Source organism: Nocardia acididurans (assembly GCF_016741815.1).
Classification (GTDB): domain Bacteria; phylum Actinomycetota; class Actinomycetes; order Mycobacteriales; family Mycobacteriaceae; genus Nocardia; species Nocardia acididurans.
On sequence record NZ_JAERRJ010000002.1, the window covers coordinates 339530 to 454872 of the forward strand.

108 protein-coding genes, 2 pseudogenes and 1 riboswitch (2 of these 111 running past the window's edge) are annotated in these 115343 nt (G+C 68.7%); of the genes and pseudogenes, 55 read left to right on the top strand and 55 right to left on the bottom strand.

The annotated features are described in order from the left end of the window. From JK358_RS05935 to JK358_RS05950, 4 genes are all read right to left on the bottom strand, one after another. Positions 1-177, bottom strand: the 5' end (the start) of a protein-coding gene (locus JK358_RS05935) for a tetratricopeptide repeat protein (protein ID WP_201944570.1). It extends 2802 nt beyond the left edge of the window; only the first 177 of its 2979 coding nucleotides appear in the window; it begins with the start codon at positions 175-177; its stop codon lies off the left edge, out of view. Between the two features lie 97 nt (positions 178-274). Continuing rightward, a complete protein-coding gene (locus JK358_RS05940) occupies positions 275-544 on the bottom strand; it encodes a hypothetical protein (protein WP_201944571.1) in 270 nt (89 codons plus the stop codon). 229 nt (positions 545-773) lie between these two features. After that, entirely contained in the window at positions 774-1430 is a 657-nt protein-coding gene (locus tag JK358_RS05945) for a response regulator (protein ID WP_307817327.1), read from the bottom strand. After that, a complete protein-coding gene (locus tag JK358_RS05950; RefSeq protein ID WP_201944572.1) occupies positions 1427-2773 on the bottom strand; it encodes a sensor histidine kinase in 1347 nt (448 codons plus the stop codon). Before JK358_RS05950 ends, JK358_RS05945 begins: the two co-directional genes overlap by 4 nt. A gap of 137 nt (positions 2774-2910) precedes the next feature. Between JK358_RS05950 and JK358_RS05955 the strand changes: the two genes are divergently transcribed. Further along, positions 2911-4977: an MMPL family transporter gene (locus JK358_RS05955; protein WP_201944574.1), complete on the top strand. Its 2067-nt coding sequence runs from the start codon at positions 2911-2913 to the stop codon at positions 4975-4977. 64 nt (positions 4978-5041) lie between these two features. Here JK358_RS05955 and JK358_RS05960 read toward each other — a convergent pair whose 3' ends face one another. Next, positions 5042-6433, bottom strand: coding sequence for a metallophosphoesterase family protein (locus tag JK358_RS05960; protein ID WP_201944576.1), 1392 nt, complete (start codon positions 6431-6433; stop codon positions 5042-5044). A 215-nt stretch (positions 6434-6648) separates the two neighbouring features. Here JK358_RS05960 and JK358_RS05965 point away from each other — a divergent pair, with 215 nt between their 5' ends. After that, positions 6649-8091, top strand: coding sequence for a serine/threonine-protein kinase (locus JK358_RS05965; RefSeq protein ID WP_201944584.1), 1443 nt, complete (start codon positions 6649-6651; stop codon positions 8089-8091). A gap of 183 nt (positions 8092-8274) precedes the next feature. Here JK358_RS05965 and JK358_RS05970 read toward each other — a convergent pair whose 3' ends face one another. The 3 genes from JK358_RS05970 to JK358_RS05980 all read right to left on the bottom strand — a co-directional run bounded on the left by JK358_RS05970 (position 8275) and on the right by JK358_RS05980 (position 11856). Beyond that, entirely contained in the window at positions 8275-9222 is a 948-nt protein-coding gene (locus tag JK358_RS05970) for a carbon-nitrogen hydrolase family protein (RefSeq protein WP_201944585.1), read from the bottom strand. 126 nt (positions 9223-9348) lie between these two features. After that, on the bottom strand, positions 9349-10164 hold the full coding sequence (locus JK358_RS40745) for a M15 family metallopeptidase (RefSeq protein ID WP_443677899.1): 816 nt from the start codon (positions 10162-10164) through the stop codon (positions 9349-9351). 15 nt (positions 10165-10179) lie between these two features. Continuing rightward, on the bottom strand, positions 10180-11856 hold the full coding sequence (locus JK358_RS05980) for a fumarate hydratase (protein ID WP_201944586.1): 1677 nt from the start codon (positions 11854-11856) through the stop codon (positions 10180-10182). Positions 11857-12170: 314 nt separating this feature from the next. On the opposite strand from JK358_RS05980, the gene JK358_RS05985 reads away from it, so the two are divergent. The 8 genes from JK358_RS05985 to JK358_RS06020 all read left to right on the top strand — a co-directional run bounded on the left by JK358_RS05985 (position 12171) and on the right by JK358_RS06020 (position 19173). Then, a complete protein-coding gene (locus JK358_RS05985; RefSeq protein ID WP_201944587.1) occupies positions 12171-12995 on the top strand; it encodes a helix-turn-helix domain-containing protein in 825 nt (274 codons plus the stop codon). A 111-nt stretch (positions 12996-13106) separates the two neighbouring features. Continuing rightward, a complete protein-coding gene (locus tag JK358_RS05990; RefSeq protein WP_201944588.1) occupies positions 13107-13583 on the top strand; it encodes a MarR family winged helix-turn-helix transcriptional regulator in 477 nt (158 codons plus the stop codon). Between the two features lie 169 nt (positions 13584-13752). Next, positions 13753-14655, top strand: coding sequence for an STAS domain-containing protein (locus JK358_RS05995; RefSeq protein ID WP_201944589.1), 903 nt, complete (start codon positions 13753-13755; stop codon positions 14653-14655). Between the two features lie 15 nt (positions 14656-14670). After that, positions 14671-15060 carry an STAS domain-containing protein gene (locus JK358_RS06000; protein ID WP_201944591.1) on the top strand — a complete coding sequence of 130 codons (390 nt, stop codon included), beginning with the start codon at positions 14671-14673 and terminating at the stop codon, positions 15058-15060. Beyond that, on the top strand, positions 15050-15463 hold the full coding sequence (locus JK358_RS06005) for an ATP-binding protein (protein ID WP_201944592.1): 414 nt from the start codon (positions 15050-15052) through the stop codon (positions 15461-15463). Before JK358_RS06000 ends, JK358_RS06005 begins: the two co-directional genes overlap by 11 nt. After that, positions 15456-16115 (top strand): SpoIIE family protein phosphatase, encoded by a 660-nt coding sequence (locus JK358_RS06010; RefSeq protein WP_201944594.1) that lies wholly within the window; start codon positions 15456-15458, stop codon positions 16113-16115. Before JK358_RS06005 ends, JK358_RS06010 begins: the two co-directional genes overlap by 8 nt. 126 nt (positions 16116-16241) lie before the next feature. Beyond that, on the top strand, positions 16242-18614 hold the full coding sequence (locus JK358_RS06015) for a SpoIIE family protein phosphatase (RefSeq protein ID WP_201944596.1): 2373 nt from the start codon (positions 16242-16244) through the stop codon (positions 18612-18614). Positions 18615-18837: 223 nt separating this feature from the next. Next, entirely contained in the window at positions 18838-19173 is a 336-nt protein-coding gene (locus JK358_RS06020; protein ID WP_201945202.1) for an STAS domain-containing protein, read from the top strand. An 82-nt stretch (positions 19174-19255) separates the two neighbouring features. On the opposite strand, the gene JK358_RS06025 is transcribed toward JK358_RS06020, so the two are convergent. Further along, positions 19256-20293 carry an LLM class F420-dependent oxidoreductase gene (locus JK358_RS06025; RefSeq protein ID WP_201944598.1) on the bottom strand — a complete coding sequence of 346 codons (1038 nt, stop codon included), beginning with the start codon at positions 20291-20293 and terminating at the stop codon, positions 19256-19258. Positions 20294-20482: 189 nt separating this feature from the next. Between JK358_RS06025 and JK358_RS06030 the strand changes: the two genes are divergently transcribed. Both JK358_RS06030 and JK358_RS06035 read left to right on the top strand, forming a co-directional pair. Continuing rightward, positions 20483-21133, top strand: coding sequence for a cyclodeaminase/cyclohydrolase family protein (locus JK358_RS06030; protein WP_201944600.1), 651 nt, complete (start codon positions 20483-20485; stop codon positions 21131-21133). Positions 21134-21290: 157 nt separating this feature from the next. Further along, positions 21291-22040: a L,D-transpeptidase gene (locus JK358_RS06035; RefSeq protein WP_201944602.1), complete on the top strand. Its 750-nt coding sequence runs from the start codon at positions 21291-21293 to the stop codon at positions 22038-22040. A gap of 139 nt (positions 22041-22179) precedes the next feature. Here JK358_RS06035 and JK358_RS06040 read toward each other — a convergent pair whose 3' ends face one another. Continuing rightward, positions 22180-23031 (bottom strand): bifunctional 5,10-methylenetetrahydrofolate dehydrogenase/5,10-methenyltetrahydrofolate cyclohydrolase, encoded by an 852-nt coding sequence (locus JK358_RS06040; RefSeq protein WP_201944604.1) that lies wholly within the window; start codon positions 23029-23031, stop codon positions 22180-22182. A 212-nt stretch (positions 23032-23243) separates the two neighbouring features. Between JK358_RS06040 and JK358_RS06045 the strand changes: the two genes are divergently transcribed. After that, positions 23244-24119, top strand: a complete 876-nt coding sequence (locus JK358_RS06045) for a YdcF family protein (protein ID WP_307817328.1) — start codon at positions 23244-23246, stop codon at positions 24117-24119. Positions 24120-24201: 82 nt separating this feature from the next. Here JK358_RS06045 and JK358_RS06050 read toward each other — a convergent pair whose 3' ends face one another. After that, positions 24202-25323 carry an agmatine deiminase family protein gene (locus tag JK358_RS06050; protein WP_201944608.1) on the bottom strand — a complete coding sequence of 374 codons (1122 nt, stop codon included), beginning with the start codon at positions 25321-25323 and terminating at the stop codon, positions 24202-24204. A gap of 107 nt (positions 25324-25430) precedes the next feature. On the opposite strand from JK358_RS06050, the gene JK358_RS06055 reads away from it, so the two are divergent. From JK358_RS06055 to helR, 3 genes are all read left to right on the top strand, one after another. Beyond that, complete coding sequence (locus tag JK358_RS06055; RefSeq protein ID WP_201944610.1) at positions 25431-26321, top strand: putative protein N(5)-glutamine methyltransferase; 891 nt, start codon at positions 25431-25433, stop codon at positions 26319-26321. Next, positions 26318-27016 carry an HAD family hydrolase gene (locus tag JK358_RS06060; protein WP_201944612.1) on the top strand — a complete coding sequence of 233 codons (699 nt, stop codon included), beginning with the start codon at positions 26318-26320 and terminating at the stop codon, positions 27014-27016. The genes JK358_RS06055 and JK358_RS06060 overlap by 4 nt, the downstream gene beginning before the upstream one ends. Before the next feature lie 138 nt (positions 27017-27154). Further along, a complete protein-coding gene (gene helR, locus JK358_RS06065; protein ID WP_201944615.1) occupies positions 27155-29341 on the top strand; it encodes an RNA polymerase recycling motor ATPase HelR in 2187 nt (728 codons plus the stop codon). Here helR and JK358_RS06070 read toward each other — a convergent pair. The 3 genes from JK358_RS06070 to JK358_RS06080 are packed head-to-tail and all read right to left on the bottom strand — an operon-like array spanning position 29313 to position 32244. Next, a complete protein-coding gene (locus JK358_RS06070; protein WP_232850822.1) occupies positions 29313-29771 on the bottom strand; it encodes a hypothetical protein in 459 nt (152 codons plus the stop codon). The genes helR and JK358_RS06070 overlap by 29 nt on opposite strands. Before the next feature lie 36 nt (positions 29772-29807). Continuing rightward, positions 29808-30632: an SDR family NAD(P)-dependent oxidoreductase gene (locus tag JK358_RS06075; protein ID WP_201944617.1), complete on the bottom strand. Its 825-nt coding sequence runs from the start codon at positions 30630-30632 to the stop codon at positions 29808-29810. A 40-nt stretch (positions 30633-30672) separates the two neighbouring features. Then, the gene (locus JK358_RS06080) at positions 30673-32244 is read right to left on the bottom strand and encodes a succinic semialdehyde dehydrogenase (protein WP_201944620.1); all 1572 of its coding nucleotides are present in this window, start codon (positions 32242-32244) and stop codon (positions 30673-30675) included. A gap of 131 nt (positions 32245-32375) precedes the next feature. Between JK358_RS06080 and JK358_RS06085 the strand changes: the two genes are divergently transcribed. Beyond that, on the top strand, positions 32376-33074 hold the full coding sequence (locus tag JK358_RS06085; protein ID WP_201944622.1) for a TetR/AcrR family transcriptional regulator: 699 nt from the start codon (positions 32376-32378) through the stop codon (positions 33072-33074). 25 nt (positions 33075-33099) lie between these two features. Further along, the gene (locus tag JK358_RS06090) at positions 33100-33291 is read left to right on the top strand and encodes a tRNA-dependent cyclodipeptide synthase (protein WP_201944624.1); all 192 of its coding nucleotides are present in this window, start codon (positions 33100-33102) and stop codon (positions 33289-33291) included. 19 nt (positions 33292-33310) lie between these two features. Here the strand turns inward: JK358_RS06090 and JK358_RS06095 are convergent, their stop codons facing one another. The 6 genes from JK358_RS06095 to hutU form a co-directional block, all read right to left on the bottom strand. Further along, complete coding sequence (locus JK358_RS06095) at positions 33311-33613, bottom strand: hypothetical protein (RefSeq protein ID WP_201944626.1); 303 nt, start codon at positions 33611-33613, stop codon at positions 33311-33313. Beyond that, positions 33610-33864, bottom strand: coding sequence for a hypothetical protein (locus JK358_RS06100; protein WP_201944628.1), 255 nt, complete (start codon positions 33862-33864; stop codon positions 33610-33612). Before JK358_RS06100 ends, JK358_RS06095 begins: the two co-directional genes overlap by 4 nt. Before the next feature lie 40 nt (positions 33865-33904). Continuing rightward, positions 33905-34876: a formimidoylglutamase gene (gene hutG / locus JK358_RS06105; RefSeq protein WP_201944631.1), complete on the bottom strand. Its 972-nt coding sequence runs from the start codon at positions 34874-34876 to the stop codon at positions 33905-33907. Positions 34877-34957: 81 nt separating this feature from the next. Further along, entirely contained in the window at positions 34958-36133 is a 1176-nt protein-coding gene (hutI, locus tag JK358_RS06110) for an imidazolonepropionase (RefSeq protein ID WP_201944633.1), read from the bottom strand. A gap of 276 nt (positions 36134-36409) precedes the next feature. After that, on the bottom strand, positions 36410-37567 hold the full coding sequence (locus JK358_RS06115) for an RNA-guided endonuclease InsQ/TnpB family protein (RefSeq protein ID WP_201944635.1): 1158 nt from the start codon (positions 37565-37567) through the stop codon (positions 36410-36412). Positions 37568-37659: 92 nt separating this feature from the next. Further along, positions 37660-39336, bottom strand: coding sequence for a urocanate hydratase (gene hutU / locus JK358_RS06120; RefSeq protein WP_201944637.1), 1677 nt, complete (start codon positions 39334-39336; stop codon positions 37660-37662). 200 nt (positions 39337-39536) lie between these two features. On the opposite strand from hutU, the gene hutC reads away from it, so the two are divergent. After that, complete coding sequence (hutC, locus tag JK358_RS06125; RefSeq protein ID WP_201944639.1) at positions 39537-40289, top strand: histidine utilization transcriptional repressor HutC; 753 nt, start codon at positions 39537-39539, stop codon at positions 40287-40289. Here the strand turns inward: hutC and JK358_RS06130 are convergent. From JK358_RS06130 to recC, 7 genes are all read right to left on the bottom strand, one after another. Then, a complete protein-coding gene (locus tag JK358_RS06130) occupies positions 40279-41187 on the bottom strand; it encodes a hypothetical protein (protein ID WP_201944641.1) in 909 nt (302 codons plus the stop codon). The genes hutC and JK358_RS06130 overlap by 11 nt on opposite strands. A gap of 19 nt (positions 41188-41206) precedes the next feature. Further along, positions 41207-42667 carry a flavin-containing monooxygenase gene (locus tag JK358_RS06135; protein WP_201944643.1) on the bottom strand — a complete coding sequence of 487 codons (1461 nt, stop codon included), beginning with the start codon at positions 42665-42667 and terminating at the stop codon, positions 41207-41209. A 116-nt stretch (positions 42668-42783) separates the two neighbouring features. Further along, positions 42784-43023, bottom strand: coding sequence for a dienelactone hydrolase family protein (locus JK358_RS06140; RefSeq protein ID WP_201944646.1), 240 nt, complete (start codon positions 43021-43023; stop codon positions 42784-42786). A gap of 22 nt (positions 43024-43045) precedes the next feature. After that, positions 43046-43693 carry an NUDIX hydrolase gene (locus tag JK358_RS06145; RefSeq protein ID WP_201944648.1) on the bottom strand — a complete coding sequence of 216 codons (648 nt, stop codon included), beginning with the start codon at positions 43691-43693 and terminating at the stop codon, positions 43046-43048. Positions 43694-43754: 61 nt separating this feature from the next. After that, complete coding sequence (recD, locus tag JK358_RS06150; RefSeq protein ID WP_201944650.1) at positions 43755-45638, bottom strand: exodeoxyribonuclease V subunit alpha; 1884 nt, start codon at positions 45636-45638, stop codon at positions 43755-43757. Beyond that, positions 45635-49600, bottom strand: coding sequence for a UvrD-helicase domain-containing protein (locus tag JK358_RS06155; RefSeq protein ID WP_232850823.1), 3966 nt, complete (start codon positions 49598-49600; stop codon positions 45635-45637). Before JK358_RS06155 ends, recD begins: the two co-directional genes overlap by 4 nt. A 37-nt stretch (positions 49601-49637) precedes the next feature. Next, entirely contained in the window at positions 49638-52976 is a 3339-nt protein-coding gene (recC, locus tag JK358_RS06160) for an exodeoxyribonuclease V subunit gamma (protein ID WP_201944652.1), read from the bottom strand. A gap of 177 nt (positions 52977-53153) precedes the next feature. Here recC and JK358_RS06165 point away from each other — a divergent pair, with 177 nt between their 5' ends. The 5 genes from JK358_RS06165 (at position 53154) to JK358_RS06185 (ending at position 58160) form a co-directional block, all read left to right on the top strand. Further along, entirely contained in the window at positions 53154-53360 is a 207-nt protein-coding gene (locus JK358_RS06165; RefSeq protein WP_201944654.1) for a hypothetical protein, read from the top strand. A gap of 121 nt (positions 53361-53481) precedes the next feature. Next, positions 53482-54378: a serine hydrolase gene (locus JK358_RS06170; RefSeq protein ID WP_201944656.1), complete on the top strand. Its 897-nt coding sequence runs from the start codon at positions 53482-53484 to the stop codon at positions 54376-54378. 190 nt (positions 54379-54568) lie between these two features. Next, complete coding sequence (locus tag JK358_RS06175; RefSeq protein ID WP_201944658.1) at positions 54569-55996, top strand: NAD(P)/FAD-dependent oxidoreductase; 1428 nt, start codon at positions 54569-54571, stop codon at positions 55994-55996. Between the two features lie 111 nt (positions 55997-56107). After that, positions 56108-57097, top strand: coding sequence for a hypothetical protein (locus tag JK358_RS06180; protein ID WP_201944660.1), 990 nt, complete (start codon positions 56108-56110; stop codon positions 57095-57097). Positions 57098-57386: 289 nt separating this feature from the next. Then, complete coding sequence (locus JK358_RS06185; RefSeq protein ID WP_232850824.1) at positions 57387-58160, top strand: hypothetical protein; 774 nt, start codon at positions 57387-57389, stop codon at positions 58158-58160. A 217-nt stretch (positions 58161-58377) separates the two neighbouring features. Here JK358_RS06185 and JK358_RS06190 read toward each other — a convergent pair whose 3' ends face one another. Continuing rightward, on the bottom strand, positions 58378-59028 hold the full coding sequence (locus JK358_RS06190; RefSeq protein WP_201944666.1) for an urease accessory protein UreD: 651 nt from the start codon (positions 59026-59028) through the stop codon (positions 58378-58380). Positions 59029-59096: 68 nt separating this feature from the next. Next, positions 59097-59816 carry an urease accessory protein UreG gene (ureG, locus tag JK358_RS06195; protein ID WP_201944668.1) on the bottom strand — a complete coding sequence of 240 codons (720 nt, stop codon included), beginning with the start codon at positions 59814-59816 and terminating at the stop codon, positions 59097-59099. Positions 59817-59962: 146 nt separating this feature from the next. Between ureG and JK358_RS40585 the strand changes: the two are divergent. Together JK358_RS40585 and JK358_RS39880 are read left to right on the top strand one after the other, a co-directional pair. Beyond that, positions 59963-60226: pseudogene (locus tag JK358_RS40585) on the top strand (SDR family NAD(P)-dependent oxidoreductase); the annotation flags it as partial. 14 nt (positions 60227-60240) lie between these two features. Beyond that, positions 60241-60366, top strand: a complete 126-nt coding sequence (locus JK358_RS39880) for a hypothetical protein (protein WP_269811737.1) — start codon at positions 60241-60243, stop codon at positions 60364-60366. Between the two features lie 71 nt (positions 60367-60437). Here JK358_RS39880 and JK358_RS06205 read toward each other — a convergent pair whose 3' ends face one another. Beyond that, a complete protein-coding gene (locus JK358_RS06205) occupies positions 60438-61070 on the bottom strand; it encodes an urease accessory protein UreF (protein ID WP_201944680.1) in 633 nt (210 codons plus the stop codon). 123 nt (positions 61071-61193) lie between these two features. Here JK358_RS06205 and JK358_RS06210 point away from each other — a divergent pair, with 123 nt between their 5' ends. Further along, the gene (locus JK358_RS06210) at positions 61194-62171 is read left to right on the top strand and encodes a zinc-binding dehydrogenase (protein ID WP_201944683.1); all 978 of its coding nucleotides are present in this window, start codon (positions 61194-61196) and stop codon (positions 62169-62171) included. Positions 62172-62241: 70 nt separating this feature from the next. Beyond that, positions 62242-62607, top strand: a pseudogene (locus tag JK358_RS40590) (Scr1 family TA system antitoxin-like transcriptional regulator); the annotation flags it as partial. A 28-nt stretch (positions 62608-62635) separates the two neighbouring features. On the opposite strand, the gene JK358_RS06215 reads toward JK358_RS40590, so the two are convergent. Next, positions 62636-63235 carry a methyltransferase family protein gene (locus JK358_RS06215; protein ID WP_201944685.1) on the bottom strand — a complete coding sequence of 200 codons (600 nt, stop codon included), beginning with the start codon at positions 63233-63235 and terminating at the stop codon, positions 62636-62638. 25 nt (positions 63236-63260) lie between these two features. Continuing rightward, positions 63261-64151 carry an SDR family NAD(P)-dependent oxidoreductase gene (locus JK358_RS06220; RefSeq protein WP_307817331.1) on the bottom strand — a complete coding sequence of 297 codons (891 nt, stop codon included), beginning with the start codon at positions 64149-64151 and terminating at the stop codon, positions 63261-63263. Positions 64152-64263: 112 nt separating this feature from the next. Between JK358_RS06220 and JK358_RS06225 the strand changes: the two genes are divergently transcribed. Further along, positions 64264-65061 (top strand): hypothetical protein, encoded by a 798-nt coding sequence (locus JK358_RS06225; RefSeq protein ID WP_201944687.1) that lies wholly within the window; start codon positions 64264-64266, stop codon positions 65059-65061. On the opposite strand, the gene JK358_RS06230 is transcribed toward JK358_RS06225, so the two are convergent. Further along, a complete protein-coding gene (locus JK358_RS06230) occupies positions 65039-66502 on the bottom strand; it encodes an MFS transporter (protein ID WP_201944689.1) in 1464 nt (487 codons plus the stop codon). The two genes, JK358_RS06225 and JK358_RS06230, sit on opposite strands and share 23 nt — an antisense overlap. A gap of 119 nt (positions 66503-66621) precedes the next feature. On the opposite strand from JK358_RS06230, the gene JK358_RS06235 reads away from it, so the two are divergent. Continuing rightward, positions 66622-67290, top strand: coding sequence for a TetR/AcrR family transcriptional regulator (locus tag JK358_RS06235; protein ID WP_201944691.1), 669 nt, complete (start codon positions 66622-66624; stop codon positions 67288-67290). Between the two features lie 42 nt (positions 67291-67332). Here JK358_RS06235 and JK358_RS06240 read toward each other — a convergent pair whose 3' ends face one another. Beyond that, entirely contained in the window at positions 67333-67800 is a 468-nt protein-coding gene (locus JK358_RS06240; protein ID WP_201944693.1) for a VOC family protein, read from the bottom strand. A 109-nt stretch (positions 67801-67909) separates the two neighbouring features. On the opposite strand from JK358_RS06240, the gene JK358_RS06245 reads away from it, so the two are divergent. Continuing rightward, positions 67910-68923 (top strand): helix-turn-helix transcriptional regulator, encoded by a 1014-nt coding sequence (locus JK358_RS06245; RefSeq protein ID WP_307817332.1) that lies wholly within the window; start codon positions 67910-67912, stop codon positions 68921-68923. Between the two features lie 238 nt (positions 68924-69161). Next, positions 69162-69938 (top strand): VOC family protein, encoded by a 777-nt coding sequence (locus JK358_RS06250; RefSeq protein ID WP_201944695.1) that lies wholly within the window; start codon positions 69162-69164, stop codon positions 69936-69938. A 23-nt stretch (positions 69939-69961) separates the two neighbouring features. Here the strand turns inward: JK358_RS06250 and JK358_RS06255 are convergent, their stop codons facing one another. The 8 genes from JK358_RS06255 to JK358_RS06290 form a co-directional block, all read right to left on the bottom strand. Further along, positions 69962-70369, bottom strand: coding sequence for a YchJ family protein (locus tag JK358_RS06255; RefSeq protein WP_201944697.1), 408 nt, complete (start codon positions 70367-70369; stop codon positions 69962-69964). 16 nt (positions 70370-70385) lie between these two features. Beyond that, positions 70386-70658, bottom strand: coding sequence for a hypothetical protein (locus tag JK358_RS06260; protein WP_201944698.1), 273 nt, complete (start codon positions 70656-70658; stop codon positions 70386-70388). A gap of 120 nt (positions 70659-70778) precedes the next feature. Beyond that, positions 70779-71447 carry an O-methyltransferase gene (locus JK358_RS06265; protein ID WP_201944701.1) on the bottom strand — a complete coding sequence of 223 codons (669 nt, stop codon included), beginning with the start codon at positions 71445-71447 and terminating at the stop codon, positions 70779-70781. An 82-nt stretch (positions 71448-71529) separates the two neighbouring features. Beyond that, entirely contained in the window at positions 71530-73251 is a 1722-nt protein-coding gene (locus JK358_RS06270) for an urease subunit alpha (RefSeq protein WP_201944703.1), read from the bottom strand. Then, positions 73251-73562, bottom strand: a complete 312-nt coding sequence (locus tag JK358_RS06275; RefSeq protein WP_201944705.1) for an urease subunit beta — start codon at positions 73560-73562, stop codon at positions 73251-73253. Before JK358_RS06275 ends, JK358_RS06270 begins: the two co-directional genes overlap by 1 nt. Positions 73563-73566: 4 nt before the next feature. Beyond that, positions 73567-73869 carry an urease subunit gamma gene (locus JK358_RS06280; RefSeq protein WP_201944707.1) on the bottom strand — a complete coding sequence of 101 codons (303 nt, stop codon included), beginning with the start codon at positions 73867-73869 and terminating at the stop codon, positions 73567-73569. Between the two features lie 93 nt (positions 73870-73962). Then, positions 73963-74409 (bottom strand): PaaI family thioesterase, encoded by a 447-nt coding sequence (locus JK358_RS06285; protein ID WP_201944710.1) that lies wholly within the window; start codon positions 74407-74409, stop codon positions 73963-73965. Between the two features lie 144 nt (positions 74410-74553). Then, positions 74554-75144: a hypothetical protein gene (locus tag JK358_RS06290; RefSeq protein ID WP_232850825.1), complete on the bottom strand. Its 591-nt coding sequence runs from the start codon at positions 75142-75144 to the stop codon at positions 74554-74556. Positions 75145-75377: 233 nt separating this feature from the next. Between JK358_RS06290 and JK358_RS06295 the strand changes: the two genes are divergently transcribed. From JK358_RS06295 to JK358_RS06320, 6 genes are all read left to right on the top strand, one after another. Continuing rightward, positions 75378-76415, top strand: a complete 1038-nt coding sequence (locus JK358_RS06295) for a FecCD family ABC transporter permease (protein WP_201944714.1) — start codon at positions 75378-75380, stop codon at positions 76413-76415. Continuing rightward, a complete protein-coding gene (locus tag JK358_RS06300; RefSeq protein WP_307817333.1) occupies positions 76412-77515 on the top strand; it encodes a FecCD family ABC transporter permease in 1104 nt (367 codons plus the stop codon). The genes JK358_RS06295 and JK358_RS06300 overlap by 4 nt, the downstream gene beginning before the upstream one ends. Then, complete coding sequence (locus JK358_RS06305; RefSeq protein WP_201944715.1) at positions 77512-78354, top strand: ABC transporter ATP-binding protein; 843 nt, start codon at positions 77512-77514, stop codon at positions 78352-78354. The genes JK358_RS06300 and JK358_RS06305 overlap by 4 nt, the downstream gene beginning before the upstream one ends. Before the next feature lie 101 nt (positions 78355-78455). Then, entirely contained in the window at positions 78456-78857 is a 402-nt protein-coding gene (locus JK358_RS06310; protein WP_201944717.1) for a BlaI/MecI/CopY family transcriptional regulator, read from the top strand. A gap of 43 nt (positions 78858-78900) precedes the next feature. Continuing rightward, on the top strand, positions 78901-79842 hold the full coding sequence (locus JK358_RS06315) for a M56 family metallopeptidase (protein WP_201944719.1): 942 nt from the start codon (positions 78901-78903) through the stop codon (positions 79840-79842). After that, positions 79835-81322 (top strand): DEAD/DEAH box helicase, encoded by a 1488-nt coding sequence (locus JK358_RS06320; RefSeq protein ID WP_201944721.1) that lies wholly within the window; start codon positions 79835-79837, stop codon positions 81320-81322. The genes JK358_RS06315 and JK358_RS06320 overlap by 8 nt, the downstream gene beginning before the upstream one ends. 116 nt (positions 81323-81438) lie before the next feature. Here the strand turns inward: JK358_RS06320 and JK358_RS40275 are convergent, their stop codons facing one another. Together JK358_RS40275 and JK358_RS06330 are read right to left on the bottom strand one after the other, a co-directional pair. Beyond that, on the bottom strand, positions 81439-82218 hold the full coding sequence (locus JK358_RS40275) for a helix-turn-helix domain-containing protein (protein WP_201944723.1): 780 nt from the start codon (positions 82216-82218) through the stop codon (positions 81439-81441). Positions 82219-82374: 156 nt separating this feature from the next. Next, positions 82375-83136 (bottom strand): hypothetical protein, encoded by a 762-nt coding sequence (locus tag JK358_RS06330; protein WP_201944725.1) that lies wholly within the window; start codon positions 83134-83136, stop codon positions 82375-82377. A gap of 203 nt (positions 83137-83339) precedes the next feature. On the opposite strand from JK358_RS06330, the gene JK358_RS06335 reads away from it, so the two are divergent. The 6 genes from JK358_RS06335 to JK358_RS06360 all read left to right on the top strand — a co-directional run bounded on the left by JK358_RS06335 (position 83340) and on the right by JK358_RS06360 (position 90293). Then, positions 83340-84170: an alpha/beta fold hydrolase gene (locus JK358_RS06335; RefSeq protein ID WP_201944732.1), complete on the top strand. Its 831-nt coding sequence runs from the start codon at positions 83340-83342 to the stop codon at positions 84168-84170. 31 nt (positions 84171-84201) lie between these two features. After that, positions 84202-85092, top strand: a complete 891-nt coding sequence (locus tag JK358_RS06340) for an alpha/beta fold hydrolase (RefSeq protein ID WP_201944734.1) — start codon at positions 84202-84204, stop codon at positions 85090-85092. Between the two features lie 137 nt (positions 85093-85229). Further along, complete coding sequence (locus tag JK358_RS06345) at positions 85230-86666, top strand: GuaB1 family IMP dehydrogenase-related protein (protein WP_201944736.1); 1437 nt, start codon at positions 85230-85232, stop codon at positions 86664-86666. Positions 86667-86947: 281 nt separating this feature from the next. Then, positions 86948-88324, top strand: a complete 1377-nt coding sequence (locus JK358_RS06350) for a hemolysin family protein (protein WP_201945209.1) — start codon at positions 86948-86950, stop codon at positions 88322-88324. Continuing rightward, positions 88317-89381: a hemolysin family protein gene (locus JK358_RS06355; protein WP_201944738.1), complete on the top strand. Its 1065-nt coding sequence runs from the start codon at positions 88317-88319 to the stop codon at positions 89379-89381. Before JK358_RS06350 ends, JK358_RS06355 begins: the two co-directional genes overlap by 8 nt. Before the next feature lie 3 nt (positions 89382-89384). Next, on the top strand, positions 89385-90293 hold the full coding sequence (locus tag JK358_RS06360) for a 3-methyladenine DNA glycosylase (protein ID WP_201944740.1): 909 nt from the start codon (positions 89385-89387) through the stop codon (positions 90291-90293). A gap of 24 nt (positions 90294-90317) precedes the next feature. Here the strand turns inward: JK358_RS06360 and JK358_RS06365 are convergent, their stop codons facing one another. Continuing rightward, complete coding sequence (locus tag JK358_RS06365) at positions 90318-90812, bottom strand: hypothetical protein (RefSeq protein ID WP_201944742.1); 495 nt, start codon at positions 90810-90812, stop codon at positions 90318-90320. A 222-nt stretch (positions 90813-91034) separates the two neighbouring features. On the opposite strand from JK358_RS06365, the gene JK358_RS06370 reads away from it, so the two are divergent. Together JK358_RS06370 and JK358_RS06375 are read left to right on the top strand one after the other, a co-directional pair. After that, positions 91035-91661: a DUF305 domain-containing protein gene (locus JK358_RS06370; RefSeq protein ID WP_372440626.1), complete on the top strand. Its 627-nt coding sequence runs from the start codon at positions 91035-91037 to the stop codon at positions 91659-91661. Between the two features lie 79 nt (positions 91662-91740). Then, positions 91741-92562, top strand: coding sequence for a PaaI family thioesterase (locus JK358_RS06375; RefSeq protein ID WP_201944749.1), 822 nt, complete (start codon positions 91741-91743; stop codon positions 92560-92562). A gap of 46 nt (positions 92563-92608) precedes the next feature. Here JK358_RS06375 and JK358_RS06380 read toward each other — a convergent pair whose 3' ends face one another. Together JK358_RS06380 and JK358_RS06385 are read right to left on the bottom strand one after the other, a co-directional pair. Continuing rightward, on the bottom strand, positions 92609-93109 hold the full coding sequence (locus tag JK358_RS06380) for a DM13 domain-containing protein (protein WP_307817334.1): 501 nt from the start codon (positions 93107-93109) through the stop codon (positions 92609-92611). A gap of 131 nt (positions 93110-93240) precedes the next feature. Continuing rightward, positions 93241-93759 (bottom strand): MarR family winged helix-turn-helix transcriptional regulator, encoded by a 519-nt coding sequence (locus JK358_RS06385; protein WP_201945211.1) that lies wholly within the window; start codon positions 93757-93759, stop codon positions 93241-93243. A gap of 129 nt (positions 93760-93888) precedes the next feature. Here JK358_RS06385 and JK358_RS06390 point away from each other — a divergent pair, with 129 nt between their 5' ends. Then, entirely contained in the window at positions 93889-96039 is a 2151-nt protein-coding gene (locus JK358_RS06390; protein ID WP_307817335.1) for an MMPL family transporter, read from the top strand. A gap of 24 nt (positions 96040-96063) precedes the next feature. Here JK358_RS06390 and JK358_RS06395 read toward each other — a convergent pair whose 3' ends face one another. The 3 genes from JK358_RS06395 to JK358_RS06405 are packed head-to-tail and all read right to left on the bottom strand — an operon-like array spanning position 96064 to position 98736. Further along, the gene (locus tag JK358_RS06395) at positions 96064-97353 is read right to left on the bottom strand and encodes an acyl-CoA dehydrogenase family protein (protein ID WP_201944755.1); all 1290 of its coding nucleotides are present in this window, start codon (positions 97351-97353) and stop codon (positions 96064-96066) included. Positions 97354-97363: 10 nt separating this feature from the next. Then, positions 97364-97993, bottom strand: a complete 630-nt coding sequence (locus JK358_RS06400; protein ID WP_307817336.1) for a TetR/AcrR family transcriptional regulator — start codon at positions 97991-97993, stop codon at positions 97364-97366. Beyond that, a complete protein-coding gene (locus JK358_RS06405; RefSeq protein WP_201944757.1) occupies positions 97990-98736 on the bottom strand; it encodes an SDR family NAD(P)-dependent oxidoreductase in 747 nt (248 codons plus the stop codon). Before JK358_RS06405 ends, JK358_RS06400 begins: the two co-directional genes overlap by 4 nt. 195 nt (positions 98737-98931) lie before the next feature. Between JK358_RS06405 and JK358_RS06410 the strand changes: the two genes are divergently transcribed. Both JK358_RS06410 and JK358_RS06415 read left to right on the top strand, forming a co-directional pair. Next, positions 98932-101115: a malate synthase G gene (locus JK358_RS06410; RefSeq protein WP_201944759.1), complete on the top strand. Its 2184-nt coding sequence runs from the start codon at positions 98932-98934 to the stop codon at positions 101113-101115. A gap of 235 nt (positions 101116-101350) precedes the next feature. Then, positions 101351-101929, top strand: coding sequence for a hypothetical protein (locus JK358_RS06415; protein WP_201944761.1), 579 nt, complete (start codon positions 101351-101353; stop codon positions 101927-101929). A 4-nt stretch (positions 101930-101933) separates the two neighbouring features. Here the strand turns inward: JK358_RS06415 and JK358_RS06420 are convergent, their stop codons facing one another. Genes JK358_RS06420 through JK358_RS06430 form a run of 3 tightly spaced genes read right to left on the bottom strand, consistent with a single transcriptional unit; the run spans position 101934 to position 103536 of the window. After that, the gene (locus JK358_RS06420) at positions 101934-102896 is read right to left on the bottom strand and encodes an NAD(P)-dependent alcohol dehydrogenase (RefSeq protein ID WP_201944763.1); all 963 of its coding nucleotides are present in this window, start codon (positions 102894-102896) and stop codon (positions 101934-101936) included. Continuing rightward, on the bottom strand, positions 102893-103120 hold the full coding sequence (locus tag JK358_RS06425; protein ID WP_372440627.1) for a helix-turn-helix transcriptional regulator: 228 nt from the start codon (positions 103118-103120) through the stop codon (positions 102893-102895). The genes JK358_RS06420 and JK358_RS06425 overlap by 4 nt, the downstream gene beginning before the upstream one ends. Then, a complete protein-coding gene (locus JK358_RS06430; RefSeq protein ID WP_201944765.1) occupies positions 103114-103536 on the bottom strand; it encodes a hypothetical protein in 423 nt (140 codons plus the stop codon). Before JK358_RS06430 ends, JK358_RS06425 begins: the two co-directional genes overlap by 7 nt. 424 nt (positions 103537-103960) lie before the next feature. On the opposite strand from JK358_RS06430, the gene JK358_RS06435 reads away from it, so the two are divergent. The 6 genes from JK358_RS06435 to JK358_RS06460 all read left to right on the top strand — a co-directional run bounded on the left by JK358_RS06435 (position 103961) and on the right by JK358_RS06460 (position 111866). Beyond that, positions 103961-104506 (top strand): HNH endonuclease, encoded by a 546-nt coding sequence (locus JK358_RS06435; RefSeq protein ID WP_201944767.1) that lies wholly within the window; start codon positions 103961-103963, stop codon positions 104504-104506. Positions 104507-104540: 34 nt separating this feature from the next. Continuing rightward, on the top strand, positions 104541-104807 hold the full coding sequence (locus tag JK358_RS06440; RefSeq protein ID WP_201944769.1) for a WhiB family transcriptional regulator: 267 nt from the start codon (positions 104541-104543) through the stop codon (positions 104805-104807). Positions 104808-105034: 227 nt separating this feature from the next. Continuing rightward, the gene (locus tag JK358_RS06445; protein ID WP_307817339.1) at positions 105035-106705 is read left to right on the top strand and encodes a VWA domain-containing protein; all 1671 of its coding nucleotides are present in this window, start codon (positions 105035-105037) and stop codon (positions 106703-106705) included. An 89-nt stretch (positions 106706-106794) separates the two neighbouring features. Next, a complete protein-coding gene (locus JK358_RS06450) occupies positions 106795-107211 on the top strand; it encodes a DUF7144 family membrane protein (protein WP_201944774.1) in 417 nt (138 codons plus the stop codon). A gap of 145 nt (positions 107212-107356) precedes the next feature. Next, positions 107357-109225 carry a serine/threonine-protein kinase gene (locus tag JK358_RS06455; protein ID WP_201944782.1) on the top strand — a complete coding sequence of 623 codons (1869 nt, stop codon included), beginning with the start codon at positions 107357-107359 and terminating at the stop codon, positions 109223-109225. 250 nt (positions 109226-109475) lie between these two features. Continuing rightward, positions 109476-111866 (top strand): WD40 repeat domain-containing serine/threonine protein kinase, encoded by a 2391-nt coding sequence (locus tag JK358_RS06460; RefSeq protein WP_201944791.1) that lies wholly within the window; start codon positions 109476-109478, stop codon positions 111864-111866. Between the two features lie 75 nt (positions 111867-111941). Here the strand turns inward: JK358_RS06460 and gcvP are convergent, their stop codons facing one another. After that, entirely contained in the window at positions 111942-114776 is a 2835-nt protein-coding gene (gene gcvP / locus JK358_RS06465; protein ID WP_201944798.1) for an aminomethyl-transferring glycine dehydrogenase, read from the bottom strand. Between the two features lie 52 nt (positions 114777-114828). Further along, positions 114829-114939, bottom strand: a riboswitch (glycine riboswitch). Positions 114940-115252: 313 nt separating this feature from the next. Then, positions 115253-115343: the 3' end of a MerR family transcriptional regulator gene (locus tag JK358_RS06470; protein ID WP_181578949.1), read on the bottom strand. 476 nt of this gene lie beyond the right edge of the window; only the last 91 of its 567 coding nucleotides appear in the window; its start codon lies beyond the right edge, outside the window; the stop codon is at positions 115253-115255.

Consider the following 115343-nt stretch of genomic DNA (forward strand, 5'->3'; position numbering starts at 1 on the left):
CCGCAGACGCCGGTCGGTGGCGCTCGCGACCCGTTGCAGGGTGGGATTGCCCGCAGCGGCGAACAGGGCGGCCAGTCCGGTCGCAAATGCCGCCCTTGCAGAACCGGGTCCGCCCGCGGACCCCACCGGCTCCGCAGCAGTGCGCGATTGTCCCGCACCGCGCTTGTCGTCGTTCACGGGTCCATGATCTCGCGAATCCGGATGCACGCCAGCCGATCTCGACGCACTGTTCGGACGGCGGGGCGGCTGCCCGAGGTTACGGGGCCGCGCGGGGTCAGCGCTCGGGCTGGGGCAGTTCCACGGGGACGACCACGGCGGGGCGGGGTTGGGCTGGGGTGCCGGAGGTTTGGGCGTAGCCGAGCCAGCCGGTGCCTACGAAGACGGCGAGGAGGAGGGCGGTGGGGAGTTCGAAGAGGAGGGAGGCGGGGGTGAAGGCGGGGTCCCGGGGTGGGGCGGGGCGGGTGGCGATGCGGCGGATCGGTGGGCGTTGGCGGGCGAGGGTGCCGTGTGCGGCGCGTCGTGGTTTGCTGGCCTGCCTGCCCAACTGGAGCCTCCGTTGCTAGGAATATGCCGAGATCAAGAATGCCGAAACAGCGAACTCGGCGCAGCGGTGAATGGGGGGACATCGGTGTGTCCGGTGCCATCCGTGGAGAGAGCCGCGCCGCACGGGCGTGTCGTGGGTCCGGGTGACGCACAACGGATTCCGTGCGCGATCAGGGTATTCGAGAACGGGCGGCGGTTCGGCGGATCGGCCGAAAATGTGGGTTTAGATCTCAACCGGTTGGTGTGATCAGGCCCGCTTCGTAGGCGGCGATGACCAACTGGACGCGGTCTCGGGCAAGGAGTTTGGCGAGAATGCGGCTGACGTGGGTTTTCACGGTGAGGGGGCTGACGGTGAGGGATTCGGCGATCTCGGCGTTGGTGAGGCCGCGGGCTATGAGAATCAGGACGTCCAGTTCGCGATCGGTCAACGCGCCCAGCGCCGGACGGGGGGTGGGCTCGGGAGTGGCTCGGACACGGGCGATCACGGCCGCGGTCGCACTCGGAGACAGCAGGGATTCGCCTGCGGCCACGGTGCGGATCGCCTCCAGCAGCGCGGCCGGTTTGGTGTCCTTGATGAGGAACCCGCTGGCCCCGGCACGCAGGGCGGCCAGCACATTGTCGTCGGTGTCGTAGGTGGTGAGTACCAGAACCTTGACACCGGCCAGGTTTTCGTCGGCGGCTATCCGGGCGGTCGCGGCGATGCCGTCCAGATCCGGCATCCGGATGTCCATGACGATCACGTCAGCCCGGGAACTACGCGCCAGCGCAACGGCTTCGCGGCCGGTGGCGGCTTCGCCGACCACCTCCATATCGGGCGCGGACGCGACCAGCAGGGCGAAAGCGCCGCGCACCAGATGCTGATCATCGGCCAGCAGGACGCGGATCACGCGGGCGCTCCGGAGGGCCTGCCGTGGCCGGAATCCGGCGCGACCGAACGGATCGCGGGTTCTCGGCCCCGCCCGCCTCCCGGGTGCGGATCCGCCACCGATGCCGAGCCCGATCCTCCTACCGACCTCGAACGCGGCACCGGCCCGAATGCGGGACCGGGCGCATCCGCTGCCACCAGAGCAGTGATGGGCAAATCCGCGCGCACCGTGAATCCCTGTCCGGTGTGCGAGGTTTCGACCACACCGCCGATCGCCTCGGCGCGCTCGAGCATTCCACGGATGCCGAAACCCCGCGCGGGCCGCGCATCGTCCGGTGCGCCGCGCCCGTTGTCGGTCACCGCAATGACGAGCCGATCCGGGCGATAGTCGAGATTCACCTCCGCGCGCGCGGCGTTCGCGTGCTTGGCGATATTGGTCAGGGCCTCCTGAACGATGCGGTAGCCGACCATTTCGACCGTGGGCGGCAGCGGCCGGACGGCGCCGGAGGTGGTGAATCGCACGGTGGCCCCGGCGGCTTCGGCCGGTTCGGCGAGCACCGGCAGCTGCGCGAGGGTCGGCAGTGGGCCGCGCGGTTCGTCGGTGGGTGCGCGCAGCACACCGACCGTGGCGGTCAGTTCCGCGCGGGCGTCGGCGCAAGCGTCGGCGATGGTGTCCAGTGCGGCGGTGACGGTTTCGCGATCGGCCTGACCCTCGACGATGAGGTGTGCCGCGACTCCGGCCTGCACCTGGATGACGGTGATCGTGTGCGCGAGCAGATCGTGCAGGTCACGGGCGATGCGCAGGCGTTCCTCCGCGACCTGCCTGCGCGCCTCCTCGTCGCGGGTGCGTTCGGCGCGCTCGGCGCGATCGAGCGCCTCGGCCACATACGCCTGCTGCAGGCGCACGGCCTCCCCCGCCACACAGGCCAGCACGATCCAGCCGAGGGCGCCGAATGCTTCGACGGCCACGTTCTCACCGCCGGTCTGCGACATGATGATCCCGGCCACCCCGAAGGTGACCGTGCCCGCGATGATCACCAGGGTGCGCCGCCGGGTGCCGTACCGGCTGGCGGTGTACAGGGCCACGACCGTCGCCGGAACGATCGACTCGTGCTGGAATTCACTGGCGTGGTACGGGATCGCGGCCGTCAGGTGCGCGATCAGCACCGCCAGCGGTGCGCGCCGCCGCAGCAGCAGGGGCAGGGTGGCAGCGCTCAGTAGGAGGACACCGAGGGCGTCGAGCGGACGCGGCGCGTTCAGGATGTCGAACGGCGCGGGCGGTCCGGTGAGCAGGGCCGCCGAGAGGACTCCGGCGAGGAGCAGCACGGCCGTCAACAGCCCGTCCATCAGCCACTGTCGTCGCATTCCAGACATTGTGCGGGAATCGGGAGGACCGTGCGTACTCCGCGCGGAGTATCCCCAACAGCCTTCCCCGGGCGGACGTAATCAGCGCCCGATCCCGCGAGGCTTGGCCTGTTCGCCCGTTCCGAGGGGAGACAGAGATGGGAATGAACCGAAGAGCCTGGCTGCTCATCGGCCTGTGGATCGCGGTGCTGGTCGCACTGACGCCCTGGGCCGGCTCACTCGATGAGGTGAAGTCCGACAAGGAAACCGACTATCTGCCCGCCGCGGCGCAGTCCACCATGGTGGCCGAACTGGAGGCGACGCTGCCCGGCGGCACCTCGAATGTGTTCATCGTCGTGTACCAGCGCGCCTCCGGCCTCACCGATGCCGACAAGGCCACGGCCACTCGGCAATTCGAGACACTGAAAACCACGTACGGCAACGGCACGGGACCGGACCGGCCGATCGGCTCCGCCGACGGGCAGGCGCTCATGTACCCGGTGATGGTCGACGAATCGCACGGGGAGACAGCCGAATACATCGAGGACTTCCGATCCCGGGTCGCCGAGCATCCGGACGGGCTCAGCGTGCAGGTGACCGGACCCGGTGCGCTGCAAGCCGATTTCGAGGGCGCGTTCGACGGTATCGACGAACAGCTGCTGCTGGTCACCGTGCTGGTGGTCGCGGCGATCCTGCTGCTCACCTATCGCAGCCCGCTGCTGTGGCTGATACCGCTGATCTCGGTGGCGGGGGCGAATATCGCGTCCATGGCCGCGGTGTACGGGCTGGCGAAAGCCTTCGACATCACCGTCAACGATCAGAGCGCGGCGGTGCTCACCATTCTGGTGTTCGGCGTCGGCACCGATTACGCGCTGCTCATCGTGGCGCGCTATCGCGAAGAGCTGCACCGGCATTCGGCCACCGCGAGTGCCATGCTGGCGGCGCTGCGCAACTCCGTGCCCGCCATCGCCGCCTCGGCGGCCACGGTGAGCATCGGCCTGCTGTGCCTGCTGGCGGCCGATATGAACAATGCCGCCGGTATGGGGCCGGTCGGCGCGGCGGGCATCGTGTGCACGCTCGCCGTGATGGTGACGCTGTTCCCGGCACTGCTGGTGGTGTGCGGACGGTGGATCTTCTGGCCGCGCATCCCGCACATGGACGCGGCCGCGGTGACACGTACGGGTGTGTGGGATCGGGTGGGCGCGTTCATCTCTCGCCGGCCGGTGGCCTCGGCGGCCGCGTCCGTCGCGGTGCTCGGACTGCTCGCGCTCGGGCTGCTCGGCAACACCCACTCGCTGTCCCGAGCCGACCAATTCGTGACGACACCGGAATCCGTTGCGGGGCAGACGGTGCTCGCCGCGCACTTCCCGGAGCGGGCGGGCACGCCGTTGACGATCATGGCACACAACGAATCCCGGGACACGGTCCTGCGCGCCGTCGAAGCCGACCCCGGAATCGGCGCGGCCGAACTGGGCCGCAGCGGACCGGAATTCGGTGAGATCACCGCGATCCCAGCGGCTCTCGCGGACTCCGATGCCGAACACGCCACCATCGAACGGCTGCGCTCCACACTGGGCGAGCTCGCCCCGGGCACTGTGGTCGGCGGCCCCAGCGCGGCGGAACTCGATATCGCGAAGGCATCCACCCGGGATCGCACGGTGGTGCTGCCGCTGGTCCTGCTGGTGGTGACCGCCGTCCTGGCCCTGCTGCTGCGCTCGCTGGCCGCACCCGTGGGGCTGGTGCTCACCGTGGTGCTGTCCTTCGGATCCGCGCTCGGCGCAAGCGTTTTCCTCTTCGAGCACGTCTTCGGATTCCACGGCCTGGACCCGGGGCTGGTGCTGCTGGCCTTCCTGTTCCTGGTGGCGCTGGGCGTGGACTACAACATCTTCCTGATGAGCCGGGCTCGCGAGGAGGCACTCCGGGCGGGCACCCGCGCCGGCATCCTGCGCAGTCTCTCGGTGACGGGCGGCGTGATCACCTCGGCTGGAATCGTGCTCGCCGCGACCTTCGCCGTCCTGGTGACGCTGCCGCTGGTGTCACTGGCTCAGATCGGCTTCACCGTCGCCTTCGGCGTGCTGCTGGACACGCTGCTGGTGCGGTCGATTCTGGTGCCCGCGCTCACCCTGCTCGCGGGCGATCGGGTCTGGTGGCCGTCGGCCCTGGCGCGACGAGCACCCGAAACCGCCCAGCCCTCCGACCAACCAGCAGAACCCGTCCGGGTCTAGGACCGCTTCACCCCCGATGACCCAGCGCAACCGCTGCGGCGGCCTTCGTCCAGCGAAGGCCGTCTCAGTGCGCGTGCAGGCCCGAGAAGTCGCGCAGCACAGCGTGATTGCGGTCCGCGCAGCTGCCGAGCGCGTGATCCGGGTGCAGGCCCAGGAATTGGCGGCGGGTGCGGGTGCTCCAGTGCCGGGCGCGCGGGGCCCGCGACTTGTAGAAGTTCACCAGGTAGCCGCCCTCGTAGACGCGCAGCAGGGTGTATCCGCCCGGATACTCCTTGGCCGCCGCCACCTCCAGGAACTCCACCGCCACCGCGGAATCCGCGCGGGTGACGCGATTGCGATGCGTGTGCCCGCTGTGCTGCAGGAACACCCCCGGTGCGGCGCGGTACAGCTCGTGCAGCGCGGCGGCGTTCACCCGGTCGAGCACGAAACCCGGGCCGCCCGGATTGCTCACCGCCGCATGGGTTGTCACCGGGTGATGACCGAAAACCAGGGTGGGACGGTCCGGTTCGGCGCGCAGCAGCTCCCGGAAATGCTCGAGCTGCTCCCGGTCGAGCGTTCCGCCCGCGCCGCGCGCCCGGGTGGTGTCGAGACCGACCACCCGCAGACCGCCCACGGCGTACTCCACCAGGTGCTGCCGGGGATGAAAGACCATGCCCCAGTGGTCTTCTCCGCGACCGGACTGCACCACATCGTGGTTGCCGCGACAGACGAAGTAGTCGCGGCCGAGCCCGCCCCAATCGTCCAGCCGCGCCCGCACCGCCAGCGACTGATCCCTGGTGCCGGTATCGGTGAGATCCCCCGCCACGATCAGGTGATCGACCGCCCGATCGGGCAGGCGCAGATCGTCCAGGATCGCCCCGAGCATGAACTCCGGGTAGTGCTCGGTGTCGTGCCGCAGCCCGTCGGCCACCCCGCCCACCAGCACCCCGCTACTGTCCTCGCCGTAGTGCAGGTCGTTGGCCAGCGCGAAGGTGCGCAGCAGCCGGCCGGGCGGCGGGGTCAGCGTGGTGAAAACACCTGTCGTCTCCGGGGTTCCGGCGCGCCGCGTCACCAGGGTGCGGGCGGGCACGGCGCGACAGCCGTCCGAATACGCTTCGAATCGATAGGACCGGCCCGGTTCCAGACCGTCGAGCTCGGCGTAGTGGTAGGCGGTGCGGCCGGCGTCGTAGTACCGGGTGCGCGGCGCGGCCCGGCCGTCCGCCGGGGCGAGCAGCACCTCGGTGTCGGCCGGGACCGGCCGCAACCGGCCGGCGCGAGTGCGCGCGCGGCTGGTCCAGGTCAGCACCACCGAACGTTCGGTCACGGTGACCACCTCGAGATCCGAGGCCACCACCGATTCGGTGCGGGCCCTGCGCAACTCGGCGCCGAACACCGGGCGCTGCACGCGGACGGCCACCGCCGCCGCGCCGGTGGCGGCGTTGGCCAGCCACATTCCTCGTAGTCGCGGATCCACCATGGCAACTCCTCCGCCGGGGGCCTGCAGTCACCCGACGGTAGGTTCGGCAGTTGAACTCCCCGGAGCCCGGACGTGACCGGACAGATTCCGGAATCAGACAATTCATCCGCGCAGGTGAACGGCACACCCGGCCCGACACCCCCGGGCGGCACCCGGCTTCGAGTACCGTTGACTCGTTCCGAATGTTGCTGGGGCATCGAACCGTTGGGAGCTTCATGTCGGCGCAGAGACAACCCGGCTGGGTGCTCGCGGGCCGCTATCGGCTGATCGAACAGCTGGGCAGCGGCGGATTCGGGACCGTGTGGAAGGCGCGCGACGAGCGCCTCGGGGTCGACGTGGCGGTGAAGGAAGTACTGCTGCCGCCCTCCGAATCACCCGAGGAGCACGCCGAACGGGTGGCGCGGGCCGAACGCGAGGCCCGCAATGCCGCACGCCTGCGCAACCATCCGAATATCGTGTCCGTTCACGATGTGGTCACCGACGGGGCCACGCCGTGGATCGTCATGCGGCTGGTCTCCGGGCGGTCGCTCAAACAGGTGCTCGACGCGGAGGGCGCGCTGAGCGTCGCGCAGGCCACCGCCGTCGCCACCGCGCTGCTGCACGCGCTGCGGGCGGCGCACGATGTCGGCGTGATCCACCGGGACATCAAACCGGGCAATATTCTGCTCACCGCCGAGGGTGAGGTGCTGCTCACCGATTTCGGGACCGCCCGGCATCACTCCGATCACACGCTCACCGCCAAAGAGACGATCATCGGCTCGTTCGAATACATGGCGCCCGAACGCATCGACGGCGACGACACCCCGGCGGGCGATCTGTACTCGCTCGGCGTCACGCTCTACCACGCCGTGGAGGGGATCTCGCCGTTCCGGCGCACCAGTATTCAGGGGACCATGAAGGCGGTCATGTTCGGCACCGCTCCCCCGCCCGCCCGCGCCGGAGCGCTCGCCGCGCTCATCACCCGGCTCATGGACAAACGCCCCGAGGCGCGCCCCTCGCTCGCCCATGCCGTGGAGATCCTCACCGCGCCAACCCAGTCGACCGCCGCCGCCCCGAAACCCGCACCGGCAGCGGAGGTTCCGCGCACCACCGGCGCGGGACGCCGCCGCCGGGAGGTCAAACAACTGCTGGCCCGCGCCCGCGACCACCAGAAGCGCGGCGACCGCGGCGAAGCCGAACGCCTGCTGCGCCAGGCCGCCGCCACCGACGACGCCCTCTCCATGTACTTCCTGGCCCGCGCCCTCGAAAACCGCGGCGCGCGTACCGAAGCCGAACGCTGGTACCGCAAAGCCTCCGAGAACGGTGAAACCCTCTCGATGGTCACCCTCGGCCACATGTTCCTCAACGCCGGCGACCTCGGCCAGGCCGCCTACTGGTACCGCCGCTACGTCGACCACGGCCACACCATCGGCAAGGTCTACCTCGCCGCCGTCCACGAAGCCCGCGACGAGGACCACCACGCCGAACTCCTCTACCGCGAGGTCGAACGCGACGGCGACAAGGTCGCCCTCATGGCCCTCGGCGACCACTGGCGCAAGCACGGCCGCACCGACGACGCCAGACGCGTGTACGCCAAATCCGCACAGACCGGCCACAGCCCCGCGAAAGCCGCCCTGGCGGAACTGGAATCCGGCCGAAGACCTACCCCACCGCCCTGAACCGTCACCGAGATCCACTCTCCCGCACTGACTGTCGGCCACCTCGGCACACCGCATACCCGTCCAGCGTGGCTGGGTGCCTGGGTGGCTGGGTGGCTGGGTGGCTGCGTGGCTGCGTGGCAGCGTGGCAGCGTGGCAGCGTGGCAGCGTGGCAGCGTGGCAGCGTGGCAGCGTGGCAGGAGACTACTGCGCGACGTGCGTGGGCTCCTTGGCACGCCGATGCTTTCGGTACCAGCGACGACCGGCCGCGCCGTCGGCGTGCCAGGCGAAGGCGGCGACCGCGCCGCGATCACGTAACCAGAAACCCTTGGGCGGGACGGCAATCGGCGGCTGACTGCCTATCGTCACCTCGGCGATGACATGACCGGGGCCGGAGGTGTGGTCGCGGTAGGCCAGGGTGCTTCCGTCGGCCGCCACGACGGACGCGCCGCCCTCGAAGTGGCCGCGGTAGGGCAGCGGGGCGAACGCCACCCGGCACGACAGCGATCCGCAGTGCGCGCCGTGCACCACGGGAGCGCCCACCAGCCCCGCGAACTCGGCCACCGCGCGCCGCGCATTCGCGGCATTGCCGGCTTCCTGCTGTCGCATCAGCGCACCCGGGTACCAGTTGCCGGGCACCGACCACCACCCCGATCCGCCGACCACCAGATCCACTTCCCCGCACAGCCGGTGCACGGTCTGAGTGCGCATGAACTCCCAGCACACCACCGCACCCGCGGCCCATCCCGCACCGGTGTCGATCACGCCGGAATCATCCCCGCCGATGTAGAAGGCGTTCTCCCACATGGTCGGCAGATCCTTGTCGTGCCGCCCGAGGATCCGCCCGTCCGGCCCCGCCAGCAGATAGGCATTACGGCATTCGCCGTCGGGATCGTCGCACAGGAAGGATCCGCCGAGATGGATCCCGTGCCGCCGCGCGGTTTCGGCGAGGAAGACGGTGGCCGCACCGTCCGGCGGCAGCGCGGCCTCCGCCAGTTCGGGAACGAAACCTATTCCGGTGGTGAAGAACTCGGGAAGCGCCACCACCTCCGCGCCCTCCGCACACGCCGCGGCGACCAGGCGTTCGCACGCGGCGAGATTGTCGTCCACCGCGCCGAGGCGGGCATCGAGCTGTACTGCGGCGACTCGCATACCCCGATCATCCCGCACCGGCGGCCCTCACGCCGCGGGCTCGCGAAATCCTTTCAGCCCCTTGCCGGATGACCCGGGGCGCTCGCGCGCAACCGAAGTTCGCGCGCACCGGCGGTGGAAACCGCGCTAGCGGACGCTGCTGCCGAGCATGGAGAGCAGGGCCTGCAGTTCGGGAGGCAGGGCCGGGAGGCCGGGTGGGACAACGACATTCGGGTTGTCGCCGGGGCGCTGGGGGGTACCGCGATGGGCGGCGTCGGGGACGCGGGCGGGGCAGGCGGTGCCGGGGACGGTGACGCGTTCGAAGTGCCACCACTCGTTGTCGAAGGTGCGGCACAGGCCCCAGCGGTACCCGTTGTCCTCGAGCCATTGCGCGCCGGAGCGCGGGCCCACGTCGATGGCCTGGCCGGAGACGTGGGTGGACTCCTCGGGCGGGAGGACCCACTTGCGGGTTTCGTCAGGGCTGCCGTAGGTGGCGAGGCCGTCTTCCCACAGGGCCTGCTGTTCGGCGGGCGAGCGGTAGCCGGAGTTGACGTACAGGGAAACGCCCTGGGCCTGTGCCTCCGCCGCGGCCGCGTTGTAGGCCGCGGCGAGTTGCGGGTCCAGGCCGTCGGTGCCCGCGATGGCGGTGGCCGACGGCAGGGCGGGTTCGGCGGGTACGAGGAGGGCCGCAAGCGCCGCCGGGTCCGCGAGCAGAGCCGCGACCGTCGCCGCATCCACGCGCGTGACCGTGATCGGCCCCGCGAATGCCGGAATCGAGGCCGGACCTGCCGGTGCCGACGCACCCGGTTCGGCCGGTGCCGCCGGAGCGGCTGCGCCGGGCTCAGCGGGCGCCGCCGGGGCCGCATGCGCTGCGGGGGCGATCGCGGTGACGGGCAGCACGGCCCCGGTCAGACCTGCTCCCGCGCACAGCATGATCGCTGCCGCCCGGCGTTGCACCCGCATTCGACAGCCTCCGGCTCAGACTCGTTCCTTGGACCGCGTGCGCACGCGCAGCGCGATCGGCTTCTGCGTTTCGGCGAAGAAGTCGTTGCCCTTGTCGTCGACGACGATGAAGGCCGGGAAGTCCTCGACTTCGATCTTCCAGACCGCTTCCATGCCGAGCTCAGGGTATTCGAGAACTTCGACGGATTTGATGCAGTCCAGCGCGAGTCGCGCGGCGGGGCCGCCGATGGAGCCGAGGTAGAAGCCGCCGTGCTCCTTGCACGCCTTGGTCACCTGGGCCGAGCGATTGCCCTTGGCCAGCATGACGAACGAGCCGCCCGCCGCCTGGAACTGATCGACGTAGGAGTCCATGCGGCCCGCCGTGGTGGGCCCGAAGGAGCCGGAGGCGTAGCCGTCGGGGGTCTTGGCGGGACCGGCGTAGTAGACGGCCATATCGCGCAGGTACTGCGGCATGGGCTTGCCCTCGTCGAGCAGGTCCTTGATCTTGGCGTGTGCGATGTCGCGGGCCACGACCAGCGGGCCGGTCAGCGAAAGCCGGGTCTTCACCGGGTATTTCGACAGTTCGGCGCGGATCTCGTTCATCGGCCGGTTGAGATCGATCTTCACGACGTCGCCGCCGAGGATCTCGTCGGTCTGCTCCGGCAGGTACTGCGCGGGCTCGCGCTCGAGCTGCTCCAGGAACACGCCCTCCGGGGTGATCTTGGCGCGGGCCTGCCGGTCCGCCGAGCACGACACCGCGATGGCCACCGGGCAGCTCGCGCCGTGCCGCGGCAGGCGGATGACCCGCACGTCGTGGCAGAAGTACTTGCCGCCGAACTGCGCGCCGATGCCGAACTCCTGGGTGAGCTTGAACACCTGCTCCTCGAGTTCGAGATCCCGGAAGCCGTGCGCCGCCATGGAACCCTCGGTCGGCATATTGTCCAGGTAGTGCGCCGAGGCGTATTTCGCGGTCTTCAACGCGAATTCCGCACTGGTGCCGCCGATTACGACGGCCAGGTGGTACGGCGGGCAGGCCGCGGTGCCGAGCGAGCGGATCTTCTCGTCGAGGAACTCCAGCATGCGATCCGGGTTCAGGATGGCCTTGGTCTCCTGGTACAGGAACGACTTGTTGGCCGACCCGCCACCCTTGGCCATGAACAGGAACTTGTACGCCGGATGCGCGGGATTCCCGGCGTCCGAGTACAACTCGATCTGCGCGGGCAGGTTGTTGCCGGTGTTCTTCTCGTCCCACATGGTCACCGGCGCGAGCTGCGAGTAGCGCAGATTCAGCTTGGTGTACGCGTCGAACACGCCGCGCGAGATCCATTCCGCGTCGTCGACGCCGGTGAGCACGCCCTCGGACTTCTTGCCCATCACGATGGCGGTGCCGGTGTCCTGGCACATGGGCAGGATCCCGCCGGCGGAGATGTTCACGTTCTTCAGCAGATCCAGCGCGACGAACCGGTCGTTGCCGCTCGACTCCGGATCGTCGATGATCTTGCGCAGCTGCGCCAGGTGCGCGGGCCGCAGGTAGTGGCTGATGTCGTGCATCGCCTCGGCGGTCAGCATGCGCAGCACCTCGGGCTCCACCTGCAGGAAGGTGCGCCCGCCGACCTCGAACGTGCTGACCCCCTCGGTGGTGAGCAGCCGGTACGGCGTGTCATCGGCACCGATCGGCAGCAGATCCGAGTACAGGAAATCAGGCGCGGTCACTAGTCGCACTCCTCGAGCAGGGCTGGGGGCTGTCAGCCAACGGTTCAAGCAGAACGACAATACCGAGCGCCGCCGAGCCGCCCGAGGGCGGCCGATCCCTACGCCCGCGCACCGGCCACCGCGCCGTTCTCCCGGCAGCGCGGTTCCGGCACGCCGAGGTCTGCACGCGCATTTGCACTTGCATCTGCATGCACGAACCCGGTGCCCGCGACGCCCGACCGTGCCAGACTCGGTGCGTGACCATCCCGCCCACCACCCGCCGGCGCCGGATGACGAAGCCGGGCCGAGTCCAAACCCTCAGGAAGCCAAGGGCTTTGCCCGCCATCCTGGGCGCGGAGTTCAAGCGGCTGCGCCTGGCGGCGCACATCACCCAGCAGCGCACGGGCAACAACCTCTACTTCAACCCCTCCAAGATCAGCCGATTGGAGTCCGGGCGCAGCCGGTTCCTGGAGAGCGACGTCTCGAAACTGCTGTGCCAGTATCGGGTTCCGCCCCGGGAGCATCCGCGATATCTGGCCTGGGGGCGCAGCGTGCACAACCCGTGGTGGCCCGACACCTCCGGCGGACCCGACGGCGGCGGACTGCAGCATCTGCTGGATCTCGCCCGCCACCGGCTGATCCGGCGCTACGAGACCGCCGCCATCCCGGAGCTGCTGCAGACCCCCGCCTACGCCCGCGCCGCGCTGAGCCTGACCTACCCCGACCTACCCGACCACGAACTCGATCTCCTACGCGACGCCCGCATCCGCGGGCAGTGGATCCTGAACACCGAGCACGCGCCCACCCTGTGGCTGGTCATCGAGGAGGCCGCACTGCTGCGGCCCATCGCCGAATCCGCCGACTGGCAGGCACAACTCACCCACCTGTCGCAGCTGGCGCGACGTCCGCGCCTGGTTGTCCAGGTGCTCCCGACTCGCGGGTGCGGCCCGGCCACCATCGACCACTCCTTCACCTACCACCGCTTCGCGGACCCGCACCTACCCGATCTGGCCTGCGTTCGCGAACTGACCGGCACGCACTGCCACGACCAGCCGCAGGAGACCGACCGCTACCTGCAGGCCGCCGATCAGCTGGCCCAGCTGGCACTATCGCCCGCGGACTCGCTCGCCTACATCAGCGCGCTACGGCGAGCGGCCTGAGCGGCCGACAGGTACAGGTTGCACCTTCAACCGAGGCGGTGTTACCTGTGATGATGCGCTTGTCCGCGGTGGGGAGGAATTAGCATGGGATCAGAACCCGGGAGTGGAACCGTGACCGAACCCCGTTGGCTCGATGATGTCGAGACACGTGCGTGGCTGGGATTCGTGTTCACCCGCGACCTCATCGCCGCCGCGGTCGGACGTGATTCCCTGCGCGAATCCAACCTCACCTATGTGGAATACACGGTGCTGGCCCGGCTGGCCGACGCGCCCGACCATCGACGCAGTTTCGCCGAACTCGCCTCGGTGCTGGAGTGGTCGCAGAGCCGGCTCTCGCACCAGATCACCCGGATGGAGAAGCGCGGGCTGGTGGCCCGCGAATCGGTGCCCGACGATGCCCGCCGGACCGCCGCCTGCCTCACCGACAAGGGAGAACAGGTACTAGCCGGAGCCGCGCCCATGCACGTCGACAGCGTGCGCCGGCACATGATCGACGTCCTCGACAAGGGACAGCTGGCGGCGCTCGCCGATATCTACGACACGCTGCTCGCCCACCATCGAAGACCGGCGACGCGGAACCCCAGCTGACGAAAACCCGCATTCACCGGCGTTTGGTTTGGCAGACATCGGGTACTGGGTAAGACTAGGCTCGGCACCGGCTTCCGACGGCGGTCGGCACCGAGCACACGGTCGGCAACTTCGGCGACCGAGAAGTTGAGCATCCGACCTGGCCTTGGCGAAAGGGGCAGGAGTTTCCATGTCCGACGTGTCGTCCATCGACCACCTCTCGGCGAATTCGCTGCCCGCGGGTTCCGTCGACAATCTGCTCCCGCAGCTGGTCGAGCACCTGCGGCAGAACCGCACCGAACTGCGCGAAGAGTGGGCGCGTCGCATTACCGACGCCCAGCTGCTCACCGCCATGACCCCGGAGGAGATCTTCTCCGAGGCCACCTCGATCTTCGACAACTACGTCGAGGTGCTCGAGACCGGTAGCGTCGAAGCCCTGCAGGCCTACGCCCGCGACCTGTCCGAACGCATCATCCCCCGAGGCGTCGAAACCGACGAGGTCCTCGGCATCGTGCTGCTGCTCCGAGATGTGCTGGCGCGCTCGCTGTTCGAGAAGTACCAGACGAATTTCGAACTGCTGAACCAGGTGCTGGACGCCTACGAACCGGCCGCCAACCGCATCGCCAACACCGTGGGCGTGTCGTTCGTGCAGGAGCGCGAGCGCGTCATCCGCCAGCAGCAGGAAGCCATCCGCGAGCTGTCCACGCCCGTGCTCCAGGTGCGCGAGCAGCTGCTGATCCTCCCCATCATCGGCGTGCTCGACTCACAGCGCGCCCGCCAGCTCACCGAACAGCTGCTGCGCGCCATCCGCGCCAACCGCGCCAAGGTGGTCGTCATCGACATCACCGGTGTGCCGGCCATCGACTCCACCGTGGCCAACCACCTGGTGCAGACCGTGGACGCGTCGGGCCTGATGGGTGCGAGCGTCATCATCACCGGCCTGTCCTCGGAGATCGCGCTCACGCTGGTGACCATCGGCCTGGACCTGTCCAAGATGAACGCCGTCGGCGACCTCCAGGGCGGTATCGAAGAGGCGGAACGCCTGCTCGGCTACGAGGTTTCGCGCGTCACCGACCGCGACGCCGGAAGGTAACCCGGGAATCCGCAGATGCCGGTACCCATTCTGAAGCAGGGCACCTATCTCATCGCGTCGGTGCAATCGGCACTCACCGACGCCGATACCGAGTCCTTGCAGGACGACTTGATGAAGTACGTCAGCAAGTACCGGGCTCAGGGAATCATCGTCGATCTCACCGCAATTGACGTAATGGACTCCTTCGCCGCCAGATCGCTGCGTACCATCGCCCACATGACCAAGCTTCGCGGCGCGGAAACGGTCATCGTGGGCCTGCAGCCCGAAGTCGCGTTCGCCATGGTCCAACTCGGTTTGACCTTCGAGGACATGCATACCGCCCTCGACCTCGAGGAAGGACTGGCCTGGCTCAATCGGCAAGTCCCCGACCGCAGTCGACGAGACGGTCGTGATCGTGGCCGCTGAGAGCGTGGTGATCGCGGTAAAGGTGTCCAACGACATCGTCACCGCACGGCAGGCGGGGCTCGAGTTGGCAGCCGAACTCGGCTTCTCGCTGTCCGACCGCACCATGATCGCCACGGCCATCTCCGAAGTGGCCCGCAACATCACCAGTTACGCCGGCACCGGGGAGATCCGGCTCATGATCCAGGACCGGGACGGTCGCCGCTCCATGGTGGTGCAGGCACAGGACCAGGGACCAGGCATCCTCGACATCGACCGGGCCCTGGAGGACGGCTACTCCACCGGACGCGGCCTGGGCCTCGGACTCCCGGGGGCGCGTCGCCTCATGGACGGCCTCATCATCAAATCCACGCCTGGCCAAGGCACTCTCGTCGAAATGTGGAAGTGGGTGCCCACCGGTGCGTGAGGACGGTTTCATCGGCACGGTCGAATGGGCCGTCGCCGGTCGCGCACTACCCGGGCAGCGAGTATCCGGTGACCGGTCGGTCATTCTCGACGCGGGCGGCGGCTCGGTGCTCTTCGCGGTCCTGGACGGGCTCGGGCACGGCGCGGCCGCGGCCGACGCGGCCGACCGTGCGGCACAGGTGCTTTCGGAGAACCGGGCCGAACCACTGGATGTGCTCATCCTGCTGTGCCACCGCGCCATGGCCGATACCCGCGGCGCCGCCGTCAGTTTGGCGCTCTTCGACTCCGGTGATCGACTGCACTGGCTCGGCGTCGGCAATGTCGACTCCCGGGTGGTGGCGGCGGCTCCCGGTAAACCGGCGGTGCGAGCGGCCGCCCTGCTGTCCGGCGGCATCGTGGGCTATCTGCTGCCGCCGAATCTGCAATCGCAGACCGTGCCGGTGCGGCCCGGCGATCTGCTGCTCATGTCCACCGACGGCATCACCAGCGATTTCGCCGACGCCATCGATCTGGCCAAGCCGACCTCCGAGATCACCGCCGAAATCCTGGCCCGCCATGCCAAGGACACTGACGATGCTCTTGTTTTGGCGGCCCGCCATCGTGGGCATACCAGTTCCCATGCGTTACCCGCACATTCGGACGGTCCGTCATGAACGGCTGGGGCTTGGAATGACACTCGTGGCGGTCTTCAACGATGAGGGCAGCGGCATGAACGGTCAGGGGCCGGAGACGGCAGCCCGCGTCACCACGCAGGCCCGCCCATGCCGGATGGACGCGGCATGAGCGCGGTGCTCGCGGCATTCCGCGAGGCGTACACCGCCGCACTGCGGGCGCATCTGCGCGCACCGAATCAGAACACCCTCGCCGAGGGCTATGAACTGGGCAGGCGCGCACTGGTCGAGGGCGTCAGCATTCTCGATCTCACCGAGCACCATTTCCGAATCCTGGAATGGGAAGGGCTGCTGCCGCATTCGGACGGCACCGAGCGGTCCGAGGCGGCGCTGGAATTCCTGCTGCAGACCATGGCGGCACTCGACGTGGCCACCCGCGGCTTCCTCGACGGCACCCGGCGCTACGAGCAACAGCGTTCCCGCGCCGACGATCTCGCCGGACGCGACGCCTTCCGCACCGCGCTGGTGGAATCGCTGCAGGACGGATTCTTCGTCGTCGACGCACAGGGCACGCTGGTCGAGGTGAACTCGGCGTTCGGCGGGCTCACCGGCTACGGACCCGACGGCGTGCCGTATGCCCTCCCCCACCCGTGGACCGCCCCCGAAGCACCCCGGTACCCGGACCTCGGCACCGATGCCGCCCGCTTCGTCATGCCCATCCAGCATCGCGACGGACGCCGGCTGTGGCTGGCCGTGAGCACCAGTTCCCTGGTGAAACCCGAGAACGGCGAACGCATCTTCGTCGGCACCATCCGCGACGTCACCGCCGAACACGACGCACAGGCCCGCGATCAGGCCGTCTCCCGGCTGGCCACCGCGGTCGGCGCGGCCACCAGCGTGGTCGAGGTGCTCACCGTCGGGCTCGAGGAACTGCGCCGCGCCGTCGGCGCCGAGGCCGCCGTCGTGTCGGTGTGGCCCAACCGGCACACCGGGCCGGAACTCTATGTCTCCGAGGACAAACCGAATCCGGACGAGGGCTGGTTCGACGCCGTCCAGCACGGCACCACCGCGGTCCGCCGCGCCGACGACACCACCTACACCGAACCCATCCGGCGCACCCGGGAACGCACCAGCGTGCTCGGCGGACCGTCCGGTATTCCGGCGGGCGCCGAGACCCGGCAGGTGCTCGACGCCCGCGCCCGCGCCCTGCTCGATCGCGCCCGGCTGCGGCCCGGACGCACCATGTTCGCCATCCCCGAAGGGGATTCCAGCTCCGAGGGCATCGTCGCGCCCCTGGGCGAGGCCGGGGATTCCGCGCTGTGGCTGCGCTTCGCCGCGCCGCGCGCCATCACCCCCGGCGACTGGGCGCTGTTCTCCCTGCTGGTCGGGCATCTGAGCCTGGCGGTGCAGCGCGCCCGCAACTTCGATCAGGCCCGCTCCACCTCGCTCACCCTGCAGCGCGCCATGCTGGGGCCGATCGAACTGCCGCCCCGCTTCACCGTGCACTACGAACCGGCGCTGCCGCCGCTGGAGATCGGCGGCGACTGGTACGACGTGGTGCGGCTGCCCAACGGCACCATCGGCGTGGTGGTCGGCGACTGCGTCGGTCGCGGTCTGTCCGCGGCCGTGGTGATGGGCCAATTGCGCACCGCCGCACGAGCACTGCTGCTGCGCGGCGCGGGTCCGGCGCAGCTGCTGGCCGAACTCGACACCGTGGCCGCGCGGATTCCCGGGGCCATGTGCACCACGGTGTGCGCGGCCATCCTGGACCCCGAACGCGGGCTGGTGCGCTATTCGAGCGCCGGGCACATGCCGCCCATCCTGGCCGAACCCGGCAGGCGCGGAAGGCTTCTCGAAGGCGGGCGCGCGGTGCCGCTGGCCACCTTCGACCCGCCGCGCCGCCCGGAGGCCACCACCGCCATGGCCCCCGGCTCCACCCTGGTGCTGTTCACCGACGGCCTGGTCGAGCAGCGCGGCGTCGACATCGGCGAGCGGTTCGACGAGCTCGCGGACGAATTGTCCGGGGTGGCAGGGCAATTGCCGCGCGAAGTGGCCGACACGGTGCTGTCGCGGCTGCGCCCCACCGGGGGTTACGACGACGACGTCGCCATGGTCGTCTACCGGCAGCCGCCGCGGACCCTGCGGGTGGAGGTCCGCGCCGACGCTCAGCAACTGTCGAGCATTCGGCGCGAACTGCGGTCCTGGCTGGCCGCCGCCGCGGTTCCGCACGACACCGCCATCGATCTCATCGCCGCCGCCAACGAGGCCTGCACCAACAGCATCGAGCACGCCTATCTGGGCGGCGACCGCGGCCAGGTCACGCTGACCGCCCACTGCGATCTGGACACCCTCACCATCGAGGTGTCCGATGCGGGCGTGTGGCGGCCGCTGCCCGCCGATCCCGGGCATCGCGGGCGCGGCATCGCCATGATGAAGGCGCTCACCGACCAGATGGACATCGATCACGACGGACCGGGCACCCGGGTGCGGATGTCGGTAAAGCTGCCCGCGGTGACATTCTCGGCGGCGACCCGGATATGAGACGGCCCGCCGGGGCGCGGCCGGCGAGAACCCCGACATTCGGGGATTTCGACATGAAATATTCAAATAACTCGGAAATGCAACGGTAGCTGGGGTTTTCACGACGCGGACAGCTATCGGAGCGATACCGAGTTGGCCAGGATGCAGCGAGAAGGGACCGATCGTGGCAGATTGTTCTGATGTGACCAACACTTCCGGAGACGCGTACCCCCTCGCCGACGCCATGACCACCACGGTCACGGTGTCCGATGGTGTCACCGTGCTCAGCGTGAGCGGCGAGGTCGATCTGGCCACCGCCCCCGCGCTGGAGAACGCGATCGATGCGGTGCTCGGCGGGCAACCCGCCGCCTTCGTCATCGATCTGTCCAAGGTCAGCTTCCTCGCCTCGGCGGGGATGGCGGCCCTGGTCGCGGCCCATCAGCGGGCCGGTGGCACCAAGATCGCCGTCGTGGCCGACGGGCCCGCCACCAGCCGCCAACTCAAAATGACCAGCCTGGACCAGGTGTTCGCACTGCACGCGGTCCTCGACGAGGCCATCGCCGCGTTGCGCACAAACTGAAACGAGCTGCCGTCGAATACTCGATGGCAGCTCGAAAGAGGTTCCCGCGCAGGGCCGTTCGGCCCCGCGCGACGAACCCTGACTACACCAGTTCGCGCAGCTGCTCGATGAGCTTCACACGCTCGGCGGGGGTGGCGGCCAGGGGCACCACGTTCAGCACGGTGACGCCGGACTCACGGAAGGCGGCGACCCGCTCCTTGACGAAGCCCGCCGACCCGATCAGGCAGACATCGCGCACCAGATCGTCCGGCACGGCCTTGGCGGCCTCGTCCTTCTTGCCCGCCAGGTACAGCTCCTGGATGCGATCGGCCTCGGCGCCGTAGCCGTACTTGGTGGCCAGGGTGTGGTAGAAGTTCTTGCCCTTCGCACCCATACCGCCGATGTACAGCGCCAGATGCGGCTTCACGAATTCGCGCAGCGGCTCCACATTGTCGCCGATCGCCAGCGCCGGACCGGCGAACACCTCGAGGTCGCCGAGCTTCGGATCACGCTTGGCCAGACCGGCTTTCAGCGAATCGCCCCACACGTCGCCCGCCTTCTCCGGCAGGTAGAAGATGGGCTGCCAGCCCTGCGCCATCTCGGCGGCCAGCTCCACGTTCTTCGGGCCGAGCGCCGCCAGCAGCACCGGAATGTCCTCGCGCACCGGGTGATTGATGAGTTTGAGCGACTTGCCCAGCCCGGTGCCCTGCCCCTCGGGCAGCGGGATCGTGTAGTACTTGCCCTGGTACTCCAGGCGCTCGCGCTTCCACACCTTGCGGCAGATCTCGAGCACCTCGCGGGTGCGCCCGATCGGGGCGTCGTACTGCACGCCGTGGAAGCCCTCGATCACCTGGGGGCCCGACGCGCCCAGCCCGAGAATGAAGCGGCCGTCGGAGACGTAGTCCAGACCGGCCGCGGTCATGGCGGTCAGCGTGGGCGTGCGGGTGTAGAGCTGCATGATGCCCGAGGCCAGCTCGACCCGCTCGGTCTTGGCGGCCAGGTAGCCGATCGCGCTGACGGCGTCGAACGAGTACGCCTCCGGCACGAAAACGATGTCGAGACCGGCCCGTTCGAGGTCCGCGACCTCGGCGGCCACCTCTTTGAAGCCGTCGGTGTAGTTGATCGACAATCCGATACGCATGTACCGGACCTTACATACTGGCCGGACGCCAACGCACAGCGCCCGGCCCCGCCCGCCCGCCTGTGATCAACCCGACCCGGACGCCGGGTGTGCCCGCCCGGACCTGCGGGTAATCGAGTTCCGGTGAGCCGGTAGCGTGTTCGCCGAACCGCACATACTTCGCACGTGATTCACGGGAGGCCATCGATCATGACTCAGGACACCGCGCAGGCCAGCACCACCTTCGGTGAGTCGACACTGCTGGGTTACCTGGATCAGCTCGCCGCCAAGGTCCCCGCCCCCGGCGGCGGCGCGGTCGCGGCCCTGCACGCCGCCCAGGGCGCGGCGCTGATCGCCATGGTCGCGCGCTACACCACCCGCGCCAAGGACGCCGAGCACCAGCCCGTCATCGAGCGCATCATCGGCGCGGCCGACGCCTCGCGCGCCCGCGCCCTGCTGCTGGCCGATGCCGACGCCACCGCGTTCACCGCCGTCGGCAATGCCTACAAGCTGCCCAAGGACACCGAGGAGCAGCAGGCCGCCCGCACCGAGGCCATCACCGCCGCCCTGCTCGGCGCGGCCCGCGTGCCCGCCGCCGTGGTCGCCGAGGCCGACGAAATCCTCTCCCTCGCAACCGAACTGCTGCCCATCGGCAACCCCAACGTGGTCACCGACATCGGCGCGGCCGCCGACTGCGCGCGCTCGGCCGCCGCCAGCTCGCAGCTCAATATCGCCATCAACGTGGCCTCCCTGGGCACCGGCGCGGGCGCGGAATTCGAGCCCGTCCTCACCCAGATCGACGAGGTCATCGCCCGCGCCGACGCCCTGCACGACGACGTCGTCGCCGCCATCACCAAGTAGGTCACGCGGAATCACGATCGCCTACCGGCACGCCGGGGCGATGCATAGTCCACACGCCGAGGGGTAGGTCACGAAGCGAGAACATTTCCGGATGGGACTGATCATGAAGCCATAGGCTGAGGACTCAGGACCCACACCCTCTCGAAGGGATGGAACCATGCGGAACACGCTTCGTTTCCTCGTCGTCGCAGTCGTGCTCGCGACGGCCGCCGCATTCGGGTTCGGAGTCGCGAGCGCCGCGCTCGTGGCCCCCGGTCTCCCGGCGGTGCAGGCGATTACGCCGGGGCCCGGCGAAACGGTCGGAATATCCGCACCCGTCACGGTGCGCTACGCGGAACCGGTGGCCGACAGAGCCCGCGCCGAGCGGGCCGTCGACATCCGCGCCGACCGACCCCTGTCCGGGCACTTCTCCTGGGTGAACGACCGGCAAGTGATGTGGACTCCGGCCGGATACCTACCCGCCTCGGCACCCATCTCGGTGTCTGCGGGCCGCCTGCACACTCAATTCCAGACCAACGGCGGGGTGAGCGCCGATGGTGACATGTCGAATCACACGTTCACCGTGTACATCGGTGGCGTCGCCGTGCGGACCATGCCCGCGTCGTTCGGGAAACCCGGATGGGAGACGCCGTCGGGGACGTTCCCGGTGCTGTCGCGCGAGCGCAGCATCACCTTCGATTCGCGCACGATCGGCATCCCGCTGAGTTCACCCGAGGGGTATCTCATCGAGGGTGAGTTCGCCGAGCGGCTGACCTGGGGTGGGGTGTATGTGCACTCCGCGCCCTGGTCGGTCGATTCGCAGGGGTACGCGAACGTGAGCCACGGGTGCATCAACCTGTCGCCCGCCGACGCGGAGTGGTTCTACAACGAGGTGAGTATCGGAGATCCGGTCACCTTGCACTGGTGAGGGCAGGTGGAGGGGGCAAAGCCCCCACACCCCCACGATGAAGGGGGGCCTCGAGGCACACGCCTCGAGGCCCCCCTTCATCGGAGAGGAAGAACGGGGCGAACCGCCCTCGAGCGATCACTCACCCGATGAAAACCGTTCAGGCGCGGGCGGATTCAGCGGCCTGGACCACGTGGCGCATGAGCAGGGCAGTGGTGACGGGGCCTACGCCGCCGGGGACGGGGCTGAGGGCGGCGGCCTTGCCGGTGACGGAGTCGGCGTCGACGTCGCCGGTGATGTTGCCGTTGTCGTCCTCGTTGGTGCCTACGTCGATGACCGTCGCGCCCGCGCGGACGTGGTCGGCGGTGATGAGGCCCGCGCGGCCCACGGCGGCGACCACGACGTCGGCGGCCGAGGTGACGGCGGGGAGGTCGGTGGTGCGGGAGTGGCAGACCGTGACGGTGGCGTTCTCGGCCAGCAGGAGCTGAGCCAGCGGCTTGCCGACGATGTTGGAGCGGCCGACCACGGCGACGTGGCGGCCGGACAGCGGGATGGCGTGGAACTTGGCCAGTTCTACGACGGCTTCGGCGGTGGCGGGCGGGAAGGTGGGCAGGCCGCTCGCGAGGAGGCCGAGGGACAGGGGGCTGACGCCGTCGACGTCCTTGGGGGCGGCGATGGCGGAGCTGACGTCGTCGAGGTTGACGCCCTTGGGCAGCGGGGTCTGCAGCATGATGGCGTCGACCGTGGGGTCGGTGGAGAGCTCGGTGAGCTTGGCGCGGATCTGCTCGATGGTGGCGTCCACGCCGAGATCGACGTTCTCGCAGGTGATTCCATTGCGTTCGGCGGCGCGGTTGAGCGACTTCACGTACCAGGCGCTGGCCGGATCGTCGTTCGCGACCACCAGGGCCAGGCGCGGTGCGATGCCCTGCTCGGCGAGCGCGGCGGCGCGCTGCTTGGTGTCGGCGTTGATGGCGGCGGCGAGTTCCTTGCCGGGAAGCGAAGTCGTATCCACGGGATCACAGCCTATCTCGCGCACTCGCACCCCTCGCGCGCGGCGCGTCGCGCACGCGTTCCCAGCAGCGTGCCGGTTCAAACCGGGGAAATCACTTCGGCAAATCCCTTACACGAGCGCTGTCCAGTCGTATCGTGTCCCCATTCGGTACCGAGCCAATAGTCAGCAAAGGACGCAGATAGCCAGCAAAGCATGCGTGACCCTCACGAAAGGTGTCGACAGCAGTGCAGATAGCAAGGCGTTTCCCCACCACCGTGCTCGTCGCGGCGGCCACCGCGCTCACCCTGTTCGCTCCGGGCGCCGCACACGCGGATCCCACACCGCTCTACAACTCCGCGCAGGACAATTTCACCGAGGGTGACGAGGCCGCGGGCCTCGCCGACCTGCGCGCCCTGCTCTCCGAATCCCCCGACGACGCGCAGGCGCTCGCCCTGCAGGCCATCTGGTCGGACTACTCCGGTGATCTCATCACCCGCGAGGTGGCCCTGAACCGCCTCAACGGCATCGATCCGAAACTGGCCGACGGCACGCGAAATGTGTTCCACGCCATCGGTTCCGCCATCGGCACCCTGCCGAATCCGATTCCCGCCATCGCCGGCCCGCAGACCGGCATCGCCGTCTGCGGTTACGGCCTGCTGCCCGACGGCAGCATGCGCCCCGAACTGGTGAACCGCCTGCAGGCGGCCTGGTTACAGGCCATCGCCTCACCGCTGTCGCCGATTCTGGTGTCGGGCGGCAATCCGCAGAACGGCATCACCGAGGCGGCGGCCATGGAGGGCTGGCTGATCGGGCGCGGCATTCCGGCGAGCCGGATCGTGGCCGATCACCGGGCCGGATCCACCGTGCAGAACGCCCTGTTCGGCAGCAAGCTGCTGCGTGAGCGCGGCGCCACCAGCGCCATCGTGGTCACCTCCCCCAACCACATCCGCCGTGCGGTGGCGGATTTCATCGTGGCCGGGATGCCGGTGGTCGGCGCGACCACCTCGCTGGAACAGCTGGTCTCCCAGTTGCCCCCGCCCGCGCGCAGCGGCCAGCGCGGCATCTACCTGGATGCCACTCGCACGCTGCTGCTGCCGACCGAACGCTGAGCGGCACACCATATTTCGGTACCGGAAACCGCCGATGCGCTCGCGCATCGGCGGTTTCACGTTCCGCATCCGAGATCGCCTGTCAGGCAGCGGGTTCCTGCTGGGTGGTGCAGTGGATGCCACCGCCGCCCGCGGCGACGGCGTCGATATCGATCTGCACCACTTCGCGATCCGGGAACAGCCGCTCGAGCGTCTCGCGGGTGGCCGGATCGGTATCGGGGTCCCCGAACTCGGGGGCGATGACCGCGCCGTTGCACACGTAGAAGTTGATGTACCCGGCGGCGAAGTCGTCGGCAGCGAACTTCTCGCGCACGGTCGACGGGCCTTCGAGCACCTCCACCTGCAGCGGGCGGCCGTGCACATCGGTGGCCGAATGCAGGATGTCGAGATGTGTGCGGGTGACGTCGTAGTCGTAGGAGTCGGGATCGTTGTCGAGCCCGGCCACGACCACACCGGGACGGGCGAACCGGGCGTAGAAGTCGGTGTGCCCGTCGGTGATGTCTTCGCCCGCGATGCCGGGCAGCCAGATCACCTTCTCGATGCCCAGCAGGTAGGCGAGTTCTTCTTCGACATCGCGCTTCTTCCAGCCCGGATTGCGGTTGTTGTTGAGCACGCAGCTCTCGGTGATGATCGCGGTGCCCTCACCGTCGACCTCGATGCCGCCGCCCTCGAGGACGAGATCGGTTTCCAGCGTTTCGACTCCGGCGCGGCCGGTGACGAACCGGGCGACCCCGGCGTCACGCCGGTGCTCCTGCTTCCCACCCCAGCCGTTGAAGTTGAAATCCACTCCGGCCCTCGTGTTTCCGCTGCCGACGAAAACCGGTCCGGTATCGCGGATCCACAGATCGTCGATCTCGGCGGGGATCAGCTCGACATTCGATCCGCCCATGAGACTCTGGGCCAGGCCCATCTCGCCGGGCCGCACCAGCATGGACACCGGTTCGAACCGGCCGATGGTGGTGGCGATGGTGGCGAGGTTGCGCTGCACCTCGGGCAGCAGCTCCGCACCCCAGATCCGCTCGGTCGCGCCGAACGCCATCCACGTGCGCGCATGGAGCTGCCCCTCCTCGGGCATCATCCACTCTCTCCCGTCGTCGTGTCCGCCGGTGCCGACCGTGGCCGGTTGAGACTTGTCGTCGCAACCTGCCAGCAGCAGGCCGCCGATGGCGGCCAGGCTCGTGTGTACGAACGTGCGCCGTCGCATTACTTCTCTCCCTCAGTCGTACCCGGTCTCACCCCGATGGGTCGAGCGACCGGCTGGCAACAGCGACTGTAGTCGCTGACTGAATTTTCAGTCAAGGATCTACGGGCATGGGTGACCCACAGCACGCCGACCGCGATACCGGCGCCAAGGCAGGTGACGGGCACAATGTCGCGGTGAGTTCTTCCGATACCGCCACCCTGGTCACCCGGCTGCGCGCGGCCGGCTGCGTCTTCGCGGAAGAGGAAGCCGAACTGCTGCAGACCGCCACGGCCGATCCCGAGCAGCTGGAATTTCTTGTCGCCCAGCGTATTTCCGGTTTCCCCCTGGAACATCTGCTGGGCTGGGCCGAATTTCGCGGTATCCGGGTCGCGGTGGCGCCGGGGGTGTTCGTACCCCGGCAGCGGACGAGCTTTCTCGTCGAGCAGGCGATCGGCCTCGGCCGCAGGCTGATTCACCGGCAGGACCGGCCGCTGGTCGTGCTGGACATGTGCTGCGGCTGCGGGGCGCTGGGCCTGACGCTGGCGCGCGAGCTCGGCGCGGCGGGAATCGCGGTGCGGCTCACCGCCTCCGATATCGAACCCGCCGCCGTCGACTGCGCGCGCCGCAATCTCGAACCGCTCGGCGCACAGGTGTTCGCGGGCGACCTCTTCGACCCGATCCCCGCCGAACTGCGTGGGCGAGTAGACATTCTGCTGGCGAACACCCCGTACGTGCCGTCGGGTGAGATCGCGCACATGCCGCCCGAGGCCCGCGACCACGAACCGCGCAGCGCCCTGGATGGCGGCGCGGACGGGCTCGACGTTCTCCGCCGCATTGCCGCCGTGGCCACCGGGTGGCTCGCGCCGGGCGGCCACCTCCTGGTGGAGGAGAGCGAGGAGCAGGCACCAGCGGCGATGCGGATCATGCGGGGCCACGGCCTGCTCCCCCGCGTCGCCGAGGACGAGGAGCTGGGAGCCACCGTGGTTGTCGGCACCCGGCCCGGTAGCGTGGATCGGTGACGATTCGCGGCATTCTCTTCGATATCGACGACACCCTGATCGACTACGCGGCCTCGGCACGCACGGCGGTGGTCGGCCACCTGGCCGCACAGGAGTTGCTCGATCGGTTCGAGTCACCGGAGACGGCGGCCGCGCTGTGGCTCGCACTCGAGGAGGAGCTGTACCCGCGCTACCTGGCGGGCGAGCTGACCTTCCGGGGCCAGCAATTGCTGCGGACCGAGCGTTTCCTCGCCCATATCGGCGTCACCGGCAGCGATACCGCCGGCTGGTTCGACGGCTACGCCACCCTGCGCGACACCACCTGGCGGGCCTTCGCCGATGTCGCACCGGCACTCGGCAAGTTCAGCGGAACCGTCGCGCTGGGCGTGGTGTCGAACTCGTCACTGGCCTACCAGACCGGCAAACTGCGAGCCGTGGGCCTGCTCGACCATTTCGGAGAGGCCATCCTGTGCTCCTCGGAATACGGTGCGGCCAAACCGGATCCGAGTATCTTCCACGCGGGGTGCGCACTGCTCGGCCTGCCGCCCGAACAGGTCGCCTATGTCGGCGACCGCTACGACGTGGACGGCCTCGGCGCGAGAGATGCCGGGCTGCGGGCACATTGGCTGGATCGTTCGAAGAGCGGGAGCGTCGCCGAGGCCGGTGTCACGGTGATCCACTCGCTGGAAGAGCTGATCATCGCGGCCGAGAAGTAGCGGAAACGAAAAAGGAAAGTACGCGTCGCGTCCTTTCCTATATCCAATCTATACCCGACCCGGGGGCTTGCGGCAAGGCCCGGGTCATGGCGCACAATCGTCCGCCGAGGCCAGAACCTGCGGAAATGGGAGGGACACGTGCCGACTGACGGGTACGAGAACGAACTGCGGTCCGAGCAGGACTATGTGGCCGGACTGTACGCGCGCCTCGACGCCGAGCGCGCGCGAGTGCGGGGACATTACAACGCGGCACTGCGGGACAAGGGCGTCACGCTGGTGGACCGCGATGTCGAAGTGCGCGCGCTCGGCCGCGAGGTCAAGCGCCTGGATGTGGCCGACAACGGGCTGTGCTTCGGCCGCCTGGACAGCGTGACCGGCGAGCACTCCTACATCGGGCGCATCGGCATCTTCGACGAGGCCAACGAATTCGACACCCTGCTGCTGGACTGGCGCGCACCGGCCGCCCGGCCGTTCTACACGGCCACCGGCGCGAATTCCGAGAATATGGTGCGCCGTCGCCAATTCCATTCGCGCGGACGGAATCTGGTGGACTTCACCGATGAGGTGTTCGGCCGCCCGGGCCAGGGCGAGCGCGGTGACGCGGCCCTGCTGGCGGCGGTGAACGCCCCGCGCGGCGAGGGTATGCGCGATATCGTCGCGACCATTCAGGCCGAGCAGGACGAGATCATCCGGCTCGAGCATCCGGGCGTGCTGGTGATCGAGGGCGGTCCGGGCACGGGGAAGACGGTGGTGGCGCTGCATCGCGTCGCCTACCTGCTCTACACCCAGCGCAAGCAGATGGAACGGCACGGCGTGCTGGTGGTCGGGCCGAATCCGGCGTTCCTCAACCACATCAGCCGGGTGCTGCCGTCGCTGGGCGAATCCAATGTGGTGTTCATGACCGCGGGTGAGTTCGTGCCGGGGTTGCGGGTCACCGCCGAGGACGAGCCGGAGGCCGCGCGGCTCAAGGGTTCGCTGGCCGTTCTCGAGGTGCTGGCGGCCGCGGTGGCGGATCGGCAGCGGCTGCCCGAGGAGCCGATCACCATCGAGCTCTCCGATGCCACGGTGCGCATCGACGCCGCCACCGCCGAGTGGGCGCGCGAGGAGGCGCGCAAGAGCGACCGCCCGCACAACGAGGCGCGCGCGACCTTCCTCGAGATCGTCACCTATGTGCTCACCGAGCGGGCCATCGCCCGGATCGGCAAGGGCTGGCTGACGCGCGACGACAAGGAAGCCTGGGAGCAGATGCGCGAGGATCTGCTCACGGAGCTGGCCGAGAACGAGACGTTCACCGCGGCCATCGATCAGCTGTGGCCGATCCTGACCCCGGAAACGTTACTGGCGGAACTGTTCTCGTCGCACGATCGGTTGCGGGCGGCCGGTGCGAGCGAGGCGCTGTATCGCGCGGAGGGCTCCGCGTGGACGGTGTCGGATGTGCCGCTGCTGGACGAGCTGTTCGATCTGCTCGGCCCCGACAAGCGCGCCGATGATTCCGCCGAGCGGGAGGCCAAGGCCGAGGCCGCGTACGCGGCGGGCGTGCTGGATCTCATGGTCAGCCGTGAGGACCATATGGACGACGAGGATCACCTGTTCGCCACCGACCTGCTCTACGCCGAGGATCTGGCCGAGCGGTTCGTCGAACGCGATACCCGCGACCTCGCCGAACGCGCTGCGGCGGACCGGGATTGGACCTACCGCCACATCGTGGTCGACGAGGCGCAGGAACTGTCGGCGATGGACTGGCGGGTGCTCATGCGCCGCTGCCCGAGCAAATCGTTCACGGTGGTGGGCGATCTCGCGCAGCGCCGCTCGGCCGCCGGGGCCACGGCGTGGGGCGATATGTTCGACCGGTATGTGCCGGGCCGCTGGGTCTACCGGTCGCTGACGGTGAACTACCGCACCCCGGCCGAGATCATGGCGGTCGCCGCGGCGGTGCTCGCCGAGTTCGCGCCGGAGGTGCGGGCTCCGGAGTCGGTGCGCGCCTGCGGGGTCCAGCCGTGGACCGAGGAGCTCACCTCGGCCGAAATACCCTCGGCCATAGCGGAATTCGTGCGGGAGGAGGCGGGCCGCGAGGGCACCAGCATCGTGATCGGCCCGCCCGGGATGCCGGGCACGGTGCCCGCGTCCGCGACCAAGGGCCTCGAATTCGACGCCGTGCTGGTGGTGGATCCGGAACGCATCCTGGCCGACGGCCCGCGCGGCGCGGCCGAACTGTATGTCGCCCTGACCCGCGCCACGCAGCGTCTCGGCGTCCTGCACGAGGGCCCGCTCCCGCAGGCCCTGGCCGGACTCACGCCTAGAACTGTCCCGCAAGAAATCCGGTGAACAGCACCAGGAAGCCGCCGACCTCTCCCACGATCAGCGCGACCATCGCGATGTGGGTGCCGCTCTTGCCGGTCTGATCGTGGAATTGGTTGGTGGTGTCCTGGCGCCAGCCGTGCACGATATAGGCCGCGATCGCGGCCACGAAGAAGATCAGCAGCACCGCGTCGGCGGCGAGGTTCACCGCCGACGGCCAGGCGCTGAGTTCGGTGAAGACCGCGAGCAGCAGGGTCGCGAAGGAGTACAGCAGCGTGGCCCGGTGCGCGATGTCGACGTAGATGTGCGCGGTGGCGTCGGGCGAGGTGCGGATCTGCTGGTACTTCCAGACGCCGAGGAGGAGGGCCAGGATGAACAGCAGCCCGGCCGCCGTCAACGTGATCCGGGTATCGATCCCCAATTCGATTGCGGCTGTGACCATTTCGGTCTCACCCATGATTCCTTCCTCCGCGCGGGCCCTTCGCTCGAATTGCTACTTGCGGCCGGTGAATTCGTCCATCGAGTGGTAGACGCCGACGGTGTTGAGGTAGAAGTCGCGCACCTTCAGGGGTAGGAGCCCGGAGATGGCGCGGTTCAGGCGCGAGGTCCAGGGCAGCACGACCAGCGGGGTGCCCTTCTTCATCTCGGCCCAGAAGGTGTCCACGACCGGCTCCTGCTCCAGGATGGGCGTGAACCAGAAACCCTTGGCGCCGTCGAACATTCCGGTGTTGATGTAGGTCGGGCACGCGGTGGTGAAGGCGACGTGGGTGTTGCCGGACTGCTCGAGTTCCAGGCGCACCGAATCCGACCAGCCCAGCGCTGCCCACTTGGACGCCGCGTACACGCTCATGCGCGGATTGGACACCAGGCCCGCCGAGGAGGCGATGTTCAGCACCCGCGACTCCCGGCCGCCGGCCACCATCGCCGGGAGGAACTCCAGCGTGATGTACATGGGCGCAAGGGAATTGACGGCCATCGTCTTGTCGATGTCGGCCTTGTTCGCGGTTTCCCAGAAGTAGCCGTTACCGCGCACGATGCCCGCGTTGTTGACCAGGATGTCGATATCGCCGACCTGATCGCGCACGGCGGCACCGGCTTCGGCGATGGCGTCGCGGTCGGACACGTCGACCACGTAGTGGTGGATCCGGCTGCCACCCTCGGCCGCCAGCTCCGCCGCGGTCTCCTTGAGGGCTTCCTCGTTGACATCCCACAGCACCACGTCGGCGGCGCGTTCGCGGACCGCGCGCTGGGCGAACGATTTGCCCAGACCCATAGCGGCGCCCGTGACGAGGACCTTCTTGCCCGCTACCGTCTTCATACCCTCGTGTACCCCTGTCTCGCTCGAGTAAGGCAGCAGATCACTTCTGCCGCAAGGTCTTCATGACACCCAGGTAGAGCGTCATCGTCTTGGCCCACAGCTGCTCGGACATGCCGGGCAGCGGCGCGATCGGGAGTACCCGCTGCACCGCGATGGTCTGGGTGTCCACGTATTTCAGCAGACCTTCCGGTCCGTGGCGGCGACCCGTGCCGGAGATTCCCAATCCGCCCGACGGCGCGGCCACCGAACCCCAGGCGGCGATGAAACCCTCGTTCACGTTGACCGATCCGGCGTTCACGGCGGCGGCGACCTCGCGGGCGCGTTCGGTGTCGCGGCTCCACACGCTGGCATTGAGACCGTAGGCGGTGTCGTTGGCCTGGGCGACGGCCTCGGCGTCGCTGCTCACGCGGTAGACCGAGACGACCGGGCCGAAGGTCTCCTCGCGGTAGACGGTCATGCCCTCGCGCACGCCCTCGAGGATGGTGGGCTCGTAGAAGTACGGGCCGAGGTCGGGGCGAGCCTTGCCGCCCGCGAGCACCTTCGCGCCCTTGGCCACGGCATCGTCGACATGGCTGCTGACGGTGGCGATCTGGCGCGGGAAGGTCAGCGACCCGATCTCGTAGTCGAAGTCAAGGGTCTTGCCGAGCGTGAGTTTCTTTGTGTGCTCGACGAATTCGCTCACGAACTGCTGATACACGGTGTCGTGCAAGTAGATTCGCTCGATGGACTCGCACAGCTGCCCGGCCGAGGCGAAGCAGGCGCGGACCGCGATCTTGGCGGCCGCGGAGACATCGGCGTCCTCGAGCACGAGCAGCGGGTTCTTGCCGCCCAATTCGAGCGAGTAGCCGATGAGCCGCTCCCCTGCCTGCTGCGCAATGGTGCGGCCGGTCGCCGAGGATCCGGTGTAGTCGACGTAGTCGGCGCGGGCGATGACCTCGGTGCCGACCACCGCGCCGCGGCCCAGCACGGCCTGCCACAGCCCCTTGGGCAGGCCCGCGCGCTCGGCCACGTCGATGGCCCACAGCAGGGTCAGCGCGGTCTGATTGTCCGGGCGGCCGATGACGGCATTACCGGCCAGCAGGGCGGGCAGGGCGTCCGAAGCGCCAAGGGCCAGTGGGTAATTCCACGGCGAGATGACCGCGACCACACCCTTGGGCCGGTTGCGCACCTCCACCTGGGTGAGCACCGGCATGACGCCGCGTGGCTTGCGGTGGGCCAGGATCTTCTTGCCCTCGGCCGCGTAGAAGCGGGTGTTCACCGCGACATCGGAGACCTCGTCGAAGGCGTGCACGCGCGACTTGCCGGTCTCGAGCTGAATGATGTCGAGGATGGCGTCCTGTTCGGCGAGCACCAGGTCGTGGATGCGGCGCAGCAGCGCGGCGCGCTCGCCCACGGGGACCTTCGCCCATGCCCGCTGCGCCGTGCGCGCGGTCTCGAACGCCTTCTCCACATCGGCCACCGAGGACTGCGGCAGATCCGCGATCTTGGCTCCGGTGGCGGGCGCGAATACCTCGACCGAGGGCGCGCCGCCCGCGACGGCACGGCCGAGCAGCCGCTGTACCAGGTCGAACGGCAGTGCGTCGGCAGCGGCGAGCTGCGGGGCAGTCGTCATTGATGCGCCCTCTCCAAGCGTGGGCGGGCCGAGCGCCCGCTATTTCCTGAACACCAGTGTTACGTGAACACTGGTGTTAGATTAATAGACGTGACGCACCTCATGTCAAGCGCTACCGGGAGCACTGGGAAATGACACAAGCACCCGCACCCGCCGCTGAGACACCTCCCCGCCGCGGCCGCCCGCCACAGACCGAGGAGCAGGCCGACCAGGTACGCGCCCGCATAGTCCTGGCGACGGCCGTGGTCTTCGCCGAACACGGTTCCCGCGGCCTGAGCGTCGCCCGCATCATCGAACAGGCCGGCCTGGCCCGCCCCACCTTCTACCGCTACTTCGCCAACGCCACCGAACCCCTGCACGCGGTCATGGCCACCTCCAACGAGGACCTGGTCAGCGGCATCCGCGACGCCCTGTCCGACACCACCGAACCGGTCGAACTGGGCATCAACATGATCGAGGCCTACCTGTACTGGGCGCGCGGCCACGGCCCCATGCTGGCCCCCCTCTTCGCCGAACTCCACGACCCGACCTCCCCCGTCTCCAGCTACCGCGAAGCCGCCCTCGAACAGATCCGTGGCCTGGTACACGTCAAATTCGCCGAGATCGGCCGCCCGGCCCCCACCGACCTCAACCTCGAAACCGCCCTCCAAATCTGCGAATTCGTCGTCTACCGCATCTCCGCGGGAGCCCCCGACACCGAACCCGACGCCACCACCCTCGCCAACGCCCGCGCCACCATGATCCGCGGCGTCCTGGCCATGCTCGGCCGCCGCGAAGACGTCGAATACGCCCTAGCCATCCCCGGCTTCTTCGACGCGCCGGAGCCCTGAACCGCCCGGCAGCGCCCATGCGATCATGAGCCGATGCCGACAGCACCCCGGCTGGTCGTCGAGCCCCTCACCGCGAACTGCGCCCGCCATCGCGGGCAGCACCACATCCCGCTACGCCTACCACCGCCGAATCCCCTTCGTAGACGCCCTGTTCCACCACGAACTACCGATCCACCCCCGAAACACCCAGGGCTACCTGATACTCACCACCCGCTGAGGCCCGCCACCTGTCGCCGTCACAGCGCGTTGGCGGTCCGTAGTCCGATCTCGACCTTCTCGATGGTGTCGGCGTCGGTCGTGCCGATCCGTTCCCGGATCCATGGCCGGTAGACGCGCAGCATGGCCACCGTATTCACCCAGCCGTGGCCGGGGATCGGAACGGTGAGGATGTCGCCGTCAGTGTCGGGCACCAGGTCCAAGGCGTTGAACCAGGGCCGTTCGGAATCGAGCACGGCCTGGTTGGCGACCAGCAGCACGATCCGCTGCCGGGCTGCGCCGGGTTGACCGTATTCGTGAATGTCACCGCGAGTCAGGCTCACGCGGCTCCCTGCGCGCCGCGACGGCGGTGATCGGTAACGGACGCCTGGTATTCGGCATCCTCGGCCAGGGCTTCGGCCTCGTCGGCGGCCGGGTCGCGGGGTTCGGGTCGGAAATCACGCACAACCTTGTCCACGCACGCCTTGGAGATCCATGCCGAGGTGGATATGCCTGCCTTACGAGCTGCGGCTTCCGCTGTCTGCCAGGCGTGGGTGTCCAGCGATAGCGACACTTTCGTGGTTTTGGGAGCCATCAATCAATCCTACTGCCGCTCCTACTGCCACTCCTACCGATCACGCGGACTCGACATGCGGGAGGCGATGGCGGGTGACGATGCGATGGATCAGGCGGGCGGCTGTGCGTGCGGTGCGGTTGTCGATGTCGAAGGCCGGGTTGAGTTCGGCGACGTCTACGGCGATGAGTTTGCCGCTTTCGGTGACGCGGTCGCAGACGCGCTGGATGGTTTCCAGCGGGACGCCGTAGGCAGCTGGGGCGCTGACGCCGGGAGCCACGGCGGCGGGGAGGACGTCGAGGTCGATGGTGAGGTAGATCTGATCCACGGAATCGACCAACGCTGCTACGAAGGTGTCGACCTGGTCGGAATCGGTGACCCCGCAGCGGTCGTCGATCAGGTAGCGGACGCCGAGGCGCTTCGCCGTGTCGAACAGGGCACGGGTGTTGCTGGGCTGGCTTATGCCGAGAACGTCGTAGCGGCAGTCGGTTCCGGCTGCCTGCTCTGCCTCCAGGATCTGCCGGAAGGGGGTGCCCGAGCTGGGGACGGGGTCGGCTCGCAGGTCGAAATGTGCGTCCAGGTTCAGGATTCCGAGGCGGGGGCGGTCCGCGCGGGTGCGTGCGGCGGCTACCCCTCGATAGGTGCCGTACGCGACCTCGTGACCCCCGCCGAGCACGACGGGGAGGCGGCCATCGTTGATCGCGGCGGCCACGGCCCGGCCCAGCCGGGCCTGTCCCCCATCGAGATCCGCGTCGGTGACCGCGATGGTTCCCGCATCCTCGAGGACGATCGGATCGGGCAGGGCCATGGACGACAGGGCGCCGCGCAGGGCGTCCGGGCCGGCGGCCGCGCCTGTGCGGCCCTTGTTGCGGTTCACGCCTTCGTCACTGGCGAATCCGATGAGAACGCAACGACTTTCGCGCTCGGCCGGATCGTAGGGCCGGACAGCCTGGTGCCAGCGCAGATGCTCCGACCCGGAGCCATCGGTCCGCCCGGTCCACGGTGCGGCCGGGATATCCACCTCGATGCTCATGTGACTCCTTCTCGCCTTACCTGGTGGGAGAGCCGATTGATGTAGGTCTCGGCCGGTGCCGAATGACGGGGGCCGAGGTCATCAGCGGTCCTTCGTCAGTTCGCCGTCTTTCCAGACCTCGCGGACCAGGGGGACGCCGGGGCGGTAGGCCAGGTGGAGGTAGGAGGGGGCGTCGAGGGCTATGGCGTCGGCGCGGGCTCCGGGGGTGAGGTGGCCGATGTCGGTGCGGCGCAGGGCTTTCGCGCCGCCTGCGGTGACCGCCCAGACTGCTTCCTCGGGGGTCATGTGCATCTCGCGGACGGCGAGGGCGATGCAGAAGGGGAGGCTGGTGGTGTAGCTGGTGCCGGGGTTGCAGTCCGCGCCGAGGGCCACTGTGACGCCTGCGTCGATGAGGGCGCGGGCGTCGGGGTAGGGGTGGCGGGTGGAGAATTCCGCGCCGGGCAGCAGGGTGGCGACCGTGGAGCTGTTGGCGAGGGCGTCGATGTCGGCGGGGGTCGTGTAGGTGACGTGGTCTACCGAGGCCGCTCCGAGTTCGACCGCCAGGCGGACGCCGGGGCCGGGGCCGAGTTGGTTGCCGTGCACGCGGGGTGTGAGCCCTTGCGCCATACCGGCTTTGAGGACTGCGCGGGATTGGTCCTCGTCGAACGCACCGCGTTCACAGAAGACGTCCACCCATGTGGCGTGCGAGGCACAGGGTTCGATCATGTCGGCGATGACCATGGCGACGTAGTCGTCCGCGCGGCCCGCGTACTCCGGCGGGGGAACGTGGGCGGCGAGCAGGGTTACCTCGTCGGTCATGCGTTCGGCCACGCGGACGCTGCGGAGTTCGTCGTGGGCGGTTTGGCCGTAGCCGGATTTGCATTCGACCGTCGTGCTGCCGGAGCGGCGGGCTTCGGCGAGCAGGCGGCGCATATTCGATTCGAGCTGGTCGTCGGTGGCGGCGCGGGTGGCGGCGATGGTGGTGCGGATTCCGCCCGCGGTGTAGGGCTTTCCGGTCATGCGGGCCGAGAATTCCTCGGCCCGGTCACCGGCGAATACCAGGTGTGAGTGGCTTTCGACGAACCCGGGGAGCAGTGCGCGGCCGTTCAGGGAGCGGCCCGCATCCGCGGCGGGGGCGTCGCGGGTGTCGCCCACCCAGGCGACGCGGCCGTGTTCGAATACTATTGCGGCGTCGCGGCGTACGCCGAGTGGGCCGTCGCCCAGGGCCGGGTCGTTGGTGACCAGCGTTCCGATATCGGTGACTGCGTACGTCGCCACGCGAATTCCTCTCAGGCTCGGGCGATCTCGGTGTCCGCCGGGTAGATCATGTGCGGCGGCGGGTTGTTCAGGCGCTTGGCGAGCGGGTAGTACAGGGCGGCGGTGAGGATGATGCCTGAGCGAGCACGCCGATCACATAGCAACCGAGGGCGGGCACGTTTCCCATCGTGCGAACACCATTACCGGGCAGAGCACGAAATTCGTCAACCCCCAGCCGGAACGGCCAGGTTGCAACCCTCGACACGGCTAGCCGCCGGTCGAGTCCGCGTCCAGAACCTAGATCGGATCAGGGACCGTTGACTGAGCCCCGCGTTCCCACACAGCCGCCGCACGCGCGGCGATGTTGCGGGAAGCATTTACGTCCGCGTGTTCAACGAAACCGCACGAACGACAGCAGAATTCGCTTTGGTTCAAGCGATTCTTCTTGTCTGCGAACCCACACCGATGGCAGGTCCGGGATGTGTCACGAGCATCAACAAAAACCACTGGAATGCCCGCACGACGAGCCTTGTACTGAATGAAGCGCGCGAGTTGACGGAAACCCCAGCTATGCAATGCGGTCCGTTGGGGCTTGCGAAGCCGTACCCGCTCACGAATACCGGTCAAATCCTCGAGACCGATTCCATTCCCGGTGCGTTCTGCCTCGACCACAATACGTTTCGATATTTGATGATTCAAGTCATTCGCGTATCGAGCATCCTTCCAGCGTCGTCGCTTCAGCAACCGCTTCGAGGACTTCGTGCCTTTGGATTGGAGTTTGCCGCGCAGGCGACGTTGCCGTTCGCGATGTCGCCGAAGGCCACGCCCACGTACTCGGTACCCTGTGCTCGTGGTCGCGACGTTGGCAAGCCCAAGATCGACTCCCATCCAGCTGTTCGGTTCGCGCCTTTCCGACTCCGATATCTCGCATGTCGCATACAGATACCACGAACCATCGCGGTAGACGAGATCGGATTCACCATGCCGGTACCGGCGGAGCATGTCCAGGTGAGTAGCAGAACCGGAGAACGCGATGCCCTTCACGCGCCCGTTCACAGTCCAGATCGACACTGTATGTGCGTCCATTTGCCATGACAGACAGCGATCATCGTAGGCGTGCGCGGCCGTTGCCCGAAACCGAATGGGGGTCGTCTCTACCCGCTTGTAACGCGTACCGCAGCGCGGGCCGTAGTTACCAGCATTCAGATTCGCCGACCGCGTCGTGTACGCATCCGCAACTTTCCGGATCACATGCAGCGCAGGCTGCGCAGACAATCCCATCGACTTGACGAGACGGTAGTGCGCGCGTTGCAGATCTCCGCGACTGCGTCGCATCTCACCCTGCGCTAGTTCGGATAGAGCATTCGCCGCCGCGTTCACGTCACGAAGAGTGCGGAGCAGGGATTCTCCTTGCTCCAGGTTGGGGAGCAGCTTAACGGCCACGACCAACTTCACACCGGAAGGATAAGTGATAACGGGCGTCGATATGTCGAAAAGATTCGAACATACGTCCGCATTAACGCCACGCCGCGCGACTCGCCGATCCGTCACTGCTGTTCGCGCATGGGGATGCGGACGCCGCGGGTGCGGGCGGTGTCGATGGCGTGCTCGTAGCCGGCGTCGGCGTGCCGGATGACGCCCATGCCGGGATCATTGGTCAGCACGGCCTCGATCTTGCGAGCGGCCAGTTCGGTGCCGTCGGCGATGCACACCTGCCCGGCGTGAATGGAGCGGCCCATGCCGACGCCGCCGCCGTGGTGGATGGACACCCACGACGCGCCGGAGGCGGTGTTGACCAGGGCGTTGAGCAGCGGCCAGTCGGCGATGGCGTCCGAGCCGTCCTGCATGGACTCGGTCTCGCGGTACGGCGAAGCGACCGAACCGGAGTCGAGGTGATCGCGGCCGATGGCGATGGGGGCCTTGAGTTCTCCGCTGGCCACCATCTCGTTGAACTTGAGCCCGGCCAGATGCCGTTCGCCGTAGCCGAGCCAGCAGATGCGCGCGGGCAGGCCCTCGAAGGCGACCTTCTCCCCCGCCATGGTGATCCAGCGGCGCAGATGCTCGTTCTCCGGGAACAATTCGAGAATGGCCTTGTCGGTGGCGGCGATATCGGCCGGATCACCGGACAGCGCGGCCCACCGGAACGGCCCGAGCCCCTCCTCGAACAGCGGCCGGATGTAGGCGGGCACGAAGCCCGGGAAGTCGAAGGCGCGGTCGAAGCCGCCCTTGCGGGCCTCGTCGCGAATGGAATTGCCGTAGTCGAAGACCTCCGCGCCGCGATCCTGGAAGCCGACCATGGCGGCCACGTGTGCGGCCATGGACGCCTGCGCCTGTTCGGTGAACCAGGCCGGATCCTTCTCGGCGGTGGTCTTCATCTCCGAGAAGTCCACGCCCAGGGGCAGATACGCGAGCGGGTCGTGCGCCGAGGTCTGGTCGGTGACGATGTCGATGGGCGCGTTGCGCTCCAGCAGCAGCGGGAACACTTCCGCCGCATTGCCTTCCACGCCGATGGACAGCGGGCGGCGCTCGTCGCGGGCGGCCACGGCCAGCTCGAGCGCGTGCTCGAGGTTGTCGGCCTTCACATCCAGGTACTTGTGTTCGATGCGGCGGTCGATGCGCGTGACATCGCAGTCGACGCAGATGGCCACACCCTCGTTCATGGTGACCGCGAGGGGCTGCGCGCCGCCCATACCGCCCAAACCGGCTGTGAGCGTGATGGTTCCGGCGAGTGTGCCGCCGAATCGCTTGCGCGCCACCGCCCCGAAGGTCTCATAGGTGCCCTGCAGAATCCCCTGGGTGCCGATGTAGATCCAGGATCCGGCGGTCATCTGCCCGTACATGGTGAGCCCGAGCTCCTCGAGCCGCCGGAACTCCTCCCAGTTGGCCCAGTCTCCAACGAGATTCGAGTTGGCGATGAGTACGCGCGGGGCCCACTCGTTGGTGCGGAAGACGCCGACCGGCTTGCCGGACTGCACCAGCATGGTCTCGTCGCTGCGCAGTGTCTTCAGGGTGGCGACCATGGCGTCGAAGGCCGCCCAGCTGCGCGCCGCGCGTCCGGTGCCGCCGTAGACGACCAGGCTGTCCGGGTGCTCGGCCACATCCGGGTCGAGGTTGTTCATGAGCATGCGCAGCGCGCCCTCCTGCTGCCAGCCCTGGGTCGTGAGCTCGCTGCCGCGGGGTGCGCGCACGGTCCGGGGTTCGTGCCCTGGAGTGGAGATGTCCATCGCCTCTGTCCTCGAAGTCGTCGCTGATATCCGGCACCGGGCCCTGTGACGCCCATACCGCCGGGGCCTCCGCTGTGTGCTGGATCGCATTCCGCATCAGTTGTATAGTCCTGTCTATACAACTGTCAAGACCGTGGCATTCCGGCCGGTAGGCTGCATGTCCGGATCGAGGCACGGCGAAGAAGCAGGGGAACAACACGATGGCGACGGTCGACGAGGCGGAACTCGCCGCACTGTTCGGCTCGGCGAGCGGGGATCGCGTCCCGGCGTATGAGCGGGTCAAGAATCTGGTGACCACGCAGATCAGGACGGGACGCTGGGCCGAGGGCGATCAACTGCCGTCCGAGCATCAGTTCGTGGCGGCGCTGGGGTTGTCGCGGATGACGATCAACCGGGCGCTGCGCGAACTCGCCGCCGAGGGCGCGATCGTGCGCATGATGGGGGTCGGCACCTTCGTCGCGGGTGTCAAGAAGTCTTCACCGCTGTTCGAGGTGCGCAATATCGCCGACGAGATCCAGCAGCGCGGGCACCGGCATCGCACCGAGGTGATCGCGGTGCGGTCGGAAGCCATTTCCGCCGAGCAGGCGTTCCTACGGGAATCCTTCGGCGGCAAGGCTTTCCATTCGATCCTGGTGCACTTCGAGGACGATGTGCCGATCCAGGTCGAGGACCGGTACGTGAATTCCGCCGCCGTGCCGGGCTATCTGGATCAGGATTTCACCGCCACCACGCCCAACGACTATCTGAGCCGGGTCGCGCCGCTCGTGCGCGGCGAGCATGTGGTGGAGGCGGTACTGGGCAGCGCCGAGGAATGCCGGCTGCTGCGCATCGACCGCACCGAGCCGTGCCTGCTCATCCGCCGGCGCACCTGGTCCGAGGACGGCCTGGTGAGTGCGGCCCGGCTGGTGCATCCGGGCTCGCGCAATCGGCTCGAAGGCGTGTTCAGTCGCTGAGCGGCTCCAGCCCGAGTTCCGGGCGGATGTGTTCGGCCCAGTCCAGCTGGTAACCGGTGACGCGGCACAGCAATTCGTAGTGCACCAGATAGCGGAAACAGGCCGTGACCAGGTCCTCGGCCGCGCGCGCGTCGGCCAGGTACACGCCCTCCGCGAGCTCGCGCCGCGCGTGCGGCAGGAAGGTGGCCCCGTCGCAGTCGCGCATCACCTCCTGCCGCAGGCCCGTGCCCGGCGACATGGATCCCCAGTCCTGCGGCCGCTGCTCGAGCCCGAAGGCCACGATCAGATTGGTCCGCAGGTAGACGTGCAGGACGTGGTACAGCAGAAATCGCAGATTGTTGCCGACCGCCTGCCCGCCGGGCCGGTAGTCGAGCACCTCCCAGATCTCTTCGTGGCTGTGGGTCAGCAGTTCGTCGGTGGCCCCGGCTTCCATGAGCGCGATAAACCGGTCGGAGCGGAATCCGATATCGGACATCGAATCGGATTGGCTACCCCCGTGGTTCGCCGATTCACCGGATGTACGCCGCACCTCGTGCTCGGCGGCGAGCTCCTTTCCGGTGCGCTCGATCAGCGCCGCGAGCGCCTCCGCGAACCGGGTCACCCGGGGATGCGCGTAGACGATCTCCCGTGAGGTGCGCGGCAATTCATCGGGGAGCGCGACCGTGTACCGCTGATTCTTGCGGAACACCGACAGTCCGTTGTCCGCGCACCCCTCCCGCTCGCACACCCGGTCCTTCAGGTACTTCCGCCGATCCACCTGCGCGGCCGTGTGCTTGTCGACCAGGTGAATGCGCCCGCACACCCCGACGGGCAATTCGATGCCGGGGTCGCTGTACTGCCGGACCAGCGCGGCCAGGCTCACCCAGTCGAGCTGAGCGGCTGCGTGCGGGAGAGCCAAAGCCGTCCTTTCCTGAAGGTCACTCGGCGGCGGATTCGAATCGCATCGCCGTATCGGTGACCTTGCCATAGCGCAGGGTGGGCAGGTCACGCAGGTAGTTCTGGCGCAGCGTCCACGGCGCGCGGTCACCCTGCTTGGGCAGGATGTCCAGGGCGCGCAGCACATAACCCGGTTCGAAATTGAGGAATGGCGCGGTGCCCACGGACTCGTCGCGCACAGGGGTGGCTTTCGCGTAACCGTGCGCGTCCATATGCCGCAGCAGCCGCACCACGTATTCGCACACCAGATCCGCCTTGAGCGTCCAGGAGGCATTCGTGTAGCCGATGACGAAGGCGAAGTTCGGCACATCGGAGAGCATCATCGCCTTGTAGGCCATGGAATCCGGCAGTCCGATCGTCGCGCCGTCCACGACCAGGTCGACGCCGCCGAAGACGGTGAGATTCAAACCCGTTGCGGTGATGACGATATCGGCGTCGAGTTCGCGACCGGATGCCAGTCTCAGGCCGCTCTCGGTGAACGTCTCGATACTGTCGGTGACCATCTCCAGCTTGCCGTGGCGGATGGCCCGGAACAGATCATTGTTGGGCACCAGGCACAGTCGCTGATCCCACGGGTTGTAGCGCGGGTTGAAATGCGTGTCGATGTCGTACCCCGGCGGCAGCCACCGCTGCTGCAACCCGCGAATCCAGCCCCTCATTCGCTGCGGATACCGTTGCGAGAACTGATACATGGCAGTACTGAGCGCCACATTTTTCGCACGCGCCAGCGCGTACGCGGCCCGCGCGGGCAGAATTCGGCGCAGCCGATCGGCAACAGCATCGCGGGCGGGCATCGAAATGATGTAGGACGGCGACCGCTGCAGCATGCTCACCTGCGCCCCTTGCTCGACCAGCGCCGGGCCCAGCGTCACCGCGGTCGCACCCGATCCGATGATCACCACCCGCTTACCGGCCACCTCGAGCTGCTCCGGCCAATGCTGCGGATGCACGATCGGACCCGAAAACCGTTCCCGCCCAGGAAATTCCGGCGTATACCCCTGGTCGTAGCGGTAATACCCCGAACAGCTGAACAGGAAGCTCGCGGTCATGGTCACCGTCTCCCCGTCATGCTCGGCGGTCACCGTCCACAGATTCTCCCGCGACGACCATTCCGCCCGCACCACCCGATGCCGATACCGGATCTGCTTGTCGATCCCGTTCTCCGCCGCCGTCTCCCGCACATAACTCAGAATCGACGGCCCATCGGCAATAGCCTTGTCCCCCAGCCAAGGCCGGAATCGATACCCGAGCGTGAACATATCCGAATCCGAGCGAATCCCCGGATACCGGAACAGATCCCACGTCCCGCCGATGGCCTCACGCATCTCCAGAATCACGTACGTCCGCCACGGAAACGCCTTCTGCAGGTGATAAGCCGCCCCCACCCCCGACAGTCCGGCCCCCACAATGAGCACATCGACGTGCTCGGACGTGCTGCTCATCGAAACCCCTCCGACTCGTACGGACACCCGTTTCCAGCGTATCCAGCACGATGGGCGCGCAGGGGCCAGAAGCGTTATCGATCCGGGAAGGATTCGCCGCCGCGCACCATGCCTTCTCAGCCCAGGTAGCGGGCGTAGCAGTCGGTGACGCGCCGCCAGGCTTCGGTGGCGGCGGCGGGATTGTACCGCTGGCCGGTGTCGTTGAAGAAGGCGTGGTCGGCGTTCTCGGCCACATAGATCTCGTGCGGCACAGCCGCTTTGTCGAGGGCGGCGGCCGCGGCGGGGCGGGAGGCGTCGATACGTAGGCCGTGGTCTTCGTCGGTGGGCGGCATCGGTGTGTGGGCTCGCACATTCATGTGCGCGCTCGCGGAATGAGCTTCATTCCCAGGCGAAGCGGGGCTGGTCCATCTGGTCGACGCGGGTGGGGCGGTTGTGCAGGGCGACCTCACGGAATTGGTGGAGGATGGCGGCGGTGGGGGCGTGCAGGTGGCCGCCGAGCAGGGGGAGCTGGATGGTGGGGCGGTCCGAGCCGGGGACGGGGGCGAAGCGGGGTTCGACATCGAGGTCGGCGAACGGAATCCAGTGCACCGCAGCCACTTCGGCGGGGTCCAGGGTCGGGTAGGGTGCGCGGCCGATCCAGGCCACGACCGGGGTGATCACGTAGCCGGAGCGGGTGGGATAGTCGTCGAGCAGTCCGAGTACCGTCGAGCGGGGCACGGTGATGCCCAGTTCCTCCTGTAGCTCGCGCAATGCCGCCGCCTGCGCGTCCTCACCCGGGTCCAGTTTGCCGCCGGGCAGGGCCAGTTGCCCGGCGTGGGCACGCAGGGCCGCCGATCGCTCGGTGAGCCAAATACCTTGTTCGCCAGCGTGATCGGCGATGGCGATCAGCACCGCGGCCGACTTGCGGCCTTCGGGATCGACGGGTCGACGCGCGAACGCGGACAAGGCGTCGGATATCCGATGGCGTAGCCGGTCGGCGGGTACATCACTCCAGCGGTGTTCGCTGCTGTCCTCGTCGACCGGCATCAGCCGAACATAATTCGCCTCGCTACCGATCGTCAACGGACCCGCCGGGCGGAGTCACCGGCTAGGTGCGGAGGCCACTGGCTCGTAGGACTCGGCGGGCGATACCGGCTCGGATGGAATCCTCGGTGCCCAGGACGCGCACATGGGTGCGGGCGCGGGTGATGGCGGTGTAGAGGAGTTCCCGTGTCAGCAGGGTGGATTCGGGGCCGGGCAGCACCACCGAGACAACGTCGTACTGGCTGCCCTGACTGCGGTGGATGGTCATGGCGTAGACGGTGGTGACGCCGGGGAACTGGGTGGGGTGGACGAGATACGGTTCGGTGCCGCGTTGCAGGGCGGCGCGCAGGGTGCCGTCGGGGGCTTTGACGATGACGCCGGTGTCGCCGTTGTAGATGCGGGCCTCGTGGTCGTTGGCGGTGACCAGCAGCGGCTGGCCGGGGTACCAGTGGCCGGGGCCGGGGTCGAAGCTGATGCCCGCGCCCTGGACCCAGCTCGCGGCGAGGCGATCCCAGCGTTCGACGCCGAAGGGGCCCTGGCGGTGGGCGCACAGCAGGCGGTGGGATTCCAGGGCGTGCAGGGCCTCGGTGGCCTCGCCCGCGAGGGCCGCGTCCGTGGCCGCGCGGGCGGCACGCAGGACGTTGGCGCGTACGTCGTCGATATCGTCCGGCGAGTGCAGGGACAGTTCGTCGCCGCCCGCGCGGAGGAGTTCCACCGCGGTGTCGGCGTCGCCGTTGCGTACCGCCACGGCCAGGTCTGCGATGCGGCCGCCGAAGCGGCGGCCTCGGGTGAGGCGGACGATGCCGCCGCGCAGGCGGTCTCGTTCGCGAGGGGTGAGGACGCCGGGATGAGTTGCGGTGGATTGGAATTCGCCACCGAGGATGGTGTCGAGCACCGGATTCGCCTTACCGGGAACAGGTCCGGCGACGAGGTCGGCGAGCACCGCGCCCGCGTCCACGGAGGCCAGCTGATCGGGGTCGCCGACCAGTACCAGGCGGGCGTCGGGGCGGACGGCGGGGAGCAGGCGGCTCATCATGGTCAGCGAGACCATGGAGGTTTCGTCGACCACGATCACGTCGTAGGGCAGGCGGTTGAACTCGTTGTGCCGGAAGCGTCCCGCGCCGCCGCGCTGCCAGCCCAGCAGGCGGTGCAGGGTGGCGGCGGTCAGTTCGGGCAGGCCGATGTCACCGGCTTGCTCGCGCACCGATTCCTGCAGGCGTGCGGCGGCTTTGCCAGTGGGCGCGGCCAGCGCGATCCGCAGCGCGGGCGCGTGCGGCACGGATTCCTGATGTGCCACAAGCAGAGCCAGCACCCGCGCGATGGTGTGCGTCTTGCCGGTACCCGGCCCGCCCGCGATGACGGTCGTCCACTGCGTCGCCGCCAGCGCTGCCGCCAGCCGCTGCCGATCGAAGGGCTCCTCGGCGCTGTCCTGCTCCGGGAACAGCCGATCCAGTTCCCGCCGAACGAGTTCCGCGTCCACCATGGGGTGGGTGGCGGCGCGCGCGGTCAGCACCTCCCGGATCGTCTCCTCCTGCCGGAAGTACCGGTCCAGGTACAGCAACGGCCCCGAATCCGATCCGGCGGGCGGATCGATGAGCCGCAGCGGCCGCAGCGGCCCGGCGGGACTCCCACACACCAGCGGGCTGACCCGCAGCGCGTCGATCACCATGTCCACATTCGGCCACGGCAGCGTGGACGGGTCGATAACGCTCTCCCCGTCCTCGGCGTCCACACCGATCTCGTGCATCCGCCGCAGTTCCAGGCATACCGACCCGGAACGCACCGCGCGCACGGCGAGCGCGGTCGCGAACAGCACCGGCAGGGACTGCTCCCCGCCGAGCCGTCCGAGCCGCAGTGCCACATGCAGATCAGCGGCCGACAGCACACCCGCCGCATTGAAGGTCTGCAGGACTCCGGTTCCGCGCTGCGCCAACTGGATTGAGGTCATCGCAGCACCTCTGTATCGCCTGCCAGCAGGGCAGACAGTTCGATGATCAGTCCGGCGGGTGGGTGCCAGTCGAAAACGCCGCAGCCGTCCGGGGTTTCGGGGCCGATCATGCCTCGGACGAACAGATACTTGATGCCGCCGAGGTGGGTGGCCGGGTCGTAGCCGGGCAGACGCCAGCGCAGGTAGCGGTGCAGGGCAACGGAATACAGGATGGCCTGCAGGGGGTAGTGGGAGCGCATCATCTCGGCGGCCATGCGGTCGCGGGTGTAGTGGGCGACGGTGAGGTCGCCGGTGCCGAGCCGGTTGGTCTTGTAGTCGACGACGACGAAACGTGGTCCGGGCGTACGGAGTACGGCGTCGATGCTGCCGGTGAGGTAGCCGCGCAGCGGGGTGTCGTCGAGGTGGGCGAGCTGGTCGGCGTAGGGGGCCAGGATATCGTCGGCGGGCAGGTGGCGGCGCAGCAGGGTGGCGAGGTGCGGGACCGTCACGCGGGTGGCGGTGGGAGTGTCGCCGCCGGTGAGGGGCACCTCGAAGTCGAGCTCGCTGAGGCGGTCGCGGGTGGGAATGCTTGCGAGGGTGCCGATTCCGATGGGGGTGTGCATGACCGCCAGCAGGGAGCTCGCGAGGAGTTCCGGGTCAGCGTCGAACATCTGCTCGGCGACCGCGTGCTCGCAGCGGGCACGGATCTCCCCGGCCAGGTCGACGGCGTCGGTGTCGACGTACTCGAGCACCTCGTGCACGAGGGTGCCGAACTCCGCGCCGTAGGGCAGGTCGTTCATGAGGGAGGGGGCCGCGCCCGCGAAAGCGTCGGCCTCGGCGACGATTTCGGTGGGGGTGGCCGGTTCGTCGGCGATGCCGCGGCCGTCGGGCTGGTCACCGGCGGGCATGGCGTCGTGCGCGCCCGCCGTCAGCGCGGAATAGGAGGTGCGCCGCCAATCCTGGTCGAGGGTGCGGTCGAAGTGGGCGGCGCGCAATTCCTCGGCATCGGTACCGGTGTCGGCGCGGCGCAGGCGGGCGGGGGTGGCGTCCCGCAGTGGTTCGATCGCGATCACGCCCGGTTCGGCGGTGGCCGCCCACGCCGAGAAGTGTTCCAGGATCACCGAATCCGCGGGAACCGGAGCCTTGTCCGCGACTGCCGGACTGCCCGGTTCCCGGCCCAGCAGCATGCGGTGCAGGGGCGAGGTCTGGGTGTCGAACGCGGGAGCCCACCAGGCCACCACCTGTGCGCCCGCGCGGGTCAGCGCCACATACAGCAGGCGCAGTTCCTCGGCGGCCTCCTCGGTCTCGGCACGCAGTTTGCGCGCGTTGTATCCGGCCGCCTCCTGACCGCCGACATCGAGGACACGACGGCCCTGCTCATCGTGGAACAGCAGGGTCGGCGGGTTGCGCAGTTTGGCGGCGTCCCACGCGAAAGGCAGGTAGACGACCGGGAATTCGAGCCCCTTGCTGGCGTGCACGGTGGCCAGCTGCACGGCCTCGGCATCCCGGTCCAGGCGGCGGCTGCGGTTCGCGACACTGCCCGCGGCGGGGTCGCGCACGTGATCGGCCAGCCAGCGGGTGAGCGCGGTCAGGCCCAAACCTTCGCGCAGGGCGGCCTCGTCGAGGAGCTGCGCGATATGCCGCAGGTCGGTGAGCTGCCGTTCGCCGCCCTCCAGTGCCAGCAGGCGCGGGGCCAGTTTCGTTGCCGCGCTCATCTTCTCGAAGACGGCGGCGAAACCCGCGCGGGCGAACAGCCTTCCGGCGTCCCGCAGTTCGGCGCCGAGCCGTCCCACCAGATCCGCTCCGCCGGAGTCGATCTCGTCGGCGGACACCCCCAGCAGCGCGGTTCCCGCCGCGAGCCGCACCCGATCGGCGCGATGCGGCTGTTCCAGGGCGTGCAGCACCCACAGCCATTCCGCGGCGGCGGGCGTACCGAAAACGCTTGCGCCGCTGGTCAGCACGGCGGCCACGCCGGCCCGCTCCAGCTCCTTGCGCACCAGGTCCAGCTGCTTGTGATTGCGCACCAGCACGGCGATATCGCCAGGCCCGACCGGGCGTCGCCCCTGCGCGCCCGCATCGATGTGCGTCCCGGATTCCAGCAGCCGCACGATATCGGCGACAACATCCACCGCGATGCGCTCCCGCTGCCGCCCGACCGTCGGAAACCCGGACCGGTTCAGCGATCCCGCGCCCGTGCGCGGAAAACACCGGAGCCGCAGGGGAACAATCTGCTCCGGCGGACCCGACAGCCGGGTGAAGGGCCGGGTAGCGGCCACCCGGTGCACGGTGATCTCCTTGTGCCCCAGTGCCGCTCCGCCGTGCAGATGCTCGAGCGCCGCCAGCAGCCCGGCGTCACTGCGCCGGTTGGTGGTGAGCTCGCGACGGCTGTCGGCATGCGCCACCGCATCCAGATAACTCAGCACCTCCGCGCCGCGGAAGGCGTAGATCGCCTGCTTCGGATCCCCCACCAGCACCAGCGTGGCGTGCCCGTGGAAGGCCCGCCGCAGGATGTCCCACTGCAGGGGGTCGGTGTCCTGGAACTCGTCCACCAGCGCCACCCGGAACCGGTCCCGGATGCGCTGACACGCCCGCTGTCCGTGCTCCGGATCGGCGAGCACCTCGTGCAGCAGCACCAGCAGATCGTCGAAGTCGCGCAATCCTGAAAGCCGTTTGCGCCGCTGGGTTTCCGCCCGTGCGGCCGCCGCGAACGCCACCCGCTCGGTCGCCGGATCCTCCTCGCTCCCGGCCTCGGGCACCAGCAGCGCCTGCCGATCCCCGACCGCCGCAGAGGCCAGCCGCTGCGCGTCCGCGGGCGCGAACGGCGCTTCCGTGCGCGCGTACCGGCTCAGGTACAGGTCGTCGGCGACCGTGGACACCACATCCTCGATGCCCTCCACCAACCGCACACCGGGCTCCTGCTCCCCCGCGAGGCCCAGCTCATCGAGCATGCGCTGGCAGAAACTGTGTGTGGTCGCGATGGTGCCCGCGTCGAAATCCGACAGCGCGGTGAGCAGCCGCTCCCGCCGCACCGCCACCTCCCCCGGATTCGCGTGCGCCAGCAACCGCACCAGCTCGTCCTCCGAGGCCCGCGCGCGTTCCGGATCACCCAGTGCGGCAGCCACAGTCACGAAACGATCCCGCGTCCGCTCCCGCAACTCCTGGGTGGCCGCCCGGCTGAACGTCACCAGCAGCAACTGCGAGATATCGATCCCCGCCTCGGCGACGAATCGCACGGCCAATCCGACGATCGCATAGGTCTTGCCGGTTCCCGCGCTCGCCTCCAGCACCGTGGTCCCCACCGGCAGCGGCCCTGTCAGCTCGAACCGATTCCCGGTCTCCTCCGACTCCCCGGAAACGCCGCCCGCCGCGGCGAAATCGTCCGCGGCCGCCCACAATCCGATCTCGTCACCGGTCGAATCATGGGACAGCGGTGCACCGGGCACATCGTCCGGCAGCTCCGCGGCAGCGCTCGGTTCGTGGGTCATCGCGCTCGCCACCGTGGCCCCGGCTCCCGGACGGCCACTGTCTGGCAACGTGCCGACCTCCCAGCGGAACTGATCCTCCACCTCGGACCCCATCGATATCTCGTTCGGATCCGGCAGCGCGGCGGACAGTCCTTCTTCGGCGAGGCTCGTCGCTCGGGCCTGACCGTCCGACCCTGCCGCGGAATACTGGGCGGCCATCACAGGATCAGCCTCGGCGTCCGGCCCGACCCGCACGGTCTCTCCCGCCGACGCGGGCGGATCTTCCGCCACGGTCACCTGGTCCGGTCGCTCCGCCGGTGCACCCGAAGCGCTTTCGACAGGCGCTGTCGCGGCCCGCGGGGTCTCGAAGGCGAGGAGATCGGACTCTTCGTCGGGCGGTTGCACATCCTGGCGGCGCGGGCGGGCCTCGCCGCCGGAGGAGTCGCCGCGGCGGCGGGAGCGGGTGGCGGGGCGGGGCTCGACGTCCGGGGCGGTGATCGAGAAGAGTTCGTCGGTCATCCGCGCCTTCCGAGTGCTGTGCCGGGCTGGTGGGTCGTCATGGCTGGCCTTGATTCTCGTTGGCGAGCAACGGATTCCAGAGGCGGCGCGCCAGGGTGCCGAAGCGGGTGGGTTCGGGGTCGGGGCCGGTGGCCTCGGTGTGCTCGGTGAGCAGGTGGAAGCGGGGGGCGGGGCCGAGGATGTAGCGGAGGTAGCGGTCGGTGTGTTCGCCGAAGCGGCCGGGGCCGTCCTTGCCGCCGTCGAATTCGTGTTCGGCGGCCAGCAGGGCGTCGGCCGGGGAGGAACCCTGGCAGCGGCGTTCGGCGTAGGCGGCCGAGGCGGCGGGGACGATGGGGAGCGGTTCGGCCAGGCCCTCGTCGCGCAGGTGCACCAGGTCGCGCAGCAGGGTGCGGGCCAGGGGCGCGTTGGGGGCGGTGAGGGTGGATTGCCAGGCGGGGCGCGACATCCTGCCGCGGCCGATGGTGATGGCCCGCCAGGACTGGTGGTCGCCGGTGGCGGCCAGGGCCAGCAGGCGCACCCAGGCGGCCATACGGTGCTTGGGGGCCAGGCGGGAGTAGGTGGTGCGCAGCAGGGCGTCGTCGTGGACGTCCGGGACGGTACCGGTGAGGCGGCGGCCGTCACCGAGATCGAGTGCGATATCTACTGTGCGGGAAGGAATTTCGTGCAGCGGCTGAGCCACCCGGACCAGCCGGTCGACGGTGGTCTCCACCTCGTCGAGGACGGCCGCGCCGAGGGCGAACGGCGGCAGCGTGCCGCGCCGCCATTCGGCCGCGCGCAGAATATTCGCGTCCGCGCCGGTGAGGCGGGCGGCCAGCATGCGCTCGCCCATATTCCATTTGGTGAGGCCGTCGAGCTCGATGGGCAGGCGGTCGGCGATCTCCTCCTCTTCCTCGGGGACACGAATTCCCAAGCGCTGCCACAGGAATGCGCGCACCGGATGTTCGGTGAAGGCCACCAGATCCGCGAGTTCCACATCGCCGCGTTCGACACCGGACAGGGCACCGGCGGCCAGGAACAGCGGACGCGGCTTCGGAGCCTGCCCGGCGGCGACCGCTCCGCCCAGGGCCACGGTGTCGAAACTGAAGGGAGCTTCGGCGCGGAAGTTGCGACTGTCGAAGGGCTGCAGGGGATGCCGGGTGACGACCCGGTCGATGGCGTCCGCGCCGATATGCGCGCGCACCGTGTCGAGAAGTTCGGCCAGCGGGATGGCGGGCGGGCGATGCGCCCCGCTGACCGGATCGGATCCGGTGTGCAGCAGCACAAGTCGCTCACCGGCCGCGGTGATGGCATCCAGCAGCAGCTGGCGGTCCTCACTGCGCGGATCGCGGTCGCCGGGGCAGCGGTGCCGCGCCAGCACGTCGTCGCCGTCCACACCGCCCGCGCGCGGGAACACCTCGTCGTCGAGTCCGAGCAGCACCACCACGCGGTGCGGCACCGACCGCATCGGCACCATGGTGCACACGGTCAGCTCCCCGGTGCGGAAGTTCGCCCGCGACGGACGGCCCGAGAGCCGCGCGGTCAGCAGTGCGGCAATATCGGTGAGCCGCAAGGGAATCTGTCCCGCGTGCTCGAGCGCGCCACTGATTTCCCGGCGCGCCTGCACGCCCATCCAGGCCTGTCCGCGCGGCACATCGGTGAGCAGATCCAACGCCCGCCCCAGCACGGCGGCCCACTCCGCCGCGGCTCGCGCCGACCCCGCCGGTTCCTCCAGCGTGGACCCGCGCAGATCCCGCAGGCATACGGCCAGCCGGTCCACGAATTCCGCGAACCGCCCGGCCAGATCGATGTCATTGCTGTCCACGTCGTCGAGCGGCAGCACCAAATCCAGCCAGTCCTCACCGGATTCGCCCGCCGCCACGCCCAGCAGGATCCGGTCCACGGCCGCGTTCACCGTGTTCTGCGCGAAATCGCCGAGCCCGAACGCCTGCCGCTGCCGCAGCCCGATCCCCCATCGCGCGCCGGTTTCGGTGGCCCACTCCCGCAGTCGCTCGATATCGTCCTCGTCGAACCCGCAGCGCAGCCGAACCGGTTCTGCCGCAGCGAGATCCAGCACCTCGGTGGCCGTGACCCGCCCGTCGGCGAGCTCCAGCAGCGTCCCGACCACGCCCAGCAGCGGGTTCACCGCCCGCTGCGCCCGGTCGGCCAGCCGCACCCGCAGCCCGTGCGCCGGATGTCCCGGTTCGGCCCCGTCCAGCGACCACTGCCCGAACGCCGCCCGCACCAGCGGCGCGTAACTCTCCACGTCCGGGCACATGACGATCACATCGCGCGGCTCCAAAGTCGGGTCGGCCCCGAAGATTCCGAGCAGCGCGTCCCGCAGCACCTCCACCTGCCGCGCGGGACCATGGCAGGAATGAACGGTGATCGAACCGTCCGCCAGCGCGGCATCCGGCAGCAGCGACCACCGGTCCTGCCGGATCGCCGCCTGCAGCTCGGACAGCAGCGTGCGGCCGTCCACGTTCGCCGGGGGTTGCGGGTGGTAGGTGTCGATGTGGTCGTAGGCGGAGAGTCGCTGCTGCAGTTCGCGGATATCGCGGCCCAGCGCGGCCAGCAGTGGATGGCGTACGCGCACACCGGGGTTCGGGATGACCTCGGCGTCGGCGAGTTTGGTCCACAGGGCCGGGCTGGGGTGTACCAGCCACAGGTGGACCTGGCGGCCGACCGACAGCGCCGACAAGACTTCCAACTGGTCGGTAGCCAATCGGGTCACGCCGAACAGCGAAATCCGTTCCGGCAGTGAGAGGAGACCGGGATTCTCGCGCAGGCGGGCACACGCGGATTCCAAACGTTCGGCCGGACTGGGCACACCCACTGCGGCGCGCAGCTTGCGCCACAGCTGCGGCTGCCACAGCAGATCCTCGGGCAGCGGATTCCCGGCGCCGTCGGTGTCGTCACCGGCCGCCCAGTCCGTGATCAGGGCAGGCCGTTGCGTCCCGTAGCTACCGAAGAGTTCCGCGATCCGCGCCGCGGTCGCATACCGCCGCCCGACCCGGAAACCCGACGGATTCCCATGTCCCAAATGGCGTGCCGGGACCGACGCCCACGGCTCATCCAGCACCGCGTCGAGCACCGGCAGCAGCGTCCACACCAGCCGCTCGGGAGCCCACGGATCCTCCTCGGGAGACATACCGGTCGCTTCGGCCAGCACCGCCGCCACCAGTCCCGCCGGATCCGCGAAGTCGATATTCGCCGAAATGCCGTCCCCGCCGCCGGTGGTGCCCAGCGCGGTGCCCAGCCGCTGATTCAGCCAGCGTTCGATCCCCTTGGCCGGAACCGCGACCACTTCCGGGGTGAACGGATCGCCGAGCGGTTCGGCGAGCAGCTCGGCCAGCGCGTCGGCGAGCGTGTCGGCACGCTCGGCACGATGAATGTGCACCCGCTGTGTCTATACAGTCGGCGAACGACATGCAAACACCGGGCCGCACGGCTCGCCGTGTGGCACCCGCCACATGCCTCCGATTTGCTAGGGCGCGTCACCCCGCATTTCGAGTGTGGTATGCGACAGTGCTTTTCGGGGGAGGTCGAGTGTGGTGAGAAAGGCTGGTTCGGGTCGATGTCTGCATCGGTGATTCCCCTGGTTCCCAGAGCCGGGTTCACGGTCCGCCGGGTGGGGGACCGCTGGGAGCTCATCAACTCACGGCACTACGGCCGCGGCGTCGTCCTACAGTCGTGGGCGAAGGATCATCACAGCGAGGCGTTCGAGCACTGCTATCGCCTCAACGGTCGCAGTATCGAGGAACTACGCGCGGCATTCCGCTGAACTCGAGCGCGCACCGCGGGGGCGCGCCGACCGTTTGTCGAAAGCCACTGCGGCACTGGAATTTCGGTAGCACACGCAGCGGCGGAGCTCAAGACGTGCAAAACGGGCTTTGTGATGTCTAATGTGTTCCACCGTGCGTTCTCCGATGGCCCGGCGCAACCGCGTGGCCGCCTCCGCTTCCGTTCTAGCCGCCGCCGCCCTGATTCCGGCCGCGCCGTTAGTCGTGCCCTCCGCCGGTGCGTGGCCCGTCGCCACCCAGACCTGCCAGGGCGGATTCGACTGCGATATGTCCAATCGCATCAGCGCGGTCGACAACTATTTGCGCACCCGCCCCGGAGTCACCGGATACGTGGTGCGCGACCGGGTTACGGGCGGCGTTTATCGGAATGCCAATGCCGACACCATGTTCTGGACGGCCTCCACCATCAAACTGGCGATCGCGGAGGATCTGCTGAATCGGGCGCGGGCAGGCGTCATCAACCTCGACGGCGGCGACCGCAACCTGCTCGAATCCATGCTGGCAACCTCGAACGACAATGCCGCCGACATCCTCTGGAACAAGTACGCGGGCATCGACCGCATGGCCTTCCAGAACGCCTTCCGCGCCAATGGCATGACGGGCCTGGTGCCGTTCCCGCCTACCGCGGCGGTCGAGCAGTTCAAGCTGTTCCCGGACTGGGGCTTCCAGCAGTGCACGCCGGCGGATCTGGATCGACTGATGGAGAACGTGCTCACCCGCATGCATCCCGACGATCGCAACTACCTCACCGATCGCATGCGCCAGGTGGATATCAATCAGCACTGGGGCGTGTGGGGCGCGGGCGCGTCGATGCGGCCGGGGCTGAAGAACGGCTGGTCGGCCGAGCAGGGCGGCTGGGTGGTCAACTCGGTCGGATTCGCCGGGCCGGATGAGCGCTACACGCTGGCCATCATGACCGATCAGGGCTCGGACGGCGGGTACACCGACGGCGCGGAGACCACCACGCGGGTGGCGCGCATGCTCTTCGCGGGACGCTGACGGGAAACAAGATCGAGACCATCGGGAAACGCGCCACAGCTCCCTGATCGACCGCCCATATTGTATTTTCGAGTGGGATGTCGCGATCGTCCGTTTCCCGATTGGTCCTGATTGGTCGTCGTACCTCACGCCGTACTACGGTTAGGACGTGAGGTCGGAGTTTCACCGTAGGGCGAGGAGCAGGGACTAGATGAATGCCGATGGACAGGTTGACCAGCGCCACCGCGTAGTGGTGATCGGATCCGGATTCGGTGGCCTCTTCGCCTGCAAGCACCTGCGCAAGGCCGACGTCGACATCACCCTCATCTCCAAGACCTCCACCCACCTGTTCCAGCCGCTGCTGTACCAGGTGGCCACCGGCATCCTGTCGGTCGGCGAGATCGCGCCCGCCACCCGCATCGTGCTGCGCAAGCAGAAGAACGTCGGCGTCATCATGGGCGACGTGCACGATGTGGATCTGGTGAACAACACCGTCACCTCGCGGCTGCTGAACCAGGACCACGTCACGCCGTTCGACTCCCTCATCGTCGCCACCGGCGCCCAGCAGTCCTACTTCGGCAACGACCACTTCGCGACGTACGCGCCGGGTATGAAGACCATCGACGACGCGCTGGAACTGCGCGCGCGCATTCTCGGCTCCTTCGAAGAGGCCGAACTGGCCAAGGATCAGGAGACCCGCGACCGGTTCATGACCTTCGTCGTCGTCGGCGCGGGCCCCACCGGCGTCGAATTGGCCGGGCAGATCGCCGAACTCGCGGACCGCACCCTGGAGGGCTCGTTCCGCAACATCGATCCGCGCGACACCCGGGTGATCCTGGTCGAGGGCGCGGACGCCGTGCTCAAGCCGATGGGTCCCAAGCTCGGCATGAAGGCGCACAAGCGGCTCGAGAAGATGGGCGTGGAGATCCAGCTCAACGCGCTCGTCACCGATGTGGACGCGCGCGGCGTCACCATCAAGGACGGCGACGGCGTGCGCCGCATCGAATCCGCGTGCAAGGTGTGGTCGGCCGGTGTGCAGGCCAGTGAACTGGGCAAGCTGCTCGCCGAGAAGTCCGACGGCACCGAAACCGACCGCGCGGGACGCGTGATCGTGGAGCAGGACCTCACCATCAAGGGGCATCCGAACGTCTTCGTGGTCGGCGACCTCATGTCCGTGCCGGGCGTACCCGGACAGGCGCAGGGCGCGATCCAGGGCGGCACCTACGCGGCCAAGGCCATCAAGGCCGGGCTGAAGGGCGAAAAGCCCGCGGAGCGTAAGCCTTTCAAGTATTTCGACAAGGGCTCCATGGCGACGGTGTCGCGGTTCAGCGCGGTCTGCCAGGTCGGCAAGCTGGAGTTCTCGGGCTTCATCGCCTGGCTGGCGTGGCTGGCGCTGCACCTGTGGTACCTGGTCGGATTCCGCAGCCGGTTCGTCACCGTGCTGGAGTGGTTCGTCTCCTTCCTGGGCCGGCACCGCGGGCAGATGGCCGCCACCGAGCAGTGGGTGTTCGCGCGACTCGCGCTGGAGGCTCTGGATTCTCCCGAAGAGGCGCTCGAACTTCACAAACAGCTCGGCGGCGAAACCCCTTCGGGCAACGGCAAATCCGTGGCGAACACGAAGGCCGGACCTGCGGCCTGATTTGCCCCCGGGCACACCCGCGTCGCGAGCGGGGTGAGTTCCCGACCTATCCGGCAGGCGTGCCGGAGCGAATGTCATACATCTGTTGACATTCGTTGAGAAAGGTCATCCATGGGCAAACGCCAACAGGTTGATCAGATTTCGCCGCGGCGGCGGCGCTTGGGTTCCCTTGCCGTCGTGGGTGCGCTGCCGCTGGTCACGGCACTCGCCGCGGCCGGAACCGCCTCCGCCGAACCGGTTCCGGGAGAGGATTCCGCGCCCGCCGCGGTCTCCCCGGCCGAACCCAAAGACCCCAGTGTGAAGGTCGACTCGCCGTTCGGGCCGGTCGAGCTTCCGCTGCCGCCCGGTCTCGCCGACGGGGTGCGCGGGTACCTCGACACCGAAGCCGCGGCCGCCGAGGCGAATCCGGACGGCGTCACCGAGAGCGCGGCGGGCACCGAACCCGTCGCCGAGGGCGTGGAGCCCGCGGTGGCCGGACCGGCACTGGTCGACCGCAATTCGGCCACCGGGGTGCGAGCCATCCCCAACGGCCCGCTCGCGGCAGTGGACGTGCAGCAGCTGCGCGCCCCCGATCCGATGACGGTGTCCGAGGTGGCGCCCATCATCGCGCCCGAGGGCAAGCTGCGCTTCGGCGACACCCAGGTCGACATTCCGTCCTGGCTCACCGCCGAACAGGCCGCCACGGTGAACACCCTGGTGGGAGAGGCGGAAGCCGACCTCGCCCGCACCCTCGACTCGGCCGGCTTCGAGCACAGCCGCTCCGACCGGATCGCGGCCAGCACCATCGGCACCGCCGCCGTCGGCGCGGGCGTCGGCGTCGCCGTGGCGGCGCCGCTCGAGGTGGCCGCCGGTGTCATGGGCGGCTTCGTGGGCGCGATGGCGGGTACGCCGTTCGCTCCCGCCGGTTGGGTCTTCGGCCCGGCCGTCGGCGCTACCGCCGCCGTCACGCTCGTCGCCGTTCCCGCCGCCACCATCGGCGCGGGCATCGGTGCGGCCGTGGGCGCGGTGAACGGCTACATGGCTCCTGCCACCGAGGGCGCGCCCGTCGCGTCCGAGGACGCGGGCGTCGAGGCTGTCGCGGAGACCTCCGTCGAGGAGTGATCCGGGGGCATCGCTCACGCACGTGATGACATTCCCGTGGACCCGGGGCTGCTGAAGCGGCCGTCCAGGATAGGAAAGTCGCGGCGCGCCGGCAATGCTCGCGTGATTTCCGTTTTGCCCGGGGCCGGAATCTCCTACCAGGAGATTCCGGCCCTTTCTTGTCTTGTCGAAGATGTTTGGCTAACGCTCGGCTAGGTCAAGGCTTTTCGGACATCCGGCGCGAGACCAATCCAGTTGACCGACGGGTCCGAATGTCGGGCGTCGATGTTCCCCGGACGAAAGGTCGTGCATGGCCGCAGGTAAGCACAGAGCTCTCAACCCGCATCGCAACAAGGTCGGCAATGTGGTCGCGGCAGGCGCCGTACCGCTAGTCTTGGCGATCGTCGGAACCGGCGCCGCCAATGCCGCACCCGCAGAGGTGAATCCGGTGGCGCAGCACGACGACGCGCCCCAGTGGCCCGCGGCCGACTCGCCCAATGTGATGCCGTACGAGGGCCTGAACATCCCCGACGAGACCAAGAGCTCCATCCAGTGGTCCCGTCCGGCGCCCGACAAGAAATACCTGGCCCCGGTCGGCGTGCTGCACGCACCCGTCCCCGTGGCCGCGGTGCCGCCGATCGCACCACCGCCGGGCAAGTTCCGGTTCGGTGACGTGGTCGTCGACGCCCCGAACTGGATCGACTCCGAGCAGGCGATCCAGATCAACGACAATGCCGCTCAGATCGAGGCGAATCTCGCCACCTTCCTCGATTCGATCGGCATGGAGCGCAGCCGTTCCGACCGCATCGCCGGCCAGACCGTCGGCACCGCGGCAGTGGGAGCGGCGCTCGGCGCGGCCTCGGCAGCCCCGTTCGCGCTCACGTCGGCGACAGTCGGCGCGGCCGCCGGTCTGGTGGTCGGCCTGCCGCTGTTCCCCGTCGGCCTGGTCGGTGGCCCGGCCATCGGCGCGGCAGCGGGAGCGGCCATGATCGTCGTACCGGCAGCCATGGCAGGCGCCGCGGTGGGTGCGGTGGTCGGCGCGGTGAATTCGTTCAACGCTCCACCGCGCGTCGTCGGCGACTGATCTCTCCGGTCGTTCGGCCAGCAATACCAGCGCGAGGCGGGAACCGGCGGTGAGGTCCGGTTCCCGCCTCGACGCGACAGACCGGGATTCCCACGCACCGTCCGCCATGACGGACCAGCTCCTCGGCAGCGGAATCCCTGTGCACGAGAAGGACATCGCGCCCGGCACCGGTCGGCGTTACGCCGATCTCGAACGGGTGGCGTCGAATCCGGGAGTGCTAGACGGTCAGCCGGACCGCGGTTCGGGTGAACAGGGTGCCGCCCGGCGCGAGTGGCAGCAGTGCGGCATCCAGGCCCGCGGTGTCCGCCGGGCGGTCATCCGGGTAGGTGAGGATGCTCTCCAGGGCGCGCGGGGCGGACAGCGCGTCGTCGGTGTGCGCGTCGGCACCCAGCTCGAGACGGTGCCGCAGCAGCGGGAGATCGCCTGTGTCGGCCTGCAATTCACCGCTCCACCAGCCGTGATCCTCACCGGCGCGGCCGATCTGCACACGCTCGCGCAGGCGCAGGCGTGCGCCCTCGGCCAGCCGCACGGTGGTGAGCGTGTCGTGTCGCGCGCCACCCGCGACCACCGTGGGTTCCGGATCGACATCCAGTTCGCCGCCCGCCGCCACCTCGAAACGCCAGTGCGCCACGGATTTCGGGGTCTCGCGGCCCGGCAGCGCGATCGTGGCGGCCACCGAGCGCACGTACAGGCGTGCGCCGGGGCCGACCGTCACCGAAATGTCCAGCACGTCGCCGCCCAACGGCGTCGCGGCCGTCCCGATCAGGTGCACGGTGTCGGGGGCGGTGTGCCGCGCCGCCAGACCGCCCACCGCGTGCATCTGCGGCAGCGCCCCGGCGGTCGCGACGATCCGCAGCTCAGTGCGCACCGGTCACCGACACTACGTATTCGGAGGTTCCGGCACGGATCCGCCCCTGCGCTGTCGTGGGAGCGGGCTCAGTGCGCATGCGAATGCGAATGACCCGCTGCCGCATCGTGTTCGGCGGCATGGGCCAGCTGCTCACGGACCCAGGTCAGCACCGGGGTCGCGGCCGGATCCTCGGTGAGCGAGGTGAACACGAACGGTCGTCCCTCGCGCACCTTCGTCGAATCCCGGTCCATGACAGTCAGATCCGCGCCGACCATGGGGGCCAGATCGGTCTTGTTGATCACCAGCAGATCCGACCAGGTCACACCCGGGCCGCCCTTGCGCGGCACCTTGTCGCCGCCGGCCACATCCACCACGAAGATCTGCGCGTCGATCAGGCCCGAGGAGAAAGTCGCGGTCAGATTGTCGCCGCCCGACTCCACCAGGATCAGATCCAGCGGCGGATTGGCCTCGATCAGATCGTCGATGGCATCCAGGTTGGCGGTGATGTCGTCGCGGATGGCGGTATGCGGGCAGCCGCCGGTCTGCACGGCGGTGATGCGCTCATCCGAGAGCACCGCGTTGCGGCGCAGGAAGTCGGCGTCCTCGGTGGTGTAGATGTCATTGGTCAGCACGGCCAGCGACAGCTCGTCACGCAACTGCCGGCACAGGGCCGCCACCAGCGCGGTCTTACCCGAACCGACCGGCCCGCCCACGCCGATACGCAGCGGCTCGCCGGGGGTCCGCTCGCGTTTCGGGCGGTCATGGCTGTGGTCGTGCGGTTCACCATCGATCAGATGAGGGGGCATGGGTTGTGTGCTCCTTTCCAGCACCCATCCTTGCCGACGCCTGTAAAGCGCGTGTTACCCGGCTCCGGGGGTGGACGGGGCGGAATCAACCCCGGGGTCGAAATGTTCTGGGATGCGGTTGTTTTCACCCCCTCGGGAGGATCAGCATGTCGAAGATCGCTCTTGTCACCGGCGGCAACCAAGGATTGGGGCTCGCCCTGGTGCGAGGGCTGGGCCGGGCGCTGCCCACCGGCTCCACCGTCTACCTCGCCGCCCGCGACCCCGGACGCGGGGCCGCCGCCGCCCGGCTCGAAGCCGAAGGTCTGCGACCCACCCTCGAAATACTTGATGTGACCAGCGACGACTCCGTTCGCGACCTCACAGCGCGGATCGCCGCGCGGCACGGCGGCATCGACCTCGTCATCTCGAACGCCGGTTCGACAATATGTCCGAGGCGCTCAGCCCCGACGCCGCCGCCGAGGACGTGCTCTGGCTCGCCACCCTGCCCACCGGCACCACCGCCCCACAGGGCGAACTGGTGCAGCACCGGACGGTGATTCCGTTCCGCTGAACGGCGCGTGGCCACCGCAGCGCCGCCGGTGGTCCGGCGGCGTGGAGCACACTGTCGCGAGACGGTGCCGGCTAGGACGCGAAGAGTGGCATGTCGCGGTCGAGGTGGCGTTCGGCGAGGACGTCCTGCAGCGGATCAGACAGTGCCGCAAGTCCTTTCGTCGCCTCGCGGGCGGTGCGGTCGCAGGTTTCGGCCAGGCGGATCGTGCAGGCGGCCACCGCGGCCGGGTCCAGGGCGAGCAGGCGCTGCGCGGCGGTCGCCGCACCGGTCATGGTCGTATAGATCACCACGCCCGCGACCTCCTCCGGAGAGGCGCCCGAGACCGCGCCCACCAGGCCGAACACCGTGGACAAGTGCGGGCGGGTGCCCAGACCGCGCCAATCCGCCTGGGGCCAGACCTGTTTCGCGAGGCGCAGCAGGCCGCGGCCCTGGGCACGCGAGGCGGTGCGGGCCGCCGGGGACGGCGTGCGCGCATCGGCCTCGGCCTCGGCGCGCGCCGGGTCGAGGCTGCCCGCGCACACCGCCGCCGCGAGGGAGGCCGTCACCAATCCGGAGGTGCGGATCCGCCGCCGCAGATACAACTCCACGCTGGGCACGTCCCGCACCAGCCCGGAGGTCACCGCCTCCTCCACTCCGCCCGAGTGCACGTGGCCGCCGATGGGCAGCCGCGAGTCGGCGAGGTTCAGCAGGGTCGCCAGACTCATCGGCGCACATCCGGGTATCGCATCGCTCGATCCTAAGCCGCCCGCCCCGCACGGCTTGACCCCAACCATCGTTGAGGTTGCAGGCTGAACCACGCGACCACCCGCCCGACCTCAGGAGTCACCGTGCACGCCATCCGCCTCCACGCCTTCGGCCCCGCCGACAACCTCCGCTACGAAACAGTCCCCGACCCCGTCCCGGGCCCCGGCCAGGTCCGCATCGCCGTCGCCGCCGCCGGAGTCCACGTCATCGACACCACCCTGCGCGCGGGCGTGCAGGCCGGGCCGCTCCCCCTCCCCGACCTGCCCACCATCCCCGGCCGCGAAGTGGCGGGCACCGTCGACCGCATCGGACCCGACGTCCCCGAAACCTGGCTCGGCCGTGCGGTTGTCGCCCACCTCGGCCCCAATCCCGGCGGCTACGCCGAACTGGCCGTCACCGAAGTCGAACGCCTGCAGGACATCCCAGCCACCCTCTCCCCCGCCCAAGCGGTAGCCATGATCGGCACCGGCCGAACCGCCCTGGGCATCCTGCAATTCGCCGACATCACCCCCGACACGGTCGCCCTTGTCATGGCAGCCGCAGGCGGCATCGGCACCCTGCTCGTCCAACACCTCCGCAATGCCGGAGCCACCGTCATCGGCCTGGCAGGCGGCCCCGACAAAACAGCCACCGTCGCCCGCAACGGCGCGAACCTGGCCGTCGACTACCTCGACCCCACCTGGCCCGCCCGCATCCGCACCGCATACGGCGACCGCCCCGCCACCCTCCTCCTCGGCGGCGTAGGCGGCGAAACAGCCCGCGCCGCAATGAATCTCCTCGCCAAGGGCGGCGAACACCTCAGCTACGGCTGGGTAGGCGGCCCCCTCGACTACACCGAAGCCGAACTGGCCGACCGAGCCATCACCTCCCGCAACGTCCTCGGCCCCCACATGCTCGAACGCGCAGGCGGCCAACGCAACCTGGAAACCCGCGCCCTCACCGAGGCAGCCGCAGGCCGCCTCCGCCCCGCCCTGCACACCTTCCCCCTCCACCAAACCGCCCTCGCCCACCACGCCCTCGAATCCCGCTCCACCACAGGCAAAGTCATCCTCATCCCCTGACTCATGTCCGCGTAGCATTGCCCCTGGTCGTCGTGGCATCGCCGGAAACCGCCGACAGCAACAAGCCTCGATCGCATGGGAATCAGAGGCTCGGATACTCAGATGGTATGAGCCGGTCTTGATTCCCGGGCTGCTCCAAACAGCCGACTACGCTTCCGGAATCCTCCGAAAGGTCATTGCTTATCAACAGATCCCAAATGACCTGTACCCGGGTGTTTCCAAGCGAGTGGAACGACAGCAGGTGCTCTATCAGCGGGATCACCCGTTCCACTTCGTCATTGCCGAACAGGCCCTGTACACGACGGTAGGCGACGAACAGACGATGGCGGGGCAGATGGACGGGCTACTAGCCGTCCAGGGAATGCCCCGGGTCACGCTCGGCATCATCCCGCGCACCGCTCCATTCGAAACCGCCACAACAGGATTCGTGATGTTCGACTCGGCAAAGGTTCTTGTGGAAGGGATCACCGCAGGCGGCCGAGGAGGGGGAGGAAGCGGCCGGTGTGGGAGGTGTAGTCGGTGTACGCGCGGTCGTGCATCTTGCGCAGGTAGGGCTCTTCGACCAGGCGGACTTGAATTTCGAGGCTGGCCAGGGTGATTGCGAAAGCGGCCAGGGCGACCGTGTTGGGGGTCATGAGGGTGAAGCCGGCGACGGTGATCAGGATGCCGGTGAGGACCGGGTTGCGGACCAGGCGGAAGGGGCCGGTGGTGACCAGGGCGGTGTGGGCTCGCGGATCTACGTTGGCGCGCCAGGAGGAGCCCATTGCCTGCTGGGAGGCGCAGGAGAGAACCGTGCCCGCGAGGGCGAGGAGTAGGCCGGTGAGGCGGATCGGGGTGTGCTTCAGGGCGGGAATCGGTTGCAGGGCTACGAGTTCCGCTATCGGGGCGGCGATGACGAGAAGGAGGCCCAGGGTGCCGAGGAGGCCCGCCCACCACGGGGTCGTGCCGGGGCGGGACCGGACTCGGGTGGGGACTTCGCCGCTGCGGCGGTACTGCATGACTGCGTTGAGGCCTATCACCACGGCCAGCCACACCGCGATCAGGATCAGGGCGAGTACGGCCATGGGGCACCTCTGAGGGGGGGGTGGGTCAGCGGCGGTAGTTGCGTTGCATGAAACGTTGGGCGGCGGCGCGGCGGAGGTCCGAGAAGGCTTGGACGGGGCCGGTCCACCAGGGGGAGATGTCCAGGGGTTTGGAGACCACGGCGTGGCAGATGAGGTCGGCCGCCTCGGCGGCGGTGAGGCCGGGGACGCCGGAGAAGTCGGTGGGGGCGGACATGCGGGTGTGGACCAGGGGCATGTAGATGGAGGTGGTGCGCACATTGTCGTGGATGATCTCGGTGGCGATGGTGCGCAGCCAGATGTCGAAAGCGCCCTTCGACGCGCCGTAGGCGGCCCAGCGTGGGGCGGGAGGCATGCGCAGGCCCCACGTGGAGATGTTGATGATGTGGCCGTCGCGGCGTGCCCGCATGGCGGGGAGCAGCACCAGCAGCAGGCGAACCGGACCGAGATAGTTGACGTCCATGGTGCGGGTGAAGTCGTGGAAGCGGTCGTAGGACTTCTCGATCGAACGGCGAATCGACTTGCCCGCGTTGTTGATCACGACATCGATGTGACCGTGCTCGGCGAGCAGGGCTTGCGCCAGAGCGGCGACGGCGTCCATATCGGTCATGTCGGCGGGGTGGACGTGGGCGGTGCCGCCTTCGGCGCGGATCTCAGCGGCGACCTGATCGAGGTCGTCTCGGCTGCGGGCAACGAGCAGAACCGTCGCCCCTGCGGCGGCGAGCTTCTTGGCGGCCGCTTTGCCGATGCCGTGCGAGGAGCCGGTGATCAGGACCACGCGCTCGGAAACGGCGGCGCGCAGCGCTTTCTCGCTCGGTCGTGAGGTCGGATAGAAGATCCGGGTCGCGACCTTCTCCGAGAAGGGGCGGCCGTTGCCTCCGGCCGCGGTTCCGTTGTCCGGTGCGGAGTTCTCACCCACACTTCGACTCTAACCGCGCAGCGGGTGCTTGATCGGAATTGAGGGGAAATACCCTGGGCGTCACCCGCATCCCGATCGAGGATGGGGGCGATGTTTCGGGGGAAGGAAGAAGATGTCGACGCAGACACCGGATCGGCGGGCGGAGCAGCCCGCGCCGCAACCGGTTTCGATCGCGGGCTGGGTGGCCCGGGCGATCGCGGTGGTGATCCTGCTGCCGCCGCGGCTGGTGTGGGAGGGATTGACATTCCTGTGGCGGGCGGTGGAGTTCGCCGGGCGGATGATCGCGGCGGGGCTGCGTTACCTCCGCGACCGAATTCTTGTGCCCGCCGGAAAATTGTTCTGGTACTGGGTGATACGGCCCGCATGGATCGTCCTCAGGGATTACCTGTGGGGCCTGCTGATCGTGCGGCTGCTGTGGCGAACCATCCTGACGCCCCTGGGCGCACTGATCCGCGACTTCCTGCTGCAACCCCTGTGGCGATATCTGCTGCGGCCGATCGGGATCGGCGTACTGTGGCTGGGCCGGTGGATCGAGCGCTGGATCATCGATCCGATCGTGCGCGGAACAGCAGCCGTGGCCCGAGCCCTCGGCGCGGCCGTGGAATTCCTGGCCCGCTGGCTGATCGGATGGCCCGCGAGACAACTGTGGCGCTGGGTTCTGCATCCGCTGGTACGGCTGGTGGCCGCCGCGGCGGCAATCGGCTGGCAGGGAGCCGCCTACGTGGTCGGCCTCCTCGTGGTGACACCCTGCCGCCGGCTCTACCGCACGGTGCTGCGGCCCGCCGGAGTCCTGGCCGCCCGCGTCTGGACGGTCACCGTGCGCCAACCCATGCGCTGGGTCCGCCTGAAGGTGCTCGCGCCCATGAACAGGTGGGCGGCCGATGCCATCAAGCTCGTGTTCGGCCGCTGACCGCCGCCACCACGGCCATGAGCGCGAGCAGTACCGCACCCGTGGTGGTGGCGACATGCATTCCGGTGACGAAGGATTCGCGCGCCGAGTCGATCAGCGCGGTGTCGCCACCGGCGTGCAGGATGGTCTCGCCCAGCGTCGGCCCGTAGTCGCCGCCGGACCGGAACACCAGTGCCGCAAGGGATCCCAGCAGCGCCAGCCCCAGCCCGTTGCCGAGTTCGAAACTGGTCTCGGAGATGCCGACCGCCGAACCGGCGCGTTCGGCGGGCACCGAGGACACCGCGACCTCGGACACGAGGGTGAAGGCGGTGCCGAAGCCCGCGCCCGCCACCACGGATCCGGCGATGTACCAACCGATTCCGCCGTCCACGCCGACGCCGAGCAGCATGAGGTTGCCCGCCGCCGCCATGCCCAGCGCGAGCACGAAGGCGGTGCGCGTGCCGAGGCGATGGCCGATGCGCGCACCGGTCATGGAGAAGCCGAACACCACGACCGCCATCGGAATCCCGAGCAGCGCCGACTGCAGGGCGTCGCGGCCGGTCACCGACTGCAGGTACATGCTGGTCAGGTAGCTCATACCGGCCAGCGCCAGCATGCCGACGGTGCTGGACCCGATGGCCACCGAGAACAGTCCGCGCCGGAACAGGCTCAGATCCAGCAGCGGTTCGTCCAGCGTGCGCTGACGGCGGATGAACGCGGTCAGCAGCAGCACGCCGAGGACGCCGATACCGATGGCCGGGGCGTCGAAACCTTCGGTGGCGCAATGCTTGATCGCGTACACGATGGGCAGGATGCCGCCGATGGACAGCGCCACGCTCGGCAGATCCAGCGGCCCGCGCCCCGCCGCGCGATGCTCGGGCAGCAGCAGCGGTCCGAAGACCAGCAGCACCAGCAGCACCGGCGTATTGATCAGGAAGACCGACCCCCACCAGAAGTGGTGCAGCAGAACGCCGCCGATGATCGGCCCGACCGCCGACCCGCCCGCGAAGAACGCCGTCCACACGCCGATGGCGGTGGCGCGCGCCTTGGCCTCGGGGAACAGCGTCGAGATGAGCGCCAGGCTGGAGGGCAGCAGCGTCGCGCCGCCGACGCCCATGAGCGCCCGCGCCGCGATCAGCACGCCCGCGCTCGGCGCGAACGCGGCCAGGATCGAGGCCAGCCCGAAGATGGTCGCACCGGCGAGCAGAATATTGCGCCGCCCGATCCGGTCGCCCAGATTGCCCATGGTGATGAGCAATCCGGCGATCATGAATCCGTAGATGTCGAGAATCCACAGCTGCTCGGTGGCGGAGGGATCCAGATGTTCGGTGAGGGTGGGCATGGCCAGGTACAGCACCGACATGTCCATGGACACCAGCAGCACCGGCAGCAGCAGGACGGACAATCCGGCCCAGGCACGGCGGGGCGTCAGCGCGGGGGTGCGCGCGAGAGTGCTTGTCATCACCTATCCTCTGGCCTGGTTCCGGGTATGTCTCTGAACGAGAAAGCGCGCGTACGGCGTACGCGCGAACCGGAGTACAGTGTACGCACGCCGCCGCGGGAAAGGGAAGAAAACATCCGATGACCGAGGCCAAGCTCACTCGGGCCACCATTGTGGCGACGGCGATCACCCTCGCCGACGAATCCGGACTCGACGCCCTGTCCATGCGCCGCATCGCCGACCGGCTCGACGTCGGAGCCATGTCGCTGTACCGGCACATCCCCAACAAGGACAGCCTGCTGGCCGCCATGACCGACGAGGTGTCGCGCCGCAACGCCTACCCGCCCGCCGACGGCCGGAACTGGACCTGGCGCGACCGCGTCCGCATCGCCGCCGAGATCGATTGGCGGCTGTATCAGGAACATCCGTGGGTGCTGTTCACCTTCGCCGTGCCGCGCTACAACTTCGGCGAGCACAGCCTCATCGTGCTGGCCTGGCTCGTGGAAGGCTTCGGTGAACTCGGCGTCGACGCCCGCGAAGCCACCCGCATGTCACTGTCGGTGTGGAGCTATATCGCCGGCGTCGCCCTGCAGGAGGTCAGCGCCCGGCTGCTCGAGCAGAAGGACACCGACACCGACGAACGCTCCGGCCTCACCGCCCTGCTCGACGGCGACCCGCGCTGGCCCGTCCCGGCCGCCCTCGAATGCCTCAACGGCACCCGCGACCTCGACCTGCTGGACCCCGCCCACCTGCTCGACACCGGACTGGCCGCCCTCTGCGACGGCTTCGAGGCCCGCGCCCGGCGCTGACATCTGTTCGACGGCAACGCCTTCGGCGCGGGTCACCCGAATTCAGGCCGGGGCGTACTCGGCCGCGACATCGAGAATCCAGGTGATGCCGAAACGATCGCGCAGCATCCCGAAACCAGGCGCCCACGGGGCCGGACCGAAGTCCTCGATGATGCTCGCGCCGGCGCGGAGCCGCGCCCACAGTGCGCGCACCTCCTCGACGGTGTCACCGCGCACCGAGAGGAAGAACGGCTCCGTGGTGACGGTCGTGCCGTTCTCGCGACGGGTCGTGGGCGCGGCCGCCGAGACCGCGGCACTCGCTCCCGGGACGTCGTAGGCCATGACCCGGAAACCGTTGTCCGCGACGACCTGTCCGAACACCACCCGCGCGGCGTCCGGCAGTTCGGCGGGCATTCCGAAGTCGCCGTAGGTGGCGATGGTGGTCCGGCCGCCGAACACCGACTCGTAGAACGCCAGAGCCGCGCGGGCCTGACCGTGGAAGTTCAGGTGGGCGACAGTAGTGACCGACACGATGATCCGATTCCCTTCGCAGGTGATCCGCCGGAGGATCCCGGCGACCACGCCACACTGACAGCAGTACCGGTCAGGGAATGTCCGCTATTCGTGGCAGCCTGAATTCGTGCCCACCGCATCGTCGACAGTGACCTCCCGACGGCTGCTCTCGCTGCTGTCGCTGCTGCAGATCCGCCGGGACTGGCCCGGAACGCTGCTCGCCCAGCGACTGGAGGTGAGCGAACGGACCGTGCGCCGCGATATCGATCGGCTGCGCGAGCTCGGCTATCCCGTCCAGGCGGTGAAAGGTCCCGAGGGCGGGTATCGGCTGGAGGCGGGCCGCGAACTGCCGCCGCTGCTGTTCGACGACGACCAGGCCGTCGCACTCGCGGTGGCATTGCGGATCGCGGTCGGGACCGGAGCGGGTATCGAGGAGGCCGCCGCACGCGCGCTGGCCACCGTGCGGCAGGTGCTGCCGGCCCGCCTGCGGCAGCGCGTCGACGCGCTCGCGGTGACCGCGGCCGAATCGGCCGGGCGCGGCGGCGATCCGCAGGCCGACACCGCGGTGCTGTTGACGCTGAGCGCGGCCGTCCGCAGCGCGGAGGAGGTGCGATTCGACTATCGGGCGGCCGGGCCGGATGACGGCGAGTCGCGGCCCGCGCGGCGCGTGCAGCCGCATCATCTCGTCGCCCGGGGCGGACGCTGGTATCTGATCGGATGGGATGCCGCACACCAGGATTGGCGTATCTACCGGGCCGATCGGATCACGCCCCGCATCCCCAACGGGCCACGCTTCACCCCGCGCCGGGTGCCCGGTGGTGATGTCGCCGCGTTCCTGTCGGCGCGATTCAAAGGCTCCGACAGCGTGGACGCCTGGCCCTGCCGCGCAGAGGTGATACTGGACCTCCCCGCCGCACAGGTGGCCCCGTTCGCCGCGGACGGCATCGTCGAGGAAATCGGCCCCGCCCGAACCAAACTGGTGACCGGCTCCTGGTCCTGGCCCGCCCTCGCCGCCACGCTGGCGCGCTTCGACACCGAGATCGAGATCATCAGCCCGGACGCGCTACGCGACGCCTTCGCCGCACTCTCCCGGCGCGCCGCACGCGCAGCGGGAGCGGCAGGAGCCACAGCAGCCGAGTGAGCCCGGCCCCACACGAGCCCACCAGCGTACGAGTGACCAGCACACGAGCCACCGGCGCACAGGGCGCACGGCACAGGGCACAGGGCACAGCGGATCCTCGTGGTAAACGCTACGGCGGCACCGATTTCCGTCTGCGGCGATGAATTCCGCGACCGCACCTCGTCTACCCGAGTGCACGGGCCGCCACCCCGCGATTTCGCGTGCGTGGCATCCGTCCCGAACGACGAGGAGATGATCAATGCCCGCCGATTTCACCCCTGGCGCACCCTGCTGGTTCGACGTCACCGCCCCCGATATCCCGGCCGCCGCCGACTTCTATACCGGGCTGTTCGGCTGGAGCGCCGTCGACACCGGACCCGACTCCCACCACTACACGCTGCTCCTGCAGGACGGGCACCGCGTCGCGGGCGTCGCCGCGGCCACCACGCCCGACGGTGTCGTCAAACCGGCGTTGTGGCTGCCGTACTTCGCGGTCGCGGACGCCGAAACCACCACGGCCACAGCCGTTCACACGGGCGCGGGCGTTTTCGTGGGACCGACCGAGGTGCCCGGGGAACTCGTGTTCGCCATCCTCACCGATCCGGACGGCGCGCCCTACGGTCTCGCTCAGCTGCTCGCGCATCCGGGCACCGAACGCTGGGGCGAGGTGGACAACCCCTGCTGGGTCGAATACGGTGCCGCCCGCACGCCGTCGGAGGCGATGGCGCACTATGCCGAGATCTTCGGCTGGCAGTACGGCAACGCCGCCTGGGAGACCGCCGCAGTGAACCCCTATCAGGCGCTGTCCGTGGATCCGGGCCGGGAATTCGGCGGCGCGCACATCGCCGTCCCCGGCGAACCCGCGCCCTACTGGTCGATGAGCATCCGCGTCGCCGGGGTCGATGAAACAGTGTCGCGCGCAATCGAACTCGGCGGGAAGGTGCTGAAGGAACCCGAGGATCTGCCCGGCCCGTCCCGATTGGCGGTTCTCGCCGATCCCGCGGGCGCGGGATTCGCGGTCATGTCCGTCGGCTGATCAGGGCCGCCCGGTCGGCGCGGTCAGGGTTCGATCACGCCGTCGAGGTAGACCCAGGCGCCGTTGTCGCGGCGGAAGCGGCTGTTCTCGTGCAGTTCTCCCGCCGCGCCGTGCACCCGGTAGTGGGCGCGGAACTCCACGGTGCCCTCGGTGTGGAAGGGGCCGCCGCCGCTGCCGCCGAGGATGTCGAGGCGCTCCCAGCGCATGGCCGGATCGAAGTCGACGTCGGCGGGGCGGGTGGACGGATCCCAGCTGCGCAGCAGATACGCCTCGTCGTGCATCGCGAAGGCGCTGAAGCGCGATCGCATGAGCTGTTCGGCGGTGGCGGCCTGGACGTCGCCGCGGTGCAGCCGCCCGCAGCAGTCCGTGTAGGCGGCGAGGCCGCACGGGCAGTCCTGCGGCACGGGAGGGTTCTTGCGGCGCTTCGACATGCGCCCATTCTGCGGGCTAGGACGCGGGGTGCGGCACGGTGGGGTGCGGGGTCGCCGCGGCGGAGGTGGCGGGCGTGGGGGTGCTGTCCACGGACTGCGCCGAGGGGTGCTCGGCCTGGAACATGACGACCGCGAGCATGCCGATGGTCGCGAGGATGGCCAGCACCGGAATGCTCACGGCGGGTACGGCGGGCAGGCGGCTGAGCAGGTTGGTGGCGGGCGCGCTCTCCTGGTCCTTCGGTGCCATGAACTGCGGCGGCGGGAAGCTGGGGCCGTACGGGTCGCTCATTGCATCGACCGTATGCCGCAAGTTTGCTACCGACAAACCAGTCCGCGTCGCCAGTACCCACAGCGGGCCGACCCGGCATCGAACTACCAGGTCAGCCACTATCAGTGAGCTATAACACCGCTACTCGTCGCCGATAACCACCGCGTAGGCGAACCCGTCCCAGCCTTTGCTGCCGACGGTCTGCAGCACGGTCGCGTCCACACGCGGTTCGGCCGCGAGCAATTCGATCACCTCGCGACTGGCCCGAATCGCCGGATCGGCGCTCTCGGCATCGGCGACCCCGCCGTTGCGCACCACATTGTCGACGACGATCACCGACCCCGGCCGGGTCAGCCGCAGCGCCCACTGCACGTAGTTGGCATTGTTGACCTTGTCGGCGTCGATGAACACCAGATCGAACGGCTCCGGGTTCGCCGCGGCCAGCTCCGGCAGATTGTCCAGCGCGGCACCCACGCGAATCTCGACCCGGTCACCCACCCCGGCCCGATCCAGGTTCGCCCGAGCGACCTCCGCGTGCCTGGGCTCGTACTCGAAGGTCACCACCTGACCGTTCTTCCCCACGGCCCGCGCCAGCCACGTGGTGCTGTAGCCGCCGAGCGTCCCGATCTCCAGCACCCGGCGCGCCCGCGCGGACTTGGCGATCAGATACAGAAACTTCCCCTGCGGCGGCGACACGTCGATGGCGGGGAGCCCGGCCGCGGCGTTGGCGCGCAGCGTCTCCGAATCCTCGTCTCCGACCACGGTTTCCACGAGATAGCGATCGACATCTGCCCATTCGAAGCTCGTCATGATCGCAGTCTGCCACGCCACGGCGGACGGACCGGGCCGCACGAATCCGTCCGGCCCGGTCATCGACCGCAAATCGCGTTGATCAGAACAGGAAGTAGCGCTGCGCCATGGGCAGTTCGGTGGCGGGCTCCTCGGCCCAGACCTCGCCGTCGATGCGGACGGTGAAGGTGTCGGGGTCGACCTCGATGCGGGGCATGGCGTCGTTGTTGGGCATATGCGCCTTGGTGCGCTTGCGAACGTTGGCCACGGGGACCAGTTTTCGGTTCACGCGCAGGCGATCGGCGAGGCCGTCCTCGATGGCCTGTTCGGAGACGAAGTGGAAGGAGGTGCCCGCCGCGACGATCGGGGACGCGCCGAACATGGGACGCGGAAGGACCGGCTGCGGGGTGGGGATGGAGGCGTTGGCGTCGCCCATGGCGGCCCAGGCGATCATGCCGCCCTTGAGGACCGCGTGCGGGCGGACGCCGAAGAAGGCCGGTTCCCACAGGACCAGGTCCGCGAGCTTGCCGACCTCGATCGAACCGATCTCGTGGTCGAGGCCGTGGGCGACGGCCGGGCAGATGGTGTATTTCGCGATATAGCGCTGGACGCGGTTGTTGTCCGCCGCGCCGTCACCGGGCAGCGGGCCGCGCCGCTTCTTCATGACGTGCGCGGTCTGCCAGGTGCGCATGACGACCTCGCCGATGCGGCCCATGGCCTGGGAATCGCTGCCGATCATGGAGATCGCGCCCATATCGTGCAGCAGATCCTCGGCGGCGATGGTGGACGGGCGGATCCGGCTCTCCGCGAAGGCCAGATCCTCCGGGATGGACGGACTCAGGTGATGGCACACCATGAGCATGTCCAGATGCTCGTCCAGGGTGTTGACGGTGTGCGGGCGGGTCGGGTTGGTCGAGCTGGGCAGCACATTGAGATGTGAAGCGACAGTGATGATGTCGGGTGCGTGCCCGCCGCCCGCGCCCTCGGTGTGATACGAGTGGATGGCCCGGCCCGCGATGGCGGCCAGGGTGTCCTCGACGAAGGCGGCCTCGTTCAGGGTGTCCGAGTGCAGCGCCACCTGCACGCCGGACGCATCGGCGACGGTGAGGCAGGCGTCGATGGCGGCCGGGGTGGTGCCCCAGTCCTCGTGCAGCTTGAAACCGCCTATGCCACCACGCAATTGCTCCCACAGCGCGTCCTGGGACACGGTGTTGCCCTTGCCGAGCAGGACGATGTTCACCGGCCAGGAGTCCAGGGCCTCGAGCATGCGGCCCACATGCCAGGAACCGGGCGTGACCGTGGTGGCCTTGGAGCCCTCGGCCGGGCCGGTGCCGCCGCCGACGAGCGTGGTGATGCCGCCCGCCATGGCCTCGTCGAGCAGCTGCGGGCAGATGAAGTGCACGTGGCAGTCGATCGCGCCCGCGGTGACGATGCGGCCGTTGCCCGCGATGATCTCGGTGGACGGGCCGACCACCAGATCCGGGTGCACGCCGTTCATGGTGTCGGGGTTGCCGGCCTTGCCGATGGCGCAGATGCGGCCGTCGCGAATACCGATGTCGGCCTTGATGATTCCCCAGTGGTCGATGATCACCACACCGGTGATCACGGTGTCCGGGGTGCCTTGGGCGCGGGTGGCGCGGGCCTGGCCCATGGATTCGCGCAGCACCTTGCCGCCGCCGAAGACGGCTTCCTCGCCCGCGAGTCCCGGTCCGCCGCTGCGGTCTTCGGTGATCTCGATGAGAAGGTCGGTGTCCGCCAGGCGAATCCGGTCGCCGACGGTGGGCCCGAACAGTTCGGCGTAGCGGGCGCGGGACAGTTCGGCCATCAGGCATCCAGCTTTCCGGGAGGGGTCAGGCTGATTCCGTGCACTTCGCGGGTCCCGCCCAGGGGCACCAGCGAAACCCGCTGGCCCAGACCGGGTTCGAAACGCACGGCAGTACCCGCCGGGATGTCGAGGCGGCGACCGTGGGCGGCCGCGCGATCGAATTCCAGGGCCGGGTTCGCCTGCGGGAAGTGCACGTGCGAGCCGACCTGCACGGGCCGGTCACCGGTGTTCACGACATCGAGTTCGATGCGGTCCGCACCCGCGTTGATCTCGACAGTGCCTTCGGCACACAGGTATTCGCCAGGAATCATCGCGTCAGCCGATCGGGTGGTGGACGGTGACGAGCTTGGTGCCGTCCGGGAAGGTGGCCTCGATCTGGACGTCGTGGATCATCTCCGGCACGCCGTCCATCACATCGGCGCGCGTGAGCACCGTGCGCCCGGACGTCATGAGCTCGGCGACCGTCCGCCCGTCCCGGGCGCCCTCGAGCACGTGATCGGTGATGATCGCGATGGCCTCGGGGTGATTGAGTTTGAGCCCGCGGGCCTGCCGTCGCCGGGCCAGTTCGGCCGCGTAGCTCAGCAGCAGGCGTTCCTGCTCGTGCGGCGTCAGTCGCATGCGGGCTCCTCGTCGACGGGGGTCTCATGGCCTCCGGCAGAGACCGTCGGTCATTTTGGCACGACGCGCATTACCCCCATGTTTCGTCCGAGGTCAGTTCTGCGCGTACATGTTCTGCAGTCGCACCTGCCCGCGCGCGACGGTGCGATCCTGCTCGTCGGTGATCACCACCAGCCACAGCTGCTGCGAGCGTCCCCGGTGCACCGGCGTGGCGACGCCGCGCAGTTTGCCCTCGCGGACCGCGCGCAGGAAGTCGGTGTTGTTGTTGACGCCGACGACATTGCCCTTCTCCCCCAGCCACGCACTGCCCGCGACGCTGGCGAGGGTTTCGATGACGGTGCAGTAGACGCCGCCGTTGACGATGCCGGCGGGCTGGAACTGCTGCGGCGTGACCACCCATTCCGCGGCGACGCTGTCGGCGGTGAGTTCGGTGAACTTCAGGCCGAGCAGATCGGTGAAGGTGCCCTCGCTGAACTTCGTCATCAGTTCCGGGGTCACGTCGGCCAGGGAGCGGATCGACGAAAAGTCAGGCTGAGTCATGGGATCCACAGTGGCATGTTCCGGAAAAAGCAAAGGCGGCGGGCTCCCCAGAAGGGAAGCCCGCCGCCGGCAGTGGATCGGGGGTCACCGCAGCCCTCGGGACTCTCACTCGATCCTCGCGCCGGTTATGAGTGTAGGTCAGGCTTACCTAACAAAGCAAGTCCTCCGGACCGGCAATCCGCGTTCCTCGAGCGCGGCGATCATGGCCTGGCCGCGCCGGGCGCCCTCGATCGAGTTGGTCCGGGCCAGCGCCGGAACATAGGTCGCCGCACCGACGATCGATTCGCCGACCAGAGTCCAGAACCGCCGCTCGCTCAATCCGGCACAGTGCGCCATGGCGTGCTGGATCAGCGACAGCGCGGGCTCACAGCGATGGGCCAGCCAGACATAGAGGGCAGGCTCGCACGGTAGCGCCACCACGCCCGGCTCACCTGCGAGAACATCACCGTCGACCACGCGAATGGTGGTGTCGGCCAAGCCCGCCCAATCGATACCGCCATCATTGTCGGTGTGGATCCACAGATTCTCGAGGCCCGGATCCCACGCCCGGCCCTCGGAAACCAGCAGTGCCATGACGCGGCCGACGACCGCGTGGATGAGCGCGGTCGCCACCACTTCGGCGGCGATATCGGCATTGCTCATCTCCGCGGCGTGCCTGCGGTACATGAGCTCGATGCGGCCTTCCCGGATGCCGTCGGCGAGCCGCCACCAGCGTCGTTTGCCCTGTTCGGCCATGGCGGCACAGGCGTATACCCGCGGGTGATCGGGTTGCAGGGAACGCAGTCTTCCGCACGTCCTTCCGAACGCGATCCGGGAATCGCGAGGCGGGCAAACAGTTACGGGTTCGCGCATCGAACCTCCTCAATCATCGGCTATTCAGGCCACAGGCATTGCCGGGGGGCACGAAAAGATAGGTTAGGCTTACCAGACTTAACGAGCAATCAATGGATCAGGAGTAGTTCGTCACCGTGCCCGTCGTAGTCACCACCAGACGGCGTCGTCTGTTCGGACTTCTCCTTCTCGTCGTTCTCCTGCTGTGCGCACTGGCCGCCAGCATCGCGCTCGGCTCCCGCGCCATCGGCCTGGGCGCCGTGTACGACGCCCTCACCTGCCCCGGCGGACTTCCGCTGACCTGCCCCGCCGACGGCACGGAAGCGCAGATCGTGCGCGAACTGCGGCTTCCCAGAACCGGACTCGCCCTCATCACGGGCCTGGCCCTCGGCATGGCCGGTGCGCTCATCCAGGGCTATACCCGCAATCCGCTCGCGGACGCAGGATTGCTCGGACTCAATGCGGGCGCAGCATTTCTCGCCGCGCTGAGCATCCACCTCTTCGCACTCACCGAACCGGCGCAGTACATCTGGTTCGCGTTCCTCGGCGCGCTCATCGCGGGCGTGGTCGTCTTCGGCATCTCCTCGATCGGCGGCGGCAAGGCCAGCCCGCTCGCGCTGGTGCTCGCGGGCGCGGCCGCCACGGCATTCCTGCAGGCCATGACGAATATCGTGGTGCTGCTCGATATGGACGCGCTCAATACCTATCGGTACTGGGTGGTCGGCGACATCGCCGGGCACGACGCCGCGGTGTTCTGGCAGGTGCTGCCATTCCTCGCGCTCGGCGTGCTGCTGGCCCTCATGGCCGGACCGGGACTCAACCTGCTCGCGCTCGGCGACGACGTGGCGCGCGGACTCGGCGTGAACCTCGGCCGCAGCCGGGCACTCGGCCTGGCGGCCATCGTGCTGCTCGCCGGTGCCGCGACCGCCGCCGTCGGACCGATCGCCTTCCTCGGACTGATCGTGCCGCACCTGGCCCGCGCCGTGACCGGACCCGACAACCGCTGGCTCATCCCCTACGCGGGACTCATCGGCGCGATCACGCTGATCTTCGCCGACACCCTCGGCCGGTTGATCGCGCGGCCCGGGGAACTCCAGGCCGGGTTCACCCTCGCGGTCATCGGTGCGCCGTTCTTCATTCTGCTGGTCCGCCGCCGGAAGCTGGTGAGCCTGTGAGCCTCTCGAAAATCGATCCGCGCCCGGCGCTGATCAAGACCCGGCCCGCGCTGCGGCTGGGCGGATTCTCGACCGTACTGCGCCTGCGCATGGTGCTCATCGTGATCGCGTTCGTCGCGATCCTGCTGGGACTGTTCGCGCTGGATATCGCGGTGGGCGAGTTCAACATCCCGCTGAGCCGGGTCCTGGATGTGCTGGGCGGCGGCGGAACTCGCGCACAGCGGTTCGTGGTCCTGGAGTCACGGCTGCCGCGCGCGCTCACCGCCGTCGTGGTGGGCGCGGCACTCGGACTCGCCGGTGCTGTCGCGCAATCGATCCTGCACAATCCGCTGGCCAGCCCGGACATGCTCGGCATCACCGCCGGAGCCAGCGTCGGTGCGGTCGCGGTGATCGTGGGCGGCGGTGGCGCGGTCACCGGAGTGGTCGCCTCGCTGGGGGTTCCGCTGGCGGCGCTCACCGGTGGGCTGCTCACCGCGGTGCTCATCTACGTCCTGGCCTGGGGGCGCGGCGCGTCCGGCGACGCCGGGGTCATGGGATTCCGGCTGGTGCTCATCGGCATCGGGCTCAACGCACTGCTGCTGGCCGTGGTCACCTGGCTGATCGCACGGGCCTCGCTCATGGACGCTTCGCTGGCGCAGCAGTGGGTCACCGGTTCGCTCAATGCCGCCGACTGGTCCACGCTGGTTCCGGCCGCGATCGGTCTGGGCCTCGCGCTGGCCGTGGCCGCCGGATCCGCCCGCACGCTGGCGGCGCTGCGGCTGGGCACCGACACCGTGCGCGTACTCGGGGTGCGCATGCAGACCCAGCAGGCCATCCTGCTCGGAGCCGCCTGCGCCGCAACAGCTCTCGCCGTGGCGACGGTCGGGCCGCTGGCCTTCATCGGGCTGGCCGCGCCGCAGATCGCCCGGCGGCTGCTGCGCACACCCGGCGAACCGGTCATCGGGTCGGCGCTCGTCGGGGCCATCGCGGTGCTGGGCGCGGATCTGATCTCGCGCACCGTATTCCCCATCGATGTGCCCGTGGGCGTGGTCACCGCTGCGTGCGGTGGACCGTTCCTGCTCTACTTGCTAGTACGCGCGAATCGGAAGGCGACACTGTGACACTCGCTGCGGACCATCAGCATTCGGCCGCCGATCACCGGCTGGGGGCCGAGAACGTCACCCTCGGCTACGGCGAACGCGTCATCGTGGACGGGCTGAGCGTCGACATCCAGCCCGGGGTGATCACCACGGTCATCGGCCCCAACGGCTGCGGCAAGTCGACGCTGCTGCGTTCGCTCGGCCGGCTGCTGCGCCCGCGCGACGGCCGGGTCGTGCTGGACGGCAAGGCCATCTCCACTATGAAGACCAAGGATGTGGCGCGCATCATCGGCATGCTGCCGCAGACGCCCGTCGCGCCGGAGGGGCTGACGGTCGCCGATCTCGTCGCGCGCGGACGGCATCCGCATCAGTCGTGGCTGCGGCAGTGGTCCGCGGACGACGAGACCGAAGTCGCGACCGCGCTCGAGCAGACCGGCATCGAGGATCTCGCCGACCGGACCCTGGACGAACTGTCCGGCGGCCAGCGCCAGCGCGCCTGGATCTCCATGGCGCTGGCGCAGGGCACCGACATCCTGCTGCTGGACGAGCCCACCACCTACCTGGACCTCGCGCATTCGCTCGAGGTGCTCGACCTGGTGGATCGCCTGCACTGCGACTACGGGCGCACGGTCGTCATGGTCCTGCACGATCTGAACCTGGCCATCCGCTACAGCGATCAGCTGATCGTCATGCGCGACGGCCGCATCCTGGCGCAGGGCACCCCGTCCGACATCATCACGGCTGAGTTGTTGCTCGAGGTTTTCGGTCTGCGGGCTCACGTGCTGGAGGACCCGGTCTCGGATCGACCGATGATCGTGCCCATCGGCACCCGCCATGTGCACGCGGATCTGGGCCTCTGATACCCCGGTCACGGGGGCTATGACGAATCCCACACCAGCAACCACGTGGTTACGACGACCTGTAGTACGCATTCCTGTCGGAGTCTCCGTAAACTTGTGGGATGGCAGGTCTTGGTGAACTCGAAAAAGCGGTCATGGACCAGTTGTGGTCGGCCGATGAACCTCAAACGGTGCGGCAGGTCCATGAGGCCCTCGCCGAGCGCCGCGAGCTCGCCTACACCACGGTGATGACCGTTCTGCAGCGTCTCGCGAAGAAGAATCTGGTCGTCCAGCAGCGCGATGACCGCGCCCACCGGTACGCGCCCGTGCACACCCGCGACGAATTGGTCGCGAGCCTCATGGTCGACGCACTGCAGCAGGCCGATGAAGTCGGGAGCCGCCGGGCGGCGCTGGTGCACTTCGTGGAACAGGTCGGAGCCGATGAGGCTGCCGCTCTGCGCGATGCACTCGCTAAGCTCGAAGCCACCGAGGCGTCACGCAAGGATTCGAAAGACTCCAAGTAGCTGTACCCTCGGCCCTGACCGCCACAACGCAGTGAGCTGAGGAATGGACGTAACAGCACCGGTATTCGCCGGTCTCGCCCTGTTTTTGGCGGGACCGGCCCCGGCGCTGCTCGCGCGCGCCAAGTGGCCCTACCGCAGTCCCCGTGCCGCGCTCGTCCTCTGGCAGGCCGTGGCGCTGGCCGCGGTGCTGTCCGCGTTCGGATCCGGGCTGGCCATCGCGAGCCGGCTGCTGGTGCCCGGACCGGACGGCCGGCCCACCACCACGCCCAGCCAGGAGATCGACGTCATCGGGCTGCCGCTGTGGCTCGCCTACGTCACGGTCTTCGCGCTCACCCTGCTCATCGGCGGGCGGCTGATCTGGTCGGTGATCCGGGTCGGCATCCACACCCGCCGTCGCCGCGCCCGCCACCGCATGCTGGTCGACCTGCTGGACCAGACCGGGGTGGAACGCAAATCCACTGACATCCGGGTGCTGGCGGCCACCGAGCCCATCGCCTACTGCCTGCCCGGGCTGCGCCGCCGCGTCGTGCTCAGCCAGGGCACCGTCACCAATCTCACCGATGAGGAGTTGACCGCGATCGTCAGCCACGAGCGCTCGCACCTGCGGGCGCGCCACGACCTCGTGCTCGAGGCGTTCACCGCGGCACACGAGGCGTTCCCGCGCGTCGTGCGCTCGAAATCCGCGCTGGATTCGGTGAAGCTGCTGATCGAGCTCCTGGCCGACGACTCCGCGGTGAAGGTCACCGGGCCCACTCCCCTGGCCCGCGCCCTCGTCGCCTGCTCCAATTCGCCTGCGCCGCAGGGCGCGATGGCCGTGGGCGGCCCCACCACGCTCATCCGCATCCAGCGGCTGGCGGGCCCGATCGGCGATATTCGCGTCGCCGCCGCCGCGTATCTCGCCTCGGCCGCGATCCTGGTCGTGCCCACCCTCGCGGTGGCGATCCCCTGGCTGGAAGAACTGAGCAGACTGCTACGCGATGCCTGACGCCGACGCTTCCGGCGTGCATCCGAACCCTGTCGAGGGAGGAAAAGCCGTGCCCGCCACCGGGGCCGAGGTCCGATTCGCCGATCTGGGGCTGCCGCCCGTCCTGGTGCAGGCCCTGCGCCGCAACGGGATCGCCGCGCCGTTCCCCATCCAGGCCGCCGTCATTCCGGATATCCTCGCCGGTCACGATGTATTGGGCCGGGCCGCAACGGGTTCGGGCAAGACCCTCGCCTTCGGTCTGCCGATGCTGGTGCGGCTCAAGGGCGCACCGTCGACGCCGGGTAAGCCGCGCGGCGTCATTCTCGCTCCCACCCGTGAACTGGCCATTCAGATCGAATCCGCGCTGGATGAACCGTCCCTGTCACTCGGGCTGCGCCTCGCTTCCGCGGTCGGCGGTCTGCCGATCAAGAAGCAGGAAGAGCGGTTGGCGCGCGGTGTGGATGTCCTCATCGCGACCCCGGGCCGCCTCACCGACCTCATCGGGCGCAAAGCCGCCGATTTGTCCCATGTGCAGGTGGTGACGGTCGACGAGGCCGACCATATGGCCGAACTCGGCTTCCTGCCGCAGCTCACCGCCGTCCTCAATCGGGTGCCTGCCGAAGCCCAAAAGCTGCTGTTCTCGGCCACATTGGACGACACGGTGGAAACGGTGGTGCAGCGCTATCTGCGCACGCCGATCGAGCATGCGATCGGTGCCGCGCCCGCCCCGGCCGGGACAGACGGCGACCTGGCGGCACCGAGCGCCGACCTCGCCACGACCACAGCCGACAGCGAGGCGGGCGTGGACGGCCGCGGGACCGCGGTCCCGTCGATCGAGCACTACGTGCTGCACATTCGCCGCACCGACAAGCGCACCATCGTGACGGAGATCGCGGCGCGGCAGGGCCGGACGCTGTTGTTCGTCCGCACGCAGTACGCGGCGGAGAAGCTGGCGGTCCGGCTCCGGGAAGCCGGTGTCGCGGCCGTCGCCCTGCACGGCGGCAAGGCGCAGAACCAGCGCAACCGCACCCTGGCGGCATTCACCGACGGCACCGCGCCCGTCCTGGTGGCCACCGATGTGGCCGCCCGCGGCATCCACGTCGACGACATTTCCCTTGTCGTGCACGTGGATCCGCCCGCCGACCCCAAGGACTACCTGCACCGGACCGGCCGCACCGCACGGGCCGGAGCCTCCGGCACGGTGGTCACCCTCGCCACCCCCGACGATCGTGACGAAATCGCGTACATGGCACGGCAGGCCAGCGTCACACCCACCGATCTCGAAGTCCGCCCCGGCGACCGCCGTCTGGTCGAGATCACCGGCGCACGACGCCCTTCCGGCCGGCCGGTCGCCGATCCCGCCGCCTTCACCACCCCGGAGAAGGACCCACCACCCACGACGCCCTCGCGTACGCGCCCCCTCCCGCGCGGCCAGAGCCGCCCGCACAACAAGAAGCGCAAACCGGGCGCGAAGAGCAAGCCGCACCGTCCGACCCACTGACCAGTCTCGGCTCGCCCGACCCCACCGACACGCCCGGCAATCAGTGGCGAATCGCACTCGGCCGAACCACCCACCCACTCCCAGCTACCCACTGGCTATCAGATCGCCTCCTCCACTCAGGATGGCGCGGGCAGCAGAATCTGCGAGACCAGCCAGCCCGGATACGCCCCGGACTGCACCATGCCGGTCTGCACGAGAACCGTTCGCTCACTGCCGGTTTCGAGATCGCGCAGCCGGATCCGCCAGGCGGGCGGGACCGCGGCCACGGCGCCCTCGGCCCACATCCGCCGGAACTCGGGGTAGCCGCCCAGTTCGTCCAGCAGGTCGGCGAAGACATCCGTCCCCCCGTAGGAGCCCATGGCGAGCCGGAACGCCCGCACGGACAGGGTGGTGTCGGCCCGCCAGTCGACCAGCACCCGCCGGGCGACATCGGCGTCGAACAGCCACCGGAACTCGTTGCCGCACTCCAGCATTCCCGGAAACGCCCGTTCCCACCCGGCATTGCACAACAGCATGTGCCCGCCGACCACACTGAGCGAGGCGGGCAGCGGGCCCTTCAGCAGATCCCGCATCTCAGGGGTGATTGCGGTCCGCATCTCCGCGAGCGACGGAGCCACCGCGACAGTCAACCCCGCGAGTTCCCGCAACTGCCGGCGATCCCCCATCGACAGCCCTTCCACCCGATCGAGATACCGGATGAGCGCCTCGACCACCTCACGGGTGGGAGCGGTCCGCGACCCCTTCTCCAGATGCGTGATGTAGCTGGCGCTCACCCCCGTATTGAAGGCCAGCCGCTCCCGGGACACACCGCGCGAATCACGGATGCGGCGCAGAATCGCGCCGAAGGCCGGAGCCACGGGTTCATCCGCTCGATCATCGATAGATGTATCTGTCACTCCACGTCACCTCCGTTTGCCTAGATGCTGACACGAAACCAAAGAAACCGCAGGTAGGTGAGTTAGGCAACAGTGTTGCGACATGCAAAAATGAGCACACTCAGTGACGACCGAAACACTCCCGCCGATAGCCGCCCTCCGAATTCATGACCCGGATCACAGACATCTGCGGAAGCCCTCACACCGTCCGAAGAACACCGGATAGGCGTCATCGAGAACCTCTACCGCCAGCGTCATCTCCGTCGCCGTTCGCATCACCAGCACCGAACCGCCCCAACTGCTCCCGCGCACGACGATATCGCCCGCGGCACAGTCCAACTCCCATGCGAAGGCTTCATCGCACGTTCCCGCGCGGAACGGCAGCACATACCCGCCGGGTTGCCCCTGTGGGAAAAGCCGTTCGTAGGAATCGAATTCGCGCAGTGGCGCGGTGTAGTAGAACTTCTGCCAGCAACTCTGCTCCACCAGGCCGGTACCGCAGCCGCTGCGCCCCCACGCGAACTCGTAGGCGTCCGGCACGACCACGCCGAACTGGACGAGACCGGCGCGACGATCATTCCACCGCTCGGTGTTCAGGGCGTGGTTGAACAGCCACCACAGGCCCATACTCAGCAGTGATCCGGCGGCGAGAGCCAGTGCGGCACCGCGCATTCCGGCTCTGCGGCTGCGCGGGCGCAGCCACGCCGCACCCGCCAGCATCACGGCGAGCAGTAGCGCGCAGGCGATGACGACCGCCGACTCCTCTTCCGGCCGCACGTGCGGCCGCCCGAATACCGCTACGGCCCAGGGGATTCCCACATACATGGTGGCGCACAGGCACAGCAGGCACGACACGGACATGCCGAAGGCGGCGGCGAATCCGGACGGGCCGTATATCGGATCGGTTTTCTCTTCCGCTTCCCGCGGTAACTCCCCCACGCGCCTATTCTCACTCACCCTGCCCTGTGGTCATCCCGCTGGGTCAAGGTTGAGCGTGGCTACACGCACGGTTTCGAAATTGCTTCTTGTCGGCGCGTGGGAGGTCGGTGAATATTTACTCTGCGCCGGATCAGGATCGGTGCAATGACATTGCCGCTGAACGCAATTGACTGCGGCGATACCGCGAGGAAAGGCATCGACACATGCAGACCGTTACCACTGCGGCCGGGATCGAGCTGGCCTTCGACAGAATCGAGGGGGCGGGGTCGGGTACCGTGATTCTCGTCGGCGGAGCATTCAGCTACCGCGCCTTCCCGAAAATGGTTGAGCTGGCCCGGAAATTGGCGGACGACCACGGGCTCACGGTGATCAATTACGACCGGCGGGGACGGGGAGACAGCACCGATTCGCCGGGGGTCTACGACGTCGAGAACGAAATCGATGATCTCGCAGCACTTGCCGGGGTGATCGGCGGGGAGGTCGCGCTGTTCGGCTGGTCCTCGGGAGCGGGGCTCGCGCTGCTCGCCGCCGGGTCGGGCCGGGTTCCGGGGCTCGTCGCGGTGGTGGCGTTCGAGCCGCCGTTCGTGGTGGATCACGAGAACTTCGTTCCCCCAGCCGATCTCGAACCGACCCTGCACGCGCTGATCGCCGCCGACCGGCGGGCCGAGGTGGTGCGGTACTACATGACCCGGGGCATGGGTATGCCGCGAATCCTCGCGGGCATCATGCGGTTCACGCCCATGTGGAAGAACCTGCTGGCCACCGCCCCGGCCACCGCACACGACTGGGCGATCATGGGCCGGTTCATGCGGGGCGAACCCCTGGTATCGGCCCAGTGGTCGGAGGTACGCGTACCGACACTGGTCATTTCGGGAGCGAAGAGCGGTGCGCTGCTGCGAAAGGCGGCGCGCGCCATTACCGCCGTCCTGCCCGATGCCCGGCACGAGGAATTGCCGAAGCTCAGTCACAATCCCGATATCGGCATCCTCACACCGCCCGCGGGCGTATTCCTCGAAAAGCAGTTCGCCCACTGAATTTCATCGAAGCAAGAGAGAAAACGCAATTATGAAAACAGGTCTCAAGGCATGTGCCGCAGCGCTGTTGACCGCACTGCTCGTGTCCGGTTGTGGCACGGACACTGAGAATTCGGCCGGCCCGTCCACCACACAATCGCGGACCGCGGACGCGCCGAGCGCCGACGGCACCGGTTTCTACGCCGAAATAGGCGGCAACAGAATCTATTACGCCAGCCAGGGCACCGGGCGACCGCTGATTCTCCTGCACGGCGGCCTGATCAGCAGTGAACCCACCTTCGGCGCTCTGGTTCCCGAACTGGCGAAGTCCCGCAGGGTGATCACGGTCGATCTGCAGGCCCACGGCCGCACCCCGGATTTCGATCGCCCGATGGGATTCGAATCGATGGCCGACGATATCGCCGGTCTGATCGGCCATCTCGGGCTCGGCCAGGCCGATGTGCTCGGCTACTCCCTGGGCGGCGGCGTGGCCCTGCAGATCGCGACCCGGCACCCGGATCAGGTGAGCGCCCTCGGCGTCGTCTCCGCGCCCTATCGCTCGGACGGATGGCTGCCGGAGATGCGCGCGGGCATGGCCGCCATGGACGCCGAAGCCATGCGCTCGACGCCGATGTACCAGATCTATACGGGTGTCGCCCCCGATCCGAACGGCTGGACGGCCCTGGTCACCAAGACGCGCCAGCTCCTGGTCACCGACTACGACTGGACCGCGCAGCTGCCGGCCGTCAAGGCTCCCACCCTGGTCCTGACCGCCGAATCGGATGCCCTCCGCCGTGAGCACGCCGTCGACATGGTGGCCAGGCTGGGGAAAACCGCGCGCCTGGAAGTGATCCCGGCCACCACCCACTACGACATCATGAGCCGGACCGATCTGCTCACGCCGGTGCTCACCGGTTTCTTCGGCGGCACGGCTGGACGCTAGCTGTTCCGGGGCCGACTACACTGGTGCGTTGCATGCGTGACACCAGGTAGCGGCCTTCGGGCTATTTCGTGCAATTACCTGCTATCGAAGCATGGAGAACACGAATACCCACGTCGATCCATGAGGCGGCAAACAACGTGCAGTTTCTTCCTGGGCAGAACCCGCCCTACGACCTGACCTATGACGATGTCTTCCTGGTCCCCAGCCGGACGGATGTGACGTCCCGGTTCGACGTCGATCTCTCCACGAGCGACGGCACCGGCACCACCATCCCGATCGTGGTCGCGAATATGACCGCGGTGTCCGGCCGTCGTATGGCCGAGACGGTCGCGCGCCGCGGCGGCATCGTGGTGCTGCCGCAGGATCTGCCGATCGCGGCGGCCGCCGACACCATCGCCTTCGTGAAGAGCCGCTCGCTGACCGCCGACACGCCGGTGACGCTGGATCCGGAGCAGTCCGTCTCGGACGCGCTGGCCCTGATCCACAAGCGCGCGCACGGCGCGGTCATCGTGGTGGACAACGGTAAGCCGGTCGGTGTGGTGACCGAGCAGTCCTGCTCCGACGTGGACCGTTTCGCCCGGCTGAGCACTGTGGCGGACACCAATTTCGTGACCGCCGCGGCCGATGCCGAGCCGCGCGAGATCTTCGACCTGCTCTACGCCAAGCACGCGAATCTGGCCGTGCTGGTGCACGCCGACGGCAGCCTCGCGGGTGTCATGACCCGCACCGGCGCGGTCCGCGCGGGCATCTATCAGCCGGCCGTGGACGCGCAGGGCAAGCTGCGCATCGCCGCCGCGGTCGGCATCAACGGCGACGTCCCGGCCAAGGCCAAGGCCCTGGTCGACGCGGGCGCCGATGTGCTGGTCATGGATACCGCGCACGGGCATCAGTCCAAGATGATCGAGGCGCTGCGTTCGGTGGCGGCCCTGGACCTGGGCGTGCCGCTGGTGGCGGGCAATGTGGTCTCGGCCGCGGGCACCCGCGACCTGATCGAGGCCGGTGCGGACATCATCAAGGTGGGTGTCGGCCCCGGCGCCATGTGCACCACCCGCATGATGACCGGCGTGGGCCGCCCGCAGCTGTCGGCTGTGGCCGAGTGTGCCGCCGCCGCAAAGGAATTCGGCAAGCACGTGTGGGCCGACGGCGGCGTCCGCCACCCGCGTGACGTGGCGCTGGCGCTGGCCGTGGGCGCGGCCAATGTGATGGTCGGCTCGTGGTTCGCGGGCACCTACGAGTCGCCCGGCGATCTGCGCATCGACCGCGACGGCAACCGCTACAAGGAGTCGTTCGGCATGGCGTCCAAGCGGGCCGTCGCGGCGCGCACCGCCACCGATTCCGCCTTCGATCGGGCCCGTAAGGCGCTGTTCGAGGAGGGCATCTCCTCCTCGCGCATGCGGCTGGATCCCGAGCGTCCCGGTGTCGAGGATCTGCTCGACCACATCACCTCCGGCGTGCGCAGTTCCTGCACCTACGCGGGCGCGCGCACCCTCGCGGAGTTCAACGAGCGCGCCATCCTGGGTGTGCAGTCGGCCGCCGGTTTCGCCGAGGGCCGTCCGCTGCCGTCGGGCTGGTAACCAGCGAATCGGACGAACCCGGCGGAGTCCCGTGCGGACCCGCCGGTTTCCCGCGTCCGGACCGGTCGCGCACTCCTGGACAGGTTCCCGGTAGCATGGGCGCTACCGGAGCCTGATCATCTCGATCTCCGCTCCCTCACGAGCACCATGTCACCCTGCGAAAGGAACCAGTTGTCACCCGCGTCCGAGGGCGCCGCACAGGAGGGCTCCTCTACCGAGCCGGGTGACAAACCCGGCGCAACCGTTGACCAGCCACCCCGAATATCCGGGTGGTGCTGACAGTGTCAGTCGTGCTCACCATCGCAAGCCTGCTCGGCTTCATCGCGCTCACCGCGGGCACCGCACTGTTCGTGGCGGCCGAATTCTCGCTCACCGCACTGGAACGCAGCACCGTGGAGGCGCACGCCCGCGAGGGCGATATGCGGGCCCGGCAGGTACGCCAGGCGCATCGCACCCTGTCCTTCCAATTGTCCGGCGCACAGCTGGGCATCACCATCACCACGCTCATCACCGGCTATATCGCCGAACCTGTGCTGGCCCGCCTGCTGGAGCCCGCCTTCGGCGCGATCGGGCTGGAAGGCCCTGCCGTGCACGGCGTTTCGCTGGCGCTGGCGCTGATTCTGGCGACCTCGCTGTCCATGATCTACGGCGAGCTGGTGCCCAAGAACATCGCCATCGCGGCGCCGCTGTCCACGGCGCGCTGGACGGCCGGGCCGATGATCGCCTTCTCGACGGTCTTCGGCTGGATGATCAATTTCCTGAACGGGGCGGCCAACTGGGCCGTGCGCCGTATGGGCATCGAACCGGCCGAGGAATTGCGGTCGGCGCGGTCTCCGCAGGAGCTGGGGTCGCTGGTGCGCACCTCGGCGCTGCACGGTGCGCTGGATCAGCGCACCGCCCAATTGGTGGACCGCTCACTGCAATTCGGTGATCGCAGTGCGGAGGAGCTGATGACCCCGCGCGTGAAGATCGAGGCGCTGGATCGCGACGCCACCATCGCCGATCTCATCTGCGCCGCCCACGACACCGGGTTCTCGCGCTTCCCGGTCATCGAGGGCGATCTCGACAACACGCTCGGCGTCGTGCACATCAAACAGGCGTTCCTGCACCCGGTGTCGGCGCGCCGCACCGTCAAGCTGAAGGACATCGCGCAGCCGGTGCCGATCGTGCCCGCGTCCCTGGACGGTGACGAGGTGCTCGAGCGGGTGCGCGCCGACGGCATGCAGGTGGCGCTGGTGGTCGACGAGTACGGCGGCACCGCCGGCATCGTCACCATGGAGGACATCATCGAGGAGATCCTCGGCGATGTCCGCGACGAGCACGACGAGGAGGAACTCGACGTGCGCCGCACCCCGACCGGCTGGAACTGCTCGGGCCTGCTGCGCATCGACGAGGTCTCGCGCACAACGGGTTACAACGCACCCGAAGGGGAATACGAAACCCTGGGCGGGCTGGTGCTGGAGCGACTCGGCCGCATCCCGGTGGCCGGGGACGAGGTGCTGCTGCCGCAGCCGGGCAATCACCCGACCTTCGATCCGCACACCCGAGGCGGATGGATAGCCAAGGTGGAGCGCATGGACGGCCGCCGCATCGACCGCGTCCTGCTGCGGCCGGTGGACGCCGACGCCCTCGCGATCTGGGAGCACAGCCATGGGTGACGTGTACGCGATCCTGCTCACGGTATTCCTGCTGCTGGGCAACGCCTTCTTCGTGGGCGCGGAGTTCGCGCTCATCTCCGCGCGCCGCGACCGCCTGGAAGCCCTTGCGGCACAGGGCAAGCGCAGCGCCAACACGGTGATCGAGGCGGCGCAGAACCTGTCCATGATGCTGGCGGCGGCGCAGCTGGGCATCACCATCTGCTCCATCCTGCTGGGCCGCGTCGGCGAACCGGCGGTGGCGCATCTGCTGGAGGGCCCGTTCGATCTGCTCGGCGTGCCCGACTCGCTGCTGCATCCGATCTCGTTCGCGCTGGCGCTGACCATCGTGGTGATCCTGCACATCCTGCTCGGCGAGATGATTCCGAAGAACATCGCGCTGGCCGGGCCGGAACGCACCGCGCTGCTGCTGGTTCCGCTGCATCTGGCGTGGCTGCGGCTGGCGCGGCCGCTCATCGCCGTCTACAACCTGGCGGCGAACCTCACGCTGCGGATGCTGCGCATCGAGCCGAAGGACGAGCTGGATTCCACGGTGTCGGAGGTGGAATTGGCCGAGATGTTCGGCGAATCCCACTCCGAGGGCCTGCTGGACAAGGAGGAGCACCGTCGCCTCACCCAGGCGCTGGGCTCCTCGGACCGGATCGTCGCCGACATCATGGTCCCGCTGGCGAAGACCCGGTCGGTCCCGCTGCGCGGGGACGGCACCACCCTCGGCGATATCGAATCCGCGGTCGCCGAAACGGGTTTCTCCCGCTACCCGGTGCGCGCCGAGGACGGTTCCCTGGTCGGCTACCTGCACGTCAAGGATGTCCTCGACCTGGTGGCCGACGACGACGCGGGCCCGGCCACGCCGATCCCCCGCACCGATATCCGCCCCCTGCCGACGGTGAGCATGGGCACCACCCTCTTCGAGGCCCTGGCCCGCCTGCGCCGCACCAACTCCCATCTCGGCCGGGTGGTCGACAGCCGCGGCAACACCGTCGGCATCGCCGCCCTCGAGGATCTGGTGGAGGAATTCGTCGGCACCGTCCGCGACGCCACCCACCGCATCGCCGAGTAGTTCATGAACACCGTTGACCTGCACCTGCTCTCGGGCCCGGACTGGCGGGCCCGGGCAGCCGCCCACCGCGCCCGGGTGGAGGCCCTCGTCGGCCCCTACCTGGCGCGGCGGGCGGAAGGCTCGAAACATCCGGTGATCGACTTCCTGTTCACCTACTACGGCCACAAGCCCGCCCAGCTCAAACGCTGGCACCCGGGCTTCGGGGTGGCGCTGACACAGGCCCGCGACTACGCGGATTTCCGCGGCTACCACCAGGTCTCGCCGTCACCGGAGAGCACGGCCTGGACCGCCGACCCGAGCTTCCTCGACAAGCGCCGCGACACCATCGAATTCGTCGCGAAACTCCTGGAGTCCACCGCGACGCGCCCCACGCAGCTCTCCTGTTTCGGCCTGCACGAGTGGGCCATGGTCTACAAAACCGACGACGTCCGCCACCAGCAGGTCCCCCTGCGCCTGGGCAGCGCCGGCACCGACGCGGTCGTCGAATCGATGCAGCTGCGCTGCACCCACTTCGACGCCTTCCGCTTCTTCACCCCCGCCGCCGTCCCTCTCAATATCGAACCGCTCACCCGCGCCGACCAGATCGACCGCGAACAGCCCGGCTGCCTGCACGCCAACATGGATTTGTACAAGTGGGGCTTCAAACTGACCCCCCTGATCGACTCCGACCTCCTGTTCGACTGCTTCGAACTGGCCTGCGCCGCCCGCGAACTCGACATGAAAGCCAGCCCCTACGACCTCCTCGACTACGGCTACGACCCGATCCGCATCGAAACCCCCTCCGGCCGAGCCGAATACGTCCGCGCCCAAGCCGACATCGTCGCCCGCGCCGAACCCCTCCGCGCCCGCCTGCTCACCGCCTGCCGCGACCTGCTGGCGGCCACCGGGAGCGCCGAGCGGCACTCGACGTGATGGATCTGCCGCTGTAGCAACCGATCAGGGTTGGCCGAGCATCAGGCCGCGTGGGACTACGCGGACGAAGCTGGTGTCGGCGTTGGGGATTCGGTTGTCGACGGCCTTGCAGCCGATGGTGACCGGGCCCGGTGCCGCGCCGACGGTCCAGAGGGGCATCCAGGTGCCGCCGTGTGCGGCCTCTTCGGGTTGGGCGTCGGCGGGCGGTGGGAGGAGTTCGAGCGCCGTGCCGGATTCGGTGACCGCGGTGCAGGTGAGGTCCGCGGCGGTCCAGTCGCGCAGACCCTTGATGTCGAGGACGGCATCGGCGGGGGCGATGACGACCTTGGTCTGGCCGAGGGGGATGCGGGTGCCGCCGTTGGGCTCACCGGGGTCGTCGCCGTCGTTCGTCACCGTGGTCGGCGCCGTGGTGGACGTCGTCGCGGCGGCGGTGTCTTTGTTATCGTCCTTCGAGCAGCCGGTGAGGGCCAGTGCGGGAATCGCGGTGGCGAGCAGGAGCAGGCTTGCGTTTCTGATCATCGAATCCTCCGGGGATGGGGTGACACAGAGCGAGCAGATGCACTGTATATCGCTGAAATCGGACATTTCTGTTACTGAGAGTTACCTGTAAATTCGGACTCGGTGCGGTCTCGGCATGTCGCTTTCACAACTACGCGACCGGCCGATTTATGCGTTATGGTTTCGAGATGTAACCGTGACCACAGGGCGCGGCAAGGGCTGGGACGACGCTGGAGTGGGAACGTGAACACCGGACGCTGGATACGCGCGGGACTGCTCGGCATGCTCGCGCTGCTACTGATCGCCTCCGGAATCATGCTGCGGCCATACGTGATCCCGGAGGATCATTCCGCGCCGCCGGTGCTCACGCCCACCGAGGTCGGATTCGCCCAGGACATGGTGTCGCACCATCAGCAGGCGCTGATCATGGTGCAGCGCTTGGATTCCGGCGTCGATCCGAGTATCCGGCTACTGGCACAGCAGATTTCGGATGCCCAGCACGTGGAGATCGGCACCATGCTCGGCTGGCTGCGCCTGGCCAACGCCTCGACCACATCCGCGCATCCGATGGCGTGGATGGGCGACGACCATGCGGGACACCATGATTCGGATGCCACCATGCCCGGAATGGCCACCACCGAACAGCTCGACGCGCTCTCGGCGGCACGGGGTGAGGCGGCGGAAACCCTATTCGTGCAACTCATGCTGCGCCATCACACCGGCGGGGTGAGCATGGCCGAGGCCGCCGACGAACTGCTCGAATCCGGTCCGGTGAAGGAGACCGTGCGCGGCATGATCACCGAGCAGAGCCAGGAGGCCGGGCTCATGATGGTCATCCTGGCGCAGCGCGGGGCAGCGCCACTGTCCTGATCCCGTTCGCCGATCCGTCACCGGGCTCGGTATCGTCGATCTCGAACGGCCGACGAGCCGGGAGAGGTTGATTCACAGCATGATCGACGCACGGCCCCTCACCATTGCCGATCACGTGCACGGATATCCGGATATCGCGTTCGGCGGGTACGTCGCGGGTCTGCTCGCCGCCCACAGCACCACCGACCTCGCCGCCCGCAGCACCACCGATCTCCCCGGCCACGCCACCATCGCTCGGGCCGACCACAGTTCCACCGATCACGACCCGGCTGCTGGAATACCCGCGATGCGTGTGGATTTCCGCCGTGCCGTGTCGGTCGGCGCACCCCTGCTGCTCCAGACGACCGGCGACGGCCGCGCGGTGCTGGCCGACGCGGGCGGCATGCTGCTCGTGGAAGCCGCGGCGTCGTCGTTGGCGGTCACCCCCCGGCCCGCGCCCTCATGGGACGATGCGAAGACCGCCACCGAGGCCGCGCTCACCTCGCCGAAACGGGTGGTGACGGACTGCTACGGCTGCGGCGTGCTGTGCGAACCCGGTCGCGGGCTGCGATTGTTCCCGTGGTCGACGCCGGACGGCACCCTCATGGCGGCGGCCTGGACGCCCGACGCCGCACTGGCGGATGAGAATGGCGAGGTGACCACCGCGAATGTGTGGTCGGCGCTGGACTGCCCCGGCGGGATCGCCGCGTGGGTGTTCTCCAAGATGGGCCAGGGCGCGTTCACCGCCGCGCTCACGGCCACCCAGGTGCGCCCGGTGCTCGCGGGTGCCGATTACATCTCGCATGCCTGGTCGATCGGGCAGGATGGGCGCAAACACACTGTGGGCGTGGCACTTTCCACCGCCGACGGCGAGCTGTGCGCGCTCGCCGAGGCGCTGTGGATCGAACCACGCACGGCCTGACCGGCTTTCGCTCGCCGGCGGCGTGATCGCCGCTCGAGCACCGGCGCTAGGCCGCCTTCAGCTCCGCCGCGCCGAAGGAGACGTGGAAGCGCACGCACCAGATGCTGACGCTGCCGAGCTGCGCCAGGTCGACCTCAGCGGGAATCTCGTAGTTCTGGGATCCCTTGTTGCCCTTGAGCTTTCCGATATCGGCGTACTGGCCGTCGTCGAAGACGAACCAGCCGTCGCGGCCCTCGACGACGGCGGCGTCGCTGAGGTACACGCGCAGGTCCGGCCCGTCGCTGGTGTCGAGATCCTCCAGTCGCAGGACGCGGCGGCCGTCGGCGAGCCGCAAGACCGAGACGGTGCCGCTGGTTTCGTGCTCGTGCGAGATCAGCGTGCCGGTGTAGAGCGTGCGCGGCTCGGATACCGCGGAAGCGGATACACCGGGTGTCGCGGGAGCGGTCGCGGTGGGCACCGCCTCCACAACGGTCTTGCTGGTGAACAGCTTCCAGGGGGCGGCGTACACCGTGCCGACCGCCAGGACGACCACCAGTATGCCCGTCACCACCCACGTGATCGGCGATCGAACGATCCTTCGCACCCGTGACATGGGCAGCCTCCTCAGACCTGTTGCACCTGATCGAACCGCACCGGCGGCGCGAGTGCCAGGCCATTCGCCGCCCCGTCACACCTCCGTCACATCTCGGCGCCCGGGACCGCCGGTGCCGAATTCGCGGCCGGGTCGGCAGGCGTCGCGTTCGCCGGCATGGTGACGGCATCGAAATGAGCGCGCAGCGCCTCGATCACCGCGCCCAATACGCGATGGGTCGCGTCGAGTTCGGCATCGGAGAATCCGTCCATAGCGGCGCGGGTGCGCCTGCCGAGGGGCAGGAAGAAATTCTCGGCCGCGGCCCGACCGGCGTCGTCGTGGTGCAGGATGACGCGGCGGCGGTCGCCCGGATCGGCGGCGCGGCGCAGATGGCCGGATTCGCTCATGCGCTCCACCAGATAGGTCACCGCGGGCGAGGACATGCCCATCAGCTTGCCCAGCTGGCCCGGGGTGAGGGGGCGGTCCTCGAATTCCGCGGTGGCGACGTGCAGCAGGGCACGGAAGTCGTTGGGGCGCAGGTTTTCCGATCGGGCGAAGGCGTGACCGAGTTGCTCGGAGACGGCGGTCAGCGCACGCAGGTCGGCGGCGATCTCACGCTCGAGCATCGCACGCTCGTCCGCCGTGGCCGATCCGGTCGGGGCGGGCGTCGAATCGCGTTCAGTCACTCGGCCAGCCTAAACCGGCGACCGATTCTCTCCGTTGCTTAACATTTAAGAATCTGAGATATTTGCCGCGTGAGGATCTGGGATCGATACGCGGCCCTTGTCACCGGCCGCAGGTCGTGGCTGGTGCTGGTACTACTGTTCGTCGCCGCCGGCGCCCTGATGGCAGGACTCGGCGGCAACGACTCCGCGGGTTCTGCCCCACGATCCCTCCCCGACACCGCCGAATCCGTGCGCATCGACGCGGCGCTGCGACAGTTTCCCGACGCCGGTTCCGCCCCGGCCATCGTCGTGACGACCCGGGCCGACGGCGGCGTCCTGAGCGACGCCGACCGTGCCGCCGCGGCTGCCGCGGTGACACGTGCAGCAACCGGCGCGGCCACCTCACAAACGCCCGCGGCGCGGACTCCCGAGGACAAGGCCGCGCAGATATCCGCGCAGGACGGCCGGGCGGTGATCGCGCAGATTCCGATTCCCGCCGAGCTCAACGGTTTTCCGCTCGTCGAGCGGATCGAGCAGCTGCGCCGGGACGCTCGCGACGGGCTGCCCGCCGAGTTGACGCTCGAGGTCACCGGTGGCCCGGCCTTCGCGGCCGATATCGCCGACTCGTTCTCGGGCGCGAATGCCACCCTGCTGGCGGTGACCGCGATCGTGGTGGCGGCGCTGCTGATCCTGACCTACCGCTCGCCGGTGCTGTGGCTGCTGCCGCTGCTGATCATCGGACTGGCCGATCGGGTGGCGATCGGGGTCGGCGGTGGGCTGGCCGGCGCGACCGGGCTGACCTTCGACGGGTCCACCTCGGGTATCACCAGTGTGCTCGTCTTCGGCGCGGGCACGAATTACGCGCTCCTGCTGGTGTCGCGCTATCGCGATGAACTGCATCGTGAGTCCGATCACCGGCTCGCCCTGCGGCAGGCCGTGCGGCGGGCCGGTCCCGCGATCGTGGCCAGCAATCTGACCGTGGTCGCGGCGCTGCTGGTGCTCGCCCTCGCCACCGTGCCCTCCACCCGCAGCCTGGGTGTGCTGGCGGCGGCGGGACTGCTGGCGGCCGTGGTGTTCGTCCTGGCAGGACTGCCACCCGCACTGGCGCTGTGCGGCCGGAAGGTGTTCTGGCCCTTCGTGCCCCGTCCCGACGGCACCGTGCTGGCCGAGCAGGGCATCTGGCACACCATCGCGACTCGGGTCACCGCGCGGCCGGTGCCGGTCCTGCTGTCGGCCACGGCCGCGCTCGCGGTGTGCGCGGCCGGACTGCTCACCGTCGACGTCGGACTCTCACAGACCGAGCAATTCCGGCTGCGCGCCGAATCGGTCACCGGATTCGACACTCTCGCAACCTATTTCCCCGGCGGCACCGCCGACCAGACGGTCGTGGTAGCTCGCGCCGACGCCGCCGAGGCCGTCCAGGCCCGACTCAGCGCGCAGCCCGGCGTAGTTCGCGCCGCACAGACCGGCACCACGAGAACCGACAACGCGCCCAACGATTCCGCGCCTCCGGGCACCACGCCCATCGAGTTGGCGCGGTGGGCGGTGGTTCTGGATGCTGCTCCGGGCTCGGATCGTTCCGCCGAGCTGATCGGGGATCTGCGGGCGAGCTTGGCCGCGGTTCCCGATGCGGAGGCGCTGGTGGGCGGTGGTGATGCGCGTGCGCTCGATGCGAGTTCGGCGGCGGCGCGGGATCAACGGGTCGTCGTCCCGTTGATTCTGGTCGTGGTGTGTCTGATTCTGCTGGTCGTGCTGCGCGCGGTCCCGGCCGCGCTGCTGTTGATCACGGTGACCGTGCTGAGTGCACTGGCCGCGCTCGGGCTGGGCAGTTGGATCGGCGTGCATCTGGCGGGGTTCCCGGCGCTGGATACGAGTGTGCCGCTGTTCGCGTTCCTGTTCCTGGTCGCGCTGGGTGTCGACTACACGATCTTCCTGACCACCCGGGCGCTGGAGGAGACGCCGGCGCACGGCACCACCGAGGGCATGGTGCGCGCCGTCTCCGCCACCGGGGCGGTCATCACCAGCGCGGGTCTGGTGCTCGCGGCGGTGTTCGCGGTGCTGGGCGTGCTGCCGCTGATCACGCTCACCCAGCTCGGCATCGTCGTCGGAATCGGTATCGTGCTGGATACTTTCGTGGTTCGCACGTTGATCATTCCGGCACTGTTCCGGCTGGTGGGTCCGCGTATCTGGTGGCCGAGCACCCCGGACGCGGCCGCGGAGCCCGCGACCGCGCCGAGGTGATCTCGCGACGGGTTGTGCCCTCGCTCAGAGGTTTCCGACGGTGTGCTCGAGGCGCTGGGCGACCAGCTCCCGCGCCTTCTCCCGCAGGGCGGGCCGGAAACCACTGGGGTACACCGGGTCGCCCGGCTCGTAGTTCTTCAGGATCTCCTTTGCGAGGGTGATCTTGTGGACTTCGGTCGGGCCATCCGCGATGGCCATGACCTGCGCGTAGTTCATCATGTCCACGAACGGCAGATCCGTGCTGACACCGATAGCCCCGTGCAGGTGCATGGCGCGCTGGGCGATGTCGTGCATGACCTTCGGCATGGCCACCTTGATGGCGGCGATGTCGTGGCGGACCTTGCGGTAGTCCTGCTCCTTGTCGATGCGCCAGGCGGTGCGCAGCACCAGCAGCCGGAACTGCTCCATCTCGATCCAGGCTTCGGCGATCTTCTCCTGCGTCATCTGCAGGCCGCCGAGCACGCCCTTGCGCATGGGGCGCGACACCGCGCGCTCGCACATCATGTCGAAAGCCTTGCGCACCATGGCGACCGTGCGCATGGCGTGGTGGACGCGGCCGCCGCCGAGGCGGGTCTGGGCGACGATGAAGCCGAGGCCCTCCGCGCCGAGCAGGGCGTCGGAGGGGACGCGGACGTTCGTGAACTTCAGGTGCCCTTCGTTTTCCGAGAATCCGGGCACGGTGAAGTTGCGGACGATCTCCAGGCCGGGGGTGTCGGCGGGCACGATGAACATCGACAGCCGCTGGTGCGGCGGCGCTTCGGGATCGGTCACCACCATGACGATGTGGAAGGTGGCGAACTCGGCGGCCGAGTTGAACCACTTCTCGCCGTTGATGACCCAGTCGTCGCCGTCACGCACGGCCAAGGTCTTGAACGCGGTCGGATCCGAGCCGCCGGTGGGTTCGGTCATCACATAGCAGGAGCCGATCTCACCATCGAGCAGCGGCTGCAGGTACTTCGCCTTCTGCTCCGGCGTGCCGAAGTGGGCGAGGATCTCGGCGTTGCCGGAATCCGGTGCCTGACAACCGAAGACGAGCGGAGCCCACTTGGAGGTGCCGATGACCTCGTTGAGCAGGGCCAGTTTCACCTGCCCGTAGCCGGGGCCGCCGAGTTCGGGGCCGAGGTGGCAGGCCCACAGGCCCTGCTCTTTCACCTTCTCCTGCAACGGTTTCATGAGCGCGCGGATCTCGGGGTTCTTGCGGTCGTAGGGTTCGGGATAGAGCAGATCCAGCGGCTCCACCTCGGTGCGCACGAACTCCGCGACCCAGTCCAGCTTCTTCTGGTATTCCGGATCGGTGTCGAAATCCCAAGCCATGGTCAGCCTTTCACTTGTTCCGGGTCGTGGCGACGCCGTCGAGGATGGTGGTGATGAGGATGTCGGCGATCTGATCGGGGGTGTAGGCCCCGTCGGTGCGGTACCAGGCGCTCACCATGTTCAGCATGGCGACGAGACTGTTGCCGACGACGTGATCGCTGGTACGCAGCACACCGGCCGCGTGGCCGTCGTCGAGCACGCGCTGCCAGCAGTTCTGGATGCCGTCGCGCAGGTGCGCAAGGTCGCGCTCGCGTTCGGCGGTGAGCGCGCCCGCGTCGCGCAGGGCGATGGCGACCTCGTACTGATGCTCGATGATCAACCGCACGTGGCTGCGAATCAGATTGCGCAGCTTGGTCATCGGATCGTCGTCACCGTCGGCGATGGCGGCGGCCGCCTCGAACATGATCTGGGTGTAGTTGCGCCGGATCTGGAAGAGCAGTTCCTCCTTGGATCCGATGTGGTAGTACAGCGCCCCGCGCTGGATGCCCGCCCGGTCGCCGATCTCGGCGACGCTGGTGGCGTGAAAACCCTTCTCCGCGAACAGTTCCATGGCCGCACGCGTGATCCGCTCGCGGGTCTGCCCCGGGTTCACCTCCGAGGCGGGCGGGCGGCCGCGGCGGCGTACGGGTTGTGCGGTCACCGCCAGCCGCCGTCGAGGTTCAGCACCGAGCCGGTGCAGTAGGCCGAGGCGTCGGAGGCGAAGAACAGTGCGGCCCCGACGATGTCGGCGGGCTGCCCGATGCGGCGCAGAGCGGTGTGCTCGATCATGTAGTCGCGCATCTGCTGCGGCCACGCCTTGGCGATATCGGTGTCGAACGGCCCGCAGCGAATCGTATTGACCCGCACGGCCGGTCCGTAGGTGTGCGCGAGCCCGTTGGCGAGGGTCTCCAGTCCGGCTTTGGCCGCCGCGTACGGCACCGCGAGCGGTTCGGGATGGGTGGCCTCCATGGAGGAGATGTTGATGATCGATCCGCTGCCCGCCTGTGCCATGCGCGCGCCTATCACCGCCGAGAGCCGGAACGCGCCCTTGAGATTGGTGGCGATGATCTTGTCGAACATGGCCTCGGTGACCTGATCCAGACTCGGGTACAGCAGCGACATACCCGCGTTGTTCACCAGCACGTCGACCCGGCCGAATTCGGCGTAGGCGGCGTCGGCGAGCGCGTCGCACTGCTCCCACACGCCCACATTGCAGGCCACCGCGAGCGCCCGTACCCCGTATTTCTCGCGGACCTCGGTGGCTAGTTCGTCACACGAATCGATCTTGCGGCTGGCGATCACGACGTCCGCGCCGGTCGCCGCGAAGGCGAGCACCATTTCGCGCCCGAGCCCCCGGCTGCCGCCGGTGACCACAACGACCTTGCCGGACAACGCTTCTCCCATGCACCGCACCTTCGCATCTCGCGCCGCAGAAATGTTCTGCGCAGTACATTAAATGTACCGCCCGGAACATTCAAGGGTTTGCGCCCGGATGCGATAGGTCACTCCGGGGAGGGTGGGGTGAGGGCGCACCCGGTACCCGCGAGTAACATGACGGGCGTACTTTTTCCACCCGGCTTCTCGAAATGAGGCATGTAGATGACTGAGCGGATTCAGGTCGGCGGGCTCCAGGTCGCGCGCGTCCTTCACGACTTCGTGGAGAACGAGGCTCTTCCCGGTACCGGCGTAGACTCCGCCGCGTTCTGGTCGGGTGCCGAGGCCGTCATCAACGACCTCGCTCCCCGCAACCGGGCTCTGCTCGCAGAACGCGACGACATCCAGGCCAAGATCGACGAGTGGCACCGCGCCAACCCCGGCGCCGGCTACGACAAGGCTGCCTACAAGCAGTTCCTCACCGAGATCGGCTACCTGCGTCCCGAACCGGCCGACTTCCAGATCGGCACGGAAAACGTGGACGCCGAAATCGCCACCCAGGCCGGCCCGCAGCTGGTCGTGCCGGTGATGAACGCCCGCTTCGCCATCAACGCGGCGAACGCGCGCTGGGGCTCGCTGTACGACGCCCTGTACGGAACCGACGCCATCTCCGAGGCCAATGGCGCGGAGAAGGGCAAGGGCTACAACAAGGTTCGCGGTGACAAGGTCATCGAGTGGGCCCGCAACTTCCTCGACGACGCGGTGCCGCTGATCACCGGCTCGCACGTCGGCTCCACCAAGTACTCGATCGAGGACGGCGAGCTCGTGGTCGGCCTCGAGGACGGCACCGACATCGGCCTGGCCGACAACGACGCACTCGTCGGCTACCTGGGCGATCCGGCCAACCCGACCTCGATCCTGTTGAAGCACAACGGGCTGCACATCGAGATCCAGATCGACGCCGAATCCCCGATCGGGTCCACCGACACCGCCGGTGTCAAGGATCTGGTGCTGGAGTCCGCGGTCACCACCATCATGGACTTCGAGGATTCGGTCGCGGCCGTGGACGCCGAGGACAAGGTCCTCTGCTACCACAACTGGCTGGGCCTCATGAAGGGCGATCTGGCCGAAGAGGTCTCCAAGGGCGGTAAGACCTTCACCCGCACCATGAACCCGGACCGCGTCTACACCGCGCTCGACGGCAGTGACCTTGTGCTGCACGGCCGTTCGCTGCTGTTCGTGCGTAACGTGGGCCACCTCATGACCTCCGACGCCATCCTCGACGCCGAAGGCAACGAGGTGCCCGAGGGCATCATGGACGGCCTGGTCACCTCGCTGATCGCCAAGCACGCGCTCAACGGCGACACCCAGCTGAAGAACACCCGCACCGGCTCGGTCTACATCGTGAAGCCGAAGATGCACGGCCCCGACGAGGTCGCCTTCACCAATGAGCTCTTCGGCCGGATCGAAGAGGTCATCGGCGTCCCGGCCAACACCCTCAAGGTCGGCATCATGGACGAGGAGCGCCGCACCACGGTCAACCTGAAGGCGTCCATCAACGCCGCCAAGGACCGCGTGGTGTTCATCAACACCGGCTTCCTGGACCGCACCGGCGACGAGATCCACACCTCCATGGAGGCCGGGCCGATGGTCCGCAAGGCCGAGATGAAGGCCCAGCAGTGGATCAAGTCCTACGAGGACTGGAATGTCGACACCGGTCTGGCCACCGGCCTGCCCGGCAAGGCGCAGATCGGCAAGGGCATGTGGGCCATGCCCGATCTGATGGCGGAGATGCTGGTCCAGAAGATCGGCCACCCCAAGTCCGGCGCCAACACCGCCTGGGTGCCCTCGCCCACCGCCGCCACCCTGCATGCCACCCACTACCACCTGGTGGACGTGTTCAAGCGGCAGGCCGAGATCGCCAAGGGCGGCCCGCGCGCCACCGTCGACGAGATCCTCGAGATCCCGCTCGCGCAGGACACCAACTGGTCCGCCGAGGACAAGCAGCAGGAGTTGGACAACAACTCCCAGGGCATCCTCGGCTACGTGGTGCGCTGGATCGACCAGGGCGTCGGCTGCTCCAAGGTGCCCGACATCAAGGACATCGGTCTCATGGAAGACCGTGCGACCCTGCGCATCTCGTCGCAGCTGGTGGCCAACTGGCTGCGCCACGGCGTCGTCACCGAGGCCGAGGTCATCGCCTCGCTCGAGCGTATGGCCCCCATCGTCGACCGCCAGAACGCCGGCGACCCGACCTATTTCGCGATGGCCCCGGACTTCAACGCCTCCATCGCGTTCCAGGCCGCCAAGGAACTGGTCCTCGAAGGCACCAAGCAGCCCAACGGCTACACCGAGCCGATCCTGCACCGCCGCCGCCGTGAGGCCAAGGCCGCCGCCAAGTGCGTGTAGGCCCCATCCGCTCCCGCGCATGAAACGAATCCCCGGTCGACAAGGTTCGGCCGGGGATTCGCCTTACCCGGTCTCCGTCCCCTTTTCGATCACGTTCCCGGTCTCCCGCCTGGCCGACTTCTCCTGACCGGCGCGGCCGCGTTGGCAGCCGGGGCGACCGCGCGGCGGAGATGGCCGAAACGAGTCATTCGATCCGGGCTCGGGGCGGCGGGTGGATCGGGCATGATGAGCGATCGTGACTGCGTATCCGGCGCCCCGCCCGCGAACACCGCTGGTCTGGTGGCTTTCCATGGGTGCGCTCGTCGTGCTGGGCGCGGCGGGTTCGCTGTGGGTGATGTGGGTTGCGGCTACCGGGGAGACCTTGGAGGCGGTGTTCACGGGGTTCTTGCCGATGGCTGTCGTAGCCGTGTTGTGGCTGGTGGTGGCGGTTATCGGTGGGGCGAACTATCGGATGTACTGGCCGAGTGCGGCGGTGCCGGTGTTGTTCGTGACCACGCTGGCGGTGTTGTGGCTGGGCGTGCCGCACAAGGCGGGGTGGCTGCTGTCGCGGTCGGCGCTGGATCGGGCGGCGGCGGACTGTGTGGAGTCGGATGATTCGACCCGGATCGGGGTGTACGAGTTCAGCCGGGTCACCAGGATTCCCGGGGGGTGTCAGTTTCATCTGGAGGATCCGGGGATGTTGAGCCGGGATGGGTTCGCGCATCTGCCCAATGGGCCCGCGGGGGTGTCGACAGCCAAGAAGGCGTCCTACAGCTACAGCCCGCACGACGGGCAGTGGTACGAGTACGACCTGATCATCGACTACACGGACTGACGTCTCAGGAGACGGCGAGAACGATCTTGCCCTTGGGGTGCGCGGTCACCAGATGGTCGACAGCCGCGGCGACTTCGGAGAGGGCGAAGGTGCGGTCGATGTGCGGCAGCACCGCGCCCGTGGTGACGAGATCGGCCAGGGCGCGCAGGGTTTCGGGTTTCGCCAGCGACAGCAGGCCGACCAGGCGCTGCCGGGTGAACGGATTCAGGTAGAGGGCGTGCAGGCTGCGGGCGCTCGGGCCGAACCAGCGGCCGTCGTCCTCGCCGCCGCCCAGGACCAGCGTGCCGGTGGCGGTGAGCAGGCGGCGGGTTTCGGCGATGGGGCGCGCGCCGGCCATATCGAGAATGAGATCGTATGTGCCGGTGAGGGATTCGCGGGTGTAGTCGATGACGCGCTCGGCCCCGAGGCCGCGCACGAAATCGGCCTTCGAGGTACTGCACACGCCGGTGACATGCGCCCCGAAATGCGTGGCCAGCTGCACCGCGAGATGGCCGACACCGCCGCCCGCGCCGAGGATCAGCACCTGCTGCCCGGCCTGGATCCGGCCCACCCGGCGTAACCCGTCGAGGGCCGTCATGCCGGAGGTGGGCAGCGCGGCGGCCTGCTCCCAGCTCAGCTCGGCGGGCTTGACCACGAGCTGTTTCTCCGGGGCGCAGGCGAATTCGGCGAACGAGCCGGGGACCGTGCCGAACACCTCGTCACCGGGCCGCAAGCGCGTCACCCGCGGCCCCACCCGCTCGACGACGCCCGCCACATCCCAGCCGCGGATGGGAAGGCGTGGTGCGCGCAGGCCCAGCGCCAGGCGGGCCAGCAGCGGCGTGCCCGTCATGAGATGCCAGACGCTGGGATCCATTCCGGCCGTCCGGACCCGGATCAGCACACCGTCCGCGCCCGGCTCCGGCACGGGGACGTCGGTGTACTCGAGGGTGTCGGTGGAGCCGTACCGCTGTTGCGCAATGGCTTTCATGATTCTTCTTCCGGATAGTCGAATACGTCGTCGAGGGGTGTGCGGAATACCCGCGCGATCTGGAACGCCATCTCGAGGGATGGCGAGTACCTGCCCTGTTCGATGGCGATGACCGTCTGCCTGGTCACGCCGAGCCGGTCGGCGAGGTCGGCCTGGGTCATCTCGCCGTGCGAAAACCGCAGGGCGCGAATGTTGTTGGTGACCTTGGTCGGCTTCTTCACCACGGCCAGAACCCCCGCCGGTAGGCGATGATCTTGGCGGTGGTGCTGACCACGGCGGCCACGGTGAACCCGAGGTAGATGGCGTTGGCGATCCAGAAGGCTTCCCGGCCGGTCATGGCCAGCGCCAGCGCGCCCACCGCGGCGAGGGTGACGAAGGCGTTGCCGATCCGCGCCCCCTCCCGGTCGATCTCGCGGTCGCGCTGGTCACTGCGGTCGTCGCGGGAGACGATCGCCACCACGACGGCCCCCGCGATCGACACCACGACGCTGCCGCCGATCGCCCACAGCATCGGGGCGACATAGGCCACCTCCGCGAGCGCGGTGTCGCGCGCCCGCACCAGCACAACCACCAGGTAGACGGCATACGAGACGACCGCCGCGATCCCCAGGATCCAGGTTCGCTTCTCCTCGAAGGGCATGCGTCGAGTGTAAAGAAAACCAGACTTCATGTAAACAATTTTTGACATTGCCCAGCTCAGGAACAAATCCGGAACCCGGCCCGTTGAACCAGTGCGACCGAAAGCCCGACAGTGTAACGGCTCCGGTCCCAGGGGCGAAAAATCAGGCGACTACGGCATGACCGTTGTGCCACCATATGTTTCGACGATGATCAATCGACCCGCCCTCGGGTCACGCACAGCAGGAAGGAGGAGGCAGATGAATCCGGTTTTCCCCGAACACAATCCGATGTTGCAGGGCATGCGAGCGCCAATGGCGGTCGGTACCGAGCGCACCCTGTGCGCCGCCCGGATCACTGATCGCCTCCTCCCGCTCGTCTGAGGCTTCCGTCCTTCCTGCTTTCCCGTTCACGACACATCATTCGCACGAAACATGGTGAGCCCCATGCTGTCCCGTCATGCCGAAGACCCGGAGATAACCGCAGACAACTGGATACACAGCGGAGTGCTGGTGCTGAACGCCTCCTACGAGGCCCTGCACGAGATCCGCGCCGAACGTGCCGTCGTGCTGCTGCTCAGCGGCGCCGCCGAGACGGTGGCCGCCAAGGCGCCGCACTTCCCCATCCGCTCGAAGCATGTCGAGATCGCGCTGCCGGAAACCATCCGGCTGACCCGATACGTATATCTCGAGCACCGGGTCCTCGTACACGACGACGACAGCCGCGCCACCCTCGCCGCCATCCTGCGGCGCGACGCCTACCGGTGCGGGTACTGCGCCGGCTGGGCCCGCACCGTCGACCACATCCGCCCGCGGTCCAAGGGCGGCCCGAACACCTGGGCCAACCTGATCGCCGCGTGCGGACCGTGCAACACCTACAAGGCGGACCGGACTCCCGAGGAGGCCGGGATGCGACTGCTCTGGGAGCCCAAGGCCCCCAAGGACATGGAGAGAAAGCAGCGGCAGATCTGGAAGGAACTGGCCGCTTCGTGAATCGCGTGATCGGACATGAAAGGAGATAGATCCGATGACGAAAACTGCACTGGCGGAGCCGACCCTGGCGGATCTGCTCCCCATCTCCGATTCGAAGGACTACTGGCAGCACGCCGCATGCCAGGGCGACCCCAACCATGAGGCGTGGTTCCCCTACCCCTCGCAGGACTTCGACTACGCGCGAAGCATCTGCAGCGGCTGCCCGATCCGCCGCGAGTGCGGCGAGTTCGCCACCCGCACCGGCCAGTCCGGTGTGTGGGGCGGGCACGAGTACGACCGCGGCAAGATGATTCGGGAATAACTCTCTGGAGTCTCCCAGGGGTTCCACCCCTGGACCCCAAGGCCGCCCGGCGGCGGGAACGAGACCTGGAGGCGGACCAGTGGTACGCCCCGGCCGGAGCCCCGAATTCCAGTGCCCTCGGACCGAACGGTCCGGGGGCACTGCTGTTTCGCAATACCATGCCGGTCGGCTTTCGCGTTACGGGCTGGTACAGGTGTGGAAGATCGCCGCAACTTAGACTGATCGCCGTGGGAACTCATCGCGCCGCGAGCCGATCACGGGGTGTCAGCAGGGGACCGGTTATCGCAGTGGTGGCGGTGATCGTGCTGGTACTGGCCGTGGGCGGCTGGATCTGGCTGCAGCAACGCGCCGACAGGCAGGACAGTGCGGCGGCGGCGTCCTGTGTCGAGGGGACCACGACGCTCGCGGTGACGGTGGATCCGGCGATCGCCGCACCCGTGCGGGCGGCAGCGGACCGCTACAACGCGACCGCGCCCGTGGTGCGGGATCACTGCGCGCAGGTGGCGGTGAATCCACAGCCGTCGGCGGCGGTGGCCGCGGCGTTCGCCTCGAATACCTGGGATCCGGCCCTGGGCGCGCAGCCCGCGCTGTGGATTCCGGATTCGGCGCGGTCCATCGAGCTCATGCGGGTGCCGGGGCTGGTGCAGGGCACGCCCGCGCCGGTCGCGGTCAGTCCGATCGTGCTCGCGGTGCCCGCCGAACTGCGTCAGGCGCTGGAGTCCGCGAAGGTGACGTGGGCGGATCTGCCCACGCTGCAACAGGGTTCGCTCGCGAATGCCGGGCTGCCGCAGTGGGGCGGTCTGCGGCTGGCGATGCCGTCCGGTGCCACCGCCCTCGGGGTGGCCACGGCGGTCGGCTCGGGTGTCTCGGGTACCGATCCGCTCGATGAGACGGCCGCCCGGTCGGGTCAGGTGGTGTCGGCGATCTCCGGGCTGGCGGCGGGTGCGCCCGCGGCGCAGGACACCGAGGCCGCCCTCACGGCACTGAACGCCGCCCCCGAGGCCGACGCCGCCATGCACGCGGTGGCCGCTACCGAACAGCAAATTCGAGGCCGGGCCGCGCTCACCGCCTTCCGCCCCACCGGCAACGGCCCGCAGGCCGACTACCCGGCCGCCCAGATCTCCGGCTCCTGGGTGGATCGCACGCAGAACCAGGTGGCCGGGCTCTTCGCCGACTTCCTGCGCGCCCCCGAACAGTCGACGCTGTTCACCGACAACGGTTTCGCCGCCGCGCCCCCGGCGACGGCGGCCGTCCCGGCGCGCGCGGTGCTGGAGAAGCTGAACCAGGTCCTCGCGCATCCGGTGCTCGGCGTGCAGGCCACCGTCCTGCTCGACACCTCGTCGTCCATGAGCACCCAGGACGGCGGCCTCACCCGCCTGGCCAACTCCATCGGCGCGCTCGTCTCCACCATGAACGTGATGCCGCCCGACTTCGGCATGGGCGTCTGGGCCTACGCCAAGAACCTCGACGGCAGCACGCCGTACAAGATCCTCACCCCCACCGCGCCGCTGACCGTGGACCAGCGCACCGCGCTCACCCAATCCCTCACGACGGCAACGGCTTCCACCTCCAAGACCGATCGCACCTACCCCACCCTGCAGGCCGCCTACCGCAGCGCGCTCACCGGATACGCTGCCGCGCGCACGAATTCGATCCTGCTCATCACCGACGGCCCCGACGACGACTCCCCCGTCACCGGTGATCAGCTGCTGGCCGACCTCACCGCCGCCATGGATCCGGCCAAGCCCGTCCGCATCGATGTCATCGTGATCAACGGCCCCGGCACGCAGACCCTGCAGACCCTGGCGCAGCGCACCGGCGGCAGCTACACCAAGCTGGCCACCAGCAATGACCTGGCCTTCGGCACGGCGGTGTCGCAGGCGCTCACCACACCCTGAGCGCAACCCCTTCGGCATGTCTTCGCGAACTCCCAGCTAACTCATGGGAGATTCGAGAAAAGCCATTCTCCACCGAAGGGGTACACATCATGGCGCACAGCACGGACACCGAGGGCAGCTCGGTCAAACAGGGTTTCGCCGCGGGCGGATCGATCGCCGCGGGCGTGGTCCTGTTTGTCATCGGTGTGCTGTCCATCCTCGAGGGCATCTCCGCGGTTGCCTCCGATGATCTGCTCATCGTCAATGTCAACGACTACCTGTACAAGTTCAACACCACGGGCTGGGGCTGGACACACATCATCATCGGCGGCCTGGTGGTCATCGCGGCCGTCGGCCTGATGGCGGGTACCACCTGGGGCCGCGCGGCGGCGATCGTGCTGGCGGCGGCGTCCATCGTCGCCAACTTCCTGTGGCTGCCCTATTATCCGGCGTGGTCGCTGCTGATCATCGCGCTGGATGTGTTCGTGATCTGGGCCGTCGCCACCTGGAAGCCCAGCAACGCCTGACCGGCTCCGCTGTCCGACTGCGCCCCGGCGACTGCCGAAGTCGTTGGGGCGCAGTGCTGTTCACGTCCGGACCAGCGGTTGCCGGATACCGCCTGCTACGATTCGCGCACGACGTCCCGGGGCGGAGGGGGAGGCGAGAGCGCGGATGGTCGAGCCGGGCACCGTCTTCGCCGGGTACATCGTGCACCGCCGGATCGGCGCCGGCGGAATGGGAACGGTCTATCTGGCCCGCCATCCCCGGCTGCCCATCGATGTCGCCCTCAAGGTGCTCGACCCGGCACTCGGCCGCACCCCGCAGGACCGCGCCCGCTTCGAACGTGAAGCCGATATCGCCGCCCGCATGCGACACCCCCATATCGTTCCCGTCCACGACCGCGGCGCCGAAGGCGACTACCTCTGGATCGCCATGGATTACGTCGACGGCTGCGACGCCGCCCAGCTCCTCGAGCGCGGCCCCCTGCCGCCCGCCGTCGCGATCGACATCGTCGCCCAGGCCGCCGACGCCCTCGACCACGCCCACACCCACCGCGTCCTGCACCGCGACATCAAACCCGCCAACCTCCTCATCGCCACCGTCAACCACCGAAAACACGTCTACCTCAGCGATTTCGGCATCTCCCGCCTGATGGACGACACCGCCTCGGCCACCGCCGTCCGCGCCAGCTTCGCCTACGCCGCCCCCGAACTCCTCACCGGCGACCCGGTCGACGAACGCGCCGACCTCTACTCCCTCGGCGCCACCCTCTACCACCTCCTCACCGGCCGCGTCCCCTTCCCCCGCCGCTCCCTCGCCGCCGTCATGCACGCCCACCTCAACGAAACCCCACCCCCACTGGCGGACCACCGCCCCGACCTCCCCGCGACTCTCGACGAAGTCCTGCACCGCGCCCTGTCCAAGGCCCCCGGCGAACGCTTCCCATCCGGCCGAGCACTGGCGGTAGCGGCACGAAAAGCACTGCACAACAATGCCTCCCACACCGGCCACCGCAGCACCGAACCTGCCGGCCGACCCCGCGACGGCAGAACCGACGGCGGCGAAACCCCGGACGAGAGCAGATCGCGCCATGACGCCGCCTCCCCCGCCGACACCGAACCCTCTGGCCGAGACTCGGCCGGTCGCGGGGCGTTCACCGGCGAGTCCGGAGCCGCAGCGGGAACTCTCGATGATGCCGGGCGTGTGCAGGGCCCGGTCGCGGACGACGAGAGCTGGGCCGCGGCATTATTGGATGCACCGTTCCCCGGCAGGTTCGGTGCCGCGAACCCGCGCGTGTCCGACACCGCAGGCGCGCGCGACGGTGATTCGAGTGGGCAGGGCCCCGCGAATTCGGCGAGGTCGGAGGACGGTCCACCGCTCGCGCCGCCCACCGATCGTCCACCCGCCGTCGAGGCGGAGCGCACCGAGATCATCTGGCGCGGTTCGATTTCGGGTGGACCGGATTATCCGCCGGGGGCTCCGGCCGACCGGCCTTCTCCTTCGGCGATGCGTCCACATCCCGCACCGCGCCGCCGGGCGCGCAACCGGGCGATGCTGGCCGGATCGGTCGCGGGCATCCTGGTCGTCGCCGCGCTTCTCGTCCCCTACCTCATGACCCACGGCAAGTATTACGTCGGCCAGCAGAGCGGTCGCGTGGTGCTGTTCCAGGGCAGCCCGTCCGCGCTGCTCGGCTTCAGCCTGCACGAGATCGAGCAAGCCGTGTGCGTCACGCGCGCCGGGGACGTCCATCTGGCGGACCCCGGGGCAGGTTTCCCCGCCGGCTGCCGGGAACTGCTCGTCACCGATCTGGTGAGCACCGCCCAGGTGCAGGTGGCGCGCGGCCTCCCGACCGGATCGCGTGACGAGGCCCTCGTCCAACTCCAGGTCCTCACCCGGCAGCACCTGCTCCCGCCCTGCGCCGTCGCGGCCACCCAGCCCTCCGACGCCCCGCCCAGCACGACAACCGCGCCCCCGACCGTCACCGCTCCGCCCCTCGGACCCGCCTCGACGGCAGGTCAGAGCTGCCGGGTGTCGGAATGATTCCGCGTTTGAACCTGAAGGCGGTATCCGGCTCGCCGACCGATGCCCAGGTCGCGGGCAGGATCGCCCGGGTTCGACCGTCCCGAGCCGACCGTGGATCACGGATGCCGGAACCGGGTGGGCGGCAGCGGGGTTCGCCATCGCGTTACCGCGGAGCTCAGCTGACGCGATAATGCTTTGCACGGGCAACGTGCACGAGCGAAGGCGGGTGTATGGGTCGACGTAGCAGAGCGGGCGAGGGCGGGGCCGGGTGACATTGCAGCCTGGCGCCGTATTCGCCGGATACACCATCCAACGTTTGATCGGCGCCGGTGGGATGGGTTCGGTGTATCTCGCACGCCATCCTCGATTGCCGATGAATGTGGCGTTGAAAGTTCTCCTGCCCGAGCTGGGGCGCGACACCGAGGCCCGGGCGTATTTCCATCGGGAAGCGGATATTGTTGCGCGGCTGCAGCATCCGCATATCGTGCGGGTGCACGATCGCGGGGCGGAGGGCGATCACCTGTGGATCGCCATGGACTATGTGAACGGGCCCGATATCGCGCAGCTGCTCAGGAGCGGCCCGCTGCCCCCGCAGCGCGCGCTGGACATCATCGGCCAGGCGGCGCAGGGGCTCGATCACGCGCACCGGCAGGGGGTGCTGCATCGCGACGTCAAGCCAGCGAATCTGCTGACCACGGTCGGGGCGGGGCGGCCGCATGTCTACCTCACCGATTTCGGGATCGCGCGCACCTCCGACGATCCGACCACGGTGACCGCGTCGGTACGCGCCACCTTCGCCTACGCCGCCCCGGAACTGCTCACCGGCGGCGTGCTCGACCATCGCGCCGATGTCTACGCGCTGGGCGCCACGCTGTACCGCCTGCTCACCAATACGGTTCCATTCCCCCGCGACACCCTCGCCGCGATCCTGCACGCCCACCTCAGCCAGCCGCCGCCGCAGCCCACGGCGGTCCGCTCGGATCTGCCCGCCCGCTTCGACCAGGTCATCGCGATCGCCATGGCCAAGAACCCCGCCGACCGGTACCCGACCTGTCTGGCGCTGGCGCACGCCGCGCATGTGGCCCTGCAGTCCGGGCACACCACCGGCCCCCGCCACCGGGTGCCGCCCACCCGCCCGATCGAGGCCTCCGGCCAGCCGAACACGGTGTCGTCCGTGGTGCGCCCGGACTCGAATCCGGCCCTCCCCCAGGCGGATCCGCTGTCACCACAGCCGTACGTGGCCCCCACCCTGATGAATCCGGCCGTCCACCAACCGCGTACCGCACCGACCACGATGAATCCCGCCGTCCACCCGGCCGATCCGGTTCGCCCGCAGTCGAATCCGCGCCTGCCCCAACCGCACACCGCGCCACCCCACCCGTACACCTCCGGCCCGCAGCCGCTGCCCGCCGGTCCGCAGCCGTATACCACCGGGCAGCAGCCGCGGCCTTCCGGCCCTCAGCCGTACGCCTCTGGCCGCCAGCCGTTGGTTTCGGGGCAACAGCCCTACCCCTCAGGCCCCCAGCCGTACCCCTCTGGACCACAACCGCATACTTCCGCGTCCCAGCCGTATCCGATCTTGTCGGACCCGAATACTCTTCCGCCCCCGCCGGTTACGCCCCCTGCCACGAAGCCGCGCGCACTGACGCGACGGCGCTTCCTGTTCGCCGCCGCGGTGGCGGTGCCGGTGGCCGCGGCGGCCGGTGCGATCCCGCTGCTCGTCGATCGCGACGGCTCGCGTTCCTCGGGGGCGGGCGCCCGGCTGCGGGCGGTGCTCAGCGGCCATACCGGCCTGGTGCACGCCGTGGCCTTCAGCCCGGACGGAAAGACCCTCGCCACAGCGAGTTTCGACAATACGGCCCGGCTCTGGGATGTCGAGGCGCAAGCCCAGCGGGGCGAGCCGCTGACCGGCCACACCGATCGCGTCCGCTCGGTCGTCTTCAGTCCCGATGGCACGCTGCTGGCGACCACCAGCGCCGACACCACGGCCCGCCTGTGGTCCGTGACCACCGGCCACCAGTCCGGCGACACCCTCACCGAGGGTTCGGTGTCCATCAACGGCATCGCCTTCAGCCCGGACGGCACGCTGCTGGCCATTGCCGCCAGCGACAGCACCGTACGTTTCCGATCTCTGAAAACCCATGCCCTGTCCGGTGATTCGCTCACCGGCCACAATGGCGCGGTGAGTTCGGTGGCCTTCAGCCCGGACGGCACCACCGTCGCCACTTCGAGTTTCGACACCACGCTGCGCTTGTGGGACCTGCGCACCCGCCAGTCCATCAGCGACCCGCTCACCGGCCACACCGACCGGGTCCGCACCATCACCTTCAACGCGGACGGCACCCTGCTGGCCACCAACAGCGCCGATGCCACCGCCCGGATCTGGGATGTCCGCACCCGCAAACAGCTGGGCGACCCCATCTCCGGCCACTCGGCAGGCATCCGCTCGGTGGCCTTCAGCCCCGACGGCGGCACCCTGGTCACCACCAGCGACGACCAGACCGCCCGGCTCTGGGATATCGAGTCCCGTGCCCCGATCGGCGACCCGCTCACCGGTCACACCGATGCCGTCTACGCCGCCGCCTTCTCCCCGGACGGCTCGCTGCTCGCCACCACCAGCAGCGACAAGACCATCCGTCTCTGGACAGTCAGCCGTTGAATCGAACGAGCCGCTGAACGCACCGCGCCCCACCGATTCGGAAACCGGTGGGGCGCAGCGTGTTCACGAGAGTGCTCAGTCGGTGTAGGCGTCCAGCGGCGGGCAGGAGCAGACCAGGTTGCGGTCGCCGTACGCACCGTCGATGCGGCGCACGGACGGCCACACCTTGGCGCGCGCATTACCCAATCCCTGCGGGTAGACGGCGATTTCGCGGGAATAGGGGTGATCCCAGTCGCCGACCAGGCAGGCCGCGGTGTGCGGGGCGCCGCGCAGCGGGTTGTCCTCGACCGGCCAGACACCGGCCTCGACCTGATCGATCTCGGCCTTGATGGCGATCATGGCGTCGATGAAAGCGTCCAGCTCTTCGAGGTTTTCGCTTTCGGTGGGCTCCACCATGAGGGTGCCCGCGACCGGGAAGCTCATGGTCGGGGCGTGGAAGCCGTAGTCCGCCAAGCGCTTGGCGACATCGTCGACGGTGACGCCGGTGCGCTTGGTGATCTCGCGCAGGTCGAGGATGCACTCGTGGGCGACCATGCCGTTGTCGCCGGTGTAGAGGACCGGGAAGTGCGCGTCCAGGCGGCGCGCGATGTAGTTCGCGGAGGCGATGGCGGTGAGGGTGGCGGCGCGCAGGCCGTCCGCGCCCATCATGCGGATGTAGGACCAGGTGATGGGCAGGATGGAGGCGGAGCCGTACTTGGCGGCCGACACCGCGTGCAAACCGGCCTCCAGCGGATCACCCGGCAGGTACTTTGCCAGATGTTCGCGGACGGCCACCGGACCCACGCCCGGACCGCCGCCGCCGTGCGGAATGCAGAAGGTCTTGTGCAGGTTCAGGTGGCTGACATCGCCGCCGAACTTGCCCGGACGGGCAAGTCCGACAAGGGCATTCAGGTTGGCCCCGTCGACGTACACCTGACCGCCGGCCTCGTGCACGAGGGCGCACAGTTCGGCCACCTCGTGCTCGTACACGCCGTGCGTGGACGGGTAGGTGATCATGATGCAGGCCAGCCGCTCGGCATGGTCGGCGATCTTGGCACGCAGGTCGTCCAGGTCGATGTCACCGTTGGGGCGGGTCTTCACGACCTCCACCCGCATGCCGACCATGGCGGCCGAGGCGGCGTTGGTGCCGTGCGCCGAGGACGGGATGAGGCAGGTATCGCGGTGCGAGTCACCGCGATCCAGGTGATACCGGCGGATGGCGAGCAGGCCCGCGTACTCGCCCTGGGATCCGGCGTTGGGCTGCAACGAGACCCGGTCGTAGCCGGTGACCGCCGACAGCCAGCCTTCGAGATCCTCGATCAGACGGATGAGGCCGGGAGCGTCCTCCACGGGCGCGTACGGGTGCACGCGGTTGAACCCGGGCCAGGTGATGGATTCCATCTCGGCGGCCGCGTTCAGCTTCATGGTGCACGAGCCCAGCGGGATCATGCTGCGGTCCAGCGCGATGTCCTTGTCGGACAGCGCGCGCAGGTAGCGCAGCATGGCCGTCTCGGTGCGGTACCGGGTGAACGCCGGGTGGGTCAGGTATTCGGAGGTGCGGTCCTCGATGTGCGGCCGCGGCTGCCCGTGGAACAGCGCGCCCTCGGGGCCGACCGGAATCTCCACGCCGAAGCAGTCGAGCACGGCGACCACATGGGTGTCGGTGGTGGCCTCGTCGCAGGCGATGGCGACGTGATCGGCGTCGACCAGCCGCAGGTTGATGCCCTGTCCCTTGGCCTTGGCCACGATGGCCTCCGCGCCGCCGGGCACGTTCACCAGCACGGTGTCGAAGAACCGCTGGTGCACCACGGCGTCGCCGAGTCCGGCGGCCAGCCACTGGGCGTGCCCGTGCACGCGGCGCGCGATGGACCGCAGCCCGTCCGCGCCGTGGTAGGAGGCGTACATGGCGGCCACGATGGCCAGCAGCACCTGCGCGGTGCAGATATTGGAGGTCGCCTTCTCCCGGCGGATGTGCTGTTCGCGCGTCTGCAGCGCGAGCCGGTAGGCCTTGTTGCCGTCCGCGTCCACCGAGACCCCGACCAGACGGCCGGGCAGCTGCCGGGCATGCGCGTTGCGCACGGCCAGGTATCCGGCGTGCGGGCCGCCGAAGCCGAGCGGTACGCCGAAACGCTGTGTGGTGCCGAAACATACGTCCGCGCCCTGTTCACCGGGCGGCGTAATCATGGTCATGGCAAGCAGATCCGCGCCGACCGCGACCAAAGCCTTACGGGCGTGGGCGGCTTCGATGAGCGGAGCCCAGTCGACGATCTTGCCGGAGGCGCCCGGCTGCTGCACGATCACACCGAAGAATTCGCCCTCGGGCAGGTCCCCGCCGGACAGATCCTCCTCGACGATCTCGATTCCCAGCGGCTCGGCGCGCGTGAACAGCAGCGTCCTCGTCTGCGGGAAGAGATCGGAGTCGATGAGCAGCCGCGTGGACTTGCTGCCGCGGTTGGCCCGCTGCAGCAGCGTCATGGCCTCGGCCGCGGCAGTGGCCTCGTCCAGCATGGACGCGTTGGCGACCTCCATGCCGGTCAGATCCGACACCATGGTCTGGAAGTTGAGCAGCGCCTCGAGCCGCCCCTGGCTGATCTCGGGCTGATACGGCGTGTAGGCGGTGTACCAGGCCGGATTCTCGATGAGATTGCGCACCAGCACCGGCGGGGTGAGGGTGTCGGAGTAGCCGAGCCCGATCATGGTGGTGGCCACGGTGTTCGAGTTCGCCAGCGCCGCCAGTTCGGCCAGCACCTCGTGTTCGGACACGGCGGGCGGCAGGGCGTCGAGCCCGTTGCCGGCGGGTGCGTCGAGAATGCTCGCGGGTACGGCCTTGGCGGCCAGCTCATCCAGCGATTCGACGCCGACGACCTGCAGGATGCGGTCGAGTTCGCCCGGATCGGGTCCGATGTGGCGGTCGGCGAAGGAACGGGTCACGGCAGCTCCAAGGGTCGGGCGGAGTCGACCACGATGGTCGACCAGTCGTCTGCCCTCCCCCTCTGTCCTGGGCGCCTGAGAGATTCGGGCCGACCGGTGTGTGCCGGTGGCCCTTTCACCATGGGCGGGTGGCTCGCGACCACCACTTTCCAGAGGCGTCGAAACTCCGCACGGTCCCTTGTGCCTGAGAGATTGACGGGGAGGTGCTGCTCCTTCGGCGTCCTGAACCAGCCCACCGAATTCGATGAACCAGCCCCGGAACTCTCCCGCACGGCTGCGACGCACTGTCAGTCTAAGCGGCCGCAGATTACAACAATGTTGCCGCGCCCCTTTTCGGAACGCGGCAACTGATTTCGTGAGATCCGGGTAACTCACCGGGTACATCCGAGATCGGTCCCCTGATGAGCCGCCGGCACGCGTGCCCGGCCGGTGACGGCTCTCAGCTGGGCGCTGAAGTCGCGGAGAGGCGGGGGAGCTCAGCCGGTCTTGCTCATGCGGGCCTTGCGGCGGAAGGCCAGTTCGTCCTCGGGGCGATCCGAGGCGGATCCGGTTTCGGCCCGCTCGGCC

What these genes read in the sequence shown, in the direction of transcription:
- JK358_RS05950 (WP_201944572.1), bottom strand. Translation starts at nt 2,773, where the DNA reads ATGCGACGACAGTGGCTGATGGACGGGCTGTTGACGGCCGTGCTGCTC.
- JK358_RS05955 (WP_201944574.1), top strand. Translation starts at nt 2,911, where the DNA reads ATGGGAATGAACCGAAGAGCCTGGCTGCTCATCGGCCTGTGGATCGCG.
- JK358_RS05960 (WP_201944576.1), bottom strand. Translation starts at nt 6,433, where the DNA reads ATGGTGGATCCGCGACTACGAGGAATGTGGCTGGCCAACGCCGCCACC.
- JK358_RS05965 (WP_201944584.1), top strand. Translation starts at nt 6,649, where the DNA reads ATGTCGGCGCAGAGACAACCCGGCTGGGTGCTCGCGGGCCGCTATCGG.
- JK358_RS05970 (WP_201944585.1), bottom strand. Translation starts at nt 9,222, where the DNA reads ATGCGAGTCGCCGCAGTACAGCTCGATGCCCGCCTCGGCGCGGTGGAC.
- JK358_RS40745 (WP_443677899.1), bottom strand. Translation starts at nt 10,164, where the DNA reads ATGCGGGTGCAACGCCGGGCGGCAGCGATCATGCTGTGCGCGGGAGCA.
- JK358_RS05995 (WP_201944589.1), top strand. Translation starts at nt 13,753, where the DNA reads ATGTCCGACGTGTCGTCCATCGACCACCTCTCGGCGAATTCGCTGCCC.
- JK358_RS06000 (WP_201944591.1), top strand. Translation starts at nt 14,671, where the DNA reads ATGCCGGTACCCATTCTGAAGCAGGGCACCTATCTCATCGCGTCGGTG.
- JK358_RS06015 (WP_201944596.1), top strand. Translation starts at nt 16,242, where the DNA reads ATGAGCGCGGTGCTCGCGGCATTCCGCGAGGCGTACACCGCCGCACTG.
- JK358_RS06020 (WP_201945202.1), top strand. Translation starts at nt 18,838, where the DNA reads ATGACCACCACGGTCACGGTGTCCGATGGTGTCACCGTGCTCAGCGTG.
- JK358_RS06025 (WP_201944598.1), bottom strand. Translation starts at nt 20,293, where the DNA reads ATGCGTATCGGATTGTCGATCAACTACACCGACGGCTTCAAAGAGGTG.
- JK358_RS06030 (WP_201944600.1), top strand. Translation starts at nt 20,483, where the DNA reads ATGACTCAGGACACCGCGCAGGCCAGCACCACCTTCGGTGAGTCGACA.
- JK358_RS06035 (WP_201944602.1), top strand. Translation starts at nt 21,291, where the DNA reads ATGCGGAACACGCTTCGTTTCCTCGTCGTCGCAGTCGTGCTCGCGACG.
- JK358_RS06050 (WP_201944608.1), bottom strand. Translation starts at nt 25,323, where the DNA reads ATGCGACGGCGCACGTTCGTACACACGAGCCTGGCCGCCATCGGCGGC.
- JK358_RS06055 (WP_201944610.1), top strand. Translation starts at nt 25,431, where the DNA reads ATGGGTGACCCACAGCACGCCGACCGCGATACCGGCGCCAAGGCAGGT.
- JK358_RS06070 (WP_232850822.1), bottom strand. Translation starts at nt 29,771, where the DNA reads ATGGGTGAGACCGAAATGGTCACAGCCGCAATCGAATTGGGGATCGAT.
- JK358_RS06075 (WP_201944617.1), bottom strand. Translation starts at nt 30,632, where the DNA reads ATGAAGACGGTAGCGGGCAAGAAGGTCCTCGTCACGGGCGCCGCTATG.
- JK358_RS06080 (WP_201944620.1), bottom strand. Translation starts at nt 32,244, where the DNA reads ATGACGACTGCCCCGCAGCTCGCCGCTGCCGACGCACTGCCGTTCGAC.
- JK358_RS06085 (WP_201944622.1), top strand. Translation starts at nt 32,376, where the DNA reads ATGACACAAGCACCCGCACCCGCCGCTGAGACACCTCCCCGCCGCGGC.
- JK358_RS06090 (WP_201944624.1), top strand. Translation starts at nt 33,100, where the DNA reads ATGAGCCGATGCCGACAGCACCCCGGCTGGTCGTCGAGCCCCTCACCG.
- JK358_RS06100 (WP_201944628.1), bottom strand. Translation starts at nt 33,864, where the DNA reads ATGGCTCCCAAAACCACGAAAGTGTCGCTATCGCTGGACACCCACGCC.
- hutG (WP_201944631.1), bottom strand. Translation starts at nt 34,876, where the DNA reads ATGAGCATCGAGGTGGATATCCCGGCCGCACCGTGGACCGGGCGGACC.
- hutU (WP_201944637.1), bottom strand. Translation starts at nt 39,336, where the DNA reads ATGGACATCTCCACTCCAGGGCACGAACCCCGGACCGTGCGCGCACCC.
- hutC (WP_201944639.1), top strand. Translation starts at nt 39,537, where the DNA reads ATGGCGACGGTCGACGAGGCGGAACTCGCCGCACTGTTCGGCTCGGCG.
- JK358_RS06135 (WP_201944643.1), bottom strand. Translation starts at nt 42,667, where the DNA reads ATGAGCAGCACGTCCGAGCACGTCGATGTGCTCATTGTGGGGGCCGGA.
- JK358_RS06140 (WP_201944646.1), bottom strand. Translation starts at nt 43,023, where the DNA reads ATGAATGTGCGAGCCCACACACCGATGCCGCCCACCGACGAAGACCAC.
- JK358_RS06145 (WP_201944648.1), bottom strand. Translation starts at nt 43,693, where the DNA reads ATGCCGGTCGACGAGGACAGCAGCGAACACCGCTGGAGTGATGTACCC.
- recD (WP_201944650.1), bottom strand. Translation starts at nt 45,638, where the DNA reads ATGACCTCAATCCAGTTGGCGCAGCGCGGAACCGGAGTCCTGCAGACC.
- JK358_RS06155 (WP_232850823.1), bottom strand. Translation starts at nt 49,600, where the DNA reads ATGACCGACGAACTCTTCTCGATCACCGCCCCGGACGTCGAGCCCCGC.
- JK358_RS06165 (WP_201944654.1), top strand. Translation starts at nt 53,154, where the DNA reads ATGTCTGCATCGGTGATTCCCCTGGTTCCCAGAGCCGGGTTCACGGTC.
- JK358_RS06170 (WP_201944656.1), top strand. Translation starts at nt 53,482, where the DNA reads ATGTGTTCCACCGTGCGTTCTCCGATGGCCCGGCGCAACCGCGTGGCC.
- JK358_RS06175 (WP_201944658.1), top strand. Translation starts at nt 54,569, where the DNA reads ATGAATGCCGATGGACAGGTTGACCAGCGCCACCGCGTAGTGGTGATC.
- JK358_RS06180 (WP_201944660.1), top strand. Translation starts at nt 56,108, where the DNA reads ATGGGCAAACGCCAACAGGTTGATCAGATTTCGCCGCGGCGGCGGCGC.
- JK358_RS06185 (WP_232850824.1), top strand. Translation starts at nt 57,387, where the DNA reads ATGGCCGCAGGTAAGCACAGAGCTCTCAACCCGCATCGCAACAAGGTC.
- ureG (WP_201944668.1), bottom strand. Translation starts at nt 59,816, where the DNA reads ATGCCCCCTCATCTGATCGATGGTGAACCGCACGACCACAGCCATGAC.
- JK358_RS39880 (WP_269811737.1), top strand. Translation starts at nt 60,241, where the DNA reads ATGTCCGAGGCGCTCAGCCCCGACGCCGCCGCCGAGGACGTGCTCTGG.
- JK358_RS06205 (WP_201944680.1), bottom strand. Translation starts at nt 61,070, where the DNA reads ATGAGTCTGGCGACCCTGCTGAACCTCGCCGACTCGCGGCTGCCCATC.
- JK358_RS06215 (WP_201944685.1), bottom strand. Translation starts at nt 63,235, where the DNA reads ATGGCCGTACTCGCCCTGATCCTGATCGCGGTGTGGCTGGCCGTGGTG.
- JK358_RS06225 (WP_201944687.1), top strand. Translation starts at nt 64,264, where the DNA reads ATGTCGACGCAGACACCGGATCGGCGGGCGGAGCAGCCCGCGCCGCAA.
- JK358_RS06230 (WP_201944689.1), bottom strand. Translation starts at nt 66,502, where the DNA reads ATGACAAGCACTCTCGCGCGCACCCCCGCGCTGACGCCCCGCCGTGCC.
- JK358_RS06235 (WP_201944691.1), top strand. Translation starts at nt 66,622, where the DNA reads ATGACCGAGGCCAAGCTCACTCGGGCCACCATTGTGGCGACGGCGATC.
- JK358_RS06250 (WP_201944695.1), top strand. Translation starts at nt 69,162, where the DNA reads ATGCCCGCCGATTTCACCCCTGGCGCACCCTGCTGGTTCGACGTCACC.
- JK358_RS06255 (WP_201944697.1), bottom strand. Translation starts at nt 70,369, where the DNA reads ATGTCGAAGCGCCGCAAGAACCCTCCCGTGCCGCAGGACTGCCCGTGC.
- JK358_RS06260 (WP_201944698.1), bottom strand. Translation starts at nt 70,658, where the DNA reads ATGAGCGACCCGTACGGCCCCAGCTTCCCGCCGCCGCAGTTCATGGCA.
- JK358_RS06265 (WP_201944701.1), bottom strand. Translation starts at nt 71,447, where the DNA reads ATGACGAGCTTCGAATGGGCAGATGTCGATCGCTATCTCGTGGAAACC.
- JK358_RS06270 (WP_201944703.1), bottom strand. Translation starts at nt 73,251, where the DNA reads ATGGCCGAACTGTCCCGCGCCCGCTACGCCGAACTGTTCGGGCCCACC.
- JK358_RS06275 (WP_201944705.1), bottom strand. Translation starts at nt 73,562, where the DNA reads ATGATTCCTGGCGAATACCTGTGTGCCGAAGGCACTGTCGAGATCAAC.
- JK358_RS06280 (WP_201944707.1), bottom strand. Translation starts at nt 73,869, where the DNA reads ATGCGACTGACGCCGCACGAGCAGGAACGCCTGCTGCTGAGCTACGCG.
- JK358_RS06285 (WP_201944710.1), bottom strand. Translation starts at nt 74,409, where the DNA reads ATGACTCAGCCTGACTTTTCGTCGATCCGCTCCCTGGCCGACGTGACC.
- JK358_RS06290 (WP_232850825.1), bottom strand. Translation starts at nt 75,144, where the DNA reads ATGGCCGAACAGGGCAAACGACGCTGGTGGCGGCTCGCCGACGGCATC.
- JK358_RS06310 (WP_201944717.1), top strand. Translation starts at nt 78,456, where the DNA reads ATGGCAGGTCTTGGTGAACTCGAAAAAGCGGTCATGGACCAGTTGTGG.
- JK358_RS06315 (WP_201944719.1), top strand. Translation starts at nt 78,901, where the DNA reads ATGGACGTAACAGCACCGGTATTCGCCGGTCTCGCCCTGTTTTTGGCG.
- JK358_RS06320 (WP_201944721.1), top strand. Translation starts at nt 79,835, where the DNA reads ATGCCTGACGCCGACGCTTCCGGCGTGCATCCGAACCCTGTCGAGGGA.
- JK358_RS06335 (WP_201944732.1), top strand. Translation starts at nt 83,340, where the DNA reads ATGCAGACCGTTACCACTGCGGCCGGGATCGAGCTGGCCTTCGACAGA.
- JK358_RS06340 (WP_201944734.1), top strand. Translation starts at nt 84,202, where the DNA reads ATGAAAACAGGTCTCAAGGCATGTGCCGCAGCGCTGTTGACCGCACTG.
- JK358_RS06355 (WP_201944738.1), top strand. Translation starts at nt 88,317, where the DNA reads ATGGGTGACGTGTACGCGATCCTGCTCACGGTATTCCTGCTGCTGGGC.
- JK358_RS06360 (WP_201944740.1), top strand. Translation starts at nt 89,385, where the DNA reads ATGAACACCGTTGACCTGCACCTGCTCTCGGGCCCGGACTGGCGGGCC.
- JK358_RS06365 (WP_201944742.1), bottom strand. Translation starts at nt 90,812, where the DNA reads ATGATCAGAAACGCAAGCCTGCTCCTGCTCGCCACCGCGATTCCCGCA.
- JK358_RS06375 (WP_201944749.1), top strand. Translation starts at nt 91,741, where the DNA reads ATGATCGACGCACGGCCCCTCACCATTGCCGATCACGTGCACGGATAT.
- JK358_RS06385 (WP_201945211.1), bottom strand. Translation starts at nt 93,759, where the DNA reads ATGCTCGAGCGTGAGATCGCCGCCGACCTGCGTGCGCTGACCGCCGTC.
- JK358_RS06395 (WP_201944755.1), bottom strand. Translation starts at nt 97,353, where the DNA reads ATGGCTTGGGATTTCGACACCGATCCGGAATACCAGAAGAAGCTGGAC.
- JK358_RS06405 (WP_201944757.1), bottom strand. Translation starts at nt 98,736, where the DNA reads ATGGGAGAAGCGTTGTCCGGCAAGGTCGTTGTGGTCACCGGCGGCAGC.
- JK358_RS06410 (WP_201944759.1), top strand. Translation starts at nt 98,932, where the DNA reads ATGACTGAGCGGATTCAGGTCGGCGGGCTCCAGGTCGCGCGCGTCCTT.
- JK358_RS06420 (WP_201944763.1), bottom strand. Translation starts at nt 102,896, where the DNA reads ATGAAAGCCATTGCGCAACAGCGGTACGGCTCCACCGACACCCTCGAG.
- JK358_RS06430 (WP_201944765.1), bottom strand. Translation starts at nt 103,536, where the DNA reads ATGCCCTTCGAGGAGAAGCGAACCTGGATCCTGGGGATCGCGGCGGTC.
- JK358_RS06435 (WP_201944767.1), top strand. Translation starts at nt 103,961, where the DNA reads ATGCTGTCCCGTCATGCCGAAGACCCGGAGATAACCGCAGACAACTGG.
- JK358_RS06440 (WP_201944769.1), top strand. Translation starts at nt 104,541, where the DNA reads ATGACGAAAACTGCACTGGCGGAGCCGACCCTGGCGGATCTGCTCCCC.
- JK358_RS06450 (WP_201944774.1), top strand. Translation starts at nt 106,795, where the DNA reads ATGGCGCACAGCACGGACACCGAGGGCAGCTCGGTCAAACAGGGTTTC.
- JK358_RS06455 (WP_201944782.1), top strand. Translation starts at nt 107,357, where the DNA reads ATGGTCGAGCCGGGCACCGTCTTCGCCGGGTACATCGTGCACCGCCGG.